Below are 114773 nucleotides of genomic sequence, written 5' to 3' on the forward strand. Positions count from 1 at the left end.
GGTCACCGCAGCACGCTGCGGCTCCCTCCTCCGCCTTGCGAGACACCACCTGACCGATCCTCGCCACGGCAAGATCCGCAGGACAGGGCCTAGGCCCGCCCTCGGCGACCGGCTGACGCCGGCCGAGTGGTTCCGACGGCATCCAGGTCCCCGCGATCTTCCGCAACGGCGCCCAGCCGGCCGATGACCCCGGCGCGGCCGTTCGACGCCGACCGGATGCCTACCTGCGGGCACCGGCGCGAACTCGTGCCTCCTCGGTGTCCATGATCGAGAGAAGCCGGGTGAGCCCGTCGTCGATCTGGTCCAGCGGGATGGCACCGTAGCCGATGACCAGGCCCGGGCGGGTCGGGCGTACCGCGAAGTCGGACAGGGGCATCAGGCCGATCCCGGCGTCGCGGGCGCGGCGGGCGATGCCGTGGTGGTGGGTTGGCAGGAAGCCGCTGGTGTGCAGCCCGGCGGCGGAGGTCACCAGGTCGAGCGGACCGGCCAGGCGCTGGACGACACGCCGATGACGGGCCTCGTACTCGGTTCGCATCCTGCGGACGTGCCGGGCCAGCAGTCCCTCGTCGATGAAGCCGGCCAGTGCCGCCTGGCCGGGGAGCGAGGTGTGCCAGTCGGTGACGTACTTGGCCGCGCTGAGGGCCGGCAGCAGCGCGGGCGGCGCGACGAGGAAGCCGAGCCGCAGCGTCGGCAGCATGACCTTGGAGAACGAGCCGACGTAGAGCACCCGGCCGGACCTGTCCAGATTCTGCAGCGGCTCGATGGGCCGCCCGCCGTACTTGAACTCGCTGTCGTAGTCGTCCTCGATCACGGCGGCCCCGCGCTCCTCGGCCCAGGCGAGCAGCGCCATCCGGCGAGCCAGCGACATCGGCATACCCAACGGGAACTGGTGGGAGGGCGTGACGTAGACCGCGCGGGCGTCGGCGGGCAGCGCGTCCACCACCAGGCCCTCGCCATCGACGGGGACCGGCGTGACCCGCAGGCCCATCGACTCGAACAGCCGCCTCGGCGGCGGGTAGCCGGGATCCTCGACAACCACCCGGTCACCGGGTTCGAGCAGCACCCGGCCGATCAGGTCGAGCGCCTGCTGCGCGCCCGAGGTGACGACGATGGCGCCGGGATCGGCGAGCACGGCGCGGGAGACGCCCACGTGCCTGGCGATGGCCGCGCGCAGCCCGGCGTGGCCGAGCGGGTCGCCGTACATGCCACTGCCCACGGCCGAGCTCCGCAGCTCCCGGGAGACCAGCCGGCGCCACGCCTCGTAGGGGAACATCCGAACGTCGGGCAGGCCGGGCCGGAAGTCGTAGCGGGGCCGCCAATCCAGGCCGCGCGGCGTGGAGATCCCCTGCCAGACGGCGCGCGGCCGAAGCCGGCCGTGGCCCATCCGGGGACTCAGAGGCGGCAGGGCGTCGGCGCGGACGAAAGTGCCGGCGCCGATCCGGCCTTCGACGAAGCCCTCGGCGGCCAACCGGTCGTAGGCGGCGCTCACGGTGTTCCGCGAGACCACGAGCTCCCGGGCCAGTTCGCGGGTGGCGGGCAACGGCTCACCGTGCCGTAGCCGCCCGTCGAGCACGGCGGTGCGGATCTGCTGGTAGATCTGACCGGCCAGGTCGGTGCGCCCTTCCAAGCTCACGTGCACGAGGGCAAGTCTAGAGTGGCCCAATCAGTTTGGCCATTTTTGGCACTGAGGTAGGGCCGCTCCCGCTCCTAGGGTGAGCCGCATGGACATTCTCGAACTCGACCGGCGGGCGAGCGACGCGTTGGGGAAGGTCGTCGCCGCTGTCACTCCCGAGGATCTCAGGCGGCCCACACCGTGCGCCGACTGGACCCTGCACGGGCTGATCCGCCACCAGGTCTGCGAAAATCTCGGCTTCGCCGCCGCCGCGAGCGGCACTCCCCCCGACCGTTCGGTGTGGGACAGCGGCGTGCTCGGTGCGGATCCCCACGAGGATTTCCAGCGGTCCGTCGACCTGGTGACAGAGGCGTTCGCCGCTGAGGGCATGCTCGAACGGCAGGTGGAGGTGCGCGAGTTCGGTGTCTTCTCCGGCGCGTTCGCCGTCTCCATGCACTTCATCGATGGCGTCGTGCACGGCTGGGACGCGGCCCGCGCTCTCGGCCGGCCCGGCGACCTGGACCCGGATCTGGCGGAGGCCGCGCTGGAGATGGTGCTCCGAATGCCGCTGAGCCGTGGACCGGGGCAGGCGTTCGGCCACCTGGTCGAGGTCCCTGACAGCGCATCGGTCTATCAGCGGCTGGCCGCCCACCTTGGACGTGACCCGCAGTGGACCCCGTGACGAGCTTCGTCGCGCTCGGCGACAGTTTCACCGAAGGGGTCGGCGACCCGCTTCCCGACGGCACGTTCCGCGGATGGGCGGATCTCGTGGCAGCGGATCTCAGCTCGCCGGGTTTCGGCTACGCGAACCTGGCCGTTCGGGGGCGCAGGTTCGACGATGTCGCCGCAGAGCAGGTAGAGGCGGCGGTCGCGATGAGCCCATCGCTCATCAGCGTCGCCGCGGGCGGCAACGACGCGCTGCGGCGCGGCTTCGACGCGGCCGCGATGCACGACCGTTTCGACCGGGTGGTCGGCCGGCTGCGCGCGTCGGGCGCGGACGTGGTGCTCTTCCGGTTTCCCGACATGAGCGTGCGACTCCCGCTGCCCCGGGTGCTGCGGCCCCGCATCATCGCGATGAACGACCTGGTCACGGAGGTGGCCGAGCGGAGCGGGACCTACCTGGTCGACCTGTTCGGCGACCGGGCGTTCGACGGTCACGAGCTGTGGAGCGAGGATCGCCTGCACCTCAACCCGCTGGGCCACCGCCGGGTCGCCGACCATGTCCTGGCCACGCTCGGCCGCGCCGCCGCCCCTCCCCCTGCCGACCTGCCCCGGAGCGGAACGGCGTTGCTCGCCGATCTCCGCTGGGCGGCGACACACCTCACCCCCTGGCTGCGCCGCCGCCTGACGGGCCGCTCCTCAGGCGACGGGATCCTTCCCAAACGCCCCGTCCTGACGGGCGGATTCGAACACGTGCGGGATCGTGCCGGTGAGTAGGGCGACCTTGTAACCGGTCTGGGGCCGGCGGACCCCAGCGGGCCTCGGCCCGGCCGGCCGCCTCGGCGAAGGGCTCCCCGGCGAGCAGGACGGTCTCGACCTCTGGCCATCGGGTTCACGCAGGCATCGCGGGCGCGGCCTGGGCCCGCGATGGGCCGTAGCCGTCCGCGCCGGCCTGCTCGGTGGAAGCGGCCGGCGCCGCGGTGGCGAACCTCACGAAACCGGTCGTTCACGAGAGTTGTGGATTGCCGGCAGAGCGTTCGCCGGGCTTGTCGTCCGTGTCGCCTCCCATCGGGAGAGTCTGGACGGGAAGGGGGCACGGGCGTTTGATGGACGTGGCCGTGTCTGCTCCGTGCAATGCGCCGGCGATGCTCCCGTCGGCGGAGCATGGCCCTCAGACCACATCGCAGTCGTCGCCGACCTGGCATCGGACACCCTTGATGTTGAACCGCCCGGCTCGAAGCCGGCCAGATCTACACCGAAGGCGTCACCCGCCACCGCCGCACCGAAGGGCAGGACCACCTCATGGCGGCCCGAGACCATGAACTTCTGCAAGCTGCCAAACACATCGCCGCCGCGCTGGGCTTTGCCCCCGACGAGGTCATGCGGCACGTCGTGGAACTGGGCCGCGGCGACCGCGCCGACTGGTCCAGCAGCGAACTCCTGCTGCTCGCTCTCGCTCGGCTGACGACCGAGCGGCCGACCTCTCCTGGAGCGGCCGGGCGCGCTGAGACGATCGAGAACGTCGAGGCACCAAGCCTCGGCGTCATTCCGAGCAGGTCCGTCTCGACCGAGGAGGGAAAAATCAAGAACTCGACAAGGCGCCGCGCAGCCGAGTCGTCGAGCACGGTATGAACGCGGACGGCATGTGGCCGGTCACGGCGGCGATCCCCGGCGCCCGGGCCGCCCGCTGATCACTTCGGAACCACTCGGCTAGGAGTCGTTCCTCGGCTGCTGCTTGAGGGAGCCCGCCAGAGCGGACAGCTCGTCCCAGGGGGCGGTGCCGGTGACGACGATCGTGACGTCGGGCAGGAACCGTACGAGGGAGCGCTGGTTCTTGTCCTCGCGGACCCGCTGCTCCCAGGTCACGCCGTCGATCTGGACGGTCCCGGTGACCGTGGAGGTGTTGGAGAACCTGTTGGCGAACTCGGCCGCGGGCTTCTCGTCGCTCTGGGCGAGCATCGCGTGGAAGCGCTTGGCGGTGGCGAAGCCGAGCTTCCAGGTGGTGGCGCCGTTCTCCCGGGTGCTCCGGGAGCTGTTCGGGACCCATCCGGCGGCGACGGGCTCGGGGGCCCACATCTGGAAGGGCGCCGTACGGCGCAGGTCGGCCAGCGCGATCGAGTAGTCGACCCTGGGGATGTGCTCGGTCCTGCTCTGCGGTGTGACCAGCAGGAACAGACCGACGGCGGCCAGGCAGACCGCCATCGCGACCACATAGCCGTAGAAGCCCTGAGTGAACCTTCGCACGACTGTCGACACTATCTGTTCAGGGCGGTGGTCCGCCCTCAGGGGCGGCGGATCTGGGCGATGATGGCCAGCACGTCCTCGACGAGCGCCCGTGAGGCGTCCTCGTCGTCGGACAGGGCGACCTCGGAGACCGCGGCGGCGAGCGCCCCGGTGAGGACCACGACCAGCGCTCCCTCGTCCCCCTCGAACAGGGCGGCGTTGCGCTTGGCCCACTGCCGGAGCCGGTCGCGCACGATGACCTCGAACCCCGGCGGCCCGTCACCACGCAGGAACAGCGCGGAGATCTCCCGCTCGGCCAGGCAACCCTCCAGGTAGGCGCGGGCCCCGGCGATGAACAGCCGCATCGGATCGCTCTCGCCCGCCGCCCTGGCCGCACCGACCGCCTGCTTGGTCCGCTGGGTCTGCCGGGCCTGGAACTCGTCGAAGAGCGTGAGGTAGAGGTCGGCTTTGCCGGAAAAATGATGGTAAAGACTTCCGACACTCGCTCCCGCGCGGGCGACCACGTCGGTGACCCCGGCCTCGGCGAATCCGCTTGTGACGAAAATCTCCCGGGCGGCGGACAGCAACGCGGCGCGCGTGGCGGCACCCCGCTCGGAGGTCCGCGCGCCCACGCCTCTCACCAGCCGCTCTGCGTCGCTGCTCATGGTGGGCACATTATCCTCCGCCGACCGGTCAGAGGGGCGCCAACTACGATCGTTGCATTAACCACGAGAGGGGTTTCCCACCATGCCCGATCAGATGTCCGATCAGACGTCCGTTCCTGCCGCCCTCGCCACGGGCGAGCACGCCCCTGATCGCAACCTCGCCCTGGAGTTGGTCCGGGTCACGGAGGCGGCCGCGATGGCCGCGGCCCGCTGGGTCGGGCGGGGTGACAAGAACGGCGCCGACGGCGCCGCGGTGAACGCGATGCGCCAGTTGATCAACACGGTGTCGATGCGCGGCGTGGTGGTGATCGGCGAGGGTGAGAAGGACAACGCGCCGATGCTCTACAACGGCGAGCAGGTGGGTGACGGCAGCGGCGCGGCGTGCGACGTGGCCGTCGACCCGATCGACGGCACCCGGCTCACCGCGCTCGGCATGCCCAACGGGATCTCGGTGATCGCGGTCAGCGAGCGCGGCTCGATGTACGACCCGTCCGCCGTCTTCTACATGGACAAGCTGGTCACCGGTCCCGAGGCCGCCTCGTCCGTGGACATCAACGCGCCGGTGGCCGACAACATCGCCGCGGTGGCCCGCGCCAAGGGCGGCGAGCCCTCGGACGTGACCGTGGTCATCCTCGACCGGCCCCGCCACGAAAAGATCATCCGGGAGATCCGGGAGACCGGCGCCCGGATCAGGCTCATCACCGACGGCGACGTGGCCGGCGCGATCATGGCGGCCCGGGTGGGCACCGGTGTCGACCTGATGCTCGGCATCGGCGGCACACCGGAGGGCATCATCGCCGCGTGCGCGCTCAAGTGCCTGGGCGGCGTCATCCAGGGCAGGCTCTGGCCGCAGGACGACGCCGAGCGCCGCCGGGCGCTGGACGCGGGCCTCGACCTCGACGCCACGCTGAGCACCGACGACCTGGTCAGGTCCGACGACGTGTTCTTCGCGGCCACCGGGATCACCGACGGCGAGCTGATGCAGGGCGTCCGCTACCGCGCGGGGCGGGCCATCACCAACTCCCTGGTCATGCGCGGCCGTTCCGGGACGATCCGGAAGATCGAGAGCGAGCACCAGCTCTGGAAGCTGCGGGCGTACAGCGCGATCAACTTCGACAGCGCCAGCTGAGGACCGGCACTGGAACCGGTGTCGTCCGGCATCCCGGAACGGCATCGGAACCGGAGCCGGAGGTGACCTCAGCGGCGGAACCAGGGTCGGCGAGGACGTTTAGGGGACTTGGCCACGATGTTCCCGAGCGTGACGACGCCGGTGATCTCGATGACCGGGCCGTCGGGCGCGCCCGGGGGGACCTGGTTCTTCTTGCCCCCCATGAAGGACGAGGCGGGCATCTCGATCCGCACGCCCTCGGGGACGATCAGGGTGAGGGTGCCGCCCATCACGGTGACCTGCAGGGTCACCCGGCTGGACTGGAGCAGCGCCTCGCACAGGTCGAGCTTGACGTTGGCGCAGATCGCGGTGGCGGAGAAGTGGGTCGGCACGACCCAGCGGCCCGAACGCTCCTCGGAGCCGAAGAACGCCGTCACCGGACGGACGTCGGTGCGGAGCGGCTGCGCCTCGGGCGGCAGCAGGTCCGTGGTGAGCGCGGAGAGCTCTCCCAGGGTGCGGGCGCGGTAGACCGCCTCGGCGCGCTCCTCGTACTCGTCCTGGTTCAGGCGCCCGTCGGCGAGCGCGTCGCCCAGCACGGCGGCCACCCTCTCGCGGTCGGCGTCCCCCGCCCGCAGGTCGGCGGGACCGGGCTCACGGTCGTGACGGCGGTTGGCGGGCGGCCTGGAACTTTCCACCCCCCGACACTAACCCCCGAGGAGCCGCCCGGAGCGAGACCGAGCGCCCCCCGGCGATCGGGCCGGTTCACCTCGCCACCATGACCCGGCCCGTGGATCAGGACAGGACCGCGCACATGACGTTCAGCTGAACGTTGACGGGAAAATCGTTGGGGTTGGTGCCCCGGTAGAGCCAGGTGTCAAGCTCATCGCCGGAGGAATCGATCGGTCCCCAGTGGCCCACTTCCATCTGGTCAACGAGCCACCAGTGGTCGGCACGCCCATAGGAGTAGCTCGCGTTGACGGGCAGTTTGCCCTTCGGGCAGGTGACACTGACCGCTCTCTGCGAGTGGGCGGGGAACACGACTGTATTCTTGATGTTCTCCCTACCGGAGAAGCCCGCCTCACCCTTCGGGCCGACCGGACCCGCCTCACCCTTAGGCCCGACCGGACCCGTCTGGTTCCAGGAGATCTTCCGCTCACTGTCCAGGCACTCGCGGGGCGCCGCCGTACCGGTGGGCAGGGGGGCAACCATGGCCTGGTCAGGAGAGCCGGTCGGAGAGGAGCCCGCCGGAATTCGCAGCGTCCCGTTCGCGCTCACACACGCCGTGATCGTCTCGCTGTCGGCCACCGCTCCCGCGACCGCGATCCCCGACCCTCCGACGACCATTCCCAGCAGTGCGCCGATGACCAGTGATCTCTTGTTGCCGTTCATCTTGCCCCTTCCCCGTGATGTGGCGTTCACCACCGGACGAGACACTCGCAGACGGCACTAGTGATCAGCTTGGAAGCAACTTGTGTACGACTTGATCTGGCGGCGGCCACCTACGGACCGGGCGTGGAGGTCAACGGCGAGGATGCCCGGAAACTCGACCACGATACCGCCCGGCGCGACAAACCCGCCTCTGCGACCCCGATCTGCCCTGACCTGCCGAGTAGCGCCAACCTCGGCGACCTGAAGGTCGTGGACGCCCATGGCCGCCATGCCATTGACCGCCGGGGGTGGCGCACTTAGCCTGACGGGAACTTGAACCCCCCTCATGTTCTCTGGAGGCCGTCGTGCCCCTCCCGCGTGACAGACAGGCGCGCGTGGCTACCTGGGCGGCGTTCTTCGTCCAAGGTCTCTGCTTCGCCACCCTGCTCACCCATGTGATCGACCTCCAGCACAAGTTCGGACTCAGCGACGGCGACCTCACCCTGGTCCTGCTGCTCGTGCCGGTGATCGCCGGTGCCGGCAGCGCGATCGCGGGCCCACTGGCGAGCCGGTACGGCAGTGCCCCGATCCTGCGCGTCTCCCAGGTCGCCGTCTGCGTCATCGTGGCGCTGTCCGGCTGGAACGGGCAGCTCGCCGGGCTGTACGCGCTCAGCGCCGCGTTCGGCCTGTTCGTCGGCGCGGTGGACGCGGCGATGAACATGCAGGCGGTCGCGGTGGAGCGCCGGTACGGCATGAGCGTGCTGACCGGCTTCCACGCCGTGTGGAGTGTCGGCTCGATGCTGGGCGCCGGATTCAACTCCGCCTTCAGCGCGCTCGGCGTCGAGCTGGGCTGGTCCTTCTCCGTCCCGGTGCTGATCGGCGCGGTGATCTCCGTGGTCATGCTCCCCCGCCTCTACGGGCGGGACGCCGAAAAGGCCGGTGAGCAGGCCGCGCAGGTGGCGGCCAGGGTGCCGTGGCGGCCGATCATCCCGCTCTGCCTGGCGATGGCGTTCCTGTACGTCGGTGACGCGGCGGTCTCCAACTACGGCACGATCTACATGGAGAAGGCGCTGGCGGCGAGCGGCTGGCTGGTTCCGTTCGCCTACCTCGTCTACCAGGCGACCATGCTCCTGGCGCGGGTCCCCGGTGACCTCGCGGTACGCAGGTACGGACCCGCGCCGGTCGTCCGCGCGGGCGCGGTGATCGCGGCCGTGGGCACGCTGGGCGTCGTCGTCGCACCCGGCGTCGTGGTGGCCGTCGTGTCGTTCGGCCTGATCGGCATCGGCCTGTCCGTCATCGCCCCGCAGTCGTTCTCGGCCGCCGGGCGCCTCGGCGCCGGGGCGGAGACCGCGATCGCGCGGGTCAACATGTTCAACTACGTCGGCTTCCTGGTCGGCGCCGCCGTGGTCGGCACCCTCAACGACGAGGTGAACGTCCGCGTGGCGTTCGTACCCGCCGTGGTCCTGGTGGCCCTGATCGTGTTCCTAGCCAGGGGTTTCCAGCCGGAACCGGAGCTCGCCGCGCGCCCCTAGGGCACTGGCGAGGGCGCGGACCGCCTGGTCCGCGCGGTGTCCGGGCAGGCGGGCGAAGCCCATCAACAGCGCGGGCGGCCCGGGGGCGTACCGCATCGGCCCCACCGGCTCGACCGCCAGCCCGCACTCCTCGGCCCCGTCCACCACCGATGCCTCGTCCCAGCCGTACGGCAGCTCGGCGAGCAGGTTGAGCCCGGCGGAGACGCCTCGCACGGTGATCTCGGGAAGGTGCTCGCCGAGGGCCAGCACCAGGGCGTCGCGGCGGGCGCGGTACTGCCGGCGCATCCTCCTCAGGTGCCGGTCGTAGTCGCCGGTGGCCACGAAGTCGGCCAGGACGTACTGCTCCAGGACGGGCGACCCCATGTCCAGCTCACCACGGGCCAGCCGCAGCGACTCGGCGATCCGGGGCGGAGCGACCGCCCAGCCCAGGCGGAGCCCGGGGGCCAGCGACTTGCTGACGCTCCCGACCAGGACCACCCGGTCGGCGGCCAGCCCCTGCAGGCAGCCCACCGGGTCGCGGTCGAAGCGGAACTCCGCGTCGTAGTCGTCCTCCAGGATCATCGCGCCGGTCGCGACGGCCCACTCGATCAGCTCGGCGCGGCGGCGGGGCGAGAGCACGACCCCCGTCGGGTACTGGTGCGCGGGAGTGAGCAGCACCGCCCGCGCCCCGGTCTCGGCCAGTGCCCCGACATCGATGCCCTCGTCGTCCACGGGGACGGCGACCAGTTCGGCTCCCGCCGCGCGGAGCAGCGGGAGCTGGCGCACCCCGGCCGGATCCTCGACCGCCAGCAGGATCCGGCCCGGGGAGGGCACCGGGTGCTCGACCCGCTGGACGAACCAGTCGAGGTCGTACCGCGCCCGGACCCGGGGAAGCCTCCCCGCGAGCGCCTGGACCGTGAGGCTCAGCCCCTGAGCCACCCCACCCATGATCACCAGGTTGTCCGGGACCACATCGGCCGCCCGGACCCTCCCGAGGTAGGCGGCCAGTTCCTCGCGGAGCGCGGGGACACCGCCGGGGTCGCCGTAGTCCAGGGCCTCGACGGGCAGCGTGGCGAGCGTACGCCTCATCGAGGCCAGCCACCGCTCCCTGGGGAACGCCCCCAGGTCGGGCGCGGTGGAGCGGCGCCCGTGATACGGCTCGCGGCCCTCCGCAGGGCTCGTCGGCCCGGGATCGGCGGGCGAGGGCGCGCTGTCCGGCGGCTGGGAAAGGCCACCGGGAAGACCACCGGGAAGGGCCGCTGGGCGGCCGGCGGCCGGGGCCACCGTGGTGCCCACCCCGGTCCTGGAGATCAGGAAGCCCTCGGCGACGAGTTGCTCGTACGCCTCGACCACCACCCCCCGGGAGAGCCCGAGGTCCCTGGCCAGCTCACGGCTGGCGGGCAGCCGGACCCCGGCCGCCAGGCGTCCACGCCGCACCGCCTCGCGGAGCTCGCGGGCGATCTGGGCGGCGACGCCGCCCGCCGCACGGTCGACGACGAGATGCAGATCGGCCAATTGGTCCTCTGTTTCGATGCTTCATTGGACCCGACAGGGGAGCCATTGACTTCCTAGCATTCCGCACATGAACGTGGATGTCAGCACCGCCTCCCGGCCGGAGTTACGCGGCCTGAGCGAGGCCGCGGGAGCGATGTTCCTGGTGGGAACCCTGGCGGGGGTCTCCGGGGTGATCGGGGACTATCCGGTCTACGGCGGCCAGGCCATGCGCTACCTGCTGGCGGCCGCGATCCTTCTCGCGGTCACCCGGATGGCGGGGCTGCGGTTCGTGCGGCTCACACCTCGTGAGACGGCACTGCTGGCGGCACTCTCCCTGACAGGGCTGGTGATCTTCAATGTGTGCGTGATCGAGGCCACCCGGCACGGCGGCCCGGCCCTGGTCGGCACCGTCCTCGGCACCGTGCCGCTGGCACTGGCCCTGCTCGGCGGGCGCCCCTCACCCCGGCTCCTGCTGGCGGCGGCGGTCGTCGTCACCGGAGCGACGGTGGCCACCGGGCTGGGCAGCGGTGACCTGGCCGGACTGCTCTGGTCACTGGGCGCGCTGGGCTGCGAGATCTGCTTCTCCATGCTGGCCATCCCGCTGCTGCCGAAGCTGGGCGCCGTGCGCGTCTCGGCCTATTCGGCGGCGCTGGCCGTGCCGCTGCTGGTCATCGCGGGCCTGCTCGCGGACGGCACCGCGGTGATCCGGGTGCCGACCGCACCCGAGATCGCGGGCCTCGGCTACCAGTCGCTGATCGTGACCGCCGTGGCGTTCTTCCTCTGGTACGACGCCCTGCCCCGGCTCGGCCCGGGGACCGCGGGGCTGTTCGCCGGGCTGATCCCGGTCGGCGCCATCGTCACCGGCGCGATCCTCGGCCTCGGTACTCCCTCGGTGCCCGACCTGCTCGGCGCGACGCTCGTGGTCACCGGCATCGTCATCGGCCTCAGAGCCGGTGCACCCGCTGCCGGGGCAGGTTCACCGCCTGCGAGGACGCGTCGTCCTGCGGGGGCAGGCTGACCCGTTCGGTGAGCTTGTCGGCCCGTTGCAGGGGCACCGCCCCCTGGTGCGGGGGCAGGATCGCCTGTCCGGACTCGGCGCTGATCCGCTGCCTGGGCACGGTCCGCTGAGAGTCCGGCCAGCTCACCGGCCACTGGGGAGTCCGCCCGTTGCCCTCCTTGATGCTCGTCAGCGTGATGGCTATCAGCGATATGGCGAGACCGGCCACCACGAAGACGGCCACGAGGATCAGCAGGATGATGTCACCGGTCATGATGGTGTTTCCGATGTTCATGATGCCTCCCAACCTCCACCGGACGCTCGGCCCGGCCCCTTTCCAGCTTCTCTCGTTTCTTCGGACATATGTGGACAAAAGACGCATATGCCATTAATGCTTGTCCCAAATTTGTAGTTTTCATACGGTCTGTCCCCTGGCGCTCGGATGGAGAAGGGGAGAGTCGCCTCCCACCCGACCGCGAAGGTCGGGCACGATCGCGAGGGCCGTACCCTCTAGGAAAACGGCGCCCGCACGGAGGACCTACGACGATGCCCGAGTTCGACTACACCGACCTGCTTCCCATGGGACCGGACGAGACGGAGTACCGCCTGATCACCACCGAGGGGGTGCGGGTCGTCGAGGCCGCGGGGCGCAGGTTCCTGGAGGTCGAGCCCGAGGCACTGCGACTGCTCACCGAGACCGCCGTCCACGACATCTCCCACTATCTGCGGTCGTCCCACCTGGCCCAGCTCCGCAAGATCATCGAGGACCCCGAGTCGAGCGGGAACGACCGCTTCGTCGCCCTCGACCTGCTGAAGAACGCCTCGATCTCGGCGGGCGGCGTGCTTCCGATGTGCCAGGACACCGGCACCGCGATCGTGATGGGCAAGCGCGGCCGCCACGTGCTCACCGACGGCGCCGACGCCGAGCACATCTCCCGCGGCGTCTACGACGCCTACACCCGGCTGAACCTGCGCTACTCCCAGATGGCCCCCATCACCATGTGGGAGGAGAAGAACACCGGCTCCAACCTCCCCGCGCAGATCGAGCTCTACGCCGAGGACCCGCTCGGCCACCCCGACGAGTACAAGCTGCTGTTCATGGCCAAGGGCGGCGGCAGCGCCAACAAGTCGTTCCTGTACCAGGAGACGAAGGCCGTGCTCAACGAGAAGCGGATGCTCCAGTTCCTGGAGGAGAAGATCCGCTCCCTCGGCACCGCCGCCTGCCCGCCGTACCACCTGGCGATCGTCGTCGGCGGCACGTCCGCCGAGTTCGCCCTGAAGACCGCCAAGTACGCCAGCGCCCGCTACCTGGACTCCATCCCCACCGAAGGCTCCCCCGCAGGTCACGGCTTCCGGGACACCGACCTGGAGGCCAAGGTCTTCGAGCTCACCCAGAAGCTCGGCATCGGCGCGCAGTTCGGCGGCAAGTACTTCTGCCACGACGTCCGCGTCATCCGCCTCCCCCGGCACGGCGCCTCCTGCCCCGTCGCCATCGCGGTCTCCTGCAGCGCCGACCGCCAGGCCCTGGCGAAGATCACCCCCGAGGGGGTCTTCCTGGAGCGGCTGGAGACCGACCCGGCCAGGTTCCTGCCCGAGACCACGGACGAGCATCTGTCGGACGACGTGGTGAAGATCGACCTCAACCGCCCGATGCAGGAGATCCTCGCCGAGCTGACCAGGTACCCGGTCAAGACCCGTCTGTCGCTGACCGGACCGCTCGTGGTGGCCCGCGACATCGCGCACGCCAAGATCGGCGAGCTCCTGGACGCGGGCGGCGAGATGCCGCAGTACCTCAAGGACCACGCGGTCTACTACGCCGGCCCCGCCAAGACCCCCGAGGGCTACGCCTCCGGCTCCTTCGGCCCGACCACCGCGGGCCGGATGGACTCCTACGTCGAACGCTTCCAGGCCGCCGGCGGCTCCAAGATCATGCTTGCCAAGGGCAACCGCTCCAAGCAGGTCACCGACGCCTGCAAAACCCACGGCGGCTTCTACCTCGGCTCCATCGGCGGCCCCGCCGCCCGCCTCGCCCAGGACTGCATCAAGAAGGTGGAGGTCCTGGAATATCCCGAGCTGGGCATGGAGGCCGTCTGGAAGATCGAGGTCGAGGACTTCCCCGCCTTCATCGTGGTCGACGACAAGGGCGAGGACTTCTTCACGGACACGACCGGACCCGTCCTGAGCATCGGCCGTCGCTGACCGCCCCCGGCCTTCCTCGGACCCCGTCGTACCGGCGCCCGAGGTCGACGAACTCGACCTCGGACGCCCATCGACGGCCTTCGATGCCGGAAATATGGTTATTACCTGCAGTATCGCTACATACGTCCCGATTACCGGGAGAAGTTGTGGCCCCTTGGGAATTTGCCAGATATCACGCAGCGTTTCTCAACAGTTACGAGCGCGAAAATCTGACCGAAGTTGGCAAGAAGATTCGGCCCGGTCTCTACTGGTCTCATTACGCAAATCGGTAAGCTGCACCACATGCGTGCGCCGCCCGGATACCTTCTTGCAGCGCGCTACCGGCTGTCAGAGCCGGTTGGGCGCGGTGGCATGGGCACTGTCTGGCGCGCACATGACGAGTTGCTCAACCGCGAGGTGGCCGTCAAGGAGGTCCGCCTCCCCCTGATCCTCGACGAGGATCTCCGCGCCGAGCTGTGCGCCAGGACCGAACGTGAGGGACGGGCGACCGCGATGGTCGCCCACCCCTCGGTCATCACGGTCTTCGACGTCGTCACCGAGGACGAGCGCCCCTGGATCGTGATGGAGTTGCTCCGCGCCAGATCGCTGGAGCAGCTCCTGCAGGACCACGGCCCGCTGCCGCCACGCCAGGTGGCGGAGATCGGCCGCCAGGTCCTGGGGGCGCTGCGCGCCGTGCACGCCAAGGGGATCCTCCACCGCGACGTGAAGCCCAGCAACGTCCTGGTGACCGACGACCGGGCGGTGCTCACCGACTTCGGCCTGGCCGCGCTGGAAGGCGACGTGTCGATCACCCAGGCGGGCATCGTGCTGGGCTCGGCCGGATACATCGCCCCCGAGCGCGTGCTGGGCGCCAAGGCCAGCCCGTCCGGCGACCTGTGGTCACTCGGCGCGACCCTCTACACCGCCGTCGAGGGCCGCGGCCTGCACGGCCGCCGTACGGCCGCGGCCGCGCTCGCCGCGCTGACCAGTGGCGAGCCGATCCCCATGGAGCGGGCAGGCCCGCTGACGCCGGTGCTGCGGGGCCTCCTCACGATCGACCCGAACTCCCGGCTCGACACCGGACGGGCCTCGCTGATGCTCGCCCGGGTGGCGGCCGGCGGGCTGGTCGAGGATTCCTTCACCATGCCTCCGGCCCGGCCCGACGTCAGACCCGCACGGCCCGATGTCCGGCCCGACGTCAGGCCCGCCAGGCGCCCCGACGGCAGGCCGCCCGTGGGCGGGTCCGGCGGGACCCCGATTCCGCCGTTCAGCCGTCGCTCCCAGCACCGCGGGCTGCACCGGTTCGGCTCGGTGCCGACGCCGACGTCGGCGCCGCGCCCCTCGTCCCCCATGTCGGCCCCGCCGCCGTCCGGACCGCCGTCCGGACCGATGTCGGCACCGGTGCCCCAGCCTCGCGCGCACCGGCGCCCCGGCGAGGGCGTGCACAGAAAACCGGCGGAGGTTTCGCCAAGCTATCGCCCATTTGTCCGTTTTATGACACCCCTTATAAGGTTGATGCTCCCGCGTCTTCTCTGGCCGAGGGAACTCCGTAAGCGCGGGTAAAGCGCTTCTCAAGGTGGAATGGCTATCTTCTTCTCATGCCGGAACAGCAGATGCGCGTGCTCGCGGACCGTTACGAGCTGATCGCGCCGCTCGGCCGGGGCACGATGGGCACAGTGTGGAAAGCCCATGACCGTTCCCTCGGCCGTGAAGTCGCGATCAAGGAGATCCGTCAGGAGCCCGGCCTCAGCGAGGCGCAACGCACCGAACTTCGGGAACGGATGATCCGCGAGGGTCGCACGGCCGCCCGCATCAGTCATCCCTCGGTGGCCACGGTCCACGACGCCATCGTCGAGGACGGCAGCCCCTGGATCATCATGGAACTCGTGCAGGCACGCTCCCTGGAGCAGGTGATCGAGGAGGAGGGGCCACTCCCGCCCCGCCTGGTCGCCGAGATCGGGGCCGACCTGCTGGGGGCGCTCCGCGCGGCCCACGCCCAGGGAGTGCTGCACCGCGACGTCAAGCCCGGCAACGTGCTGATCACCGAGAACGGCCGGGTGGTTCTCACCGACTTCGGCATCGCCAAGGCCGAGGGCGACACGAGCCTCACCAAGACCGGCATGGTGATCGGCTCTCCCGGATACACCGCGCCCGAGCGGGCCCGCGGCGAGCACAACGGACCCGAGTCGGACCTGTGGTCCCTCGGCGCCACGCTGTACTTCGCGGTCGAGGGCCGCCCGGCCTACGAGCGGGCCTCGGTGGCGGAGACCCTGGCCGCGCTGATGAGCGAGCAGGTCGACCCGCCGACCCAGGCGGGGCCACTGCGCCCGGTGCTCGAACAGCTGCTGGAGAAGGACCACACGGCGCGGCTGACGGCCGCTCAGGCGGGCGCGATGCTCCGGGCCGTGGCGGACACCCCCTCGCACCTCGCGGACTCCATCCCCGCCGCTCCCGCCCCCGCACCGCCCCCTCCCGCCTCGGAGACACCCGTCGCACCGGACGCGGAGGAGGACGACACCGACGGCTTCGACGCCGACCGCACCATGGTGGTCATCCGCCCCAAGGGCGGCCTGCGCATCCCCGGCGGAACGGCGCCCGTCGCGGTACCTCCCGCCTCCCCTCCTCCCGCCGCGGCCCCCGGCCGCACGACGGCCTCGCCCTACCCGGACAGCCCGCCCCTCGCGGAGCCGGGCGGGCCGGTCCCGGGACGACAGGGCCCTCCCGGTCTCGGGACTCCGGTCGCCCGGGGACCCGCGACCGCCGGTCGCGGCCCGGGCGCCTTCGGGCGGCAGGAGAACGAGCACGGATTCCCCGACAGCGGAAAGCCTGACCTCTCCGCCACCCCGCCGCACGGCTTCCCCGCGATCGATCCGGAGTTCGGGGCACCCGTCGCCGGACGCCCGGAAGCTCCCGCCGCCCCGCCGCACGGCCCGCTCCCCGGCGACCGGCCCGCCGGCCCGGGAGCCCCGGTGTCCTCGCAGCCCTGGCGCCCGCCGGGGCCCGAGTCCTCCGACGGCGTCTTCGGCCGCTCTCCCGGCCTGGGCACCGACCTGTTCGCGATCGCGGGTCAGAACGGCCGGCACGCCCCCGGCGCCCCCGGTGCCCCCGGGGAGCGGCAGGCCCCCTCGAAAAAGCCCCCGATCGGCATCCTCGTCCTCATGGGCGTGGCCGCGATCGCACTGGTAGTGATCATGATCCTGGTGGTGGCCGCCTTCTCCTGAGGACTCCCCCGGTAAGGACCCGCACCCGCCGGTTTGATTCCCTCCCTGGGACGCAGACTGGACGTATGAGCGAGTATCGGATCGAGCATGACTCGATGGGCGAGGTGCGGGTGCCTGCGGGCGCGAAGTGGCGGGCGCAGACCCAGCGGGCGGTGGAGAACTTCCCCGTCTCCGGGCGCGGGCTGGAGGTTCCGCACATCTCCGCACTCGGCCTGATCAAGGCCCTCTCCGCCGAGGTCAACGCCGAACTGGGGGTGCTCGACAAGGAGATGGCGCAGGCGATCGCCGAGGCCGCCACCGACGTCGCGGAGAACGAGTGGGACGGCGAGTTCCCCGTCGACGTCTTCCAGACCGGCTCCGGCACCTCCTCCAACATGAACGCCAACGAGGTGATCGCCACCCTCGCCGAGGAGCGGCTGGGCCGCCCCGTCCACCCCAACGACCACGTGAACGCCTCACAGTCGTCCAACGACGTGTTCCCCACCTCCATCCACGTCGCCGCCATGACCGAGGTGTCGTACCACCTGCTCCCCTCCCTACGGCACCTGGCCACCGCGCTGCGGGACAAGTCACTGGAGTTCGACGGCGTGGTGAAGGCGGGGCGCACGCACCTGATGGACGCCACCCCGGTCACGCTGGGCCAGGAGTTCGGCGGGTACGCCACGCAGATCGACAACGCCATCGGGCGGGTGCGCGGCGCGCTCCCGCACCTCGCCCAGCTGCCCCTGGGCGGTACCGCGGTCGGCACCGGCGTCAACACCCCTCCCGGCTTCGCGGTCAAGGTCATCGAGAAGCTGCGCGAGGCCACCGGGCTGCCGTTCTCCGAGGCTCCCGACCACTTCGAGGCCCAGGGGGCCCGGGACGCCATCGTGGAGCTCTCCGGCCAGCTCCGTACGGTCGCGGTCTCGCTCAACAAGATCGCCAACGATCTCCGCTGGATGGGTTCCGGCCCCCGGGCAGGGCTGGGCGAGATCAACCTGCCCGACCTCCAGCCCGGCTCGTCGATCATGCCGGGCAAGGTCAACCCGGTCGTCCCCGAGGCGGTGACCATGGTCGTCGCCCAGGTCATCGGGAACGACGCGGCCATCGCCTTCTCCGGCGCCTCGGGCACGTTCGAGCTCAACGTGATGCTTCCGGTCATCGCGCGCAACATCCTGGAGTCCATCCGGCTGATCGCCAACGCCTCCCGGCTACTGGCCGACCGGTGCGTGCACGGCATAACCGCCAACACCGACCGCCTGCGCGAGTACGCGGAGTCCTCGCCGTCGATCGTCACCCCGCTCAACCCCTACGTCGGGTACGAGGAGGCCGCCAAGATAGCGAAGCAGGCCCTGGCCGAGCGCAAGACCATCCGCGAGGTCGTCATCGAGCGCGGCCACGTCGCCAACGGCACCCTCACCGAGGAACGGCTCGACGACCTGCTCGACGTGCTGTCCATGACCCGGCCTCCGTCCTAGGCCCTGTCCTGCGGACCTTTTGCCTACTGCGGTCGGTCAGGCGGCGCCTCGCCGCGTTGTCGTCGGTCACCGCAGCACGCTGCGGCTCCCTCCTCCGCCTTGCGAGACACCACCTGACCGATCCTCGCCACGGCAAGATCCACAGGACAGGGCCTAGCTCCCGCCTACCGCGCCTCCGCTCACCACGGTCGCCCGGACGCGCCCCGCCGCGTCGTGCCGCGGCTCCCTTCGCCGCCTCGCGAGGCACCGCCTGACCGGCCCACGCCACGGCGAGACCCGCAGGGCGGTGCCCGGAGCCGCGACCCGACCCGCGCCGTGCACCGGTCACCTGCGAGACTTCGAGACATGACCCAGATCAAGTTCTACGGCCGCCGGGACGTGTGGTCCGGCCGGCGTCAGGAGATCTCCGACACCGTCCACGGCTGCCTGGTGGACGTCTGGCAGCTCCCCGAGGAGAAGCGGTTCCACCGGTTCCTGCTGCTGGACGCCGAGGACCTGGTCTGCCCGCAGCGGAGCGAGCGGTACCTCATCGTGGAGATCGTCTGTTTCGGCGGCCGGTCGGACGAGGCCAAGCGCGCGCTGATCCGCGCCCTGTTCACCAGGACCGGGGAGGCACTCGATCTCCCCGCCGAGGACCTGGAGATCGTGATCCTGGAGTCGCCCAAGGTCAACTGGGGCATCCGCGGCCTCCCCGGCGACGAGCTGACGCTCATGTATCCGGTCACCATCTGAGACACCGCCTTCCCCCCGGCGGTGGCCGGCCCGGAGGCTCGTACTCCGGCACGCATCGACATCTCCCCGAACCGGGCGGGAGGCGGAGTCAGGCCACATATATCGGCAATGGAGTGTGGGGGTGGGCGACATGGGCTGGGATTCAGGTCATTGCCTAGATTCGGCAGCATGATGGACCTAGCGGGTCGGCGCGCCGTGGTGACCGGGGCGGGCAGCGGAATCGGGCGCGCCTGCGCGCACCGGCTGGCCGCGGCCGGAGCACACGTGCTGGTGGTCGACATCGACGCCGAGGCTGCGGCCAAGGTCGCCGCGGAGATCTCGGGGACACCCGTCGTCGCGGACCTGTCGGCACCGGACTTCACCCGGGCGATCCCGCCCGGCACGGACATCCTGGTGAACAACGCGGGATTCCAGCACGTCGCCCCGATCGAGAAGTTTCCCCCCGAGGTGTTCTCCAAAATACTCAAAGTGATGGTGGAGGCGCCCTTCCTGCTGGTCAGGGAGACGCTGCCGGGAATGTACGAGCGCGGCTGGGGCCGGATCGTCAACATCTCCTCGGTCCACGGGCTCCGCGCCTCGCCCTACAAGTCCGCGTACGTCACCGCCAAGCACGCCCTCGAAGGGCTGTCCAAGGTGATCGCCCTGGAGGGCGCCCCGCACGGCGTCACCTCCAACTGCGTCAGCCCCGCCTACGTCCGCACCCCCCTGGTGGAGAACCAGATCGGCGCCCAGGCCGGGACCCACGGCATCGGCAGGGACGAGGTGGTCGAGCAGATCATGCTCGCCCCCGCCGCCATCAAACGGCTCATCGAACCTGCGGAGGTCGCCGAACTCGTCGCCTACCTCTGCGGCCCGCACGCCTCCTCCATAACCGGCACCTCCCTCCCCCTCGACGGCGGCTGGACCGCCCGCTGACCCCCATGAGACCGTGCCGGGGACCGGACCGAGCAGTGAAGGAGCCGGCTAAGAGCGGCCGACTGCTCGTAAGGACGCGACATAAGGGACGGGCCAAACGCCCCATCCCAAGGGACTACCCATGAGGCCGCGCCGGCGACTGGACTGAGGAGCGCCGTGAGGCCGCGCCGGCGACCGGACTGAGGAGTGAAGGAGCCGGGTAAGAGCGGCCTCACCGCGACGCGCCAGCGTCGCCGACAACACGCAAGGACACAACATAGGGACGGGCCAAACGCCCCATCTCAAGGGACTACCCGTGAGGACGCGCCGGCGACTGGACTGAGGAGCGCCGTGAGGCCGCGCCGGGGACTGGACTGAGGAGTGAAGGAGCGAAGCGGATGAACGACGAGGGAAGGAGCCGGGTAAGAGCGACCTCACCGCGACGCGCAGCGTCGCCAACAACACGCGTCGCAATTAATACTGTCTTTCTTGAGCTGCTGGCCAGGGAGGCGTCGGCGGTCGAGTTCGAGGGCCCCGTTCTCGCGGCGAGGAGCGCCGGGATCGGCGCGGAGGCGCTGGCCGAGCTGGAAGAGGCCAAGCTCACCGCGTTGAAGGTACGGGCGTTGCTGCGGCGCAGGGCGAAGCGCGAGGCGGAGCTGTCCGCGCTGTTCGACACGGCCGGCGACCTCGCGGGACTGCGGGATCTGGACGCCGTCCTGGAGGCCATCGTGCACCGGGCCAGACAGTTGCTCGGCACCGATGCCGCCTACATGACACTGCACGACCCCGAGCGGGGCGACACCTGGATGCGGGTGACCGACGGCTCGGTCTCGGCGAAGTTCCGGGCGCTACGGCTGCCCATGGGCGCGGGTCTCGGCGGGCTGGTGGCCCAGACCGCCACCCCGTACTCGACCGCCGACTACTTCGCCGACGCGCGCTTCCGGCACAAGACCGACATCGACGACGCGGTGCTGGAGGAGGGGCTGGTCGCCATCCTCGGCGTGCCGCTCAAACTGGGCACTCGGGTGATCGGGGTGCTGTTCGCGGCCAATCGGAGCGTACGGCCCTTCACCCAGGACGAGGTCGTGCTGCTCGGCTCGCTGGCCGCGCACGCGGCGGTGGCGATCGACAACGCCCGGCTGCTGCAGGAGACCAGGAACGCGCTGGAGGAGCTCAGCGAGGCCAGCCGGCAGGTGAACGCGCACAGCCAGGCGGTGGAACGCGCGGCTCTCGCACACGACCGGATGACCGGTCTGGTGCTGCGCGGCGGCGGGGTCGAAGACGTGGCGGCGGTGGTGACGGAGGTGCTCGGCGGCTCGCTGACGGTGCTCGACGACGCCGGACGCCCGATCGCCGGGGACGCGAGCGTGCTGGAGGGCACGCTGGACGAGGAGACGCCCGACCGGGCGGAATCCGAGCAGAGATCGGCGCCGAGATCCACCCAGAGGTCGGCCCGGAAGCCGGCCCGGAGGTCCGGTGCCGGGCGGAAGGAGGGCTCCGGGCAGCCGCCGCGGAAGGCGGCGGACGTGATCGCGGACGCCGCACGGTCGTCGAGGGCGCTCGGGCGCACCGTGTGGCGGGGGAACCTGCTGGTCGCCTCGGTGGACGTGGGAGCGGAACCGCTGTGCACGCTGGTGTTGCGCAACGGCGGCCAGATGTCGGACGCCGATCATCGCATCCTGGAGCGGGCCGCGCTGGTCACCGCGTTGCTGCTGCTGTTCCGGCGCACGGTGGCCGAGGCGGAGGGCCGGGTCAGGGGCGAGCTGCTCGACGACCTGATCTCACGACCCGAACTCGACGGCCTGGCCGATCGCGCCCGGCGGGTGGGCGTGAACCTGGACGCCGACCACGTGGTGGTCGTGGTCCGCCACGGCGGCGGGCGGGAGCGGGCCGCCTTCTGGGCGTCCTCTCAGGCGGCCCTGCACCACGGCCTGGCCGCCCAGCGCGGTGACGAGGTGGTCCTGCTACTGCCGGGGGACCGGCCCGGCCCGCTGGCGAAGCGGGTGGCGACCGAACTGAGCGCCTCGCTGGGCCACCCGGCCACGGCGGGCGCCGGAGGACCCGTACGCGGCGCCGCGGAGGTGGCCGCGGGGCACCGGGAGGCCCAGCGCTGCGCCGACGCCCTGGTGGCCCTGGGGCGGGCCGGAGACGGTGCCGACGCCAGAGAGCTCGGCTTCGTCGGACTGCTGGTCGGCGAGGGACGCGACATCGGGGCGTTCCTCACCTCGACGCTCGGCCCGGTGATCGACTACGACGCCCGCAAGGGCACCGCGCTGGTGCGGACGCTCACCGCGTACTTCGGCGTGGGCGGCTCGCTGTCGCGTACGAGCGAGACCCTGCACATCCATGTCAACACGGTCACCCAGCGCCTGGATCGGATCGGCCAGCTTCTCGGCGACGACTGGCAGGCGCCCGACCGGGCCCTGGAGATCCAGCTCGCCCTCCGCCTGCACCGCCTCAGCGGCTGACTCGGCGGCCCACGCGGTCCTCCGCTCCGATCCCCCGGCGGCGCCGAGCCCCTGCCGCCGAGCCCGGCCGCCGCGGGCGTATCGCACGGCCCCGAACACCCACATAGGACGCTTGTCGGCTATGGCTGTCATCCCCATAGGAGTGACGCCGGTCACTACGTACGGTAGCCGAAATCCCCCCAACAGCGACTCCCCCTGGTGAGTGAGATGGCAGAGAAAACCCGAACCCCCATCGGAAAGATCGTCGGCGCCAGCCTCATCGGCACCACGATCGAGTGGTATGACTTCTTCCTTTACGGTTCCGCCGCCGCCCTGGTCTTCCCGAAGCTCTTCTTCCCCGAGTCGGAGCCGCTGACCGGCACCCTGCTGGCGTTCCTGACCTACGCGGTGGGCTTCGTGGCCCGCCCGCTGGGCGCACTGGTCTTCGGGCACTACGGCGACCGGGTCGGCCGCAAGAAGCTGCTGGTGCTCAGCCTGCTGCTGATGGGCGGGGCGACCTTCCTGATCGGCTGCCTGCCGACCCACGCCGCGATCGGCATGGTGGCACCGCTGCTGCTGACCCTGCTCCGGCTCGTCCAGGGCTTCGCCCTCGGCGGCGAGTGGGGAGGCGCGGTGCTCATCGTCTCCGAGCACGGCGACGCGGAGCGCCGCGGCTTCTGGGCCTCCTGGCCGCAGGCGGGCGCCCCCGGCGGCAACCTGCTGGCCACCGCCGTGCTGGCGGCGCTGGCCGCGATCCAGACGGAGGAGGCCTTCCTGAGCTGGGGATGGCGGGTGCCCTTCCTGCTCTCCGGCGTGCTGGTACTGGTCGGCATGTGGATCCGGCTGTCCATCAGCGAGTCGCCGGTCTTCCAGCAGGCCGTCGCCAACGCCGAGCCCGCCCCGTCCATGCCGATCATCGAGGTGTTCAGGCACCACTGGCGGGACGTGATCACCGCGATCGGCGCCCGCTTCGCGGAGAACGTCTCCTACTACATCCTCACCGCGTTCGTGCTGGTCTACGCGACGACGTCGGCGGGGCTGACAAAGCCCGTCGTGCTCAACGCGGTGCTGATCGGGTCGGCCGTCCACTTCGTCTCGATCCCGCTGTGGGGGGCGCTCTCCGACCGGCTCGGCCGCCGCCCCGTCTACCTGCTCGGCGCCGCCGGGGTGGGCCTGTGGGCCTTCGCCTTCTTCCCGCTGATCGACACGAAGAACTTCGCCGCGGTGACCCTGGCGGTGACCGTCGGGCTGATCCTGCACGGTGCGATGTACGGTCCGCAGGCGGCGTTCTTCTCCGAGTTGTTCGCCACCAGGATGCGCTACTCGGGCGTGTCGATCGGCTCGCAGCTCGCCTCGATCATCGCGGGCGGCCTGGCCCCGCTGATCGCGGTGGCCCTGCTGAGCGCCTACGAGTCGTCGCTGCCGGTCATGCTGTACGTGGTCGGAGCCGCCGTGCTCACCCTGATCACCGTGTACGTCTCACGTGAGACCCGGGGACGTGACCTCGTCACCCTCGGTACCCGCGACGAGGCCCCGACCACCCGCTGAGCATATGGAGAGACATCTGATGCGCATCGAGAACCGGCGGGTACCCACCGCCCGCATCACCCAGAACGTGCTGTCCGTCGCCGATGAGGCGACAGGTGGCGAGCCGGTTGGCGAGCCGGTGCTGTTCGTGCACGGGAACGTGTCGAGCTCCGCCTTCTGGCGGGACACGTTGCTCGCCCTGGCGGAGGCGGGTCACCGGCCGCTCGCCGTCGACCTGCGGGGCTTCGGCGACACCGAGCCGGCCCCGGTCGACGCCACCCGCGGCCTGCGGGACTACTCCGACGACGTGCTCGCCCTCATCGACGCCCTCGGGCTGGACGGCGTGCACCTGGTCGGCTGGAGCATGGGCGGCGGGGTGGTGCTGCAGGCGCTGCGGGACCGGCCGGCCGTCGTGCGGAGCGTGACGCTGGTCAATCCGGTCTCCCCGTACGGCTTCGGCGGCACACACGGCCCCGACGGGGCGCTGAACCACCCCGACGGCACGGGCGCCGGCGGCGGGTCGGCGAACCCGGACTTCGTGAAGCTGCTCGCGGCGGGGGACGCCTCCGACGACTCCCCGACGTCACCGAGGAACGTGATGCGGACCACGTACGTGAAGCCCGGCACAGTGATCAAGGACGAGGACGCCCTGGTCGCGTCGATGCTCTCCACGAGGGTCGGCGATGACCACTACCCGGGCGACGTGGTGGCCTCGGAGGAGTGGCCGGGGGTGCGTCCCGGCACGCGGGGCGTGCTCAACTCCTTCTCACCGACGCACTTCCGGATCGACGACCTGCACACGATCGACCCGAAGCCGCCGATCCTGTGGGTCAGGGGCGAGGCCGACGTGATCGTCTCCGACACCTCGCTGTTCGATCTGGCCCACCTGGGCGCCCTGGGCGTCGTCCCCGGCTCCCCCGGCACCCCGGCGCAGCCGATGATCGCCCAGACCCGCGCCGTCCTGGAACGGTACGGCCCGTACACCGAGGTAGTCCTGGACAGCGGTCACAGCCCGCACATCGAGCGCCCGGAGGAGTTCCGCACCGCCCTCACCCGCCATTTGCGACGCTAGCGCGTCGCGGTTCGGCCGCTCTTGCCCGGCTCCTTCCCTCGTCGAGGGAGGTCGCTCGTTCCTCGCAACCTCCCTCTCCTCAGTCCAGTCCCCGGCGCGGCCTCACGGGAGTCCCCCATGACAGATCGCTTGACTCATCCCCTACGACACCTATCGAAATGGGTTACACGGTCCTTTCCTCGCGGTGCTTCTCAATCCAGTCGTCGTCGTAGTCCGGTCATGGCCGGAGGGCTCGCCGCCGTCGTCTTCACCGCCCTCCTGGCGGCCGGTCCCGCGGCGAGCGCGGGGACCTCTCCCGCGCACTGCGCCCGGCTGGACCGGGTGGTGGTGCCGGGGGCCGAGCACCAGGTGAAGGCGTGCCTGGACGACCTCACGACGGCCGGCACGATCGTCTCCGGGCACACCGACCCGGCCGACTGGGCGGGCCTGCACCCGGCGGGGGCGGTCAACCCCACGGGCGTGCCCGGCATCCAGGTCGACGGCTACTTCCCCGACACCTCGACCTCCAACACGACGCACGGCTGGAACCACGACTCGCAGTTCGTGCTCCGGCTGCCCGACGACTGGAACGGCGGGCTGGTGGTCGCGGGCACCCCCGGCAACAGGGAGCAGTACGCGAACGACTTCACCATCTCCGACTGGGCGCTGGCCAGGGGCTACGCCTACGCCGTGACGGACAAGGGCAACGTCGGCGTCACCTTCTACCAGGACGGCCGCAGGCCCGGCGACGCGGTCGCGGAGTGGAACGACCGGGTCACGCAGGTCGCGGTCGCGGCCAAGGCCGTCGTCGCGCAGCGCTACGGCAGGCTCCCGAAGCGGACCTACGCGGCGGGCATCTCCAACGGCGGATACCTGGTCCGCTGGCAGTTGGAGAACCGGGCCTGGCTCTATGACGGCGGGATCGACTGGGAGGGCACGCTCTGGCGGGTCAAGGGCGACAACCTGCTCAACTACCTGCCCCCGGCGCTGCGGGCCTACCCGGCGGGCGACACCCAGGCGATGTACGACGCCGGGTTCGCACGCGGGTCGGAGTTCCTGTGGCCCTTCCACTACCAGTACTACTGGGACCTGACCCAGCGCGTCTACCGCGAGGAGCTCGACCCCACCTTCGACGGCGACACCGAGGCGGGCACCCCGTTCTGCGCCTCGGGCACCCCCGCCTGCGACGCCGACTACGACTACGACGCGCGCAAGCCGTACGCGGCGGTGCGGAAGATCGGGCTCACCGGCCGGATCGGCAAGCCGCTGATCACGATCCACGGCACGCTGGACACGCTGCTGCCGATCTCCCGCTCCGGTGACGTCTACGCGGAGATGGTCGGCGGGCACCGGCCGTTCCGGTACTACCGGGTCACCGACGGAACCCATGTGGACAGCCTCTACGCCGCCTACCCCGACAGGCTTCGCCCGCTGCTGCCGTGCTTCCGCAGCGCGTTCGAGGCCATGGAGGGCTGGGTGGAGCGCGGGCAGAACCCGCCGCCGAGCGCGACCCTGCCGAGGCCCTCCGGCGGTGACCTGCCCAACGAGTGCCGGCTGGGCGCCTGATGCGGCCGGCGGTACGGGTGACCGGTCTCCGCCCGGCGAATGTCAGCTGAGCATGTAGCGGCGCTGCATGGTCTTGGTGACCCGGACCGCGTTCCTGACCCCCGGTATCCGCAGCGCGAGGCGTTTCAGCAGCGGGTACCAGGGCTCGGGAGGCCGGGCCGCGGCGGACTTGAGGATCTCCACTCGCCCGCCGCGGTTCATCTCCATCTTGAAGCGGAGCCCGGTCTCCTTACCGTCCACCCGTAGGAAGGGCGCCCAGACGCCCGGCGCGAGGAACCCCTCCCGGTACGCCAGCCGGGTCGGGATCTTGGCGATCAGCCGCCCGGCGAGCTGCCCGGGGACGCCCGGCTCGACCAGGGCGGGCGCGGCGACCTCGCGTTCCCTGCCGGTGGTCTGGCGGAGCACCAGCTCCACGGGCGGCCCCCCGCTCGGCGGCACGTACGGCACGGGCACGACCACGAAGACGTGCTTGCGCTGCCTGATCACCGTCGTACCCGGCGAGACCAGGACGATCGACTCGGAGAACGAGCGGGGCTCCACGCAGATCCCCAGCTCCCCCCGGTCCGACCACCAGGGGACGACCAGCCGCTTGGAGTAGTCGGCGACCACCCCGGTGCAGTTCAGCGGGGATCCGGTCACCCGGGTACGGGCCTGCTGAGCCCCCCCGTACATGCGCACGTGGATCTCCCAGAGCCCCGGCGGCAGCGGGCCGTCCACGGCCGCCGAGTCGACGTCCAGCCGTGCCGTGCCGGTGACCTGGAGCCTGACCCCGTTACGGTGACGGCAGCGGATCATCGAGCACTCCACCGGCAGGAGGTAGACGACCCCGGTCTCCTCGTGCCTGATGTAGACCTCGAACCGCGCCCTGGCGGCGGCCTGGCTGACGTCGGCCATCTCGGGTGGGAGGCGGAGCCCGTCCAGAGGCACCGGAGGCTCCCAGAGCAGGCCGTCCTGCCCGTAGGGGATGAAGCGCATCGGGGTGCCGTCGGACTGCATGATCTCCACGGTCAGCCCCATGGTGAGCACGCCGTCGTCCCAGACGACGTCCGTCAGGTCGGCCTGGAGGTGGGTGCCCTGGGTGGCTCCGGCCAGCATGACGAGCTGGTCGAGCCTGCCCGCCCGCAGCAGCGCGGCGCGGGCCCGCAACTGCACCGGCAGCAGCAGGTCGAGGCGCGGGGGGAAACGCTGGACCACCAGCTCGCGCAGGGTCGTGAAGGTGGCCGCCCGACCCAGGGAGGAGGTGGCGAACGCACCTCCGCCGAGCCGTCGCAGCACCGCGGTGCGAAACCACTGGGCGTACATCCGATCGCGCCTGCGGCCCTCGGGGACCTCGTCGTCGATGATGTCGAGCAGCTCGCGCAACTCGGCGGCCCAGACGTACGGGTCCTCCTGCGGCTCGGGCCGCTCGGCGACGTGACAGCAGACCTGGTCGGCCATGACCACGATGATCTTGGCCCGCAGGTAGGCGCGGACGACGAAGGCCTGCTCGGCCAGGCGCCCGCCGGGGTCGGAGAAGTTCAGCGCCTCGTCGTCGAGAAAGGCCCTGCGGAAGAGCTTGTGCGGGGTGAGCAGCGTGAGCAGCCGGTCCTTGACCACGTCGGCACGCTCACGGTTGACGTCGAAGACCGGGGAGGGCGGCTTCTGGTCGTCGACCAGCCGCCCGATGAGGATGTCGGCCTCGGTCTCCACGGCACGCCGGTACATCAGCTCCAGAGCCATCCGTTCCAGACGGTCGGTCTGGCCGAGCATGTAGACGTACTCGCCTCTGGCCACCATGAGTGCGACGTTGCGGCCGCGCATCGGCGAACCGGTCCGCTCCAGGTGGAGCACCTTGACGTTCGACCGCACCGCGGCCACCGCGTCGAGGCGCTGCTGGATCCCGTCGTCGGAGCCGTCGTCGGCGAAGATCACCTCGTAGTCCTCGGAGGCCATCGACTGTTCCAGCACCGACCGGATACAGGCGTCGGCGCCATCACCGGGGTTGTGCACCGGCACTACCACGCTGACCTTCACATCCATGCGGCCAAGGGTGCGATGCCCGGGGCCGGGAGACGGTCAGACTTGCCGAGTCCTGGTCTCTCAGTACCAGCCTTTGGCCTGGGAATGGGCCCAGGCCCCACAGGGCGTGCCGTAGCGGCCCTTGATGTAGGTGAGCCCCCACTCGATCTGGGTGGCCGGGTTGGTCTGCCAGTCGCTTCCCGAGCTGGCCATCTTGTGGCCGGGGAGGGACTGGGGGATGCCGTAGGCGCCACTGGAGGTGTTCATGGCGCGCTCGTTCCAGCCGCTCTCCTTCATCCAGAGCTTCTCCAGGCAGCCCCACTGGTCGGCCCAGCCCCTGGACTCCAGCATCTGCTTGCCCAGCGCCCTGTTGCCGGTCGGGTTGGCGGTGCCCGGGGGGAGCCGCTGCGGATTGAACCCGCCACCGCCCGGCGCCTCGTCAACGATCTTGACCGGGTTGAGCACCTTGCGGTTCTCCCGCTCGGCGGCGATCTTGTCGGCCTTGAGCGCCTGGGCCGCCTGGGCCTTCAGCATGTCGGACTCCAGGTCGGAGCCGAACGGGTCGGAGCCGAGCACCTGCGCCATCTCTTCCAGGGTGAGCGGCTGCGTGGGCGCCGAGGCGTTCTGGACCGCGGTGTAGGCGGTGAAGGCTCCGCCACCCACCACGACCACGATCGCGGTACCCAGGATCAGGACGCGTTTGGGGGTCAGACGGCCTGGTGTCTTCGTCCTGGCCGTTCTGCGGTTCGCACGGCGGGCACGGGGCGCCGCCGAGCGGTCCTTCAGTTGCTGTGATCCTGGACTCACGACCTATGAGCTTGCCGTGCGGAGGGGGGTGGTCCGCAACCGGATCGGAAGACTTGGTCGGCGCCATACGAGATCCACCGGGCTTCTCCTAAGCTAATCACCAGGCCACGGGCGCTTTCCCGACAAGGAAAAGATGGAAGTGATTTTGCTCACATTTTACCCTACGGCGCCGCTTCGCCTCTCTATGTGATCACGGGAGCGCCCGAATCATGGTTTGACTACCTTATTCAGGTACTGTTTGCCTTATGTCAGGGTTCGTGACCTGGCAGATCCATCCAAGCCTTGGGAGAATGATTACCCGGTGGCAGGCATCCTCCTCGTCGAAGACGACCCCTCGGTCAGGACCGGGCTTGAGCTGGCGCTCACCCGGCAGGGCCACTCCGTCACCGCATACGCCAGCGGTGAGGAGGCGCTTGAGCACATCAGGTCCCGCCGCCCCGAGATCGCCATCCTGGACGTCATGCTGCCCGGCATCGACGGCGTCGAGGTGTGCCGCCGCATCCGCAGGCTGGACCAGCTTCCGGTGATCCTGCTCACCGCCAGGGGCGACGACCTCGACGTGGTCGTGGGGCTGGAGGCCGGGGCCGACGACTACGTGGTCAAGCCGGTCGAGCCGCGAGTGCTGGACGCCCGCATCCGCGCCGTCCTGCGCCGGATGGAGTCGGTCGCCTCCGACCGCATCACCTTCGGCGACCTGGTCATCGACAGGGGCGCGCTGAAGGTGTCGCTGAGCGGCCGCGAGGTCCACCTCACCCCCACCGAACTGCGCCTCCTGCTCGAACTCGTCCGCCATCCCGGCCAGGTGCTCAACCGCAGATACCTGCTGCGGGCCGTCTGGGACCACACGCACGTCGCGGACTCCCGGCTGGTCGACGCCTGTGTCCAGCGGGTCCGCGCCAAGATAGAGGCGGTTCCCGCCGAGCCCGAGTTCATCCACACGGTACGGGGATTCGGCTACCGGTTCAGCCCACCGTGAAACGGACCCACACCGGCCTGCGCGGCCGTCTGGTGATCACCTTCACCCTGATCGCCGTCACCGCCTCCTCGCTGGTCGCCGGGATCGGCTACGAGTTCGTCAAGAGCCGCATGATCGGACGTGCCGAGCAGGTGGCCGTGAGCGACGTGCGCGACATCCTGGAGGGCATCAGGGTGCCCATCGGCGCGCTCTGGCCCGGAGACAGCCCGCCGACCGACGACGAGATCAGCGCGCTGCAGAAGAGCCTGCGCCCGCAGGGCGGCAGGGTGGTGGTCCGCTACGAGGACTTCCTCTACCCCGACGGCGAATTCGGCATCAAGAACGTCCCCGGCGACCTCGCCGCCAGGGCCACCCAGCGGATGGTCGCCAAGCGGCAGACCATCAACGGCGGCATGTGGCTGCTCATCGGCACCCCGGTCTGGCGGATCGAGCCCATTCACACCGCCCAGCCCACCGGGATGACCGTCTTCGTGTTCGCCCCCCTCATCGAGGAGGAGCGCCTTCTCAGCGGCCTGCGGCAGCCACTGGCCGTCGCCAGCGTCGCCATGCTGATCATCGCACTGGCCATGGGACTGCTGTCGGCCCGGCAGCTCCTGCTGCCGGTCAGGCGGCTCGGCTCCGCGGCCCGCGCGCTCGGCGCCGGCCACCTGGACACCCGCCTGCCCGTGCACGGCCAGGACGAGCTCGCCGAACTCACCGCCACGTTCAACGACACCGCCGCCGCCCTGGAGCGGAGCGTCTCCGAGCTCCGCTCGCTGGAGGCGATGTCCCGCCGCTTCGTCGCCGACGTCTCCCACGAGCTCAGGACCCCGCTGACCGCGATGACCGCGGTCACCGACATGCTCTCCGAGGAGGCCGAGCGGCTGCCACCCGAGCCCGCGGCCGCCGTGCAGCTGGTGTTGCGGGAGATCGCGCGGCTGCGGACCCTGGTGGAGCAGCTCATCGAGGCGAGCCGGTTCGACTCGGGTACCGCGACGCTGAACGTGGACACCGTGAACATCATCGACGTGATCTGGGACTGCCTGGAGATGCGCGGCTGGTCGGACCAGGTACGGGTGAACGTGCCCCAGGGACTGGTCTTCTCCGTCGATCCCCGGAGATTCGACGTCATCGTGGCCAACCTGGTGGGCAACGCCCTACGCCACGGGGAGCCTCCCGTGATGGTGACCGCCCGCAGTACTCCGAACGGCCTGGAGGTGAAGGTGCGCGACCACGGCAAGGGCATCCCCGCCAAGGATCTGCCGTTTGTGTTCAACCGCTTCTACAAGGCGGGCGCCCGGGGCGACGGCAGCGGGCTCGGCCTGTCCATCGCGCGGGCCAACGCCCAGTTGCACGGCGGCACGATCTCGGTCCGCGCGCAGCGGCCGGGAACCCTCTTCACGGTCTGGCTGCCCCCGGCATGAGACGCCTCACCTGCCTGCTCGCCGCCCTCGCGGTCCTGTGCGGATGCGGCATCTCTCCCACCGAGGTCCAGGACTACGGCCGCCCGCCGGTGATCAGCTACAGCCCGACCTGGGTGACCGTCTATCTGCTCCGTGACGGACGGCTGGAACCGGCCAGGATCCCGGTGGTCTCCGACTCGGCCAAGAACATCATCGACACCCTCTTCCGGGCGGGCAAGCAGCCGCCGAAACGGGGGCTGACCAGCGCGCTCAACAACTTCAGCCACTACGACACCAAAACCACCCGGTACTCCGACAACACCGACCAGCGCAACGATCCGGACGACAGCCTGGGCTACCGGCTGAATGTGATCATCACGGGCGAGGGCAGGATCTCCAAGGAGGGCCTCGCCCAGATCACCTGCACCATCCGGCAGAACAAGCAGGAGAGCATCTGGAGCGTCGAGATCACCCGGCTCTTCCCCGGAGTCCCGGAGTCGATGGGCGAGCACACCTGCTTCGAGTTCCGTAAGCTCGCGGCCCCCGGCGTGCGGCTGCCGCCGTGAGCGCTCCTTGACGCCCGGTGTCGGGGGCCACGGCCGGCGCCCGCTGACCCGCGAATGACACGCGAAGCGCGGTCGCGGGTGCCTCACGACACCCGCGACCGCGCTTCGCGCGATCATGCCTGGAGGTCCAGGACACCCGTCACATCGTGATGTCCTCCAGCATCTCGGTGACCAGCGCCGCGATCGGCGAGCGCTCCGAGCGGGTCAGCGTGACGTGCGCGAACAGCGGGTGCCCCTTGAGCTTCTCCACCACCGCCACGACGCCGTCGTGCCGGCCCACCCGCAGGTTGTCGCGCTGGGCGATGTCATGGGTGAGGACGACCCGGGAGTTGGCGCCGATCCGGCTCAGCACGGTGAGCAGCACCCCGCGCTCCAGCGACTGCGCCTCGTCCACGATGACGAAGGCGTCGTGCAGGGAACGGCCGCGGATGTGGGTGAGCGGAAGCACCTCCAGCATGCCCCGGTCCATCACCTCCTCGATCACCTCGGGTGTGGTGACCGCGCCCAGGGTGTCGTAGACGGCCTGGGCCCACGGGCTCATCTTCTCGTTCTCGGAACCCGGCAGGTAGCCCAACTCCTGGCCGCCCACGGCGTACAGCGGGCGGAAGACGATGACCTTGCGGTGCTGGCGGCGCTCCAGCACCGCCTCCAGGCCCGCGCAGAGGGCGAGCGCGGACTTTCCGGTGCCCGCCCGGCCGCCCATCGAGACGATGCCGACCTCGGGGTCCATCAGCAGGTCGAGCGCGATCCGCTGCTCGGCGGAGCGGCCGTGCAGGCCGAACACCTCGCGGTCGCCGCGCACCAGCCGCACCGACTTGTCGGGCAGCACCCTGCCCAGCGCCGACCCCCTGCTCGACAGCAGCCGCAGGCCGGTGTGGGTGGGCAGGTCGCGAGCCTCCTCCAGGTCGGCGGTGCCGTGCTCGAAGAGCACCTCGACGTCCTCGGAGGTCACCTGGAGCTCCGCCATGCCTGTCCAGCCGGACTCGACCACGAGTTCGGCCCGGTACTCGTCCGCGGCGAGACCGATGGAGGCGGCCTTCACCCGCATCGGCAGGTCCTTGGAGACCAGCACCACATCGTGTCCCTCGGCGGCGAGGGTACGGGCCACGGTCAGGATGCGGGTGTCGTTGTCGCCGAGCCGGAACCCGACGGGCAGGATGGACGGGTCACTGTGGTTGAGCTCGACCCGGATGGTGCCCTCGCCGATCGGCATGGGCTCGTCCAGCCGTCCGTGCGTCACCCTCAGGTCGTCGAGGTACCTCAGCGCCTTGCGCGCGAAGTATCCGAGCTCTGGATGATGGCGTTTGCCCTCCAACTCGGTGATGACGACGATCGGGATGACCACCTCATGCTCGGCGAAACGGCTCATCGCCGTTGGATCCGCCAGGAGCACCGAGGTGTCCAGGACGTACGTGCGCCGCTTGACTGCCGGCGACGTGGGTGAGGACGAAGGGTTTGCCACGCGTTCTCCCCCGGGCGCCAAGGACGGCGCCCTGCCATGAGCTGGGATGCGGACCGGCCTCGGACCCGCTCACGAGAACGCCGAGCAGGGACCGGGAACCGGCCCTCCTCAGCGAATCGTGACGCAAAGGCGGGCCCTCTCCGGCGTAGGTGAGTCGTGCTCTCCTACTTCTTACGGTACGTCCTGAATGCCCTACTTCCAACTGCTTAAGACTGACCGAAAGGGGTCGTTCATGTGGTGTTTCAGGAACCGTACCTACGGTGCCGCGCGGCGTACGAGCGGAGGGCCCGCAAGAAGTCGACCCTGCGGAAGTCAGGCCAGTAGGCCTCGCAGAAGTAGAACTCGGAGTGGGCGCTCTGCCAGAGCAGGAAGCCGGAGAGCCGCTGCTCTCCCGAAGTGCGGATGACCAGATCCGGGTCGGGCTGGCCGCGCGTGTAGAGATGCTTCGCGATGTGCTCCACATCGAGGACCTCGACAAGGTCCTCGATGCTCGCGCCCTTGCTCGCGTGCTCCTGGAGAAGGGAGCGCACCGCATCAGCGATCTCACGCCTTCCTCCATACCCAACGGCAACGTTCACAATCAACCCGGGACGATGTGATGTCGCTTCTTTTGCATCTTTAAGCACACGAGCCGTGTGATCCGGCAAAAGATCTAGCGCACCCATGGGCTTGATGTGCCAGCCGTCGGCCACGAGTTCCTGGACCACGTCCTCGATGATCTTCATCAGGGGGTCCAGCTCGTCCTTGGAACGGTTGATGTTCTCGCTGGAGAGCAGCCACACGGTGACGACCTCGACACCGGCCTCGCGGCACCAGCCGAGCAGCTCCGAGATCTTGTCCGCGCCCTTGCGATGCCCGCGGCTCACGTCGTCGATGCCCATCGAGCGCGCCCAGCGGCGGTTACCGTCAACGATCACGCCGACGTGCCGGGGAAACATCTCCCGCTGACGGGAAAGCTTCGCTTCGAGCCGGCGCTCGTAGAGTCGATAGACGAGATCGCGCACGCCCATTGGAGCCCCTCCCTCAGCACCCGCCATGAATGGGCGCTGACAGGCAATTATCGCCGTCCCGCGGACCCCTCCGCCCCCTCTACAGGGATCTGGCCGACTTGCCCGGCTTGTATGGTCCTAGGCATTCTTCGGCCTCTGCGAGGATTTCTTCCACGAAAACCCCCAGCTCAGCCGAGGTGAGCACGGCGCGCATACCCACTCCGCCGCCGCCCCACGCCTCCAGGAACGCTCTCCTGGTGAGCCGCCACGCCCCGGCCGGTCCTCGCCGTCCGGGAACCCAGATCGGAATGGTGCGCAGTTGGCAGCGGAGTTCGCCCCCGCCGACGACACCGTTCCTGGCCCGGTAACGAAAGGCGAACAGTTCCGCGTCGCCGGGGAAGCGGTCGTCGGGATCGGGCCACCGCGCCTCGTGGCCGGCGCGGGCCTCGGCTACCCCGCGCGCCAGGCGGGTGAGAATCCAGCCGCAGCGCTCGCCCACCGTCCCGTACAGCGCGCCGTCGCGATGGAGTTCGAGCGTTATCTCGTACGGCATACCGACACTGTCCCGGCACGCCACCGGCGTAACGGTCAGATAAGAACCATCAAGACAACGCACTCCCCCCACCTCAGAGAGGGTATCCCCGGCTCAGACCATCAAAACGTGATCAACGCCATCCATGTCCCCGCCAGCCGGGTGGCTGGTGCCATTCGGTCCATCCGTACCCCAGGCGCCCGTCGGAGGCCTCGAACCGGCACAGGGCACGCGGGAAGCGGGCGATCTCCCCGTCCGGCGACGTCATGGCGACCGGGGCGAAGGCGAGCGGGACGACGGTCATCGGCATCCCCGGCACCTCCAGCCGCGCCCCGGACGGGAATCCGTCCTCCCCGAACTCGCTCGCCGCGGTGAAGCCCTCACGGTGCTCCAGCGCCCCGCCCGGCGGAGCCGTGAAGCAGGGCCAGGGCATCTCGAAACCCACGTTCGCCCGCATGCCGTGGAAGAACGTGCCGTCGTCGAGCCGGCCCGAGCTCCACAGCCACGACAGCTGCCACCAGTCACGCTCTCCCCAGCTGTGATCGCGCTCACCATGGCCGGAGAAGGCGATCTCCTCGTCACCGACCCGGATGGTCCCCGCGACCTCGCAGGGGACCTCGTAGCGCGGGACGAAGCTGTAGGGGTAGGCCTCACCGGCGCTCCGCCACTCCAGGTCGAACGCCAGCGGGGTCGTGGCGGCGCCGTCCAGGTCCCGGTACGCCAGGGCGGGGTCGGAAAGGACGGCGGCCGCCCCGGCCTCGAGGCTCACCCGCAGGGACCGCATGGGGAGCGTCACGTCGTGGGTAGCCTGGAAGCCCTCGCCCCGCACCGCGAGGTCGGGACCGGGGAGCGGGACATGGTGATCGACCAGCAGCACCGTGGGCCGGCCGGCGCCGACCAGGCACGCCCAGTACCAGGCGCGGTTCCAGTTGGGATACAGGCCCAGCCGGACGTAACCGGCGAGCGAGCCGTCCTCGGCCGTGAAGTCGAGGTAGACCGACTCGCTCCACAGCGGCTCGGCACCGGCCGGATGCGTCCCCTCGTCCTCGGGGCGCAGCGGCCAGGTCGCGTGATCGGCGAAATCCCCCACGGTCACTCCCGGCACAGGCACTCGATCAGGTACCGACTCAACCTAACCGACGGCGCCTCCGCCGCACAGAGCCCTCGGTGCTCTCGGCGCCCTTGGCAGCCGCCGTTCCGGCCTTCCGGCCCCTGGCGCCGGCTGAACGGCGCGCGCGCGAGGAGTGCACGGCCAGGCGTAGCGCGACCAGCCCGGCGACCAGAAGGAGCACGACGAGCACGGTGATAATGATCTTGGTGATGTGCATGCCGACCTCCGGGATGACGTCCCTTCCCGAGGTCCACTACCCAGGGGACGAACATGGACGAACAAGGAAGGCCACGAGTTTCTAACGGCGCCTGGCGAAGGGTGACCATCGGCGGGGCCCGGGGGCCGGCTCGACGGCGACGGGCTCCTCCGGCAGCCGCCCCGCCGCGCGCAGCCGGTCGGCGAAGTCGCGGGCGTCGGCGTGCGAGCCGCCCGGCGGCCTGGGGCGGCCTCGCGCGTACGCGTCGAACTCCGCGGCGAAGCCGTCGCCGAGCAGCGCGGCCAGGTCGGGCCGGAGACGGGCCACCGTTCTGCGCCGCTTGGAGATCAGACTCGACGCCTGGATCAGCAGTCGCTCCCTGTCGAACCCCGGCGGCGCCTCCTTCCCCGCCACCAGGGCGGCCATCAGCGCCGCCTGTGCCCCGGCCAGTGCCTCCCTGGCCGCGTCCTCAGACACCGGACATCGCGCCGCGGATCCGGCCCAGCTCCCGCTCCAGCGCACCGTCGCTGGGGTAGTCGTCGTCCCATTCGAGCAGCACCCCCGGCGGATCGACCCTGGCGCACAGCTCCGAGAGGATGTCCAGCACCTCCTCGGGGACGTGGGCGGTGTGGGTGTCGTGCCACAGCCCCCCGCGGGAGTGGCCCCCGGCGACATGGACGTAGGCGAGTTCGGACAGCGGCAGGCCGTCCAGCGCGGCGGTGGCCGACAGACCCAGGTTGACCTGGTTCGTATAGAGGTTCGCCACGTCGACCAGGAGCCCGACGCCAGTCATCTCCACCAGCTCTCCGAGGAAGGCGGCCTCGGTCATCTCGTCCTCCGGCCAGCCGAACAGGGCCGCGACGTTCTCCAGGGCCAGCGGGACGGGAAGCGCCTCCTGCGCCCGCCGCACGTTCTCCGCGACAACGGCCAGCGCGGCCCTGGTACGCGGCACCGGCAGTAGGTGGCCGGCCTCCATGCCGCCCGCCCTGACGAAGGCCAGGTGCTCGCTGACCAGCGGCGCCTCCAGGGCGCGCGCGCAGTCCGCCAGCCGCGCCAGCCGCCGGGGGTCGGGATGCTCGGCACCGCCGATGCCCAGCCCGACACCGTGCGGGATCACCGGCACTCCCCGGGCGCGGAGCACCCGCAGCGACTCGGGGAGCCGGGCCGGGTCGATGTTCTCGGCGACGACCTCGACGAAGTCGACCCCGGGCAGCCGTTCCACGGTCAGGTCGATCTCCGGCCGCCAGCCGATGCCCACACCCGGCTCGACCACCGCCGGGAGCGCCCCGTCGGCGACCGTCCTCATCGCGGCCCTCATCGCGGCGACCGGGGGACGCTCACCCACCGCAACCGCCCCCGCCACACCCACCACCGCAACCGGACCCACCACCACAACCGCCACCGTCACTCGACCCGCCACCGGAGTCGCCCCAGCTCCCGGATCCGAAGTCACCGCCGCCACCGCCACCGCAGGCGCCGACCGCGCAGCCGCTCCCGGAACCACTCACGCTCTGGCGCTGGAGCTCCTCCACAAGGCCCGGCTCGTCGAGCTCCCCCAGCCCGTACAGGGCGACGGGGATGCCGACGGCGAAGGCCAGGCCGGGCGTGACGGGGCGGGCGCCCCGGACGTAGACCCTGCGGGCGGAGACGAGCACGTCGTGGCCCGCGCGGCTCAGGACGTCGCGCAGTAACCGCTTGTGCCGCGCGTAGACGGAGAACCCGAAGAGCGCCGCGATCAGTCCCACCAGCAGCGCCGCGGTGCCGAGTCTCCCCCTGGCGCCCGTGACCAGGATGCCCACCGTGAGGACCAGCGCGACGATCGAGGTGACCAGGAGCCGGTTCAGCAGTCCCCGCGCATGGTCGAGCGCGTTCTCGGGCACCAGCAGGCCCAGCCCCAGCAGCCGGTAGTGCAGGCCGTCGACGGCCTGTCCACCGGCCACCGCGTGGCGGAGCTCGCCCACCGGGGCGACGCCTCCGCGCTGGGCGAGCGCCGCCGTGACGGCGTGCTCGATCGGGTCGGAGGAGGGCAGGGCCCCGGCGACCAGGCTGACCTGACCGCCCCGCGAGACCCGGATCACCCCGGCTTTGGCCAGCATGCCGAGCGCGGTGTTGACCACTCGGCGCGGGCCTCCGGAGAGGTAGGCGAGCTCATAGGGGGTCGGTGGCCCGCCGTGGTGGCGGGTCACCGCCGAGCGGACCCGGCGGTGCTCACGGCCAAGCGTGAAGGCCGTGGAGACGATGGCCAGGGCCGCGGCGAAGGCGATGACGAACAGCGGGAACCCCATGTCCGCCTCCTCAGGGGAAAGGGATCGCAGGCGTGACGTCCCGTGTATCCGGTTGGACGCGCAAAGCCTGTCAGAAGTTTCCCCCGTCTTCGACCCCTTTGCCGGTGTCAGCCCAGGCGGGCGACGAGTGCCTCGTACTCTTCCCAGAGCTCACGGGGCAGGTGGTCGCCGAAGGTCTGGAAGAAGGCGGGCATGAGCGCCGCCTCCTGCCGCCAGATCTCCTCGTCGACGCTGAGCAGCGTCCGCATGTCCTCCGCGGAGACCGCGAGGCCGTCGGTGTCGAGCCCGGCGGGGAGCAGGCCGATGGGGGTGCGCACCGCCTCCGCCCGGCCGTTGAGGCGGTCGACGATCCACTTGAGCACGCGGGAGTTCTCTCCGAAACCGGGCCAGATGAACTTGCCCTCGTCGTTCTTGCGGAACCAGTTCACGTAGTAGACGCGCGGCAGCTCGGCGTTCTCACGCTGGCCGATCTTGAGCCAGTGGGCGAAGTAGTCGCCCATGTTGTAGCCGCAGAAGGGCAGCATCGCGAACGGGTCGCGGCGCAGCTCGCCGACCTTGCCCTCGGCGGCGGCGGTCTTCTCCGAGGCGATGTTGGCCCCGATGAAGACACCGTGCTGCCAGCTCAGCGCCTCCGTCACCAGCGGGACCGCGCTGGCACGGCGCCCGCCGAACAGGATCGCCGAGATCGGCACGCCCGCGGGATCCTGCCACTCACGGGCGATCGTCGGGCACTGCGCGGCCGGGACCGTGAAGCGGGCGTTGGGGTGCGCGGCCGGCTCGCCGGACTCCGGCGTCCAGTCGCGGCCCTTCCAGTCGGTCAGGTGCGCCGGGGGCTGGTCGGTGAGGCCCTCCCACCACACGTCGCCGTCGTCGGTGAGGGCGACGTTCGTGAAGATGCTGTTGCCCCAGAGCGTCTCGATCGCGTTGGCGTTGGTGGACTCGCCGGTGCCGGGAGCGACGCCGAAGAAGCCCGCCTCGGGGTTGATGGCCCGCAGCTTTCCGTCGTCACCGAAGCGCATCCAGGCGATGTCGTCGCCGATCGTCTCGACCTTCCAGCCCGGGATGGTCGGCTGGAGCATGGCGAGGTTCGTCTTGCCGCACGCGCTCGGGAAGGCCGCCGCGACGTAGCGCGTCTCCCCCGAAGGCGGGGTGAGCTTGAGGATGAGCATGTGCTCGGCCAGCCAGCCCTCGTCCCGGGCCATCGTGCTGGCGATCCGCAGTGCGTAGCACTTCTTGCCGAGCAGGGCGTTGCCGCCGTACCCCGAGCCGTAGGACCAGATCTCGCGGGTCTCGGGGAAGTGACTGATGTACTTGGAGGCGTTGCACGGCCACGGCACGTCGTCCTGACCGGGTTCGAGCGGGGCGCCGACCGAGTGGACCGCCTTGACGTAGCCGCCGCGCTCCTCGATGAGGCGCAGCGCGTCCTCGCCCATCCGGGTCATGACGCGCATCGACACGACCACGTACGGCGAGTCGGTGATCTCCACACCGAGCTGGGAGATCTCACCACCCAGCGGCCCCATGCAGAACGGCACGACGTACATCGTCCGGCCGCGCATGCTGCCCTTGAAGATCTCGCCGAAGGTACGGCGCATCTCGGCGGGGGCGATCCAGTTGTTGGTCGGCCCGGCATCCTCCTCGCGCTCGGAGCAGATGTAGGTCCGGTCCTCGACCCGGGCGACGTCGCTGGGGTCGGAGGCGGCGTGGAAGCTGTTCTGCCGCTTGGCCAGGCGTGTGAAGGTCCCTCGCTCGACCAGCAGGTTCGTCAGGCGCGTCCATTCGGCCTCGGAGCCGTCGCACCATTCGATCCGGTCCGGCTGTGTCAGCTCGGCGATCTCCCTGACCCATTCGGCCAGTTCCGCATGACTGGTCGGGCTGGTGGTGTTCACGTCTACGGTAAGGGACACTGCTCGGGCTCCTTTACGCTTCACGGGGCCAAAACATCATTGACGACGAAACCACACTTAATCCAATTGGCGTAGACCAGTGAATTCGCGCGATCAGATGTCAAGGCGCTTCCGGCCCGGCGCCCCCGGAGGCGTATGGCCTGGCAGGAGCCACAGGGCTCTGAAACCCCTACCCAGAAAAAACGGCCCTAAAAAAGCCTTTCCCGCAGTGGTATAGGCCAATGAGAAAGGTCTAAACCAATCAGCGGACAGGTTCAGACCAATTTATCGGCCGTTCCCGCTGCCCAGCCTCAGGAATTCACGTCGGGCCCGGCGGCCCGGACACGGTCGACGTGCCGTAGCGCGTCCCTCAGATCCGCCAGCCAGGTGTCGGTGTGGTCGCCCACCAGACGTACGCACCAGGCGAGCGCGTCACTGCGGCTACGGGCCACCCCCGCGGCCACCAGGGTGTCGAGCACCCGGCGCTCCGACTGCCTGAGCCTGGTCATGACGGGCACCGACAGTGTGGTGAACATCACCGTCTCGCCGCCGACCGCGACCCCCCAGGAGACCTTCCTGCGGAATCGCTGCTCGGCCTCCAGCGCGATCTCCACGCGCCGCTCCCTGGTCTCCTCGCGGAAGCGCAGGATGCCGCCCTCCAGCGCGGCGGAACGCTCCACCTCCGAGACGTCGTCGCCGAGCACGGGAGCCTGGAGCCTGCCGACCACCGCGATCTCCTCGCGGTCCAGCACGATCTCAGGCTCGCCTTCGAACCATTCCCGGGGCAGCCTTCCCGAGAACCAGCCGCGCAGCTTCTCCATTGTTTTATCTTTTTCCATGTAATTTAGATTACAACGTTCACGGCCGCTGTCCATGGCGGCCCGCGCAGACGCGAGAATCGGCGAATGAGATCACCCCAACGCGCCGGAGGGCTGCGCGAGCGCAAGAAGGCGAAGACCCGCCGTGCGATTCAGGAGCACGCGCTGCGTCTGTTCGCCGAGCGGGGATACGAGGCCACGACCGTCGAGCAGATCGCCGAGGCGGCGGAGGTGTCGCCGAGCACCTTCTTCCGCTACTTCCCCACCAAGGAGGACGTGGTCGTCCAGGACGGGTACGACTCGCTGATCGTCTCCGCGCTCCGCGAGAGCAGCCCGGGGGCGACACCCGTCGACGCGTTCCGGCAGGCCGTACGGACCGTGTTCGAGGGCTTCCGCGCCGAGGACTTCTCGCGGGCCGCCGCCATGACCCGGCTCATCCTCTCCGTGCCCGCGCTGCGGGCCAGGCGGCTCCAGTCCGCCGCCGGCACGCACGCGGCGATGTGTACGGAGATCGCCTCCCGTACCGGCCGCGATCCCCACGACCTCGCCGTCGAGACCTTCGCCGCCGCGGTGATCGGAGCCATGCTCCCCTCCATCGCCCGCTGGGCCGCGAACCCCTCGGAGAACCTGCCCGACCTCCTCGACACCGCCCTCGTCCGGCTCGCCGCCGGCCTCCCGCTCACCGGCACGCGGTAGCCGAAAGATCCAAGGGACGGGGCCCAGGCCCTGTCCTGCGGATCTTTTGCCTACCGCGGTCGGTCAGGCGGCGCCTCGCCGCGTTGTCGTCGGTCACCGCAGCACGCTGCGGCTCCCTCCTCCGCCTTGCGAGACACCACCTGACCGATCCTCGCCACGGCAAGATCCACAGGACAGGACCTAGCGGACGCGGGCGGCGACCGCCGGGCTGACCCGCACGGCCCCGGCGAAGTTGCGGGTGGTGACGGGGACGAGCTTGACCACGTCGCCGGTCCTGGGAGCATGCAGCATCTTGCCGTCCCCCCAGTAGATCGCCACGTGCGAGACGTAGCCGGGGTTGGTGGGGTCGTGCCGCCAGAACAGCAGGTCCCCCGGCTGGGCCTGGGCGAGCGGGATCTGCGGGCCCGAGACGAACTGCTGGTGCGTCACCCGGGGCACCGTGATCCCCGCCTGGCCGTACGCCCACTGGACCAGGCCCGAGCAGTCGAAGCTGTCCGGACCTTCCGCGCCCCACACGTACGGGCGGCCGAGCTTGCTGATCGCGGCGGCGAGCGCGGTCCTGACCTGGGGAGTGGTCATGAAGGAACCGGCCGGCCAGTTCGTGCTCCGGGGGACCGTCAGCACCGGGTTGATCACGGCGACCTGCCCTCCCTTGGGCAGTACGCGCAGGAGCGCGCGGCGCAGCTTCGCGGAGTCGGCCTTCGGGGCGCTCACCACGAGCGCGTTGTTCTCCGGGATGCCCAGTGCGCGGGCGGTCGGCCGGGAGACCACCGCGTCGATGGCGCCCATGCCCATCGTGGCGTAGGCGCCGACCCGCAGGTTCTGCCCGGCGGTGGTGAACGTCTTGCCCAGCGGCATGCCCCCGTCGTTGCCCAGGACGAAGGAGACGGCGACCTCCCCCGCCGAGACGTTCCGCCAGAGCCTGTCGGAGCGCGCCGTCGGCTTGGGGGTGTAGGCGCGGAACGTCGAGGGGTTCACCCCGAGCGTCTGAACCCGCTTGCCGTCCAGGATCACCTCCGCGGCGTCGGCGCGCTCCACCGCCCGCACCCCGGAGAGCTGGGCGACCTTGGCCACCACCGCCGAACTGAGCGGCCTGGGCGCCACGACGAAAAGATGCGGTTTCCGCATCGAGGTCAGCGGCGCCACCGGAGCGGGCGCCTGCGCGGGCTGGACGGGCTTCGCCACCTGGGTCGGCACGGTGGCGACGGACCTGCGCATGGTGACCGTCTCCGGATCGGCCTCCGGCATCTGCGTGTAGATCATCAGACCGATGGACAGCACGCCGACGAGCAGAACGGCGAGGATCGGGACCGCCTGCCTCATCAGACGGGCGGTGCGGCGGCTGTAGCGGAGACGGGGGCGGTAGGCGAGGTCCTGGCGGGCCTGGAAGATCAGGTCGGAGACACGTGGCCGCCGATCGAACACGACATATCCCCTTCTCCCACCGGGCCGGCTCTATGAGGGTGCCGTACACCGCCCGGCGATGCACACAAACCCACCAAAAAGCGTCTTATCTGCAATACGGCCGCAAGACTACAAACCCTCCGCCAAATCCTCCAAGACATGGCAATCCGCCGGGACATCCGTCCCGGCGGATCATCGGAGTATGGGGAGGTCAGTTGCCGACGTACGGCACGGCCTCAAGGATCTCGACGGTGTTGGAACGGCCGTTCGGCATGGTGTAGGTCGCCTTCTCACCGATCTTCTTGCCGTTGATCGCCGAGCCGAGAGGCGACTTGGGCGAGTAGACGTCGATCGGGGCACCGCTCTCCTCGCGGGAGGCCAGCAGGAAGGCGACCTCCTCGTCGTCGCCCTCGAAGCGGACGGTGACGGTCATTCCCGGGCCGACCACGCCTTCGGTGCGGGGTGCCTCACCGACCTTGGCGCTGTCCAGGATCTGACGGAGATGGAAGATGCGGGCCTCCATCTTGCCCTGCTCGTCCTTGGCGGCGTGGTAGCCGCCGTTCTCCTTCAGGTCGCCCTCTTCGCGGGCCGCCTCGATCTTCTTGGCGATGTCGACGCGCCCGGGCCCCGAGAGATGCTCGAACTCAGCCTTCAGGCGGTCGTACGCCTCCTGAGTGAGCCAGGTGACGCTCTCGTTGTGGGAGTCGGCCACGGGTTCTCCTTGCTTCCTCTAGGGGGCTTCGTGCTTGGGGGTTGCGGACGGTCGAATCTCGACAGGCTAACAAGTTAGGCCTTCGTCCGCCTCCTCAAATGTCTCACTATACGAGATAGCAGTACTGGACATGAACGGAAGTGGCCTGAGCACTGGTCTCTAGCCGTTCGGTAAGCCGAACATACCCCTCACCAGCCGGGATATTGACCTCCTTGCTGCCGACCTCGACGTGGCTGACGTCGGTGGCCCGCAGGCGGCAGAGCGCCGCACGCTCGGTTGGTTTGAAGACCTCGAACATGATCTGCGCAGAATCGCCGCGGTCGGCATCGAACGCGATGAGCTGGTCGATGACTTCCGTGTTGCCCTTGGACGCCCACATCACGTAGCCCCAGCCCCCCGCGCACACGGCGCAGAGGATCGCGATCACGACGTGCACGACGAAGCGTCCCCTGCGCTCCGGACGGTCGGGAAAATCGTCCGGGGTGCCGAGGATCGGGCCGTTCTGACGGCCCTTCTCGGCTTCGCTGGTGGCCATGACGGAATCTCCCTGCACTACCTCGGTGTTATCCGAGACAATTGTCCCCTGCGGGGGCCTCGCCCTCGCGACCGCCCAAGAGAAACTAACCTCTTTACAGAGTGACGTAAGCCGAGGGCGCGCGGGGCACCGCGTCGAGCGGAGCGGGGGATACGGCCAGGTTAGGCCGTCCGCGAGGCGACCGACGACGATCCGAAGCGCGACCGACACAGAGGAGACACCGAGCCCGTGAGTGCACCACTCAGGCTGATGGCCGTCCACGCGCATCCCGACGACGAGTCGAGCAAAGGCGCCGCCACCATGGCGCGCTACGTGGCCGAGGGCGTGGACGTGCTGGTCTGTACGCTCACCGGGGGTGAACGCGGGTCGATCCTGAACCCCAAGATGGAGCGCCCGGAGATCCTGGAGAACATCGGCGAGGTGCGGCGCCTGGAGATGGAGCGCGCCCGCGAGATCCTCGGCGTGCGGCAGCGCTTCATGGGGTTCGTCGACTCCGGCCTGCCCGAGGACGAGAGCGAACCACTACCCGAGGGCTGCTTCGCCCTGCAGCCCCTCCAGGTCGCCTCGGCCTCGCTGGTGGCGGCCGTCCGCGAGTTCAGGCCGCACGTCATCCTCACCTACGACGACGACGGCGGCTATCCGCACCCCGACCACATCATGACCAACCGGGTCTCGGTGGAGGCGTTCGAGGCGGCGGGCGACCCCGACCGTTACCCGGGCACCGGTGAGCCCTGGCAGCCCCTGAAGCTCTACTACCACATGGGTTTCACCAAGGACCGGTTCGAGGCGCTGCACGAGGCGATGAACTCCCGCGGCATGGGCTCCCCCTACGCCGACTGGATCTCCCGCTGGGAGGACCGCCCGCAGAAGTGGCCGGTGACCACCCGGGTCCCCTGCGGCGACTACTTCGAGATCCGCGACGAGGCGCTGCTCGCGCACGCCACCCAGGTCGATCCGGACGGCTTCTGGTTCGTCTGCCCGCGCGACCTGCAGCGTGAGATCTGGCCGACCGAGGACTACCACCTGGCCCGCGCGCTCGTGGACGTCGAGCTTCCCGAGGACGACCTGTTCACCGGAATCCACGCGGACACGGTCTCGCACGCCTGCCACTGACACGACCGGGAGGCGGCGGTGGCAGACTTGACGTGTGATTACACCTAACGTCCTCGATGAGTCCGTCGTCAATCCTGGCCTCGTGGGCTTCCTCGTCGTGGCGGCGATGGGGGTCGCCCTCTACCTGCTCGTCAAGTCGATGAGGAGGCAGATCTCCAGGATCGAGGTCCCCTCCGAGGCCGAGCTGAGGAAGCAGCAGAGCACCGCCGGCAGCACGACACCGACCGCCCCCTAGCCCGTTCCGCGTACGTCCCCGGCCTGCCGGAGGCGATCGAGGGGCGACCGGGGGCGATCATCCACATCGCCTGATCCCGGCCGGTGACGGCCTGACACGCGCGAAAAACCCGCCCGGCAGGGCCGACACCCCGAGGACGAGCATGGCCGACGACATCAAGGTCTCCGACAACCACGAGGCCGCCCGCTTCGAGATCCTGCTGGACGGCGGGGTCGCCGGGTTCGCCGCGTACCGGCTCCGGTCCGGGAAGATCATTTTCACGCACACCGAGATCCTCCCCGAGTTCGAGGGCAGGGGCCTGGGCGGGCGGCTGGCCGCCGCGGCTCTCGACGCGAGCCGCGCCTCCGACCGGATGGTCGTGCCGCTCTGCCCGTTCATCGCCGGCTACATCCGGCGCCACCCCGAATACCGGGATCTGGTGCCGGAGAGCTACCTCGACCTCCTGGACGAGGACGCCTGACCCCGGCGGCCGTACGGCAGGCACCCGGCTCTCCGGGCCCGGCCGACCGACCGCCCCGCGCGTCCCGGCCGTCGCTCCGTCGAGGACCGGCCCTCGCCCTCAGTCCCCGAGGGCGTCCGTCGAGGACCAGGCTCGCTCCAGCGCCCTGGGCAGGCCCCAGCGGCCCAGTGGGGTGAGCACCTCGGTCCTGTCGACGATCCCGAGACACGCCCAGAGCGGGGTGACCGAGCTGAAGAGCGTCTCGGCCGCCTCCAGGTCCTCCGGCTCGTCCATGTCGACGTCGATGTCCTCCGACTCGGCGATGAGCCGGGCGATCCGCTCGGGCGAGGCCAGCACCCCGGGACCGCGCCTGGCCAGGGCCGCGACCACGGCCAGCCAGTCGGCGTGGTGGATCGCGCACAGGGCGGCCAGCACCGAGTCCTCGTGGCTGAGCTCCCCGTCCAGGTCGGTGAAGACCTCCAGCCGGTCCTCCTCCTCCGGCAGGTCGGAGATCGGCCCCGCGATACCCGCCGTGACGGTCAGCCAGAGCTCCTCGTCGTCGGCCGGCAGCGGCTCCCCCTCGTACCCGGCGCAGGCCCGCAGCACGTTTCCCGGATAGCCGGGGCCGGCCAGCACCTCGCGCAACCGGGTGGCCGCGGCCCGCAGCTCCCTGACCGGCCGCTCGGGCTCGGGCAGCTCGGCCAGGATGCGCCGCAGCTCGCCCAGGGCGAACGCCTCCTCCTCGTCCCAGGCGGCGAACAGCTCCTCGTCCTGCTCGTCGGAGACCGCGGTTCCCGGGACTCGCCCGTCGGGCAGCGGGCCGGTGAGCCAGCGCTCCTGGAAGTCCGCGTAGACCTCCCTGGCCTGCTCGTCACCCCGCGCGAGCGCGTCCGGGTCGATCTCCCCCGCGGCGACCCGCTCCTCCAGGTAGGCGACCAGCCGGTTGAACATCTCCTCGCCGACCGGTCCCCGCTCGTCCTCCTCGGGCCAGACGAAGAAGCTGCGGGTGAGCAGGAGCGGCTCGGTGCCCGTGGACTCCATCCAGCGCTGTACGTCCCCCACGGTCGCGCCACCGGACTCGATCGCGCTGAGGGTCGCCTTCGCGGAGTCCCAGAACGGCACCGACAGCGGGTTGCCCGCCGCCAGCAGCGCCCGCCTCAGATCGGGCAGCGCCACCAGCGCCACTCCGGACGGCACGGCGAGCAGCGCGCGGGCAACATCACGCCGGGTCAGCTCGGAAGCCGCCCTTCCGGCGTGCACACAGACGAAGTCGAGATCCACGCCCAGTGAGCCTACGCCCGAAGCGCGATGAACACACCTTCCCCCGGCCTGCGGCTCGCGAGCCCCGTCGCGGGAGGCGTCCGGGAAGACGACCGCCCACCCCGCCGGAAGGGGCCGACCCGGGTCCCTGACACACGCAAGCCTGCCGGACCACCGGAGCGATCGGCGCGTGGGCAGGGCGTTCGCGGCCGTCCTCGAGAGCACCGCCCCGGAACCCCGGGGCGGCGCTCTCATGGCGGAACCTGCCGGCGCCGGGGACGGGCGCCCTGCCCGTGGCCGTCAACCGGGGTCCGGCCAAGTGTCGGTTTCCCTCTCTCGGTCTAGGGTGAGAAGAACCGTGACGCGCGATCTCCGCGCACCTCGCGAGGAGAAGTACGCACCGCGTACACCGGAAGGGTCTTCATGAACCGCTTGAAGGACGCGACGAGCCCCTACCTGCTGCAGCACGCGGACAATCCCGTCGACTGGTTCGCCTGGGGGGACGAGGCCTTCGCGGAGGCACGGCGACGGAACGTACCCCTGCTGATCAGCGTCGGTTACTCGGCGTGTCACTGGTGTCACGTAATGGCTCACGAGTCGTTCGAGGACCCCGGCACGGCCGCGCTGATGAACGAGCACTTCGTCAACGTGAAGGTCGATCGCGAGGAGCGTCCGGACGTCGACGCGGTCTACATGACGGCCACCCAGGCCATGACCGGCCAGGGCGGGTGGCCGATGACCGTCTTCGCCACCCCGGAGGGTCACCCCTTCTACACCGGCACCTACTTTCCCAGGCAGCAGTTCCAGCGGCTGCTGGCCGGGGTGTCGAACGCCTGGAACGGCGACCGGGAGGCGGTGCTCGAACAGAGCTCGAAGATCGTGGAGGCGCTGAACGAGCAGTCGGCGATGCCGTCGGGGCCGCTGCCCACGCCGAGCACGCTCACCCGGGCCGTGCAGAGCCTGGCCGAGTCCTTCGACTCGGCCCGTGGCGGCTTCGGCGGAGCGCCCAAGTTCCCGCCGTCGATGGCCCTGGAGTTCCTGCTGCGCTACGGCGCGACCCCTGCCGGCGAGGACACGCGGGCGACCGCGAACGCGGCGACGTCCATGGCCGACCGGACGCTGGAGGCCATGGCCAGGGGTGGCATCTACGACCAGCTCGGCGGCGGGTTCGCCCGATACAGCGTGGACGCGGACTGGGTGGTGCCGCACTTCGAGAAGATGCTCTACGACAACGCCCTGCTCCTGCGGGTCTACACGCACTGGTGGCGCTCAGGCGGCTCCGCCCTGGGCAGGCGGGTGGCGCTGGAGACCGCCGACTGGCTGCTGGCCGAGATGCGCACCCCCGAGGGGGGCTTCGCCTCCGCCCTGGACGCCGACAGCGAGGGCGTGGAGGGCAAGTTCTACGCCTGGACCCCCCGGGAGCTCCGCGAGGTCCTCGGCGAGGAGGACGGCGCCTGGGCGATCGACCTGTTCGAGGTGACGGGGACGTTCGAGCACGGCACCTCGGTGCTCCAGCTCCCCTACGACCCCAGCGATCCCGAGCGGTTCGCCCGGGTACGCTCCGCGCTGCTGGCCGCGCGGGCCCGCCGGGTGCGGCCCGGGCGCGACGACAAGGTGGTGGCCGCCTGGAACGGCCTGGCCATCGCCGCCCTCGCCGAGACCGGCGCCCTGTTCGACCGGCCGGACCTCGTCGAGGCGGCGCGCGAGGCGGCCACCCTGATCGACCGCCTCCACCTGGACGGCGACCGGCTGCTGCGCACGTCCCGCGACGGCCGCGCCGGCACCAACGCGGGGGTCCTGGAAGACTACGCCGACCTCGCTGAGGGCCTGCTGACCCTTTCCGGGGTGACCGGGGAGGTCCGCTGGTTCCGGCGGGCCGAGTCGCTGCTGGAGACCGTTCTGGAGCGGTTCTCCGATGGCTCCGGCGGGTTCTACGACACCGCCGACGACGCCGAGCGGCTCTTCCAGCGCCCGCAGGACCCGACGGACAACGCCACCCCCTCCGGCCAGTTCGCCGCCGCGGGGGCGCTGCTGTCGTACGCGGCGCTGACCGGCTCGTCCCGGCACAGGGCGGCGGCCGAGGCGGCCCTGGGCACGGTCACCGTCCTGGCCGACAGGCACGCCCGGTTCGCCGGGTGGGGCCTGGCGGTGGCACAGGCGGCGGTGGCCGGCCCGATCGAGGTCGCGGTCGTGGGGCCGGCCGACGATCCGGCGACGGCGGCCCTGCACCGGGCCGCTCTGATGTCACCCCTGCCCGGCCTGGTCCTGGCACTCGGGGAGCCCGATTCCGGCGAGATCCCGCTCCTGGCCGGCCGGGGCCTGGTGGGAGGCGCGCCCGCGGCCTACGTATGCCGTGGCTTCACCTGCCGGATGCCCGTCATCACCCCCACGGCCCTGCGAGCCGAACTGGCGGGCGGGGGGTAGGGTCACTCGCCCCCCGCGGGGGCGACGACACGGCGGCCCAGGCCGTCGAGACCGGGCCCGTCGCCGCCTCCGTCCGGGCCCTCCGGGCCGTTACCGGAGGGGCCGCCCTGCCTCTCGTCGCCCGGAGCCGAGGTCTGGCCGGGGCCGGGGGTCTCCGGTCCGGGACTCGTGCTCTGGCTGGGGCCGAAAGTGCCGGGCTCGTCGGGGTTGGGGGTGACAATGCCCTGGTCACCGCCCTGGTCGTCGTACCGGCCGCCGGAGCCGTAGTCGTCGTACGGGTTGGCGTAGCCGTAGCTGGACGGCTCCTGGAACTCCTTGACCGGCTTGCCGTCCATCGCCTCGGTCATGAAGGCGCGCCAGATCTGGGCGGGATAGGATCCGCCGTACTGGGCGCTGCCGTTCACGGTCACCGGCTTGTTGTCGTCGCGGAACATGTTGACCGCCGTCGCCAGCTGCGGGGTGAACCCGGCGAACCACACGGCCGCCGACTCGTCCGTGGTGCCGGTCTTGCCCGCCACGGGGCGGTCGTACAGGCGGGCGCCCGAGCCGGTGCCCGCCTCGACGACCTGGGTCAGCGCGTAGGTGGCGTCGATGGCGGCCTGCTCGCTGAAGGCGCGCCTCCCCTTGGTGGAGCTCTTCACCACCTTTCCGTCGGCGTCGGTGACCGAACGGATCACATGGGCCTCGCGGTGGACGCCCTCCGCGGCGAAGGTGGCGAAGCCCGAGGCGTTCTGCACCGCGCTCACCGAGGCCACGCCGAGCGGGAGGGTGGCCGCGGCCCGATGCGGGTCGAGCTGTTTGCCGGGGATTCCGGCGGCCTCGGCGACCTTGACCACCTTGTTCAGGCCGACCTTCTGGGCGAGGTCGACGAAGGCGGTGTTCACCGAGCTCTGGGTCGCCTTGACGAGGTTGACCTGGCCGTAGGAGTAGCCGCCCGAGTTGGGGATGTCGGCGGAGGCGATCCGCAGCGGCGAGTTGCCGTCGACCCTGGTGTCCAGGCCGAAGCCGTTGTCCAGGGCAGCGGCCAGCGTGTACGCCTTGAAGGTCGATCCGGCCTGCACCTTGGCCGAGAACGAGTTGTCGAACTTGTTGGCGGCGTAGTCGCGGCCGCCGTAGAAGGCGAGGACCTCACCGGTCGCGGGATCGACGGCGGCCAGCCCGGTGCGGACCTTCTTGGGGGTGTTCTCCGGCAGGACCGAGGTGACGGCGCGCTCGGCGGCGGCCATCAGGTTCTTGTCGAAGGTCGATACGATCTTCAGCCCGCCCTGGTTGATGACCTCGTCGGTGTAGCCCCTGCTTTTGAGCTCGGCCGCCACCTGGTCGAGCATGTAGCCCTCCTGCCCCTTGGGCGCGAAGATCGCCTTGGGCTTTTTGAGGGTGGGGAAGGTCACCTCGGCGGCCTCGGTGGAGGTGATGGCCCCGATGGCCACCATCCCGTCGATCACCGACCTCCAGCGGTCCCTGGCCGCGTAGAGGTCCGCGCCCTGCGGGTCGGCGAACCTGGAGGGCTGCTGGATCACCGCGGCGAGATAGGCGCCCTCGGCGAGGGTCAGCTTGCCCACGTCCTTGCGGAAGTAGGCGTCGGCCGCCGCCTGGACCCCGTCGGCGCCCCGGCCGAAGTAGATCGTGTTGAGGTACTGCTCCAGCACCCAGTCCTTCGACTTCGACTGGTCCACCTTCAGGGAGATCATGATCTCCTTGAGCTTGCGGATTATGGAACGTTCCTGACTGAGACCGCTGTAGTAGTTGCGGACCATCTGCTGGGTGATCGTGGAGCCGCCCTGAAGCTGCTGCCCGGTGACCGTGGACCACATGGCCCGGAAGGTGCCCTTGAGGGAGATGCCCTGGTCGTTGTAGAACGAGCGGTTCTCCGCGGCGATGACCGCGTTCCGCAGGCTCTGCGGAACCTTGTCCAGGGTCACGCTCTTGCGGTTGACACCCTGCCTGGCCAGCACGGTCTTGCCGTCGCGGTAGAGGATCACCGAGCCCTGCGCGGTGGCTCTGGGCTGCGTGCTGTCCGGGATGGGGGTCATCGCCCACACCACCCCGAGCAGGCCGATCACCGAGATGACACCGACGCCGAAGACGATGAGTGTGATCCGCAGGAGCTTCCTCCTGGGACTGCCCGTCCCGCCCTTTAGCACGCGTGACCCCCCGATCGGATCCGCCGCAGACCCCCGACGGTTGCGCGGACCGTTAAGGGTAAACGATGGATAACGGTGTCTGGCCCCTGCTTGGCATGGTACGGCTAGCTCCTCCCCTTGCGTGGGACATCGGCCACCAAAGGCAGAACACGGTATGGCACAGGGGTGTCCAAGGCGATCACCGAAGAGGTCCTGACCACGCCCCGGACGTCAACGATCAGGTCAATTACCCGCTGCAGATCGGCATTGCTGCGCGCCACCACGCGGCAGTGCATGTCGTCACCACCGGTGATCGTGTGCACCTCCAGCACCTCGGGGATGGCCGCGAGTTGCACGGCGACCGGGTCGTGCCCGCTGACCTGGCGGATCTGCAGGGTCACGAACGCGGTCACGTCGTAGCCGAGCGCCGCGGGGGCGATGTCCGGGCCGAACCCGGTGACCACCCCCCGGGCGACCAGCCGGTCGAGGCGTGCCTGCACGGTCCCCCTGGCCACTCCGAGCCGCCGCGAGCACTCCAGCACCCCGAGTCTGGGCTCCACCGCGAGCAGGGCGATGAGGCGGGCGTCGAGCTGATCGATCGTCATGATGTACAGGCGCTCCGCGATGATCGGCAACTGATTGTGCATATTGTGCACTGTTTCAAGTGAGTGTTGCACAAACAGACCAGCAAATCAGAAAGTACTCGCATGAGCGATATCTTTCCGGTGAACGGTATGGACTCCGTGGTTTTCGCGGTGGGCAACGCCAAGCAGGCCGCCCACTACTACTCCAGCGCGTTCGGCATGCGGCTCGTGGCCTATCGGGGCCCGGAGAACGGCAGCCGCGACGAGGTGGCGTACGTCCTCACCTCGGGCGCCGCCAGGTTCGAGTTCCGCGGGGCGGTGCGTCCCGGCACCGAGGTCGCCCGCCATGTGGCCGAGCACGGTGACGGCGTGATCGACCTCGCCATCGAGGTCCCCGACGTGGACACGGCCTACGCCCACGCGCTCGCCCGGGGCGCACGGGGGCTGTCGGAGCCGCGGGTGCTGGAGGACGAGCACGGCAAGGTGGTGGTCGCGGCGATCGCCACCTACGGCGAGACCCGGCACACCTTTGTCGACAGGTCCAACTACAGCGGTGTCTACCTGCCCGGCTACCTCCCGGCGGAGCCCCTGGTCGCGGCCCCCGACGTGAAGAACGGCCGCCTGTTCCAGGCCGTCGACCACTGCGTCGGCAACGTGGAACTCGGCAAGATGGACGAGTGGGTGGAGTTCTACAAGCGGGTCATGGGCTTCACCAACATGGCGGAGTTCGTCGGCGACGACATCGCCACCGAATACTCGGCGTTGATGTCCAAGGTGGTCGCGGACGGCACCCGCAAGGTGAAGTTCCCGCTCAACGAGCCGGCGATCTCCAGGAAGAAGTCGCAGATCGACGAGTACCTGGACTTCTACGGCGGCCCCGGCGTGCAGCACATCGCGCTGGCCACCAACGACATCCTCGGCACCGTCGACCGCATGCGCGAGGCCGGGGTCGCCTTCCTGGACACTCCCGCCTCCTACTACGACGACCCGGAACTGCGCGCCCGCATCGGTGAGGTCCGCGCGCCGATCGAGGAGCTGAAGAAGCGCGGGATCCTGGTCGACCGGGACGAGGACGGCTACCTGCTGCAGATCTTCACCAAGCCGGTGCAGGACCGTCCGACCGTGTTCTTCGAGCTGATCGAGCGGCACGGCTCGCTCGGCTTCGGCAAGGGCAACTTCAAGGCGCTCTTCGAGGCGATCGAGCGTGAGCAGGACCTCAGGGGAAACCTGTGACCGCGGCTCAGAGGTAACCCACAACCGCCTTTGGCTTTGTGATGGCGCTCTTCCGGCAATCACCCATGAATGGGATCAATACCGCCACCACCGGATGACCAGGGATCGGACCCGTGGTCCGATCCCGCTCCGCCGGGGCCGGGCCACCCAGGCCCCGGCCCCGGTCCTCACCACGGCCCCGGTCCTCACCCCGGCCCCGGCCCGGAACCCGGCCCCGGCTACCCCCCCGGCCCCGGCTACGGTCCCGGTCCCGGTTACGGCGGGGGACCCTCCGGCGGGTCCCCCCAGGCCGGGGACATGCGGCTGGGCGGACGATGGCGCCGCCTGTTCGCGGGCATCCTCGACCTCGTCATCATCAGCCTCATCTCCTCGCCGTTCAGCTACCGGACCGTCAGCACCGTCACGGGCTCCGAGGGCTTCGTCACGATAACGCCCCGCGCGGAGACCCTCCTGGTGGCGGTGATCGGATTTCTGTACTACTGGCTGCTGACCGCCTTCTGGAACGGGCAGACGCTCGGCAAGCGCCTCTTCCACCTGCGCGTGACCGACCTCGGCGGGCGGAGGACCGACGTCGGGCAGACCGCGATTCGCGAGCTGGTCCGGTGGGTGATGTACATCACCTGCTGCCTGGGGTGGATAGACCTGGCTTTCATCCTTTTTCAGTCACGCAAGCAGGCCGTGCACGACATCGCAGCCAGAACGCTTGTCATAGACGCCTGATCGACGCAGGTCAGTCGCGTAGTGTGCCATGCACGAGCTCGGCTCAGCGGGCCGGGGAAGGGGTGTTACGGGTATGGCGTCCAAACGGCTGGCCACCACGGCGACCGCCGCTCTGCTCAGCACGCTCGGGACCATCGGCACGGTCGCCTGTGCCGCGTCGAGCGGGGAGAGCGTCCCTGCGGGAAGCCCTGCGGTGAACTCGACGGCGAACTCGACGCTGTCGGGCCCCTCCGCCTCCCCCCTGTCCAGCTCCGCCGCCGACAACAGGGCCAGGCCCGGCGCCCCCGGGATCGGCGACCCCGACTTCCCCACCGACGGCAACGGCGGCTACGACGTCGACCACTACCTGCTCAAGCTGGGCTACACCCCGTCCTCCAAGCACCTGGCCGGGACGGCCAGGATCGAGGCCCGGGCCACCCAGCACCTGGCGAGCTTCAACCTCGACCTCTCGGGCTTCACGGTCAGCCGGGTCACCGTGGACGGCAGGCCCGCGAGATTCGACCGGGCCGGAAGCGAGCTCACCGTCACCCCCGCCGAGTCCATCCCGGACGACGCGACGTTCGCCGTCGAGGTCGCGTACGCCGGAGAGCCCAAACCTGTCCGGAACTCCTCCAATCTGGGCACGTACGGCTTCATTCCGACCCGGGACGGCGCGTTCGTCACGGGTCAGCCCAACGGGGCCAAGACCTGGTTCCCCAGCAACGACCACCCCGCCGACAAGGCACGCTACGACTTCGAGCTCACCGTGCCCGCGGGACTGACGGCACTGGCCAACGGCGAGCTCGTCGGCGAGCCGAGGACCGTCGGGGGCAGGACGACCTTCCGGTGGCGGGAGAGCCACCCGATGGCCAGCTACCTGGCCACCATGACGCTGGGCAGGTTCGAGGTGCTTCAGGGCAAGACCCCCGGAGGCCTGAAGAATCTGGCGGCCGTCGACCCGATCTTCCATGGCTCGCTGCGGAGGTTGTACGACGTGTCGGGCAAGGTCACCGACTACTGGAGCACGCTCTTCGGCCCCTACCCCTTCTCCTCGACCGGGGGCGTGGTCGACGACTTCCCCGCGGGCTACGCGCTGGAGAACCAGACCAAGCCCATGTACGGCGGGTTCGCCCCCGACGACGACATCATCGCCCACGAGCTGGCCCACCAGTGGTTCGGCGACAGCCTCAGCATCAAGCGGTGGAAGGACCTGTGGCTCAACGAGGGCTTCGCGACCTACGCCGAGTGGCTCTGGTCGGAGCACGAGGGCCGGTCCACCACCGAACAGCTCTTCCGCAGGAACTACGCCGCCGCCGCCGACGCCCCCATCTGGAGCTACGCCCCCGGCCGGGCCAGGCCGGAGGACCTGTTCAACAACTCCGTCTACACCCGGGGCGGTATGACGCTGCACGCGCTCAGGCAGCGGATCGGCGATCCGGCGTTCTTCAGGCTCCTGAAGCAGTGGGTCGCCACGCACAAGTACGGGAGCGTCACGACCCCGGAATTCATCGCGATGGCCGAGAAGATCTCCGGCAAGAATCTCGAAGCCCTCTTCGACGCCTGGTTGTTCACCGCGGAGAAGCCGTCCACCTGGTGACGCGGCGGCGGACCTCGCGGGTCGGGTCCGGCCCACCGTCGGCCTCCCCCGAGAAGCCGGACGAGACGTCCCCGCGCCCGCCCTGACCCGGCTGCGAACCTCGCGGGCCGGGTCCCGGTGACTCAGGTAAAACTGATCTTGTATCCGTCCGTCCGCAGGGAGCCCAGCACCTCCTCGGAGTGCACCGGCCCCCTGGTCTCCAGCTGGAGCTGCACCTCGACCTCGCCGGGGTGCATGCCCAGCCGCTCGTGCACGACGTCGAGCACGTTGGCGCCGAGTTCCGCCAGCCTGACCAGCAGCGTCGCCAGCGCCCCCGGCCGGTCGGAGAGCGGCACCCGCACGGTGAGATAGCGCCCCGCCGCGGCCAGGCCGTGCCGGAGCACCTTGGCCAGCAGCAGCGGGTCGATGTTGCCCCCGGAGAGCACCGCCACCACGGGCGGCTCGAAGACCCGCGGGTGGGCCAGGATCGCGGCCACCCCGGCCACCCCCGCCGGCTCGACGACCTGCTTGGCCCGTTCGAGACAGAGCACCAGCGCCTGGGAGATCTGACTCTCGGTGACGGTGACGACGTTGTCGACCAGATAGTGGATCAGCTCGAAGGGCAGCTCACCCGGGCGGCCCACGGCGATGCCGTCGGCCATCGTCGAGGCGGGCCGGACCTCGACCGGATGCCCGGCGGCCAGCGACGCCGGGTAGGCGGCGGCCCGCTCGGCCTGGACCCCGACGATCCGCACGCCCGGCCTCAGCGACTTGACCGCCAGCGCGACCCCGGCGGCCAGCCCGCCGCCGCCCAGCGACATCACGATCGTGCCGACCTCGGGGAGCTGCTCCACGATCTCCAGCCCGATCGTGCCCTGCCCGGCGATGACGGCGGGGTGGTCGAAGGGATGGATGAACACCGCTCCGGTCCGCTCGGCATGCTCCCTCGCCCGTTCCAGCGCGACGTCCACGGTGTCTCCCGCGAAGATCACCTCGGCGCCGTACGAGCGGGTGGCGGCCACCTTGGGCAGTGGCGCTCCCTGCGGCATGTAGACCGTCGAGGAGGTCCCGACCAGTCCGGAGGCGAGCGCCACGCCCTGCGCGTGGTTGCCCGCACTGGCCGCGACCACCCCTCGCCGCCGCTCGCTCTCGGTCAGCCCGGCGATCCTGACGTACGCCCCCCGGATCTTGAAGGAACCCGAGCGCTGCAGGTGCTCGCACTTGAGGTGGACGGGCCCGCCGGCGATGCCCGACAGCACGTGTGAGTGGAGCAGCGGGGTGCGCAGGGCGACGTCGGCCAGCGACTCGCGCGCGGCGACCACATCCTCGTAGGTCACCTGGGACTCCGACATGCGGGCCATCGTACGGCGCGCGCTCGCGCTTTCGCACCGGACCGGGCGGGAACGCGCGCCGGACGGGACTCCGGCCACCACTTGCGATCGCCCCAGTCGCTTACAAGAACTTCACAAGACGGTGCGGGCAGACTCACGGAGACGGGATCGGAATCGGTTCCTGGACAACACGGAGCGCAAGATGTACGCGGTGGCTCACACCGGGGGGGCAGGGTGTCCTGAGATGACGGACGGGCGGTTCACGAAGGAGGAGTACGTCGAATGGGCGCGGCGGTGGCTCGGCGACCGCCCGATCCCCGGCGAGCTGCTGCGGATGGTCGCCATCCAGGCCGACCGGCCCCTCGACGCGGGCCGGGAGGCCGACCCGCTGTGCGAGATGGAGATCACCGTGCTGGGACCGGGGAGCACCCACCCGGTGTTCGACGACGACGTCAACCGGGATATCGGCGGGTCCTGGTCGGAGGTGCTGAGCCACCTGTTCCCCGTCGTGGAGACGGTCAACTCGCCCTCGTACGGCGATGGCGTGTACGGATACTGGCTGCACCCGGATGAGCGGGCGGAGCGACCGCCGATCGTCGCGATCGACAGCGAGGGCACCTTCTTCGTGCCGAGGGGCAGCACCCTCCTTGAGGCGCTGATCAACGATTCCGGCGTCGACGGTGCGGCGTTCGAGCGCCTGGCGGACCGGTTCGCCGCCGTCGGCCTGCCGATCTCCCCGCGCAGCCGTGCCGAGATCCCCTCGTCCGCCATCGTCATGGACCCCGAGATACTGGAGAAGATCGTGGACGCCGAACACCGAGCGGCCCACACCGCGAGCAGAGCCCTCGCCTCGCGATGACCGTCCGGTCCGAATGGCGGGATCGATCGTTTCTCGGTCCACCCGGCTTCGGCGACGAGCGGCTCAAGATCTGCTGGTCTTAGGGGTGGCCGGCGGATGGGCGGGCGGAGAAGACCAGGACCGAGGCGGTGAAGCCGTGGACGTGGTTGTGGCCGCCCACCGGGCCCACCTCTCCCGCGGCGAAGAACCCGGCCACCCCGATGGGGCCCAGGGTGTCGCGGACGGCGACGGCGTCGTGGTCGGCGCTGCCGAACATGGCCGAGCCCCGGCCGTTGCAGGAGAACAGCAGGGCACCGTCCACCCGGCCGAACTCCTCTCGGTGGGCGTCAAGCAGCTCGTACAGGTCCTCGTCGGCGGTGGCGGCGTCGCGGACCTGGAACCGGACGGTACGCCCGATCTCGACGACGTCGCCGATGGCCACCGCCTCACGTTCGGGGTCGATGCCGAGCACACCCCTGATCAGGAAGTCGCCGCGCTCGTGCCGCTCCGCGTACTCGTCCATGGCGATGCCGATCTGCAGCCCCGAGGCGACCAGGTCGCGGTCGTCCTCGTCCAGGGCGCTGACGATCTCCTCCAGCCGCGCCAGGGCGGGCTGCCCCGCGAGTTCGAGCAGCAGGTTGTCCTCGACGGAGGTGACGGCCATCGTCGGGCCGATCGGGCGGCAGCCCTGGCTGACCACGGTGCTGACGTTGAGGTCACCGCTGAGCAGCACCCCGACGGCCCCCTCCGTGTAGATCCTCCCGTCGGCGAACAGCCGCACCGCGCCGCGGCCCTGGATCGCGTTGGCCAGGCCGCCGATCAGCGGAAGATCTCCCATGACCTCCTCTGAGCGCTCGACGAAACCGTCGGCGGGGAAGGTGTAGGGGTCGGCGAGCAGGATGGCGGCATGATCGTCGGGGCCGCGGTCGGGCAGGCCGACCACGACGAAGCGATCGTCGGTCCGCAGCGTGTCGAGCGCGAAGGTCGTCAGCCTGGCCCCGCCGAGGGTGGCGGCCCAGGCGCTGACCGCCGGGGTGACCTCCACCCCCTGCCCGTCACCGATGACCCCGGTGGCGCTGCAGCCAAGGACGGCGGCGCCCGGTGCCATGCTCATCGCACGCAGTCCGGCGCGGGAGACGTCGTCGGGATCGTCCCCGCAGATGAAAAAGCAGAGCAGGTCAGCGGGTCCGGACAGACCGGACAGAGCTTGGCGCACCGCGGTCTCGGCTGCGGCGACCAGATCGGACCCCACCGCGAGGCCATCGGCGAAACGGCTCGTCATCAGCGCCACTCGTCTCGCCTCTCCCTCTTGTCTGACGGCTCGCCCGGGAGTGACCGTGGTCTCGCCCGAAGCTCGCCGTGAAGTTCGTGAATGCCGGAACCCTCTGACGTCCCCCTCCGAGGCCGTCCTGAGGCTTGATCCTGAAGTCATCCGGTGTCTTGTCTTGGAGCGATTCTCCCCACTGCCGACACAAGCACTCGTGTCAAGCCCCACACAATAGTCAAGATCCGAAAGAGGGATGAGCGTGCCGGATCGGGTCTTGTGGACGTAGGCTCGATCCCGTGCCTCAAATCCCAGAGCCACGTACTCTGCGCGAGCTGCGCACGAGCGGCCATATTCACCGTACGGTAAAGGCCGAGATCCGTGAGAACCTCCTGGCCCGCCTGCGGGCAGGAGAGTCGCGGTTCCCCGGCATCGTGGGCTTCGACGACACCGTCCTGCCATACCTGGAGCGGGCGCTGCTCGCCGGGCATGATCTGGTCCTGCTCGGTGAGCGTGGCCAGGGCAAGACCCGGTTGATCCGCACCGTGACCGGGCTCCTCGACGAGTGGACCCCCGTCGTCGAGGGCTGCGAGATCAACGACCATCCCTACCAGCCCTCGTGCGTCCGCTGCCGCCGCCTGGCCGACGAGGCGGGTGAGGAACTGCCGATCTCCTGGAAACACCGGGACGAGCGGTACGGCGAGAAACTCGCCACCCCGGACACCTCCGTCGGCGACCTGATCGGCGACATCGATCCGATCAAGATCGCTGAGGGGCGCACGCTCGGCGACCCGGAGACCGTCCACTACGGCCTGGTCCCCAGGAGCAACCGGGGCGTGTTCTCCGTCAACGAGCTGCCCGACCTGGCCGAGCGCATCCAGGTCTCGCTGCTCAACGTGCTGGAGGAGCGCGACATCCAGGTCAGGGGCTACAACCTGCGCCTGCCCCTGGACATCCTGCTGATCGCCAGCGCCAACCCCGAGGACTACACCAATCGCGGCCGGATCATCACCCCGCTGAAGGACCGTTTCGGCGCCGAGATCCGCACCCACTACCCGCTCTCGATCGAGACCGAGCTGGTGCTGATCCGTCAGGAGGCCGCTCTCGACCAGGTGGGCGCCGACCTGCCCGACCACCTGATCGAGGTGATCGCCCGCTTCACCCGGCTGGTCCGCGAGTCCACCGCCGTGGACGCGCGCTCGGGCGTCTCGGCACGCTTCTCCATCGCCGCGGCCGAGACCGCGGCCGCCTCAGCCATCCGGCGTGCGGCGCTGACCGGCGAGGACCACGCGGTGGCCAGGGTCGCCGACCTGCCGGGGATCGTGCACACGCTCCGCGGCAAGGTGGAGTTCGAGGTCAGCGAGGAGGGCCGGGAGACCGAGGTGCTCTCGCACCTGCTCCGCAGGGCGGTGGCCGAGACGTTCCGCGGCACGCTCGGCGGCATGGACCTGGCCCCGCTGCTGGACAGGTTCGCGGAGGGCGTCCAGGTCGAGTCGGGGGTGACGGTCCCGGCGGCCGAGCTGCTGCGCAGGATCGGCCCGGTGCAGGGCCTGGCGAAGATCATGTCCCAGCTCGGCATCGGCGACGAGTCGCCCGGCCACGCCGCCGCCGCGCTGGAGTTCGCCCTGGAGGGCCTGTACCTCCTGCGCCGGCTCTCCAAGGACGAGGTGGACGGCACGACGACCTACCGCACCTGAGGTGTCTGGCATGAGCTATCGCTATGGCGAATACCGGGACGGGCCCGACCCGCTCGCCCCTCCGTACGACGTCCGTTCGGCGCTGGACCGGATGGGCGACGCGATCCTGTCCGGTTCCAACCCCGCCCACGCCCTGCGGGACCTGCTCAAGGAGGGCCTGCCGGGCGCGCAGAATCGGCGCGGGCTTGACGATCTGCTCCGCGAGGTGCGGCGGCGGCGCCGGGAGCTGCGCGAGCGCGGGCGCCTGGACGGCACGCTGGAGCGGGCCAGGGCACTGCTGGACAAGGCGATCGGCCAGGAGCGGGCCGAGCTGTTCCCCGACCCCTCGGACGAGGCCAGGCTGCGTGAGGCGGAGCTGGCCGCTCTCCCCGACGACACGGCGAGCGCCATCCGGGAACTGGGGGACTACCAGTGGCGCTCGGCCGCCGCCAGGCAGACCTTCGAGGAACTGCGCGACCTGCTGCGCGGGGAGGTGCTCGACAGCCAGTTCCGCGGCATGCGGCAGGCCCTGGCCAATCCCGACCCCGCCGCCATGGAGCGGGTCAGGGAGATGATGTCCGACCTGAACGACATGCTCGACCGGGATGCCCGCGGCGAGCACACTCAGGCTGATTTCGAGCAGTTCATGTCGAAATATGGGGACATGTTTCCGGAGTCGCCGCGGAACCTGGAGGAGCTGGTCGACACCCTCGCCCGGCGGGCCGCGGCCACCCAGCGCCTGCTGGCCTCCCTGACCCCGGCCCAGCGCGAGGAATTGGGCCGGCTGATCGAGCAGACGCTCGCCCAGGCCGGGCTGGACGAGCAGATGCGTCGCCTGGGCGAGTCCCTGTACGCCCGCCGCCCCGACCTCGCCTGGAACACCCCGGAGCGGCTGAGCGGCGACGAGCCGATGGGGATGTCCGACGCGGTGAGCGCGCTGGACGAGCTCGCCGACCTGACCCAGCTGGAGGCCGCGCTCCGCCAGGACTACCCCGGCGCCCGGATGGACGACATCGACGAGGCCGCGATCCGGCGTGCCCTCGGCCGGGCGGCCGTCGACGACCTGCAGGCGCTCAGGCAGGTCGAGCGCGAGCTGGAGCAGCAGGGCTACCTGCTGCGCCGGCGCGGCAAGCTGGAGCTCACCCCGAAGGCCGTCAGGCGCCTGGGGGAGACCGCGCTGCGCCGCGTCTTCGCCTCCCTGGAGAGCGGACGCCGCGGCGATCACGACCAGGTGGACGCCGGCTCGGCCGGTGAGCTCACCGGCTCCTCACGGCCCTGGCGGTTCGGCGACGAGCAGCCGATCGACGTGGTCCGCACGGTGATCAACGGCGTCCGGCGCGGAGGGAGCACCGGCGCGGTGACCCTGTCCGTCGACGACTTCGAGGTGGCCGAGACCGAGCGGCGTACGGCGGCGGCGGTCTGCCTGCTGGTCGACCTGTCCTATTCGATGGCGCTCCGCGGCACCTGGGCAGCCGCCAAGCAGACGGCGATGGCGCTGCAGGCGCTGGTGGCCTCGAAATTCCCGCAGGACTCGGTGCAGATCATCGGCTTCTCCAACTACGCCCGTGTGCTGCAGCCCGACGAACTGGCGGGCCTGGAGTGGGACATGGTCCAGGGGACGAACCTGCACCACGCCCTGCTGATCGCCGGGCGCCACCTGGACCGCCACCCCGACTTCGAGCCGGTCGTGCTCGTGGTCACCGATGGTGAGCCCACCGCCCACCTGCGGCGCAACGGCTCGGCGGCCTTCGAGTGGCCGCCCACCCAGGAGACGCTGGAGCTGACGCTCGCCGAGGTCGACAAGATGACCCGGCGCAGGGCGACGCTCAACGTCTTCATGCTCGCCGATGACGAGCGTCTGAAGGATTTCGTCAACGAGGTCGGGCGACGCAACGGCGGCCGGGTCTTCTCTCCCGGCGCCGACCGCCTGGGAGAGTACGTCGTCAGCGACTTCCTGCGGGCCCGCCGCACGCGCTGACGGGTCCCCGGCCTACTTGAGGGCCCAGAAGTCGGCGTAGCCGTCGAGCGCCAGGTCGAAGCCGTCGTGGTAGTGGCGGTAGGAGCGGTAGCAGGGACGCCACGCCGTGCTGTTGCCGACACCCGCGCGGGCGTCGGCGATCGCGGAGGGGATCCGCCGGGGAGAGAGCAGGAGGCCGCCGCCGAGATAGCGATCGTCGGCGAGGACCGTGGGGGTGCCCGGGTCACCGCTCGCGTAGCGGCCACGGCGCCAGCCGCTCTCCTCGTCCCAGACCAGCGCGTCGCCTCCGGTCAGGCGGACGGTGACGGTGCGCGGGTCACAGGGCCCCTGCCACCAGCTCTCGACCTGGTCACCCAGGGCTTCGACGACGAGACCGGCATAGTGGGCCGGCTGCTCCCGCCACTCCTCGGTGTACGGCTCAACGTGTTTGACAGCCACGGCTGGCACTCCTTCGTGCCGTCTTATCTCTGTTCGGCGGAAGGCCCGCCCGGCACGACCACGACTTCGCCGCCGGTCTCATCACACGGGAACGGACTCATTCGATCCTACTCATCCCCGGGTGTGCTCAGAGCAGGATTCGAAGATCGACCACCCCGCAAACCGTGACCCTTCCGTAACAACGTCTTCGGGACTGCCGCCGTCTACCCAGTAAAGAAAGTTCACCAACTCAAGGGGGAGGAATGAGTCCGATGCTCGCGGGAATTCTCGTGGCACTGATGCTCATTGGCTGCGTCTGCTTCGAGTTGTGCATGGTCCCGCACGGCCGGGACAGGCACGACACCATCGACGGCGAGTGACATCCCCCCGGATGTCCGGCCGACCCGGTCTTCACGGCACCCGCGGAACGACCAAGGGGCCGGGACCCGCCCGCCCGCCGCACCGGAACCTCCTTCAAAAGATCACTGCAGGTCGGTGACGGCCAAGCGAGCCGTACCCAGAAGAGATCGACGAAGACTAATGTCTGGCGCATGACAGACCTGCTGCTCTGGCTGCACATCGGCTTTTCGATCTTCGCCCTGGGCCCGGTGACCGCCGCCATGATGTCCACTCCCAGATTCATCCGTGCCAAGAACGTCGACGTCCTGCGCTACCTGCACAAGACCACCCGTATCTACGGCTTCGCCTCCCTGGGGATCTTCCTGTTCGGCCTGCTGCTGGGCCGCGAGTTCCTCGGCAGGCCGTACCTGTCGGTCTCCATGACGCTCTTCATCGTCACCTTGGGACTGCTGTTCATGGTGGCCCGCGACCAGGGCGCCGCCATCCGGGTCCTCTCCAGCGAGAGCCCGGAGGACGACGCCAAGGTTCAGGTCGGCCGGATCGCCGCGCTCTCCGGCGTGATCGTGCTGATCTGGATCGTCATCCTGGCGCTGATGGTCTGGTTCAACCCAGCCTGAGCACGCCCGCGCTCCTACCCCAGTGCCTGGGTGAGGTCGGCGAGGAGATCGTCGATCGACTCGATGCCGACCGACAGGCGGACCAGGTCACCGGGGACCTCCAGCGGCGAACCCGCCACGGAGGCGTGGGTCATCCGGCCGGGGTGCTCGATCAGCGACTCCACACCGCCGAGCGACTCGCCCAGGGTGAACAGCCTGGTCCGGTCGCACACCTCGACCGCCTCGGCCTCCCCTCCGGCCATCCGGAAGGAGACCATGCCGCCGAAGCGCCTCATCTGCTTGGCCGCCACCTCGTGACCGGGGTGATCGGCCAGGCCCGGATAGAGCACCGAGGTGACCCGCGGATGGGCGAGTAGCAGATCCACCACCCGCTCGGCGTTCTCGCAGTGGCGGTCCATCCGCACCCCGAGCGTCTTGAGACCGCGCAGCGTCAGCCAGGCGTCGAACGGCCCGGCCACCGCGCCCATCGCGTTCTGGTGGTACGCGAGCTCCTCGCCCAGCCCGGCGTCGCCTGCGACGAGCGCGCCGCCGACCACGTCGGAGTGGCCGCCCACGTACTTGGTGGTGGAGTGCACGACGACGTCCGCGCCCAGCGCCAGCGGCTGCTGCAGGTACGGGGAGGCGAAGGTGTTGTCCACCACCAGCAACGCGCCGCAGTCGCGCGCGAGCTGGGCCAGGGCCGCGATGTCCGCGATGCCGAGCAGCGGGTTGGTGGGCGTCTCCACCCAGATGATCCTGGTCTTCTGGGTCACCGCGGCCGCCACCGCCGCCAGGTCGCCCAGCGGCACCGGGTCGTAGTGCAGCCCCCAACGCTCGTGCACCTTGGCGAACAGACGGTAGGTGCCCCCGTAGGCGTCGTTCGGGATGATGACATGGTCGCCCGGCTTGCAGATCGTGCGGAGCACCGTGTCCTCGGCCGCCAGGCCCGAGGCGAAGGCCAGACCGCGGCTGCCGCCCTCGACCGCGGCCATGGCCTCTTCCAGCGCCGTCCTGGTCGGGTTGGCCGACCGGCTGTACTCATATCCGGCGCGCAGACCGCCCACGCCGTCCTGCTTGTAGGTGGACACCGCGTAGATCGGCGGAACCACCGCCCCGGTGTAGGGGTCGGGTTCCTGACCTGCGTGGATGGCCAGCGTCTCGAATCCTTGGTTCATGGGGTCAACGCTACTCGCAACATTGGCGCCCACAGAGCACGGACAACCACACCACACCGCCCTCCAGGCACTCCCTCGGCACCGCCCTCCAGGCACTCCCTCGGCGCACTCCCCCACTGAGGAGCACGAACAACCACACCACACCACCCTCCACGCACTCCCCCACTGAGGAGCACGGACAACCGCACCGCCTCCACTGAGGAGCACGGACAACCGTTACACACCGCCCTTCGTTACTCCCTCGGCGCGCTCCCCGGTGATCCGCGAGAGCAGGACCGGGTCGGCGAGCGTCAGGGCGACGCCGACCAGCAGGCCGGCGACCGGCAGCAGAATTCCAACGACAGTCATTTCTCTCTCCCCCTTCGACGTCTCAAGCATCGGTGCGACCGCCCCGGTACCGCCTCCGCTGAAGGGCCGGTTCGAACCGGGACGGCTCAGCCGAACGGCCGATACCTCACCTCCCCCTTCAGGTTTAGGCTCTGGGACCGTGGGGGAAACGAACCGGCTCGTCTACTGGGTCAAAAGGCTCAGCGAGATCGCGTTGATCGGCTGGCTCCTCCTGCTCCTGTTGCTCGACGTTCTGATCATGACGAGCGCGAGCGGGGAGGCGATGTGGCCGGTTCTGGTGTGCGGTGTGCTGGGCGTCGCGGCGGTGCTGTGGCGCCGCCGCCTGCGGGTCGGCGGGTTCGTCGCCCTGCTGACGGTGTCGTTCCTGTGCAGCCTGGCCGTCGGCATCGCCGGGGGTAACGGCGGACCCGGCCTGGCCGAGATCGGAACGCTGCTGGTCCTCACCGTCGGCGGACTGCGCGCGATCGAGCCGGTGCGGCGGGCCGCGCTGTTCTCGCTGGCGGCGATGGTCGTGCTGGAGGCCTCCTGCGTACGCCTGAACGAGACGACCGCCAGTGTGGTCACCGGCTTCCTGCTCTTCGTGAGCTGGTCGTTCGCCGCCGGTATCGGCGCCTACCTCCGCTTCCAGCAGGAGCGCCGCAGGGAGGCCGTGGAATCGGTACGGCGGGCCGAGCGCCTGGAGCTGGCCAGGGAGCTGCACGACCTGGTCGCCCACCACATCACCGGGATCGTGGTGCAGGCGCAGGCCGCCAAGGTCGTCGCCGAGCGGAAGCCGGAGGCCGTGATCCCCTCTCTGGAGGCGATCGCCGGCGCCGGGGCCGACGCGCTGACCTCGATGCGCCGCCTGGTCAGCGTGCTCCGCGCGCAGGACGAGGCCACCCGCTCACCGGGCAGCACGCTCATGGACATGCGCACGATGGTCGAGCGTTTCTCCGCTACCGGCCCCCAGGTCGCCTTCGACATCGGTCAGGGCATCACCGACGGCAGCATGGCCCCGGAGGTGATGACCACCCTCCACCGGGTCCTCCAGGAGTCGCTGACCAACGTCCGCCGGCATGCTCCCGGCACCGGCTGGGTCGAGGCGGACCTGAGGCTGACCGACGGCTCCGACCTGCGCGCCTGGGCCGAGAGCAGGCGCACGGGGAACGGCTGGGAGCCGGGGAACCGGGAGAACACGGCCGGGGACGCCGTGCGGCTGCGGGTGCGCAACTACGGCTCGGCGTCCGATGTCAGGATCTCCCACCTCGGCGGCGGCTTCGGCCTGGTGGGCATGGCCGAGCGCGTCGAGGCGCTCGGCGGCAGGCTCATGGCCGGGCCCACCCATTCCGGTGCCTGGGAGGTGACGGCCGAGTTCCCCCTCTGACCCGCAGAGACGCTCCGAACCCCGACCGGGGTCTCCCGGCCGGCGTTCGGGTGGTCTCAGTGGTCGGCGGGCTCAGTGGTTGGCGAGGAAGGCCAGCAGGTCCTGGCGGGTGAGCAGCCCGACGGGCTTGCCGTTGTCGAGGACGACCGCGGCGTCGGCCTTCTCCAGCGCCTCGACGGCGATGGAGATCGGCTCCCCCGCGCCGAGCGTCGGCAGCGGCTGCGACATGTGCGCCGCCAGCGGGTCGGTCGGCCGCACCCGGCCGCGGTACAGGGCGTCCAGCAGGTCTCGCTCCAGGATCGAGCCGACCACCTCGGCGGCCATGACCGGCGGCTCCTCCTTCATCACCGGAAGCTGCGACACGCCGTACTCGCGCATGATCGAGATGGCCGTGTCGACCGACTCGTACGGGTGGGTGTGCACGAACTCCGGCATACCGGAGTTCTTGCGGGTCAGCACGTCCTTGACCAGGCCCTCGTCGCTGTAGGTGGTCAGGAAGCCGTAGTCGGCCATCCACTCGTCGTTGAAGATCTTCGAAAGGTAGCCGCGGCCACCGTCGGGCAGCAGCACCACGACCACGTCGTCAGGGCCGGCCTGCGAGGCCACCCGCAGCGCCGCCACCGTCGCCATGCCGCAGGAGCCGCCCACCAGCAGCGCCTCCTCGCGGGCCAGGCGGCGGGTCATGCCGAAGGAGTCCTTGTCGGAGACCGCGATGATCTCGTCGCAGATCGTGGTGTCGTAGGTGGCCGGCCAGATGTCCTCGCCGACGCCCTCCACCAGGTACGGCCGCCCGGTGCCGCCGGAGTAGACCGAGCCCTCCGGGTCGGCGCCGATGATCTTAACCCGGCCGCCGGAGACCTCCTTGAGATAGCGGCCGGTACCGCTGATCGTGCCACCGGTGCCGACGCCCGCCACGAAGTGGGTGATCCGGCCCTCGGTCTGCTCCCAGATCTCCGGGCCCGTGGAGTGGTAGTGGCTCTCCGGGTTGTTCGGGTTGGAGTACTGGTCCGGCTTCCAGGCGTTCGGCGTCTCCTTGGCCAGCCGGTCGGAGACGGAGTAGTAGGAGTCGGGGTGATCGGGAGAGACCGCCGTCGGGCAGACCACGACCTCGGCACCGTAGGCGCGCAGCACCGCGATCTTGTCCTGGGCCACCTTGTCCGGCACCACGAACAGGCACTTGTACCCCCGCTGCTGCGCCACGATGGCCAGGCCGATTCCGGTGTTGCCCGAGGTGGGCTCCACGATCGTGCCCCCCGGCCGCAACTCGCCCGACTTCTCGGCGGCGTCGATCATCCGCACCGCGATGCGGTCCTTCACCGAACCGCCTGGGTTGAAATACTCCACCTTCGCCAGCACCTGGGCGGAAATACCCTCCGTCACCTTCTGCAGCCGGACGAGAGGGGTGTTGCCCATCAGTTCGACGAGCGAATCATGTACGCGCACCGGGATATCACCTCGAAATACCAAAGCTCTGTCAGCTTGTTGTGTTGATCGCCGTGGTCCCATGGGGGTGGCGGGACCTCGACCATGTTCCAAGGCAACGCTACCGCCCCGTACGGAGGGAGCAACGTCACGTGATCTGGACACCCGGGACGGCGCGAGCCGCCCGTCGCATCGCCGCGGCGGCCGCACTGGGAGGGGGAGGCGTCACCCTGCTCGGCGCGGCGACCTACGGGCTGCTGCTGGCCGAGGCGATGGTGGCCCGCCGCGCGGTCGGCCGCCCGCACGGCATGGACGGACCGCCTTCTGACGGCGTGTACGGGGCCTTCGGCGGCGAGCCGATCCGGATGGCCATGCTCGGTGACTCCACCTCCGTCGGCCTGGGCACCACGGACCCCGCGGAGACACCCGCCGTGCTGATCGCCAACGGGCTGGCCGTGATCGCCGAGCGGCCGGTGCGGCTGACCGTGGCGGGCAGGTCGGGGGCGACCTCCGCGGAGCTGGGCGACCAGGTCGACGAGGCGCTCAAGGCCCGGCCCGAGATCGCGGTCATTTTCATCGGCGCCAACGACGTCACCTCGCAGACCATACCGGCCCAGGCCGTACGACACCTGCAGAAAGCGGTCCGGCGGCTGCGGGAGGCGGGGGCGGAGGTGGTCGTGGGCACCTGTCCCGACCTCGGCACGGTCAGGCCGATCGCGCAGCCGCTGCGCTGGGTGACCAGGCGATGGAGCCGCCAGCTGGCCGCCGCGCAGACCGTCGCCGTGGTCGAGGCGGGCGGGCGGACCGTGGCCTTCGCGGACCTGCTGGGGCCGGAGTTCGACATGAACCCGTCGGAGATGTTCGGCCTTGATCGTTATCACCCATCTAGCCAAGGCTATCTCCAGATAGCTTACGCAGTGCTACCTTCCGTATGCAGTGCGTTGGAGCTTTGGCCCGAACCTCGCGTCCAGCGCGCTGAGTCGATCTACCTCGCGGCGGCCAAGGCCGCGGAGGAGCCCGGCGCCGAGGTCTCCGCGACCCGTGTCGCCGGTCGGGCGACCGGACCCCAGGGACGATGGGTGACCTTGCTCGGCCGGAGGCCAGGAAAGCGGCCCGACAGCGCCTGAACACGGTCACCCTCCGCCGCGAAGCCGTAACGCCTCGCCCGCATTGGAGTGGAATACCCGTGATCCGGCCCCTCGCGAAACCGGCCCTGGTGCTCGCCGGAGCTCTGACCCTGGGCGGCTGCTCCGGCAGTGAAGCGGCCACCCCTGACCATCCCACCTGGCACAACACCGAGGTGAACGTGGTCAGCCGCACCACCGTCGCCGATGGCGTCGCCATGGCGACCTCCATGAAGCCGGATGGCACGCTGGAGGCGGTGGCCGTCGACCTCGCCACCGGCAGGAAGCTGTGGTCTCACCCCTCGACCATGGCGGGCCGCCTGCCGGGGATGGGGGTGCCCGCTCCCGCGATCGTCGAGACCGCCACCGGGCAGACCGTCGCGGTGACGGTCGACCCCGCCAGGCGGGGGCGCTGGAAGGCCACGCTCGTCGGCCTCGACGCCAGAACCGGGGCACGCAGATGGAGCCGCCCGGTGCACTCCACCTTCGGCCCCCAGCGGTGCGGAGCCTTCGTGTGCGTGTCCGAGCACACCGCGCTCGCGAGCGCCCGCGTCGTCGTGCTCGATCCGGTCACCGGCAGGATCGCGTGGAAGCTCCCCGGCATCGCCGAGGTCGAGTGGTCCGACACCTCCCGCGTGGTCTTCCTCCGCCTCGCCCGCCATCCCGTCCTGGAGTCGCACGACCTGAAGACCGGCAAGGTCATCTGGCGGGTCCCCGTCGAGCAGGCCCTCGGCTCCGGGGTCGACCTGTCGGGCGGCTGGTCCTTCGGCGCGACGACGGGAAACCTCGTCGGGTACGTCGCCCCCTACACCAACCCGAAGACGAGCAAGGTCTCGGCCTTCGGCCTGTTCTCCGTCAAGCTCGCCGACGGCACCGTCAACTGGATGCGCCCGTCGGTGGTCCGCGTCTATCCCAGCGGCAGCCCCGGCTTCGCACCGGTGGTCCGCCCGGTCGACCAGCAGGGCCAGTACGGCGGGTTCGCCCGGCTGGAGGCCGACAGCGGCCGGGTGCTCGGCCAGATCTCCGCCGAGCAGGTTCCCGAGTCCGGCTGGTGGCTGGCCTTCCCACCCCGGATGGAGAAGGTCGGTTTCCTGCGACACGACAAGCCGGGCAACACGTTCGACCTTTCCACCGGCCGCAACGCCGATGTCAAGGACGAGCACGGCTGGTCCTTCTGCGCGACCGATCCCAAACCGCTCGCGCTCAAGGGCCAGAACTCCGGGTTCTACTCGGTGGCCTCGCTGTGCGAGTTCAGGCTGGCCGACGGCAAGCGGGTGTCCGGCCCGGGCGTCCCGCCCGCCTGGTTCACCGGCAGCCAGAACGGCTGGCGGATGTGGCGCGACGAGAAGGGCGGCCTCCACGGGATCAAGGACGGCGACGGCACCTCGCCCGGCATGTACGGCTGACATCCGCGGCCGATGTGTGAGACCGGCACCGGGCACATCCGCGGCCCGTGAGGGCGATCGACTCGCGACAGTGCCCCGTCCCCGGACGGGGCACTGTGCACCTAGTACAAAGTTCTGTTTCAATGCCGCCCTGGGCGTGGCTTCGGGCATACCGCACGGTACGCTCCGCTGGAGGAGCAGATACGAACCCAGGAGAGCCACATGCCCGAGGCAGTCATCGTCGCGACCGCGCGCTCGCCCATCGGACGCGCCTTCAAGGGGTCCCTCAAGGAGATCCGCCCCGATGACCTGACAGCACAGATCATCCAGGCCGCGCTCGCCAAGGTCCCCCAACTCGACCCGACCACGATCGACGACCTCATGCTGGGCTGCGGCCTGCCGGGCGGCGAGCAGGGCTTCAACATCGGCCGCGTGGTCGCCACCCTGCTCGGCCTGGACGGCGTGCCCGGCACCACCGTGACCCGCTACTGCTCGTCCTCCCTGCAGACCACCCGGATGGCGCTGCACGCGATCAAGGCGGGCGAGGGCGACGTGTTCGTCTCGGCGGGCGTGGAGTGCGTCTCCCGCTTCGCCAAGGGCAACTCGGACTCGCTGCCCGACACGCAGAACGCGCTGTTCGACGACGCCCGCGCCCGTTCGGTCATGGCCGCCGAGGGCGGCGGCGAGGTCTGGCACGACCCGCGCGAGGACGGCCTGCTGCCCGACATCTACGTGGCGATGGGCCAGACCGCGGAGAACCTGGCCGGGCTGAAGGGCGTCTCCCGGCAGGAGCAGGACGAGTTCGGCGTCCGGTCCCAGAACCTGGCGGAGAAGGCCATCGCCAACGGCTTCTGGGCGAAGGACATCACCCCGGTGACCCTGCCCGACGGAACCGTGGTGAGCAAGGACGACGGCCCCCGCGCCGGCACCACCTACGAGGCCGTCTCGACCCTCAAACCGGTCTTCCGGCCCGACGGCACGGTCACCGCGGGCAACTGCTGCGCGCTGAACGACGGCGCCGCCGCGGTGATCGTGATGAGCGACACCAGGGCGGCCGAGCTCGGCATCACCCCGCTCGCCCGGATCGTCTCCACCGGCGTGACCGGCCTGTCCCCCGAGATCATGGGCCTGGGCCCTGTCGAGGCCTCGAAGCAGGCCCTGGCCAGGGCGGGCATGTCCATCGGCGACGTGGACCTCGTCGAGATCAACGAGGCGTTCGCCGCCCAGGTCATCCCGTCCTACCAGGATCTCGGCATCGACATCGACAGGCTCAACGTCAACGGCGGCGCCATCGCGGTGGGCCATCCCTTCGGGATGACCGGGGCCCGCATCACCTCCACCCTGATCAACAGCCTCGCCTTCCATGACAGGTCGATCGGGCTGGAGACCATGTGCGTCGGCGGCGGTCAGGGCATGGCCATGGTCCTGGAACGCCTCAGCTGAGGCCGGGGCCGGGACTGATCCCCGAGGCCCCGGTCAGCCGTGGACGTCGGGGCCGGCACGGGTGATCGTGATCTTCACGATCACCCGCCGGTCCCGCTCCATGGCGGCCCGGTAGTCGTCCCAGTCGGGGTGCTCACCGGAGATGTCGCGGTAGTAGGAGACCAGGGTCTCCATCGCCTCGGGCAGCGAGATGATCTCCGCGGTGCCGTCGATCTGGATCCATTCGCCGAAGAAGGCGTCGGTGGTCACGCAGAGCGAGAGTCGCGGGTCCCTACGCAGGTTGCGGACCTTGGCCGCGGTCTCCCTGGTGCTGACGATCGGGTTCCCCTCCGCGTCGAGCCCCACGGTGACCGGGGAGAGCTGCGGGCGTCCGTCCGCGTGCGAGGTCAGCATGACCGCGCGATGGTTGGCGCGGATGAATCCGCGCGCCTTTTCATGATCCATGAGCTCATCATGGCGCACATGACAGAGCCCGCACCACCAAGGTGGCGCGGGCTTGGCGAAGATAGTCGACTTACAGGTGGCGGGTACGGCGGTGCCGCTCGTGCTCGTGCACTATGGCGGCGGCATAGCCGTGGGACAGCCCGTGCTCGTCCGCGAGCCAGGTGGCGCGCTCATCACAGCGAAGGAACGACGGACCGTTGTCGATTGCTCGGAACCACTCGGGGAGTGCACGTCCCGTGATATCCGGGACCCTTGCGATCAGCTTGCTCTGCGTCTCCATTGAGTGGTTCAACGACATGGGCACCTCCACGGATAGGCTCCTTTGCTCGACAGTGCATCACGAAAGCGCAGATGGCAAGCCCCGAGATGCTCTCTCTCGTCGCGGTTCGTCTATCCCCCGTTGCCTTCCGTTCACTCACACATCCGCTCAGAAAAAAAGAAGACCCCGCCGGATCGAATCCGGCGGGGCCTCCTGGCGTCACAGTCAGTCGCTACTCGAGAAGTAGCTCAGCAGGCGCAGGATCTCCAGGTAGATCCAGACCAGGGTGACGGTCAGGCCGAAGGCCATCAGCCACGAGTACTTCTCCGGGGCACCGGCCCGCACCCCGCGCTCGACCTCGTCGAAGTCCAGCAGCAGGAAGAAGCAGCCGATGAGGATCGCGGCGATGCTGAACACGTAGGCCAGCGGACCACCGGAGCGGATGCCGATGCCGTCCTCGATGAAGAAGCCGGCGAGCAGGTTGACGAGCATGAGACCCATCAGGCCCAGACCCGCGGCCACCACGAACTTGGTGAACTTCGGCGTCACCCGGATGATGCGCAACGCGTAGACCGTCAGCATGGCACCGAACGCCAGGGCCGTGCCGAGCACCGCCTGGAAGACGATGCCGCTGTACAGGTTGTTGTAAACGTGGCTGATCACGCCGATGGCGACGCCGTACGCCACCGAGTACCCGAGGATCAGCGCGGGGTTGGTGCTCTGCTTGAACGAGATGACCAGGGCCAGCACCAGGCCGACGATGACGCCGACGATCGCCGCGACCATACCGAGGTTGAGCGCCCAGGCGACCGCCGCCGAGACAACGAGCGTGCCGAGCGTGATGAAGCCACGCACGACCACGTCGTCGATCGTCATCGTCCGCTGTGCGGGCGGCGCGTACGACGGCGTGTTGTACATTCCCTGAAGCTGGTCAGGGGTGGGGGTCGGCATGCCCCATCCCTGCTGATTCCCCTTGGCCTGCCGACTGAATACGGGGTTCTTGCTCTCCATCGCTGCCTCCACGCTGCGACCTACGCGATCAGCGTATTAGATCGGTTGTCACACGGCCGTATCGTGCTGATATCCATGTTGTTCAAGTGACCGTACGGCTACCGCCGATGTTGCCAACGAACGGTCGGCGCGTCTGGTTCCCGGACCTCACATCTCCTTCGCCGATCTCTCGTCGAAAAGGCGCTGCGACGCCTCGACCTCGTCGAGGTTGCGGCGCGCCCACTCGCAGAGACCGGTCACGGTGACCGAGAGATCGCGGCCGATCCGGGTGAGCACGTATTCCACCTTGGGCGGCGAGGTCGGATAGACGTTGCGCTCGACGATGCCGTCGCGCTCCAGCGCCCGCAACGTCCGGGTCAGCATGCGCTGGTTGATCCCCTCGATCCGCGCCTTGAGCCGGGAGAACCGCTGGGCCTCGTGCCCCAGGGCCGCGATCACCAGCAGGGACCACTTGTCCCCGATGTGATCGATCACTTGCCGGGCGATCCCATTGGCCCGAAGCATCGGCTCCAGGTTCGCCTCGTTTCCCATGGTTACTATTTTATACCAGGGTCCCACCGAATCCCAAGCAGTAAGAAAAATCGGCCCGTGACCACATTTGCACTGGTCACGGACCGATTGTCGAATGGGCAATGCGGTACCCCCGGAGGGACTCGAACCCTCACTCGAACCCTTTTAAGGGGTTTGCCTCTGCCATTGGGCTACGGGGGCGCCTAATCATACGTAACGGACCACTCATGCGTAACTGCTCAAGCCAACCGTCGCATGACTCACTGCTCCAAATCTACGGACCCGCCCTGGATTCGGGAACCCGGTCAAGGAATAGCACACCGTCGGCAACGACGAATCCGGGGGTGGACGCGAGTGTCCACCCCCGGAGAGGCTCAGGTCGTCGCCGCGGCGCGGAACTCCGTACGTGGCTCCTCGATCTCTCCGAGAGAGACGGTCTCGCGCTTGAAGAAGAGCGCCAGGGTCCAGTCGGCCGTCACCCGGACCTTGCGGTTGATCGTGGGCACCCGCGACAGATGGTAGGTGCGGTGCATGAACCACGCGGCAAGCCCGCGGAGCTTGATCCCGTAGACGTTGGCGACCCCCTTGTGCAGGCCCAGCCCCGCGACGGAGCCGACATACCGGTGCCGGTAGTCGATCTGCTCCTTCCCGTGGAGCCTGCGGGTGATGTTGTCGGCGAGGACCTTGGCCTGCCGTACGGCGTGCTGGGCGTTGGGCGCGCAGTACTGGCCCGGGTTGGTCACGTCGGGTACGCCCGCCACGTCTCCGGCCGCGTAGGCGTCCTCGACGCCGACCACGGTCAGCCGGGTGCTCGTCTTGATCCGGCCACGCTCGTCGAGGGGCAGGTCTCCGGCGTTGACGACCGGGCTGGGCTTCACCCCGGCGGTCCACACGATGGTGGCGGACTCGAACTCGTCGCCGTCGGAGAGCTTGACCAGGCCGCCCTCGCAGGAGTCGAGGCGGGTGTTCATCTTGACCTCGATACCGCGCTCGCGCAGCTGCTCGGCGGTCCACTTGCCCATCTCGGGACCGACCTCGGGCAGGATGCGGTCGGTGGCCTCCACGAGGACCCAGCGCATGTCCTCGCGGGAGATGTTGCGGTAGTAGCGGGTGGCGTCGACCGCCATGTCCTCCAGCTCCGCGAGCGCCTCGACACCCGCGAAGCCGCCACCGACCACGACGAACGTCAGCGCCCGCTTGCGCAGGGCCTCGTCGCCGTCGCTCTCGGCCCGGTCGAGGAGCTCGAGCACCCGGTTGCGCAGCGCGATCGCCTCTCCGACGGTCTTGAAACCGATCGCGGCGTCGGCCAGGCCCGGAATGGGGAGCGTACGGGAGATCGAGCCCGCGGCCATGACCACGATGTCGTAGTCGATCTCGTGCGCCGTGCCGACGTTGGGCGCGAAGGTGAGGCTCTTGGCGGCGTGGTTGACCTTGGTCACCTTGCCGTTGAGGATCGTCGCCTTCGAGAGCACGCGCCTGAGCGGGACGACCACGTGCCGGGGCGAGAGGTTTCCGGCGGCCGCCTCGGGCAGGAAGGGCTGGTAGGTCATGTGGGACTCGGGGGTGAGGACAGTGATTCGCACGCTTCCTTCGCGCAGTTCCTTGCGGAGCGTGTGCTGCAGGCGCAGCACGGTGTAAAGGCCGACATAGCCTCCACCGACCACCACGATGTGCTTGGAGTTGCGGTCCACTTCGACGCCTTCCTTAAGTCTCGAGGCTTGTGAAACCTTTCACAAGGATACGTGCGTGACCCCGGTCGCGCCAGCCGCAAGCCCGGCAACTTATCCGAAATTTCCGCCGAGGGTTAGAAACATCCTCTCTTCTTGCGAAAATTCCTGTTGATCTTCTGATTGTGATTGAGTTCACAAGCTGCGGAGCGCGTTCGCCCTGGTGAAGAGCTCGTCGAGCATCGGCGCGGTCACCCGGCCGGTGAAGGTGTTCTGCTGGCTGGGGTGATAGCAGCCGAGAAGGTACGCGGGACCTCCCCCGGGGGAGGTGATCTCCACTTCGGCGCCGTGCCCGAAGGGCGGCCTCGGCCGGGGCAGGGCGTATCCGGCGTCCTTCAGCGCGGGCCAGATCGCCTGCCAGGCGAAGCCTCCCAGCGCGACGACCACCCGTACGTCCGCCGAGACCAGGGCGACCTCACGGGCCAGCCAGGGGAAGCAGGTGGCCCGCTCGGCCGGCTCGGGCCTGTTCGCGGGCGGAGCACACCGAACCGCCGCCACCATCCGCGCGCCGACGAGCCGCTGCCCGTCGCCCGCGTGCAGGCTGGTCTCCTGTACGGCCAGCCCCGTCCGGTACAGCGAGGCGAACAGCCAGTCACCACTGCGGTCGCCGGTGAAGATCCTCCCGGTCCTGTTGCCGCCGTGCGCCGCCGGAGCCAGTCCGACGATCAGGATCTCGGGCCGCTCCGCGCCCCATCCGGCGATGGGCCGGCCCCAGTAGGTCTCCTCGGCGAACGCCCGCCTCTTGACCGTCGCCACCTCCTCGCGCCACTCCACCAGGCGCGGACAGGCCCTGCAGACCGACTGCGCGGCCGTGAGCTCAGCGAGGCTGCCACTCTTCTCCGCGAGCTCGCGCACCTCGGCGGGGTCGTGGGCGACGGGGGTGTCGGGCTGGGCGGGATCGCCGGGCCAGCCGGATCCGGGAGGAACACAGGTCATGAATCCGATGGTGCCCGATGCGGGAGACCGCGGAGCCCACCGGGCCCCTCGCCTCCCGCAGGCCCGCCGGGGAGGCGAGGGGATCGGAGTGGAAAGGCGACAGGCGGCGCCCGCTGGGTGCGGACGCCGCCTGTTTCACTCCGGACACGTCCCGGCGTCAGCCGCCGGGCGCGCTGTCGCGACTGTCAGGCCATCAGGCGGGAAGAGTCGCGTCGGGGGCGGGAGTCTGGGGGGCGGGAGTCTGGGGGGCAGACTCGCAGGTGACCTTACCCACCACGGTGCCGCTGGTCGGGCCGCCGTAGATCTCGATCGCACGCTTGGCCTCGCCGGACGCCGAGGCGGTCCAGGTGTCGGACACGATCTGGCGCTGCGAGCCGTGACCGCTGAAGTAGGCGTTCTGCCAGTCGCCCGCGACACCGTCGCGGATCCAGCGGTACTTCACGGTGCCGCCGTGCGAGACGCTGACCGCGCCGGTGAACGTACGGCTCACCGGGCAGGTGCCCTTGTAGTCCGACAGGCTGTCGACGGACGCCTCGGCCCTCGGCGACGTGTCCTTGCACCAGATCTTGAAGTAGGCGCGGTTGGACGAGGTCTCGACCGGGTCGATGATCTCCAGCGCGGCCCAGCCCCTGAAGTTGTCATGGGGCTTGATCACGTGGAAGACCTTGCGCGAGCCGTTGACGCGCACGGCGTCACGGTCGACGACGCGGCCGTTGACGACCCACTGGTAACGCACCCAGCGGGAGTCGGAGGTGTTGATGCGACCGATCAGGGTAGCCTCGCAGTTACCCTCGTCGACCCACACCTGCGCACCGACACCGGGCCTGACGACCTCGTGGTCGTCCTCACCGGCGCCACAGGAGACCGAGAAGTAGCCCTTCGCGGAGGTGGCGGCACGCGGAGCCAGGAGCTGGATGGCCTGCCAGCCCTTGACGTCGCCCTTGAAGGTCGACTTCTCCTTGACGGTGAAGCTCTTGACGCCCTTGCCGCGGAAGGTGAAGGTCTGGACCTTGCCCTTGGATCCGTCTCCGCGCAACCACCGGTAGGCGACGGTGGTCTTGGCCTTGACGGCCTTCACCTTGATCTTCGAGGAGAAGGTCACCTTGACCGGGCACTCACCCTCGTACTTCGAGGGAGACGCCTTGGGAGTGCCCGCCCACACGGCGGGCTTCGGCTTCGGCTTGGCGACGGCCGCGACCGTCTGACCCGATCCACTGGCCGCCGCTGCGGGCGTGGCCAGCATGCCTACTGCCATGGTTGCCAGCATGGCCGCGCTGGCTCCTGCTGCGGCTAGCTTTCGTGCTAGTCCGGACTTCATGAGGGGATGCTCCGTTCGTTGGGAAGCAAGATTCGCCCTGGAGACGGTTGCCGCCCCGACAACAAGCTGTGCCGGGCCCACGGCAAAGTCCCACTAAAGCTTCTTTACCTAACCATAAACGGGAAGCCTTCCTCAATACTCCCTAAACGGGTGAATTGTCTAGGTCTTGTTATGAGGTGGCTACGGACCACGCGATGCCGTCGAGGATGTCGCGCTCGCTGGCGACCACATCGCCGAAACCGTAACGGGTCACTATCCGGTCGAGGATGAGCGCGCCCGCCCCGATCACGTCGACCCTGCCGGGGTGCATGACGGGAATCGTCGCCCGCTGCGCAACGGTCATTCCAAGCAATCTGCCCGCGATGTCATGCACCTGACCTGCGGTAATTCGCGAATGGTGAATTTTCTGCGAATCATATTCAGACAGCCCGAGCGCTATTCCGGCGACCGTGGTGACGGAACCGGCAAGCCCGACCAGCGTCAACGCCCGCTCCACCGGCACCTCGGCCGCGACCCGGTCGAGCGCCTCGTCGATGTCGGCGGTCACCGCCTCGACCGCCTTCGCCGACGGCGGGTCACCCGCGCCGCGCAGGTGGCGCTCGGTCAGCCGGACACACCCGATGTCGACGGAGAACGCGGCCTCCACATGCGTCGAGCCGAGCACGAACTCGGTCGAGCCGCCGCCGATGTCGACCACGAGGTACGGGGGGCGGGTGCCTTCGGGTGCGGGCAGTCCCGTCTCGGGCGAGAACCGCACCAGCTCGCGGGTGGCCCCGACGAACGACAGCTCCGCCTCCTCGACGCCCGTGATCACCTCGGGCTCGACGCCGAAGATCTCGCGTACGCCGTCCACGAAGTCCTGCCGGTTTGCGGCGTCCCTCGTCGCGCTGGTGGCGACCACGCGGACCGAGGTGGCCGCGTGCCGGTCGATGAGCTCGGCATAGCCGCGCATGGCGGTGAACGTACGCTCCAGGGCGTCCGTCGCCAGCCTGCCGGTCTCGTCGACCCCTTGCCCCAGCCGGACGATCTCCATTCGGCGCTCGACGTCGATCAGCCTGTCCCTGCCGACCTCGGCGATGAGCAGGCGGACGGAGTTGGTACCGCAGTCGATCGCGGCGACGCGGATCACTTGCTCTCCTCTGCGTCTTCGACGTCCACACACGGCCCGGCGGCCCACCACTCGCCGAGCGCGTCAAGGGCCTCACGGCCGAAGGGGTTGCTCCCCGGCACCGCGAGCTCGTGCCCGACCAGGGCGTGCAGGCATTTGACCCGGGTGGGCATGCCCCCGGTGCTCTGCATGTCGCGGGGCAGCGGCTCCAGGCCGTCCGCGGCGGCCGCCTTGTCACGGCGCGCCACGTAGTCCTCGTGGGCGGCCCGGTACGCCTCGGCCAGCTCCGCGTCGTCGGCGAGCCTGGCCTGCATCTCCCGCATCATCCCCGAGGTCTCCAGCGTGCCGATGGCCGAGGCGGCCCTGGGGCACGTGAGGTAGAACAGGGTCGGGAAGGGCGATCCGTCGGGCAGTCTCGGTGCGGTCTCGACGACGTCGGGCAGCCCGCACGGGCAGCGGTGCGCCACCCCTCGCAGTCCTCGTGGCGCCCGGCCGAGCTGTCGCTCCACCGCCGCCACGTCGCGGTCATCAACCATTCGTGACACCCCCAAGAAGATGACAACCAGGGTATCGGCGTCACCCGGCGGCCCTGGCCGCCTTCTGCCCGGTGCCACTGTCGGCGGCCTTGACCGAGTCCCACAGCGTCTCGTACCACGGTGGCTTGGCGACCGCCCTCCGCTCACCGGCCGTGTTCCTGCCCGGCGCGGGCGACTCGCCCATGACGACGTAGCACTTCTGCCCGGGGTCGCAGTAGAAGAGCCGCTCCCTGCCCTGCCGCTTGATGAAACCGGGGTCCAGGAGCTGCTTGTGGCGGTCGTCCAGGGCTTTGATCGCGGCGATCTCCCTGGCCTTCTCCTGCTCCAGCTGGGCGATCTGGCGGCGCTGGGCGACGTACTCCCTGATGGGGTAGGCGAGGCTCATGGCGATCGCGCACACCACGATCGCGAGGACCGCGGCCCGCCCCGTCAACTGCGGCCGTGTCGCCATGCGCCCTCCTCGTCCCCACGTTCTCGCGGCCTCGTCCACCGTTCCCCGCCCGCCGTGCCCCGCACAGCGGCTCCGACACCGGCGGTCGCCGATCTCCGCACCTGGGGAACGCCGGACCGCGACCGGCGTTCCCGAGGTGCGGCCCGTGCTCGGAACGAGTGCGAGCCGCCAGAAGAAACTACCGCCGGAAACGCGGGAAGGCCGCCCGACCCGCGTAACGGGCCGCGTCGTCCAGAAGCTCCTCGATGCGGAGCAACTGGTTGTACTTGGCCACCCGGTCGGAGCGGGCCGGGGCACCGGTCTTGATCTGGCCGCAGTTGGTGGCCACGGCGAGATCGGCGATCGTGGTGTCCTCGGTCTCGCCGGAGCGGTGGCTCATCATGCAGCGGTAACCGCTGCGGTGGGCCAGGTCCACCGCGTCGAGGGTCTCGGTCAGGGTGCCGATCTGGTTGACCTTGACCAGCAGCGCGTTGGCGGTGCCCTCGGCGATGCCGCGGGCCAGGCGCTCGGGGTTGGTCACGAACAGGTCGTCGCCGACCAGCTGGACCTTGTCGCCGAGGGCGCGGGTGATGGCGTTCCAGCCCTCCCAGTCGCTCTCGTCCAGCGGGTCCTCGATGGAGACCAGCGGGTAGTTCGCGACCAGGTCCTCGTAGAAGGCGATCAGCTCGGTGGCGGACAGGCCCTTGCCGTCGATGGTGTAGACGCCGCCCGAGTGGAACTCGGAGGCGGCCACGTCGAGGGCCAGCGCGACGTCCTCGCCGGGCACGTACCCGGCCTTCTCGATGGCGACCAGGATCAGGTCGAGCGCGTCACGGTTGGAGGGCAGGTTCGGAGCGAAACCACCCTCGTCGCCGAGGCCGGTGGCGTAGCCCTTCTCCTTCAGCACCGCCTTGAGGGCGTGGTAGACCTCGGTGCCCATCCGCACGGCCTCACGGAACGTCTCCGCCCCGATCGGAGCGATCATGAATTCCTGGATGTCGACGTTGGTGTCGGCGTGCGCGCCGCCGTTCAGGATGTTCATCATCGGCACGGGCAGCAGGTGCGCGTTCGGCCCGCCCAGGTAGCGGAAGAGCGGCAGCTCGGCGCTGTCCGCGGCGGCCTTGGCCACGGCGAGCGAGACGCCCAGGATCGCGTTGGCGCCCAGACGCGCCTTGTTGGGCGTGGCGTCCAGGTCGATCATGATCTGGTCGACGCTGCGCTGCTCGGTGGCGTCGAACCCGATGATCTCGTCGGCGATCTCGTCGGTCACGCCGAGAACCGCCTTCTCCACGCCCTTGCCGCCGTAGCGCTCGTCGCCGTCACGGAGCTCGACGGCCTCGAACTGGCCGGTGGACGCGCCGCTGGGAACCGCGGCACGCCCCTGGCTGCCGTCGTCCAGGAGGATGTCGACCTCGACCGTCGGGTTACCCCGGGAGTCAAGGATCTCTCGGGCGGTAACGCCCTCGATGGAAGCCACGAAGCGCTCCTAAAGTCGCAGGACAGTTTGCCTCAGAAGCGTACCGAGATCTACTTGCCGACACGGCGACCGGGACGCCTCCGAACAATGTTCGCGCAATTTCCGTACGAGGACCCGAAGGCGCCCCACCGCCAACGCCTCAGATCCCGCCGGTAACTGGACCGAGGAGACCACCCCAAGGAGCCCCTGAGGACGTACCCCATGCCCTTCCTTGGGGGACTTCCCGTGAGGCCGCGCCGGCGACTGGACTGAGGAGAGGGAGGTCGCGAGGAACGAGCGGCCTCCCTCGACGAGGGAAGGAGCCGGATCCCAGCGGCCGAACCGCGACGCGCCAGCGTCGCCAACAACCCGTGAGGCCGCGCCGGCGACTGGACTGAGGAGAGGGAGGTCGTGAGGAACGAGCGGCCTCCCTCGACGAGGGAAGGAGCCGGATCCCAGCGGCCGAACCGCGACGCGTTAGCGTCGCCGTCAACACAGCCTCACCGCGACGCGTTAGCGTCGCCATTAGCCCGCCGCACCTGGTCGCGGTAGGCGCGGGCGACGGCGCGCAACTCGGCCTCGGGGTCGAGACCGGCCGCGTGCCCCTGCCGTACCAGCTCGAAGAGTTTCGCTCCCAGGCCGTCGGCGGGCACCCCCTCGGGGAGGTCCGCCGGGGCTCCGGCGCGCTCGGCGCGGCGCAGGAGCTGCGCGGCGAGGGAGAGCGCGGGCTGGCCCATCGGGACGCCGTCGACCACCGAGCCCGGATCGCCGCCGCTCTTGGCCGCGCGCTCGGCCGCCTTGATGGTCTCCCAGTTGGCACTGACCTCGCCCGCGCCCTCCACCCGGGTGTCGGCGAAGACGTGCGGGTGGCGGCGGACGAGCTTGGCGACGATCCCGTCGGCCACGTCGTCGACGTCGAACCCGTCCGGCCGCTCGCGGGCGACCCGCGCGTGGAAGGCCACCTGGAGGAGCAGGTCGCCCAACTCCTCGCGCAGTGCCGCGTGGTCGCCCTCCTCGATGGTCTCCAGCACCTCGTAGGCCTCCTCGATGAGGTACGGGGCCAGGGACTCGTGGGTCTGCCGGGCGTCCCACGGGCATTCGACCCGCAGCCGGTCCATCACCGAGACCAGGTCGAGCAGCCGCGCGCCCGGCAGGTCGTACGAGCCGGGGACGACCTCGATCACCGGCGGTTCCTCAAGCGCCACGGCGGCGTGGCCGATGGAGCGCATCAGCGCCTCGTCGGCCTCCAGCCACACGACCGTCGCCGCCACCGCCTCGCGGACCAGCGCGGCGGGGTCGCAGGCGACCACCTCGACGTCGACCCCGGCCTCCGCCAGGTAGGGCAGGTGCGGATGGTCCGCGGCCCCGGTGCGGACCGGGCCCTGTCCGAGAACCTGCCAGGCGCGATGGCTGAGCAGCCCCGGGGCGACCCGGGGCGAGGTGGTGACGATGATCAGCGACATGCCCGGAGGCTACTGCTGCGGGGTCTCGGGCTGCTCGGCGGCAGGGGCGGCGGGGCCCCCGGCGGCACCGAACCGGCCGGCGTCGACGAAGACACTCGGCTGCTCCTGGCTCCGCTGCCGGTTGAGCTGGCCGTAGCGCGGGTTCCAGGTGATCGGCATGGCCTGCAGGTCCTTGATCGCCTGCTGCTGGCCGCGCTGGATGGCCGCCTCGTCGGTGCCGCCGCCGTACTTGGCGACGAGCTTGCTGATCAGCACCTGCGACCTCATGAACTCGCGTGCGTGCGAGGGGGCCACCGCCTGCTGGAGCATCTGCTGCTCGAACTTCTCCTGGCCGCCCTGGCCCGCGATCACCTGGTCGATCTCGCCGTCGGTGACCGTGATGCCCTTGCTCTCCGCGACCTTCGTGTACTGCTTGGCATTGGCCAGCTGGAAGAGCACGAGCTGCGGGACGCTGTCCTGGAACTGCAGTTGCGAGGCGGAGACGCCCGCCTTGGACAGCGCCTCCTCGTACTCGCGGACGTTCTTGCTCAGCTCGCTGGAGCTGATGCGCTCTCCACCCACGACGGCGGCGGCGCCGATCTGGTTCGGAGAGCAGGCGGTCAGCGCGACACCGGCGGCGGCGACCGCCAGGATGACGCGCACTCGGGTCGACTTCACATGCGTTCCCTTCACGACAAACGTGCTTACTCTACCCGCGCGGTTTCGAGGAACATCGCCTCGACGAGATCCCCGCACCACTTGAGCAGGTCCAGATCGCGCAGCGGCTGGCCCCCGAGGGGCCTGGTCTTGGGTACGGGCACCAGCAACGTACCGGCCGCCTGCTTCAGCAGTGCCTTCGGGTACAGCCTCTGGAGCCTGACCTGCTGGGAGTCCTTCAGCTCCACCGGCGCGAACTTGATGTTCTGGCCCTGCAGGGTGACATCGGTGAGCCCGGCACGGCGGGCGCGAATCCGGAAGCGGGCGACCTCGAGCAGGTTCTCCACCTGCTGGGGCGGCCGTCCGTACCGGTCGACGAGTTCGTCGCGCACCGCGCCGATGTCGGAGTCGGAACCGATCGCGGCGATCCGCTTGTACGCCTCCAGCCGCAGTCGCTCGGAGGTGACGTAGTCGTGCGGGATGTGGGCGTTGATCGGCAACTCGACCTTGACGTCGGGCCGCTCGTCCTCCTGGTAGGTGCCGGCCAGCTTGGCCTTCTGCTCCTGCACCGCCTCGGCCATCATCCGCACGTACAGGTCGAAGCCGACGCCCGCGATGAAACCCGACTGCTCGGCGCCCAGGATGTTGCCCGCGCCGCGGATCTCCAGGTCCTTCATCGCCACGTACATGCCCGCGCCCATCTCGGTGTGCTGGGAGATGGTGGCCAGGCGCTCGTGGGCGGTCTCGGTGAGCGGCTTCTCCGGCGGGTACAGGAAGTAGGCGTAGCCGCGCTCGCGGCCCCGGCCGACCCGGCCGCGCAGCTGGTGGAGCTGGGAGAGACCGTAGTTGTCGGCCCGGTCGACGATCAGGGTGTTGGCGTTGGGCACGTCCAGGCCCGACTCGACGATCGTGGTGCAGACGAGCACGTCGAAGTCGCGCTCCCAGAAGCCCACCATGATCTTTTCCAGCTGGTGCTCCTGCATCTGGCCGTGCGCGACGGCGATCCTGGCCTCGGGCACGAGCTCGCGCAGCATGGCCGCGACCTTGTTGATGCTGGCCACCCGGTTGTGCACGAAGAAGACCTGGCCGTCGCGCATCAGCTCGCGCCGGACCGCGGCACCGATCTGCTTCTCGTCGTACGGGCCGACGAAGGTGAGGATCGGGTGCCGCTCCTCGGGCGGGGTGAGGATCGTGGACATCTCCCTGATGCCGGTGAGCCCCATCTCCAGCGTGCGGGGGATCGGGGTCGCGGACATGGCCAGCACGTCGACCTGGGTGCGCATGTGCTTCATGGCCTCCTTGTGCTCGACGCCGAACCGCTGCTCCTCGTCGATGATGATCAGGCCGAGCTGCTTGAACCTGACCTCGGACGAGAACAGCCGGTGCGTGCCGATCACCACGTCGACCGAGCCCTCGCGCAGACCCTCCAGGGTCGCGGAGACCTCACCGTCGCTCTGGAACCGCGACATCGGCCTGACGTTGAGCGGGAATCCGGAGAACCGCTCGGCGAAGGTCGACATGTGCTGCTGCACCAGCAGCGTGGTCGGCACCAGGACCGCCACCTGCTTGCCGTCCTGCACCGCCTTGAACGCCGCCCGCACCGCGATCTCGGTCTTGCCGTAGCCCACGTCGCCGCAGATCAGCCGGTCCATCGGGATCGGGCGCTCCATGTCACGCTTGACCTCGTCGATGGCCTCAAGCTGGTCACCGGTCTCGGCGTAGGGGAAGGCGTCCTCCATCTCGCGCTGCCACGGGCTGTCGGGCGCGAAGGCGTGTCCCGGCGAGGCCATCCGGGCGGAGTACAGGCGGATCAGCTCTCCGGCGATCTCCTTGACCGCCTTCTTGGCCTTGGTCTTGGCCTTGGCCCAGTCGGCGCCGCCCATCCGGTTGAGCGTGGGCGACTCGCCGCCGACGTAGCGGGTGACCTCGTCGAGCTGGTCGGTCGGCACGTAGAGCCGGTCGCCCTTGGCGTACTCGATCACCAGGTACTCACGGGTGGCGCCCTGTACGGTGCGCTGCACCATCTCGACGTAGCGGCCCACGCCGTGCTGCTCGTGCACGACGTTGTCGCCGACCTTGAGCTGGAGCGGATCGACCATGTTGCGGCGCCGGGACGGCAACCGCCGCATGTCCTTGGTCGACGCCTTCTGGCCGACCAGGTCGAGGTGGGTCAGCACGGCCAGTGACGGGGTGACGAACCCGTGCTCGATCAGGCCGGTGGTGACGTGGACGACCTTGGAGCCGGGGATCCGCTCAAGGCCCGGCTCCAGGCGCGCGGGCAGGTCGACGCCCTTGAGCAGCTCGACCATGCGCTCGGCGGGGCCGTGGCCCTCGCTCAGCAGGACGACCACCCGCTCGGAGTCGAGCCAGCCCTTGATGTCCGACAGCGCCCGCTGGGTGTCGCCCCGGTAGGCCTCCGCCTCGCGCGCCCGCAGCACCAGCCCGCCGTCCGGCCCACCGCCCCGAGCACCGTCACTCTCGCCTTCGACACCGAACGGCGCGAGCGACCACCAGGGCTGGCCGAGCTGCCGCGCGTGGTCGCGGATCTCCTCCAGGGTGCGGAACGCCGCCCCGCCCAGGTCGATCGGCGCCTCGCCGCCGGACGCCGCGTTGATCCAGGACGCCTCCAGGAACTCCTGACTGGTCCGCACCAGCTCGTCCGCACGCCCGCGAATGCGCTCCGGGTCGCACACGAAGATCGCCGCTCGTTCCCCCAGGTGGTCGACGAGCAGGTCCATCTCCCCGGCGAGCACCGGCGCGAACGCCTCCATGCCCTCCATCGGCACGCCCTCGGCCAGCTGCTCCAGGATCTCGGCCAGCGAGGGGTGCGTCTCGGCGAGTTCCCTCGCCCTCTCCCTGACCTCGGCGGTCAGCAGCAACTCCCGGCAGGGGGCGGCGAACAGCCCGTCCTCGGCCACCTCCAGCGAGCGCTGGTCGGCGACCTTGAACCAGCGGATCTCCTCGACGGTGTCGCCCCAGAACTCCAGTCGGAGCGGGTGCTCCTGGGTCGGCGGGAAGACGTCGAGCAGCCCGCCCCTGACGGCGACCTCCCCGCGCTTCTCCACCATGTCGACCCGGTGATAGCCGTTCTCCACCAGGCTGTGGACGACGCTGTCGAGGTCGGCGTCGTCCCCGGCGCGCAATCGCACCGGTCGCAGGTCGCCCAGGCCGCGCACGATCGGCTGGAGCAGCGCCCTGATCGGCGCGACCACCACGTGCAGCGGGCCGGCCGAGAGGTCGCCCTCGACCGGGTGGGCCAGCCTGCGCAGCACCGCCAGGCGCTGGCCCACGGTGTCGCTGCGCGGCGACAGGCGCTCGTGCGGGAGCGTCTCCCAGGCGGGGAAGACCGCGACGGTGTTCTCGTCCAGGAGGCTGGTGAGGGCCGAGGCGAGATCCTCGGCCTCGCGGCCGGTCGCGGTCACCGCGAGGACGGTCCTGGCCGCCTTCTCCGCGCCCTCCCTGGCCAGCGCGGCCACCGCGAAGGGACGGAGCGCAGGCGGCGCGACCAGCGACACGTCGGACGAGTCGCCCCCGCGCACATCCCGAAGAAGGGAAGCCAGCTCAGGCTCCCCGGCGACAAGGTCCAGAAGTCCGGAAAGACTCATCAGATTCGCCCACAGCCCCACGACGGCAACACGACAGCCCCGAGCCGTACGGACACGGGGGGTACCTGGTCAAGGCTACCGAATCGCCGACCGATGCTCCGGCCTTCGGGCGCACAGTACCGCCCGCAGCCGTGAGGCCGCGCCGGGGACTGGACTGAGGAGAGCGGGGTCGCGAGGAACGAGCGACCCCGCTCGACGAGGGAAGGAGCCGGACAAGAGCGGCCTCACCGCGACGTGCAGCGTCGCTGGCAACTCGCGAGGAACGAGCGACCTCCCTCGACGGGGGAAGGAGCCGGATCCCAGCGGCCGAACCGCGACGCGCCAGCGTCGCCAACAACCCGCGAGGCCGCGCCGGCGACTGGACTAGGAGAAGGGACGCGCCGTTCTCCCACCTCAAGAATCACCCCGGGGACGTGCCCCATGCCTTCCCTTGGGGGACTACCCGTGAGGCCGCGCCGGCGACTGGACTGAGGAGAGGAAGGTCGCGAGGAACGAGCGACCTTCCTCGACGAGGGAAGGAGCCGGACAAGAGCGGCCTCACCGCGACGCGTTAGCGTCGCCATGCAACAGCGGTAAATGCGCGATGAATCGTGCTGAGTTGACTACTCTCGGTTACATGTCAGAGGTGAGGTCGGTCGTCGATAGAGACGACCTGTTGAATCAGCGGGTCAGGGAGCAGTGGACCAGCCAGCTCGGTCGGCGGCTCGATGTCCTGATCGCCGGGTGCGGATGGCCGGAACCGCTCGATCTGGGGCAGGCGGAGGCCAGGGTCATCGGGATCGACGAGGACCTGCCCGCGTTGCGTAAGAGCACGTCCGCCCGCAAGGACCTGGACTCGTGGGCGCTGGGCGACCTGCGCTCCGTGCCGGTGCCGCCGCGGGCGTTCGACGTCGTCTACGTGCCGTTCCTGCTTGAGCGGATCGAACACGCCGAGCTGGTGCTCGACCGGTTGCTCACCGGTCTGCGCCCCGGCGGGCTGCTGCTGGTCAGAATGCGCGACCGGGCCTCGGCGTACGGGGCCTGCGACCGGCTGACGCCGTCGAGACTGCGGCGGATGCTGTGGCGCAGGTTCGTCCCCGCGGGAACGGTGGGCCCGCTGCCCGCCGTCTACGAGCAGATCGCCTCGCGCGAGGGGATGCACTCCTTCTGCCTGGTGCGCGGGCTGATGGTGACCGAGGACATCTCCGCCGGCAGCGGGCCCGCGCTCAACGGACCTCTCGGTAAGCTTGCCCGCGCCGCCTGCTCGGTGGTGGAGGTCCTCTCCAGGGGACGCCGGCCCGCGTCTCACGACGAGATAACCATGGTGATCCGCAAGCCCCAGAGCCATTTCGCCCGGCTGATCTGAGATCCGCCGGAGCGGTGGAGCCGGGGTCGCCGGACGGGGCGCCCATCCTGAGCAGGCGGGACCGGAAAGTCCGACGATCGGGATTGTGGAGCGGGAGCAGATGACGGCGCCTTTCGAGTGGACCCCCGACGCCCGCGAGCTGGCCGACCTCGAACTGCTGCTCTCCGGCGCCCTCAGCCCGCTGACGGGCTTTCTGAGCTCGGCCGACGCGCACTCCGTGGACGAGCACGGCACGCTCACCGACGGCACCCCGTGGCCCGCGCCGGTCACCCTCACGCTGCCCGACGACCACCCCGCCGCCCCCGGCGACCGGATCACCCTGCGCGACCCCGAGGGCGCGGCACTGGCCGTGCTGACCGTCACCGGGCGCGAGGACGGCTTCGTCGCCGGCCCCGTGGCTGCCCTGGACGCCCCCGAGCACGGGCCGTTCGCCCGGCTCCGCCACACCCCGGCGCGGGTCCGCGAGGAGGTGGGCGAGCAGGAGGCGGTCCTGGCCGTCACCATGCGCGGGCCGCTGGGCGACCTCGACGAGATCGTGGCGACCGCGCAGGAGCTGAAGGCGTCGATCCTGCTTCTCCCGCTGGCGTACGGCGAGGGTGGGCCCGCGGTGGTCCGTGCCGCGCTCAAGGCCCGCGACAGGCTGCCGGAGGGCACGCTCGTGGCGGTGGTGCCTCTGGCGCCCAGGGAGCCCGCCATCGATCTGGAGCTGCGCGAGCGCGTGGCCGAGGCCTACGGCGCGACCGAGCACCTGGCGGGTCCGGACCCCGTGACGATTCCCGGGCCCCCGCACCGGCGGGGGCTGGTGATCTTCTTCACCGGCCTGTCCGGCTCCGGCAAGTCGACCGTCGCCCGGGGACTGCGCGACGCGCTGCTCGAGCGTGGCAGCCGCACGGTGACCTACCTCGACGGCGACGTGGTGCGCCACCTGCTGTCGGCGGGGCTGACCTTCTCCAAAGAGGACCGCGACCTCAACATCCGCCGCATCGGCTTCGTCGCCGCCGAGGTCGCCAGGCACGGCGGCCTGGCGATCTGCGCGCCCATAGCACCCTACGCCGCCACCCGCGAGGAGGTTCGCGCGATGGTCGAGGCCGTCGGCGCCGACTTCCTGCTGGTCCACGTCTCCACCCCGCTGGCGGAGTGTGAGCGCCGCGACCGCAAGGGGCTCTACGCCAAGGCCCGCGCGGGGCTCATTCCCGAGTTCACCGGCATCTCCGATCCGTACGAGGAGCCGGACGACGCCGATCTGGAGATCGACACCACAGGCATCAGCGTGGACCGGGCCGTGCACCAGGTGCTCGACCCGCTGATCCAGGGCGGCTGGATCCGCTGACGGATCCCGGCCCCGTGGCCCGCGCCGACGTCGGGATCAGTCCGCGGGGACGGTGGCGTCGAGGTGCGGGTCGCGGGCGAGTTCGGCGAAGCTCCGCCGGCCGCCGGGGGTGGTGTCGAAGCGGGTGTCGCCCCGGGGGGCGCGTGGCGAGTCGAAGTAGACCAGGGCTTTGATCCGCGGGTAGTCGCGGATCTCCTCGCGTACCGAGGCGAAGAACCACTCCTTGAACCCGGGCCGGTCGTGGCGCTCGAAGACGCCCCACTCGGCGAGCATGACGGGCTTTCCCGGGAAGCGCTCACTCATCCAGCGGTAGAACCCCGGCCACCGGGGGAAGTCGGGCCGGGTCTTGTTGACCAGCCCGTCGAAGCTGTGGACCCGGTGGTCGACGTAGGGGTCCATCCCCACCCAGTCGACCACGTCGTCACCGGGGTAGAGCCTCTCGAACCAGGGCTTCGACGCCCAGTTGGGCGCCCCCATGTAGGTCATCACGGTGACGGCGTTGGTCACGCCCCCGTGTCGCAGGCGCCGCACCACGTGCCGGAACATCGCCGCGTAGTCGGCCGCGGACATTCCCGCGCCGTGGGCCTCCCGGACGTCGTTCTCCGGCTCGTGGTGGACCGTGAGGAAGAACTTCTCCGGGAAGGTCCTCACGATGTGGGCGGCCAGCCGGTCGATCCGCTCGTCCAGCGCCCCGTGCGCGATCTGCTCCCAGGTGTGGTCCAGGGAGGGCTTCCAGTTGATCAGCAGGAGCCTGCGGCCGTCGGGATCGCGGGCGATGGCGCGCTCCGCAGGGGTCGGGAAGAGCTCGTCCCCCCGGTGGTAGACGTGCATGATGTCGGCCGGGCGACCCATCCGCCGCTCGGCTCCGGCCAGCGCCCGCTCGGGACGCCTCCCGGTGAAGATCTCCGGCGCGACGCCCCACCAGGCGCCGCAGGAGGGGACGAGCCTTCCGCTGACCTCGCAGGCGGCCCGTGGACGCTCGCCCGTCGGGCCCGGCACCCGCGCGGGCGTCCGAGGCTCCCGGGACGCACCGGGACTCTCCGCTCCCGGCGAGGTGCCCGGCGTGCCCGGCATGTCCGGCGTCTGCCGGGCACCGGCGGCATCGGAGGTCTTCGAGGCGCTGGAGGTCTGGCCGCGCCCGCTCAGCCCCGCAATGCCCAGTCCGAGAGTGCCCAGTCCCAGCGCCAGGACGACAGCCGAACCGGCAATTTTTACCATACGCGGAATTATGTCCATAGTGGCATTTGTCCGATGCACCGGTTCCTCACAGCCGTCGCGCGCACGCATTCTTCGACCATCACCGGGAAACACCTTCCCATCGCCTGGACGTGCCTCGTCCCCGACTTTACCGGTCCATGCCGGAGCCTCGGAGCGACCGGCAGGAAATATCGGATAAATAACCGTTATCTCACCGTGATTAGCAGGATCGACGCGAAGAAAATCTTGTGTATTGGTTCGTGAGAATGGGCGGCCGACCTATAGTTCCTAAGGTTCCCAGCGTCTGTTCGCCGGAGAGGCACCCGCGAAACATGAGCCCGTCACCGGACGCCCCCGGCCGCCGCGCAGGCGGAGACCTGGCGGACTACGCGTCGCTCCTCCGCCGCCGATGGCTGATCATCTGTTCCCTGCTCCTCACCGGAGCCGGTGGCGGCGCCGCCCTGCTACGGCTCACCCCGCCCTCCTACACCGCCTCCGCTCAGGTCCTGGTGACCGCCACCGGTTCGCCGGAACAGACCAACCAGGTCACCAACCGCCAGCGCGAACCGCTCAACCTCGACACCGAGGCCCAGGTCGCCCGGTCCGCGGTGGTCGCGGCGAAGGCCCGCGAGCTGTCCGGCGCTCCCGGCTGTCCCGCCGTGGTCTCCGTACCGCCCAACACCTCGGTCCTGGAGATCTCCTGCACCGCCGCCGACCCGAAGGCGGCCGCCTCGGGCGCGAGCGCCTACGCCCTCGCCTACCTGGCCCAGCGCCGGGAGTCGTCCACCCAGATGCTCACGGCCCAGCTCAAGGCCGTGCTGGTCAAGCTGAGGCAGGTCAACGCGGGCCTCGCCAAGGTCGCCACCACGCTTCCCCTGCTGAGCAGGGGCACCACGGAGCGAGCCCTCGCCCTCCGGCGGCAGGACATCCTCGGCCGCCAGGCCCAAACCCTCACCGCCAGGTACGACGCCCTCAAGACCATCGCCGTCACTCCCGGATCGGTGATCAGCAAGGCGGTGGCACCCACCGCCCCCAGCGCTCCCCGCCCGCCCCTCTACCTGGGCAGCGGCCTCATGGCGGGACTGCTCTGCGGGGTCGGGGTCGCCTGGCTCCGTGACCGCCTCGACACCGCCCTGCGGACCACCGCCGACGTCAGGCGTCTGACCGGTCTGGACGCCCTCGGCGGCGAGGAGATCCGCGGCCTGGCGGGCGCGGTGCTCGTGGTCGCCGTGCCGGGCACCTCCTCACGCGAGGTGAGGGACGCGGTACGGACCCTGAACGACCGCGGAGTCCGTGTGATCGGCGCCTTCGTCGGCGGCGGTGACGCCGCCCCACCCGATCTCCCGCCCGGCCCCGCGCGGACCCCGCACATCTCGTCCGCGGCACAGCCCGGCGCGGCGCGCCCCAGGAGAACCGAACGGCCCCTCGCGGGCCTGGCGGGCGGTGACCGGGCCGCACCGGACTCCCCGGACACCGGGGCCGCGCCCGGGACGTACGGGAACGTTCCATCCGGACGGCAGGCCACAGCCGGGCGGAGGGGACATCGGCTGTGAGGAGGCTGCGTCCGGCCGCCTGGCCGATCGCCGCGCTCCTGGTGGGATATCCACTCTGGTGGGCGCTCGGTTTCGGCGGCCTGTCGGTGGTCGTGGTGGCCCCGGCGATGGCCCTGATCCTGCTGCGGAGGCGGCCGATCAGGGCGCCGCGCGGGTTCGGGCTCTGGCTGCTGCTCCTGGCGGGCTACCTGATCAGCGCGCTGATGCTCGGCGAGATGCCGCCGGGCACCTACGGCGAGTTCGGCGCCGGGCGGCTCGTCGGCTACCTGATGCGTCTCTGCCTCTACCTGTCGCTGACGATCATGGTGCTCTACCTCGGCAACCTGACGGAGGAGGAGCTGCCCCAGCTCACCCTGGTGCGCATGCTCGGCGCGCTGTTCGTCACGACCGTGGCGGGCGGCCTGCTGGGCGTGTTCGCCCCGCGCGCCGAGTTCACCTCACCGGTCGAGCTGATCCTCCCCGGCTGGATCAGCGGCAATCCCTTCGTCCACAACCTGATCCATCCCACCGCCGCCCAGGTGCAGAAGGTCCTCGGCCACGCCTCCCCCCGCCCGGAGGCGCCTTTCGAGTGGGCCAACGCCTGGGGCGGCAACATCTCGGTGCTGCTCGTCTGGTTCGTGATCGGCTGGTGGGTGTACGGCGGCCCGCGCAGGCGCCTGGCCATGATCCCGCTGACCGCGCTGGCCGCGATCCCCGTCGTCTACTCGCTCAACCGCGGCCTGTGGATCGGGCTCGGCGTCGCCGCCGCGTACGTCCTGGTGCGCCTGGGCACGCGGGCCCGCATCGCGGCCTGCTCGGCTCTGGCCGCGGGGGCGCTGGTGTTCGCCCTCAGCCCGCTACAGGCGATGGTGGCCCAGCGGCTGGACAGCCCGCACAGCAACGACATCCGCGCCTTCACCGTGTCGGCGACCGTCGCCGCCGCGGGCACCTCACCGTTCATCGGCTACGGCAACACCAGAAACGCCATGGGCAACCACCGGACGATCACCACCGGCAGGAGCGGCTGGTGTCCCACCTGCGGCCACCCGCCGCTGGGGAGCGACGGCCAGCTCTGGTACCTGATGATCACGCAGGGATTCACCGGGGCCGTGCTCTACGTGGCGTTCTTCGCCGGGGCCGTCCGCCGCCACTGGCGCGACCGGAGCCCGATCGGCATGGCGGGGGTTCTCGTGATGATCCTCACCCTGCTCTACATGTTCGTCTACGACGGGCTGTTCACACCGCTCAGCCTGTATCTGATCTCCTTCGCGCTGCTCTGGAGGAACTCGATGGAGAGCACCGCCGCATGAACGACGCGCGCGCCCGTCTGCGCTACCTCGACGAGACCATCGACCTGCTGTTCCCCGGTCCCGGCGCCCCGAGACCCTACACCCTGCTCCCCCACCGGCTGCTCCCCCGCAGGCTGGTCCCCCGCGCCTGGTGGCACCCCGGCGGGAGGCTCATCGTGCCGTCTGGGCAGGACGGCATCGAGAACCACCTGAGCGAGGTGTTCGACACCCCCGTCCGCGTCACGCTGCGCGTGCGCCCCGCCCTGCGCGCCAACCGCAAGCCGATCCTGGAGGCACGCGGCCCCGACGGGCCGATCGCCTTCGTGAAGGTCGGCGACACCGACCTGACCAGGGAGCTTGTCGCACACGAGGCGCGGACGCTCGACCTGCTGGCCGGCGTGCCGCTGAAGACGGTCGTCCCGCCCGCCGTGCTGCACCACGGATCCTGGCGCGGCCTGTCCGTGCTGGCGCTGACCCCGCTCCCGATACGGCGGGGACGGATCCCCCGTGGTGTCCTCACCGACGCGATCGCCGAGATCGCCCGCATCCCCGCGGAGCCGGTCCCGGACCGCGCGCCCCCCGGAAACCTCCCGGACCCGGCATATCGTGCCTTCGGAGGCTCCACTCAGGCTGCCGGGCAGGGGTTCGCCTGGCACGGTGACCTGACGCCCTGGAACATCTCGCGGGGCCCCGACGGGCGGCTGCTGGTCTGGGACTGGGAGCGGTTCGGCACCGGAGTACCGCTCGGCTTCGACGCCGTCCACCACTTCTTCCAGCGGGCCCTGCGCCGCGACGGTCCGGCCACCGCCGCCAGAGCCTGTGTGGCGCGGGCCCTGCGGGTCCTGGCCCCGTTCGGGCTGTCGGCCTCCGAATCCCGGCTGACCGCCATCCGCTACCTGATCGCGCTCGCCGACCGGCACACGGCCGACGGCCACGCGCCCCTCGGACCACCGGAACTCTGGCTCAACCCCGTCGTCGACTCCCAGGAGACCCTGCTTTGAAACCCGCGCTGAAGCGCTCGCTCCACGCGGCCACGTGGGGCATGGGACGCCTCACCTCGGGGAGCCGGGTGCTGCCCTCCTTCCTCATCGTCGGGGCGCAGCGCTGCGGTACCACCTCCCTGTACCGCGCCCTGTCCCAGCACCCGCTCGTCCTCAAACCGGTGCTGCGCAAGGGCGTGCACTACTTCGACATGGCGTACGACCGGGGCCTGTCCTGGTACCGGGCGCACTTTCCACTGCGGATGTCGGCCTCCGTGCCGGCACGCAGGTACGGTTGCCGGCCTCAGGCCTTCGAGTCGTCGCCCTACTACCTGTTCCACCCCCTGGCCGGCCCCCGTATCGCCCGCGACCTGCCGGGTACCAGGCTGATCGTGCTGGTCCGCGACCCCGTCGAGCGGGCCTTCTCCGCGCACGCCCACGAACTGGCCAGGGGGTTCGAGACGGAGCCGTCCTTCGCCAGGGCCGTGGAGCTGGAGGAGGACCGGCTGGCCGGAGCGGCGCAGGCCCTGCGCGACTCGCCGCACTCGACGAACCTGGCCCACCGCCACCAGGCCTACCTGGCCAGGGGCCGCTACGCCGAGCAGCTCGCCCGGCTGGAGCCGCTGGTCGGCAGGGATCGCCTGCTCGTCATCGACAGCGGCCGACTCTTCGCCGAACCGGAGCTCGTCTACGACCGCGTGCTGGCCTTCCTCGGGCTGCCGCACCTCGGCGATCCGGTGTTCGAACGGCACAACGCCCGGACCAGACCCGCTCCGATGCCCCGCAGGCTCCGCCGCGAGCTGGCCGGCCGCTTCGAGGAGCAGGACACCCTGCTGACCTCGTGGCTGGGCGGGGAGCCGTCGTGGCGCCGCTGAGTCCCACCCGTCTGGCGGGTCTGACCGGGGCCGCGCGGAGCGGGGTGGCGGGGCTGCTGGGCGCGGGCGCCGGGGCCGTCGCCCAGTTCCTGACCGTCGTACTGGTCACCAGGGGGGTGGGCCAGGAGACGGCGGGTGCCTTCTTCTCGGCGACCGCCCTGTGCCTGGCGGTCGCCACGGTCCTGCGGCTGGACGCGGGGAACGGGCTCGTCTACTTCATCGCCAGGTCCCGTCCTTTCGGCTACCGCTGCACCTCCGGCTATGTCCGCGCGGCGCTCGTCCCGGTCGCGTCACTCTCGCTGGCGGCCGCCTGTGCGGTCATCCTCAGCACCTCCGACCCCGCGCTGCGGGTGCTGGCGATGGCCCTGCCCGCGGTGACGTGCTCGGGCGTCATGGTGAGCGCGACCCGGGGGTTCGGCTCGATGCGGCCGACCGTGCTGCTGGACGGCGTGCTCCAGCCGCTGGCCCAGCTCGCCCTGGTCGGGGCCGTGGTGCTCGCGGGCCGTGATTCGGTGCCGCTGCTCGCCGCGGCCTGGGCACTGCCGTACCTGCCGGTACTGCTGCTGGCCTCGGCCTGGTTGCACCGGCGGCTGCCTCGGACGCCCTACCTGCCGGGCACTGCGCACGATCTGTGGCGCCACACCTGGCCCCGATCGCTGGCGGCCGGGATCCAGGCGGTGTTCCAGCGGCTGGACATCGTGATCGTGGCGCTGCTGGCCGGGCCGGCCGAGGCCGCCGTCTACACCGCCGCCACCCGTTTCAAGATCGTGGGGCAGCTGGCCGGCCAGGGCCTGGCGCAGGCCACCCAACCGAGGCTGGTACGGGCCCTGGCCGAAGGCGACCTGCCACGTGCCCGGGAGCTGTACCAGTCGGCCACCGTCTGGCTGGCCCTGCTGACCTGGCCGGTCTGGCTCGGGTACGCGGCGCTCGCTCCGTGGCTGCTCGGAGCCGTCTTCGGGGACGGCTACGCCTCCGGTGCACCGGTGGCGATCGTGCTGGCCGCGACGATGACGCTCGCCACCGCGTGCGGGATGGCCGACGTGGTGCTGACCGCCGCCGGGCACACCGGCGCCAGCCTGGCCAACCTGGCCGCCGCCGTCGCCACGACCGTGCTGCTTGACCTGCTGCTGATCCCCTCCCTGGGCTCGCTCGGCGCCGCCCTCGGCTGGGCGGGGGGCACGGTGGTCAAGAACCTGCTGCCGCTCTGGCACATCCACCGCCGGTACGGCCTGCGGCCCTTCGGCGCGCACAGCCTGGCCGCCCTGAGCCCGTGGCGGGCATCCTGATGGGCGCCGCGCCCCCCGTACTGGTCACCGGGTTGCCCAGGACCGGGACGAGCTGGACGGGCAGGATGCTCGCGGCGAGCAGGGAACTGGTCTACGTCAACGAACCGCTCAACCCCGAGCACCCGCCTGGCGGCTCCCCTGGCGTTCTCGACTCCGTGGTCGGCCACCGCTTCCAGTACATCTGCACCGGCAACGAGCGGCTCTGGCTGCCCGCCTTCACCCGCACCGTCGCGCTGCGCTACGGGTTCCGGGCCGAACTGCGCCGCAACCGCTCACCGTACGACCTGGCGCGGATGGTCCGGTACGGCACCGCGTTCACGCTGGGGCGGCTGGGCGGCCGCCGGGCGCTGCTTGACGACCCGTTCGCGCTGTTCTCCGCCGGATGGTTCGCCGACCGGCTCGGGTGCCGGGTGGTCATCCTGCTCCGTGACCCGGTGGCTTTCGTCGGTAGCTGGCAGCGGCTCGGCTGGACCGTCTACTTCCACGAGCTACTCGAACAGCCGCTGCTGATGCGCGACCAGCCCCACCTGGAGGCGCTGCGCCCGCTGGTCGGCTCCCAGGACCGCATCGCCAAGGCAGTGGCCCTGTGGCGGGCGGCCGGGATCACCGCCGCCGACCTGGCCGAGCGGCATCCTCAGATAACCCTGGCCCGCTACGAGGACCTGGCCCGCGACCCGCTGACGGAGTTTCGCCGCCTGTACGGGTGGGCGGGCCTGACGTGGTCGGCCCGCGCCGAGGAGCGCGTCCGCCGCGCGTGCACCGCCGCGTCCGGCGCGAGCAGCGGCGGCTTCGCCTGGAGCGGCCTGTCCCGCACGGCCTACCGGCCGATGGACTCGCGCCGCGCCCTCGCCGAGGCCGACGCCAGGCTGAGCCCGCAGGAGGCCCTCCGGGTCAGGGAACTGGCCTCCTGACGGACGACGGCCTCTCAGGAGAAGAGCCCGCGCAGCAGGGAGACCACGAGAAGCCTGAGGGCGTACGGCAGATCGTCGACCAGGTAGCGGCGGGCCAGCCTGCCGGGCTCCCGGGTCAGCCGGAAGAGCCACTCCAGGCCACCTCTGCGCATCCACGCCGGAGCCCGCCGGACGGTGCCCGCGGCGAAGGCGATCGCCGAGCCACAGCCGACGAACCAGGTGCCCGGCAGGTCCCGGCGGAGCGAGGCGATGAGCCGTTCCTGCTTGGGGAAGCCGAGCCCGACGAAGACCAGCCGGGGTGCCGCGGCGATCACGGCGTCGCGTACCCGGGCATAGCTCTCCGGATCGTCCTCGAACCCGTACGGCGGGGCGTCGACTCCGGCGATCACCAGTTTCGGGTGACGGCCCACCAGCTCGCAGGCCGCCTGCACGGCCGCGCCCGCGGGGCCGCCCAGCAGGTACACGGGATGACGGTAGAAGGCAGCGGCCTCCGACAGGGACCAGATCAGATCGGCACCGGCGACCCGGCCGGGCAGGGGGGTGCCGAGCAGTCTCGCCGCCCACACCAACGGCATGCCGTCCGCCACCGCGAGGTCGGCGCCTTCGACGAACCCGCGGGCCCGCTCGTCGCGGGCGACGATCCGGCTGATGTCGATGTTCGGGGTGACGAGGTGGCCGCCCTCACCGCGTTTCAGCGCGGCGACCACGTGGTCGACCACCTCGCCCTCGGTCATCGGGTCGATCGCGACGCCCGCCACCCGCACGCGCCTGCGCAGGCGTCTGCGGGTGGCCTTGTCCGGCCGGGGCCGCCGGCGGGGGGCGACCTGCGCCGCCCCCCGCCTGGCGGCCGGCGTCCCGGCCCGCCCGGCGACGGCGGGCAGGCCGGGCACCGGACCGTACCCGGTGGTCGCGGACCGGTGGTCGGTGACGGGCGGGATCGACATCACGGCGTGAACGGCCTTGCCCGTCACGGACGGGGCGATCTGCGGGTCGTAGCGAGACGGCGCCGAAGGATGCCCGATGACCTGCCCCATCACGGTTGGAACCACCGGCAGGTCGTAGCGGGCGGTCGCGCGCGGACGATCGGCGGCCCGCCCCACCTCCGACGGAGCGACGAGCAGATCGTGGCGAGCGATCATTGACGGGCGTTCGACGCCCCGCCCCGGCAGGGGCGGGGCGACCTGCGAGCCGTGGCGCGCGAGCACCGGCAGGCGTTCGACGGCCTGACCGGCCGAGGGCGGGGCGACCTGCGGGCCGTAGCGGACCGTCACGCGCGGACGCTCGGTGATGGGCGCCATCAGATGCCGTGCCCTCGGTGGTGCAGGACACTGAGCAGGGTCCGCGCGGGGACCAGGCCGGCCGCCACCGCGAGCGCGATGGGTGCCCGGGGCTCGCCGTGGCGGGCGGTGAACGCCCGCCAGGCCCAGCGGCCCGCCTCCCGCCGCTGGCCGAGGGCCGCGTGGTGGAAGGCGAGCTGACCGTAGACCCGCGCCGCGCCGCGCGGATCCACGGCCAGATCAGGGTGCCGGGCGAGCATCCACTGCAGCCCGGCGATCCGGTCGGCCCAGCGGGCCACGTACGAGGAGCCCCCCCAGCGCACCCGGACCAGAGGCCGGTCGACGTGCACGATGGGGTGCTGGGCGGCGGCGCGCAGCGCCAGGTCCCAGTCCTCGTTCTGGCCCTTGGGGGCGCTCTCGTCCACCCAGAGCCCGCCGCGCCGGAACACGAACGTCGAGGAGTGCACCATCACCATGCGCGAGCGCACCAGGTGGCGGTAGGTGACGCGGCTGGTCCCCGCCAGGCGGGGAATGCGGCGCGAGCCGTACTCGACCTCGATGGCGCAACTGGAGAAGCGGGCGTCCGGCTCCGCCTCCAGCGCGGCGACCTGGGCGGCGACCTTGCCGGGCAGCCACTGGTCGTCGTCGTCGCAGAAGGCGACAAGATCGGTGCCGAGGGCCGCGATGCCGGTGTTGCGGGCGCCGGGCAGGCCCGGGGTGAGCCGGTTGGCCATCACCCGCACCCCGCGCGAGGGTGCCCCACGCCGGCCGGGTGCCAGTGCCCTGCTAGCCAGGAGGTCTGCCACCTGGTCGGCGACCCAGGCCGGATCTCCGCCGTCCACGACCACCACCACCTCGACGGGACCGGAGTGGTCCTGGCCGAGCACCGCGAGGATGGCCGCGCGCAGCTGGTCGGGCCGGTGTCCCCGGGTGGGGATGACGACACCCACCGATGTGTTCACACGATTCTCCCGTGATAGCCGTACTTGATCATGAGCGGCCAGGTCAGCGCGGTGACCAGGCGCAGCTGCCGGGACCCCGCGGCGGCACGCCAGCTGTCGTCCCTGGTCAGCTCGGTGCGGCCGACCGTGAAGCGGATGGGGTTGCCCGAGGCGGTGTGCGCCGTCGAGAGCTCCGCCCAGCCGCCCGAGAGGAAGTCGAGGCGGCAGGAGAGGCCGATCCTGGCGACCAGGCGCCTGAGCGTGTCGGCGGGGGCGGCGAGCAGGTCCTCATAGCGGACCCGGGTGACCGGGACGCCCCTGCGGGCGAGGAGTCCGAGGCTGAGGTTCTCACTCAGCCAGTGCAGCGAGGTGCGGGAGGGTGACCAGTGGGTCATCGGACGCCCGTCCTCTGGACGCTCGACCCGCCTGCGCCAGGAGTGCGCGACCGCGCGGGGGTCGCGGACCACGTGAACGACGTGGACGTCGACCCCGGCCGCCGCCAGGCAGAAGGCCAGCGAGGCGTGCTTGCTTGAGTCGATCACGACCGGGCAGTCGGCGACCTCCCCCGCCGCGTCGTACAGATCGCGGTGGACGGCGACATACTCGTCCAGCTCGGTGGTGCCGGGCGTCGGCCACCTGCCGTTGCCCGCCCGCTCCTCGGCCAGCAGCCTGGCCAGGGTCGGGATGCGCCGGGTACGGTCGACGCGGCCCCTGAGCGCGATCATCCGGTGGGCCAGGTCCGCGGACCAGCCTCCGAACGCGCGCATCCCGACCTTGTCCCAGAAGGGACACACCCCGAAGGGCTCGCCGCATCCGCAGGCCTCGTCCGCGAGCACGCTCCTGGCCCAGAGGTGGACGACCTCGCCGAGCGGCACGATGCCGGGGACCTCCCCGAGCAGGCGCTCCAGCAGCGTGGTCCCGCTGCGGCCGAGGCCACCCAGGAAAACCACCCGAGCAGGTGACGGACTATCAGACACAGGCACGAATCCTTACCCGACGGATACGGAACGTGCCGAGGCTAGCGCGGAGCGTAACGGAGAGGTCAGAGAACGGACAAAGGATCTACCCAGCGGGTTCGGCGGCGCCCGTCTCCTGAACGGAGCGTCCCCGAAGCCTCGGCGCCGTGGACGGCCCGGGAACGGCGAACCGCCCGCGGCCCGTGCCCGGCCCTCCCCGTTGTGCCGAGGGGAGAGGCTTGGGCTGCGGGCGCGGGCGGCGGGGTGGGACTACTTGGCGTCGACGATCATTCCGGCGCCGACCGTGTTGTTGGTGGCCTCGTCCACGAGGATGAAGCCGCCGGTGAGCCGGTTGCGGGCGTAGTCGTCCACGAACAGGGGCTGGGTGACGCGGAGCGAGACACGTCCGATCTCGTTGAGGCCGAGCGAGGAGGCGGCCTCGTCCCGGTGCAGGGTGTTGACGTCCAGCCGGTAGTGCAGGTCCTTGACCAGGGCACGGGCCGTACGGGTGGTGTGCTTGATGGTCAGCTTGGCGCGCGGGGCCAGCTTGCTGGAATCCGCCATCCAGCAGATCATCGCCTCCAGTTCCTGGGAGACGTGCGGCTGGTTGTTCGGGCGGCAGATCATGTCGCCGCGCGAGATGTCGATGTCGTCCTCCAGCCGGAGGGTCACCGACATCGGCGCGAACGCCTCGTCGACCGGCCCGTCGAAGGTGTCGATCGACGAGATGCGCGTGGCCAGGCCCGAGGGCAGGTGCATGACCTCGTCCCCCGGCTTCAGCACGCCTCCGGCGATCTGGCCGGCGTAGCCCCGGTAGTCGTGGAAGGCCGGGTCGGTGGCCCGCTGCGGGCGGATGACGTACTGCACGGGGAAGCGCACGTCGACCAGGTTGCGGTCGGAGGCGATGTGCACGTGCTCCAGGTGGTGCAGGAGCGAGGACCCGTTGTACCAGGGGGTGTTCTCCGAGCGTGACACCACATTGTCACCGTGCAGCGCGGAGATCGGGATGAACGTCAGGTCCGGCGCGTTCAGCTTGGAGGCGAAGGCGGTGAACTCCTCGCGGATCTCCTCGAACCGCTCCTGCGAGTAGTCGACCAGGTCCATCTTGTTGACGGCCAGGACCAGATGCGGCACCCGCAGCAGCGTGGTGAGGAAGGCGTGCCGCCGCGACTGCTCCAGCACGCCCTTGCGCGCGTCGATCAGGACGATCGCCAGGTCGGCGGTGGAGGCACCGGTGACCATGTTGCGGGTGTACTGGATGTGCCCGGGGGTGTCGGCGATGATGAACTTGCGCTTGGGAGTGGCGAAGTAGCGGTAGGCCACGTCGATGGTGATGCCCTGCTCCCGCTCGGCCCGCAGGCCGTCGGTGAGGAGCGACAGGTCGGTGTACTCGGTGCCGCGGTCCCTGGAGGTGCGCTCGACGGCCTCCAGCTGGTCCTCGAAGATCGCCTTGGAGTCGAAGAGCAGCCGCCCGATGAGCGTCGACTTTCCGTCGTCGACGCTTCCCGCCGTGGCAAAGCGAAGGATGTCCATCAGAGGTGCTCTCCAGAGGTCGTACGGCGTGCGGCGCGGGACCGCGCGGGAAGAAGGGAGACGGGAGGGTGGGGGAGCACTAGAAGTAGCCCTCCCGCTTGCGATCCTCCATGGACGCCTCGGAGGCGCGGTCGTCGGCGCGGGTGGCGCCGCGCTCGGTGATCCGGCTCACCGCGATCTCCTCGATGATCGCCTCGACCGTCGCGGCACCCGACTGGACCGCGCCGGTGCAGGTCACGTCGCCGACCGTGCGGTAGCGGACCGTCATCTCCTGGAGCGGCTCGTCCTCGTCGCGGGTGATGAACTCGCTGTCGGCCAGCAGCATGCCGTCGCGCTCGAACACCTTGCGGGTGTGCGCGTAGTAGATCGAGGGAATCTCGATGCCCTCGCGCCGGATGTAGTCCCAGATGTCGAGCTCGGTCCAGTTGGACAGCGGGAACACCCGAATGTGCTCGCCCTTGCGGATCCTGGCGTTGTAGAGGTTCCACAGCTCGGGACGCTGGTTCTTGGGGTCCCACTGGCCGAAGTCGTCGCGGAAGGAGAACACCCGCTCCTTGGCGCGGGCCTTCTCCTCGTCACGGCGGGCGCCGCCGAACACGGCGTCGTACTCGTTCTCCTCGATCGCGTCCAGCAGCGTCGTGGTCTGCAGCCGGTTGCGCGAGGCCCTGCGGCCGGTCTCCTCGACGACGCGCCCGGTGTCGATGGAGTCCTGGACGCTGGCGACGACCAGGCGCGCGCCCAGCTGCGCGGCGCGGCGGTCACGGAACTCGATGACCTCCGTGAAGTTGTGGCCGGTGTCGACGTGCATCAGTGGGAAGGGAATCGGCGCGGGCCAGAACGCCTTCTCCGCGATGCGGAGCATGACGATGGAGTCCTTACCACCGGAGAAGAGCAGACAGGGACGCTCGAACTCGGCCGCGACCTCACGCATGATGTGGATGGCCTCTGCCTCGAGGACGTCGAGCTGCGACGTGGTGTAGTCGCGCTGAAGCATCAAACTCTCCTAGCGGGGATTAGCGGTGCAGATCCCGGATTCCAGCGAGCAACGTCGGCGCCAGTCCCGGTAGGGATACAAGGATATCCGGCAATGAGGGGTCGGGCTGGTTGTAGGCCAGCCGCGAGCCGTCGATGCGGCTGGCGTGGGCCCCCGCGGCGAGGGCCACCGCGACGGGCGCGGCGGAGTCCCACTCGTACTGGCCCCCGGCGTGCACGTAGGCCTCGACCGCTCCGGTGAGCACCGCGGAGATCTTGGCGCCCGCCGACCCGATCGGTACCAGGTCCGCGCCGACGAGAGCGGCCAGTTTCTGGACGAACTCCGGCGGGCGGGTCCTGCTGACCGCGATCCGCGGCCTGGCGTCCGCCTCGGGGGCGGGCCGCACCGGAGGTTCGACGGTGGAGAGCGTACGGCCCTGGGCCGGTAGCGCGACGGCTCCGGCCGTCAGCGTGCCACGCTCCCAGAGCGCCACGTGGACCGCCCAGTCCTCGCGGCCCTCCTCGGCGAACTCTCGGGTGCCGTCCAGCGGGTCGACGATCCAGACCCGCTCGGCACGGAGCCTGCGCGGGTCGAGGCGCTCCTCGCTGGTCGCCTCCTCAGACAGCACGCTGTCGTCCGGGCACAGCCGTGCCAGGGCCTCCATCAGGAACAGGTGAGAGGCGATGTCACCCTCCTTGCGCAGCTCGGAGGGGTTGTCGAAACCCCGCTCCGCGCGCAGGGCCGCCAGCTTCTCGCCGGCCGTCGTCGCCAACTCCGCGGCGAGTGTGTGATCGTCGCGAACGGTCATCAGTATGCTCCAGCTCCTCGCGCGACAGCCGACCAGGTCTTCCACAGGATCTGCAGGTCCAACATGAGGGACCAGCTCTCCACGTAACGCAGGTCCAACCGTACCGATTCCTCCCAGGACAGGTCAGAGCGACCGCTCACCTGCCACAGACCGGTCATGCCCGGCTTGACCAGCAACCGGCGGCGGACATCGTCACCGTACCCGGCCACCTCCTCCGGTAGTGGCGGCCGGGGGCCCACCAGGGACATGTGTCCCAACAGCACGTTGATCAGCTGGGGCAGCTCGTCCAGCGAATGGCGGCGCAGCCAGGCGCCCAGCGGGGTCACTCTAGGATCGTTCTTGATCTTGAAGAGCGGACCCTGTCCGTCACTGGACAGGGTGATCTTCCGGCGCTCGGCGTCGGCGCGCATCGTCCGGAACTTGTAGATCGTGAACTCGGCGCCGTCGCGGCCCACCCTCGTCTGCCGGAAGAACGCCGGCCCGGGCCCGGAGGCCCGCACGGCCGCCGCCATTCCCACCAGCAGCGGGAGCAGCACCGCCAGCAGCACCCCGGCGCCGATGCGGTCGAACAGGTTCTTGACCACCTGGCGCAGGCCGGAGATCTCGGGGTGATCCACGTGCAGCAGCGGCAGCCCCGCCGCCGGACGGATGGTGATCCGCGGCCCGGCCACCTCCATCAGCGCGGGGGCCACGACCAGGTCCGTGTCGGTCTTCTCCAGCCGCCAGGCCAGTCGCCGCAACGCCACCCCGTCCATCTCCGGACAGGCGAGCACGGCCACGGTGTCGGCGTGGACCTGCCCGACCGCGAGCGCGACGTCGGAGAAGTCGCCGAGAAGCGGCACGCCCTCCACGTCGCCCATCCCGTCGCGGGGGGCGCAGGCCCCGACGACCTCCATGCCGTGGTAGCGCTCCCGGCGGAACCTGCGGACCAACTCGGTGATCGCCACCCGGTGACCCACCGCCACCACCCGCCGCATGCACCTGCCCCGGGCCCGCCTGCGGTGCAGGGAGCGGCGCAGCCCGTACCGCGCCAGAAGGGTGAGCAGCGTCGTCAGCGGGAGCGCCAGCACCACGTAGCCGCGGGCCACATCGGTCTTGGTGAGGTAGGCACCGATGGCGAGGGCGGCGGTGAGCATGAAGCCGCACTGGAGGATCCGCTGGAACTCCTCCGAGCCCAGGCCGATGAGCCGAGGCTCGTAGGCGCGGTTCAGCGCGATCACGCAGACCCAGACGGCGGGCAGCGCGGCGCTCAGCATGACGTACGGGAAAACGTAGGCGGTAACCTCGCCGAATCGAACGAGCAGCGCGAGGGCTCCGGCCAGGGCGGCGCAGATGGTGTCGGCGGCGAGGGCCATCGCGCGGTGCCCCCGCACCCAGTCCGGCATGTGACGGCGCGAGGCCGGCACGACTCCGGCTCCGGACCCGGCTCCGGATACGGCCTGGACTGCGGCCACGTCGCGCACGCGCTCCCCCTGCGTAACCGTTCACGGACAGACAGTTACGTAATGGTAGCGGCGACAAGAGAGGCCCGAAGGTTGAAGACCGAAACGTACATATCTGTGGATGTCGAGGCCGATGGCCCCATTCCGGGACCGTATTCGATGGTCAGCCTTGGTATGGCGGTGGCCGGGCGGATGACCGGAAAGGTCTTCGAACCGGTCGATCCGCAGACCCGTACGTTCTACGCGGAGCTGCGGCCGATCAGCGACGACCATGTGCCCGAGGCGCTCGCCGTAAGCGGGCTTGACCGGGAGACGCTGATCCGCGAGGGCCGCGACCCGGCCGAGGCGATGCGGGAGGCCACCGCGTGGATCCGCGACGCGTGCGGGAACAGCGCACCGGTGCTGGCGGCCTACCCACTCTCCTACGACTGGATGTGGATTTATTGGTACTTCATGCGATTCGCCGGTGCCTCACCGTTCGGGCACTCGCGCTGCATCGACATGAAGACGCTGTACGCGGCCAAGGCGGGAGTGCCGATCGGCTGGGCGACCAAGCGGCAGATGCCCAGGCACCTGCTCTCCCAGCGACCGCACACGCACAACGCCCTGGACGACGCCATCGAGCAGGCCGAACTCCTCCAGAACCTGATGGCCCTGACCCCACACCCACACCCACCGCTGGACCGAGAAGCCCCGTGAAGCCGCGGCCACGCCCCGAAGACGCCTCCAAGAAGCCTTCCCTGAGGGACTCCCCGCGAGAACGCACCTGTGAGGACGCGCCCGTGCCCTATCCCTGAGGGACTCCCCGTGAGGCCGCGCCGGCCAGTCGCCCCAGGAAGCATCATGAGGACGAGCCCGTGCTCCGTCCCCGAGGGACTACCCGTGAGGCCGCGCCGGCGACTGGACTGAGGAGAGAGGGGTCGCGAGGAACGAGCGACCCCTCTCGACGAGGGAAGGAGCCGGACAAGAGCGGCCTCACCGCGACGCGTTAGCGTCGCAATCAACGGGGAGGTCCTGAGATGTTCAGGTCGCCGGCGTGGAAGGCGTTCTGGGTCGGCTCCAGGCCGACCCTGATCAGCGACTCCACCACGTCGGCCGCACGGTCGACCAGGAACCCGAGATCCTTGCGCTCGGCGGTGGCGAAGTCACGCAGGACATAGCTCGCGGCGTCCATCCGGCCCGGCGGGCGGCCGATGCCGAACCGCACCCGCAGGTAGTCCTTGGTCGCCAGCGACTTGGTGATCGACTTCAGCCCGTTGTGACCGTTGTCGCCGCCGCCCAGCTTGGCCCTCAGCGCGCCGTACGGGATGTCCAGCTCGTCGTGGACCACGATCACCCGGGCCGGATCGACCTTGTAGAAGTCGGCCAGGGCCTTGACCGGTCCGCCGGACAGGTTCATGAAGGACAGCGGCTTGGCCAGCACCGCGGGGACACCCGCCAGGCGGCCCTCCAGCACCTCCGAGCGCGACCTGTGCGCCTTGAACCGCCCACCGGCGCGCGCGGCCAACTCGTCCAGGACCATGAACCCCGCGTTGTGCCGGTTTCCTACGTACTCCGGCCCGGGGTTTCCCAGGCCCACGACCAACCAGCGGTCCACGATCGGCATCCCCTTCATACGCGCGTCAGGGCGGCCCGGGACCGGGCCGCCCTGACAGATCTAGCAGAGAAAACTACTCGGCGCTCTCGGCACCCTCGGCGGCCTCGCCCCCGGCCGGAGCGGCCTCGGCGGCCTCGCCCTCGGCCGCCGGCTCGGCGGTCGGGGCCGCGGAGATGATCAGGACCAGCGCCTCGGGGTCGGCGGCGAGGGTCGTGCCCTTGGGCAGCTTCAGGTCGGCGGTGGTGATCTGGGTGCCGACCTCCAGGCCCTCGACGTCGACCTCGACGCCCTCGGGAATGTGGGTGGCCTCGGTCTCGACCGAGACGGAGACGAGCTGCTGGTCGAGGATGCCGTCGGCGACCTCACCGGTCACGATGACGGGAATGTCGACGGTGACCTTCTCGCCGCGCCTGACGAGCAGGAGGTCGACGTGCTCAAGGAAGCCCTTGATCGGGTCGCGCTGGACGCCCTTGGGCAGCGCGAGCTCGTCGACCGCACCCTCAAGGCGGATCAGCACGTTCGGCGTACGCAGGGCGAGCAGCAGCTCGTGACCCGGCAGGGACAGGTGCCTCGGCTCGGAGCCGTGTCCGTAGAGGACGACGGGCACCTTGTCCTCGCGACGGATCTTGCGGGCGGCGCCCTTGCCGAACTTGTCGCGGAGCTCGGTGGTGATTACCACTTCGGACATGACTGATCTCCTAGGGATCTCGAGAATCGGAAGATGCGTTCCCCCTCACCCGCCCTAGCGGAAGGCGTTACGAACGCAACCTGACAAGCCTACCGTGCTTATTGCTGTGTTGATTGCGACGCTGGGCCGACCACGCCCCCGGAGTGACTGCACAGTTCCGTGTCGAACCCCCTCGCCGCCCCCTCACCGGGACGGCCTGTGAGGCCGCGCCGGGGACTGGACTGAGGAGAGGGAGGTCGCAAGGAACGAGCGACCTCCCTCGACGAGGGAAGGAGCCGGACAAGAGCGGCCTCACCGCGACGCGCCAGCGTCGCCAACAACCCGTAAGGCCGCGCCGACGACTGGACTGAGGAGAGCAGGGCCGCGAGGCCGCTCACCTACGGGCCTCGTGAGGTCGTTTACCTACGGGCTCCCGTGAGGCCGCGCCGGCGACTGGACTGAGGAGAGCGGGGTCGCGAGGAACGAGCGACCCCGCTCGACGAGGGAAGGAGCCGGATAAGAGCGGCCTCACCGCGACGCGTTAGCGTCGCAAATAACACAGTTAGCTGTCGCCTTCGAAGAGGCTGGTCACTGAGCCGTCGCTGAAGACCTCGGTGATGGCCCGGGCGATCAGCGGGGCGATCGACAGGACCGTGAGCTTGTCGAACCTCTTGTCCTCGGGGAGCGGCAACGTGTTGGTGACGATGACCTCGGAGACCCTGGAGTTCTTCAGCCGGTCGACCGCGGGGTCGGAGAAGACCGCGTGGGTGGCCGCCACGACCACGTTGGTGGCGCCCTGCTCGTAGAGGGCGTCGGCCGCCTTGCAGATCGTGCCCGCGGTGTCGATCATGTCGTCGATCAGCACACAGGTCCGGCCCTTCACCCGGCCGACGACCTCGCTCACCTTCACCTGGTTGGCCACGTCGAGGTCGCGGCGCTTGTGGATGAAGGCCAGCGGGGTGCCCAGCGTGTCGGCCCAGCGCTCCGAGAGCCGCACCCGCCCGGTGTCGGGTGAGACGATCGTGGTCGTGTCCAGGTCGAGCTTGTCCTTGAGGTAGTTGACCAGGACGGGCATGGCGAACAGGTGGTCCACCGGGCCGTCGAAGAAGCCCTGGATCTGGGAGGTGTGCAAGTCGATCGACATCAGCCGGTCGGCGCCGGCCGTCTTGAACATGTCGGCCATCAGGCGGGCGGTGATGGGCTCGCGGCCCCGGCCCTTCTTGTCCTGGCGGGCGTAGCCGTAGAACGGCATGATCACGGTGATCCGCTTGGCGGAGGCGCGCTTGAGCGCGTCCACCATGATCAACTGCTCCATGATCCACTGGTTGATCGGCCCGGTGTGGCTCTGCATGACGAACGCGTCACAGCCACGGACCGACTCCTGGTAGCGGGCGTAGATCTCCCCGTTGGCGAAGTCGCGCAGCGTGGTCGGTGCCGCGTCGACTCCGAGGTGACTCGCCACCTCGTCCGCCAACTCCGGATGCGCCCGCCCGGAGAAGAACATCAGGTTCTTCTCGCCGGTCTGCTTGATGCCGCTCATTCCGTCCCCCTCGCCGGAGAGCACATCGATGTCCGCGCGACGCCGCGCCCACCGGGCCGCTCGCTCCGCTCACTCACGTCTGGCTCCCCTGCTGTTTCTCCGGCTCGGCGGCCTTCAGCGCCGCCTGAGCCGATCTGGTGCCCGCGCGCCTGCGCACGACCCACCCTTCGATATTGCGTTGCCGTCCGCGGGCCACCCCGATGCTCCCTGCCGGGACATCTCCGTCGATGACCGAACCCGCGGCCGTATATGCGCCGTCGCCGATGTTGACCGGCGCGACGAGCATGGTGTCGCATCCGACGAAGGCGTGCTCGCCCACCGTCGTGTGATGCTTGTTGACCCCGTCATAGTTGACGAAGATCGCCGAGGCGCCGATGTTGGCGCCGGCGCCGATCGTCGCGTCACCCACATAGCTCAGGTGCGGAACCTTCGCACCCTCTCCGACCTGGGCGTTCTTCATCTCGACGTACGTTCCGGCCTTGGCCTTGCGCGCCAGCACGGTGCCCGGGCGCAAATAGGCGTACGGCCCGACCAGGGCCTCGGGGCCGATCACGGCCTCGGTGCAGACGGCGTTGCGCACCAGCGCCCCCTCGCCGACGACGGTGTCGGTCAGCGTGCTGGCGGGACCGACCTCGGCGCCCTCGGCGACCGCCGTACGGCCGTGCAGCTGGGTACCGGGGTGGATCACCACGTCCTGTTCGAGGGTGACGTCCACATCGATCCAGGTGCTGGCCGGGTCGACCACGGTCACCCCGGCCCGCATGTGCGTCTCCAGCAGGCGCGCGTTGAGAACCTGGCGGGCGAAGGCGAGCTGTACGCGGTCGTTGACGCCCTCCACCTCCACGTAGTCGGCCGCGATGTGGGCGCCGACCCGGTGGCCGTCCTGGCGCAGGATCGCGAGGACGTCCGTGAGGTACTCCTCGCCCTGGGCGTTGGAGGTGGACACTCGCTTGACCGCGTCGGCCAGCAGGGACCCGTCGAAGGCGTAGACGCCGGAGTTCATCTCTTTGATCGCCCGCTGCGCGGGGTCGGCGTCCTTCTCCTCGACGATCTCCAGGACCGCCCCCGAGGCGTCGCGGATGATCCGGCCGTAGCCGTACGGGTCGGGAACCTCGGCCGTCAGCACGGTGACGGCGTTGCCGTCCTCGCCGTGCCGTTCGAGCAGGGCCGCGAGGGTCTCGGAGCGCAGCAGCGGCGTGTCGCCATAGGTCACCAGGACGGTGCCGCCGATGGTGCCCACCGTCTCCAGGACGGTACGGACGGCGTGACCGGTGCCCTTCTGCTCGGTCTGGACGACGACCTGCGCGTCGGGGCCGGTGTCGGCCAGATGCGCCTGGACCCGCTCCCGTTCGTGGCCGATGACAACGATGAGCCGCTCGGGTTCGAGCCCTCTTGCGGCGGCGAGCATATGGTCGACCAGGGTACGGCCGCACAGTTCATGAAGGATCTTTGGTGTTCTCGACTTCATCCGGGTGCCCTCGCCTGCGGCAAGGACAATCACGGCGGCCGGGCGCGGCACACTCACGGACGAGGCTCCCTCGGCGTCGCGGCTGAGACATGACGGAGCACGATGACGGACATCCACCCCCAGGGCATGGCACCGTCACCTGCTCGACAACGTGAGGATACCTTCCCGTTCGGGAACCCACCCAGCCGACTAGCCGAGCCAATAAAGCAGACATAAGAGACGGCTCCGGCACCAGGACTCGAACCTGGACAACAAGGACCAAAACCTTGCGGGCTGCCAATTACCCAATGCCGGATCGGCCAGACAGCAGGGGCGTCCCCCGCACGCCTGGCACCCCTACGATACAGAGCCCGCGGCGCCGAACGCGCGCCGTTTGAAAGCCGTCGTGCTCACGAAGTCGAGCGGCCCCGGCAACGAGCCTGGAGAACCCGTCGTTTGGCAGGTCAGACGCGGGTAGAACAGATTACAAAGCCGCTACGGCGCCAGCCCCAGAGGGTCAGCTTCCACACACTTGGTGCTTAGGGATTCCTAACTTACGATGGCGTAGGTTACGGTGGCGTAGCCGCACGTGAATCCTTGCCTTTTTCCGAGCCACCGCGAGGTAGCGCATGACCGTCATCGAAGAACGCCCTGCTCCGGGCCCCAAACCCGACGTAGACCCAGAGCCGAAAACACTGCCCGAGATCATCACCTTCGGGGTGGTCGTCGGTGCCCCGCTGATCGCCCTGGCCGCGGCCATCCCGTTCGCCTGGGGCTGGGGACTCGGCTGGTCCGACATCGTGATCGCGGCGGTCTTCTACGTGGTCACCGGGCTTGGTGTCACCGTCGGCCTGCACCGCCACTTCACGCACGGCTCGTTCAAGGCCAAGCGCCCGCTGAAGATCGCGCTGGGCATCGCGGGCAGCCTCTCGATGGAGATGTCGGTGCTCGACTGGGTGGCCACCCATCGCAAGCACCACAAGTTCTCCGACAAGGAGGGCGACCCGCACTCACCGTGGCGCTTCGGCACCGGCTTCGTGGCCGTGTCCAAGGGCCTGCTCTGGGCGCACATGGGCTGGCTGTTCGAGGCCGATCGGGCCAACCGCGAGAAGTACGCCCCCGACCTGGTCAAGGACCCGGACATCATCAAGCTGCACAAGTTCTTCCCGGTCCTGGCGATCACCACGATAGTCATGCCCGCCCTGCTGGGCGGCCTGCTGACCTGGTCGTGGTGGGGCATGGCCACCGGTTTCTTCTGGGGCACCCTGGTCAGGGTCGGCCTGCTGCACCATGTGACCTGGTCGATCAACTCCATCTGCCACGTCTTCGGCGAGGAGGTCTTCGAATCACGCGACAAGTCCCGCAACGTGTGGTGGCTGGCCATCCCCTCCTTCGGCGAGTCCTGGCACAACCTGCACCACTCCGACCCCACCTGCGCCCGGCACGGCGTGCTGAAGGGGCAGATCGACCTCAGCGCCGGCGTCATCCGCTGGTTCGAGAAGGCCGGTTGGGCCTACGACGTCCGCTGGCCCACCCCCGAACGCCTGGCCGCCAAACGCATCGCCGCCTGACACCCCTACCTCTCCTGCTACGGGGAGATGTTCTCTCCCCCGGGGACACTCCCCATGAGGCCGCGCCCGGCCACAGCCCGAGGGACTCCTCTGAGGACGTGCCTGAGACGTCTTCCTTGAAGGACTACCCGTGAGGCCGCGCCGGCGACTGGACTGAGGAGAGGGAGGTCGCGAGGTACGAGCGGCCTCCCTCGACGAGGGAAGGAGTCGGATAAGAGCGGCCGAGCCGCGACGCGTTAGCGTCGCCAATAGCACGCGTCGCCCATTGACTCGCGTCGCATTCGACACCCCGGAGCAGCATTATTAGAACCGTGAGCGAACCCCGACGGCGGATGTCAGGTAAGGAACGCCGGGAACAGCTGATC

General features: G+C 70.1%; 103 protein-coding genes and 2 tRNA genes (1 of these 105 running past the window's edge). 46 read left to right on the top strand and 59 right to left on the bottom strand.

Annotated elements, in window-relative coordinates; translation table 11 throughout:
• Positions 1 to 220: 220 nt before the first annotated feature.
• Entirely contained in the window at positions 221 to 1639 is a 1419-nt protein-coding gene (gene pdxR, locus ABT061_RS36305; protein ID WP_350926642.1) for a MocR-like pyridoxine biosynthesis transcription factor PdxR, read from the bottom strand.
• An 82-nt stretch (positions 1640 to 1721) separates the two neighbouring features.
• Here pdxR (ABT061_RS36305) and ABT061_RS36310 point away from each other — a divergent pair, with 82 nt between their 5' ends.
• The 3 genes from ABT061_RS36310 to ABT061_RS36320 all read left to right on the top strand — a co-directional run bounded on the left by ABT061_RS36310 (position 1722) and on the right by ABT061_RS36320 (position 3904).
• Positions 1722 to 2294: a TIGR03086 family metal-binding protein gene (locus tag ABT061_RS36310; protein WP_350926644.1), complete on the top strand. Its 573-nt coding sequence runs from the start codon at positions 1722 to 1724 to the stop codon at positions 2292 to 2294.
• A complete protein-coding gene (locus tag ABT061_RS36315) occupies positions 2291 to 3049 on the top strand; it encodes an SGNH/GDSL hydrolase family protein (protein ID WP_350926646.1) in 759 nt (252 codons plus the stop codon). The genes ABT061_RS36310 and ABT061_RS36315 overlap by 4 nt, the downstream gene beginning before the upstream one ends.
• 525 nt (positions 3050 to 3574) lie before the next feature.
• Positions 3575 to 3904, top strand: coding sequence for a hypothetical protein (locus ABT061_RS36320; protein ID WP_350926648.1), 330 nt, complete (start codon positions 3575 to 3577; stop codon positions 3902 to 3904).
• Between the two features lie 78 nt (positions 3905 to 3982).
• Here ABT061_RS36320 and ABT061_RS36325 read toward each other — a convergent pair whose 3' ends face one another.
• Both ABT061_RS36325 and ABT061_RS36330 read right to left on the bottom strand, forming a co-directional pair.
• Entirely contained in the window at positions 3983 to 4516 is a 534-nt protein-coding gene (locus ABT061_RS36325; protein ID WP_350926650.1) for a DUF4245 domain-containing protein, read from the bottom strand.
• 38 nt (positions 4517 to 4554) lie between these two features.
• Positions 4555 to 5160, bottom strand: a complete 606-nt coding sequence (locus ABT061_RS36330; RefSeq protein ID WP_350926652.1) for a TetR/AcrR family transcriptional regulator — start codon at positions 5158 to 5160, stop codon at positions 4555 to 4557.
• Positions 5161 to 5254: 94 nt separating this feature from the next.
• Here ABT061_RS36330 and glpX point away from each other — a divergent pair, with 94 nt between their 5' ends.
• Positions 5255 to 6289: a class II fructose-bisphosphatase gene (gene glpX, locus ABT061_RS36335; protein WP_343977640.1), complete on the top strand. Its 1035-nt coding sequence runs from the start codon at positions 5255 to 5257 to the stop codon at positions 6287 to 6289.
• A 68-nt stretch (positions 6290 to 6357) separates the two neighbouring features.
• On the opposite strand, the gene ABT061_RS36340 is transcribed toward glpX, so the two are convergent.
• Both ABT061_RS36340 and ABT061_RS36345 read right to left on the bottom strand, forming a co-directional pair.
• Complete coding sequence (locus ABT061_RS36340) at positions 6358 to 6963, bottom strand: DUF1707 SHOCT-like domain-containing protein (RefSeq protein ID WP_350926654.1); 606 nt, start codon at positions 6961 to 6963, stop codon at positions 6358 to 6360.
• Between the two features lie 97 nt (positions 6964 to 7060).
• Positions 7061 to 7657, bottom strand: a complete 597-nt coding sequence (locus ABT061_RS36345) for a hypothetical protein (RefSeq protein WP_350926656.1) — start codon at positions 7655 to 7657, stop codon at positions 7061 to 7063.
• Between the two features lie 374 nt (positions 7658 to 8031).
• Between ABT061_RS36345 and ABT061_RS36350 the strand changes: the two genes are divergently transcribed.
• Positions 8032 to 9168 carry an MFS transporter gene (locus ABT061_RS36350; RefSeq protein ID WP_350926659.1) on the top strand — a complete coding sequence of 379 codons (1137 nt, stop codon included), beginning with the start codon at positions 8032 to 8034 and terminating at the stop codon, positions 9166 to 9168.
• Here ABT061_RS36350 and pdxR (ABT061_RS36355) read toward each other — a convergent pair.
• A complete protein-coding gene (gene pdxR / locus ABT061_RS36355; protein ID WP_350926661.1) occupies positions 9121 to 10662 on the bottom strand; it encodes a MocR-like pyridoxine biosynthesis transcription factor PdxR in 1542 nt (513 codons plus the stop codon). The genes ABT061_RS36350 and pdxR (ABT061_RS36355) overlap by 48 nt on opposite strands.
• 67 nt (positions 10663 to 10729) lie before the next feature.
• On the opposite strand from pdxR (ABT061_RS36355), the gene ABT061_RS36360 reads away from it, so the two are divergent.
• Positions 10730 to 11659, top strand: coding sequence for a DMT family transporter (locus ABT061_RS36360; protein WP_350926663.1), 930 nt, complete (start codon positions 10730 to 10732; stop codon positions 11657 to 11659).
• On the opposite strand, the gene ABT061_RS36365 is transcribed toward ABT061_RS36360, so the two are convergent.
• Complete coding sequence (locus tag ABT061_RS36365; protein ID WP_350926665.1) at positions 11586 to 11933, bottom strand: hypothetical protein; 348 nt, start codon at positions 11931 to 11933, stop codon at positions 11586 to 11588. The genes ABT061_RS36360 and ABT061_RS36365 overlap by 74 nt on opposite strands.
• Positions 11934 to 12184: 251 nt before the next feature.
• Between ABT061_RS36365 and ABT061_RS36370 the strand changes: the two genes are divergently transcribed.
• The 10 genes from ABT061_RS36370 (at position 12185) to ABT061_RS36415 (ending at position 26711) form a co-directional block, all read left to right on the top strand.
• Positions 12185 to 13837, top strand: coding sequence for a fumarate hydratase (locus ABT061_RS36370; protein WP_350926667.1), 1653 nt, complete (start codon positions 12185 to 12187; stop codon positions 13835 to 13837).
• A gap of 282 nt (positions 13838 to 14119) precedes the next feature.
• Positions 14120 to 15379 carry a serine/threonine-protein kinase gene (locus ABT061_RS36375; protein ID WP_350926669.1) on the top strand — a complete coding sequence of 420 codons (1260 nt, stop codon included), beginning with the start codon at positions 14120 to 14122 and terminating at the stop codon, positions 15377 to 15379.
• Between the two features lie 35 nt (positions 15380 to 15414).
• Positions 15415 to 17037: a serine/threonine-protein kinase gene (locus ABT061_RS36380; protein ID WP_350926671.1), complete on the top strand. Its 1623-nt coding sequence runs from the start codon at positions 15415 to 15417 to the stop codon at positions 17035 to 17037.
• Positions 17038 to 17102: 65 nt separating this feature from the next.
• Positions 17103 to 18494: a class II fumarate hydratase gene (locus tag ABT061_RS36385; protein WP_350926673.1), complete on the top strand. Its 1392-nt coding sequence runs from the start codon at positions 17103 to 17105 to the stop codon at positions 18492 to 18494.
• A gap of 345 nt (positions 18495 to 18839) precedes the next feature.
• Positions 18840 to 19226, top strand: coding sequence for a tautomerase family protein (locus tag ABT061_RS36390; RefSeq protein WP_350926675.1), 387 nt, complete (start codon positions 18840 to 18842; stop codon positions 19224 to 19226).
• 171 nt (positions 19227 to 19397) lie between these two features.
• Complete coding sequence (locus tag ABT061_RS36395; RefSeq protein ID WP_350926864.1) at positions 19398 to 20141, top strand: 3-hydroxybutyrate dehydrogenase; 744 nt, start codon at positions 19398 to 19400, stop codon at positions 20139 to 20141.
• A gap of 377 nt (positions 20142 to 20518) precedes the next feature.
• Positions 20519 to 22588 (top strand): helix-turn-helix domain-containing protein, encoded by a 2070-nt coding sequence (locus ABT061_RS36400; protein WP_350926677.1) that lies wholly within the window; start codon positions 20519 to 20521, stop codon positions 22586 to 22588.
• Between the two features lie 207 nt (positions 22589 to 22795).
• Positions 22796 to 24115 carry an MFS transporter gene (locus ABT061_RS36405; RefSeq protein ID WP_350926679.1) on the top strand — a complete coding sequence of 440 codons (1320 nt, stop codon included), beginning with the start codon at positions 22796 to 22798 and terminating at the stop codon, positions 24113 to 24115.
• 19 nt (positions 24116 to 24134) lie between these two features.
• A complete protein-coding gene (locus tag ABT061_RS36410) occupies positions 24135 to 25166 on the top strand; it encodes an alpha/beta hydrolase (RefSeq protein WP_350926681.1) in 1032 nt (343 codons plus the stop codon).
• 219 nt (positions 25167 to 25385) lie between these two features.
• Positions 25386 to 26711 carry a tannase/feruloyl esterase family alpha/beta hydrolase gene (locus ABT061_RS36415; protein WP_350926683.1) on the top strand — a complete coding sequence of 442 codons (1326 nt, stop codon included), beginning with the start codon at positions 25386 to 25388 and terminating at the stop codon, positions 26709 to 26711.
• Between the two features lie 42 nt (positions 26712 to 26753).
• Here the strand turns inward: ABT061_RS36415 and ABT061_RS36420 are convergent, their stop codons facing one another.
• Positions 26754 to 28730 carry a glycosyltransferase family 2 protein gene (locus ABT061_RS36420; protein ID WP_350926685.1) on the bottom strand — a complete coding sequence of 659 codons (1977 nt, stop codon included), beginning with the start codon at positions 28728 to 28730 and terminating at the stop codon, positions 26754 to 26756.
• A gap of 60 nt (positions 28731 to 28790) precedes the next feature.
• Positions 28791 to 29516 (bottom strand): aggregation-promoting factor C-terminal-like domain-containing protein, encoded by a 726-nt coding sequence (locus ABT061_RS36425; protein WP_350926687.1) that lies wholly within the window; start codon positions 29514 to 29516, stop codon positions 28791 to 28793.
• A 301-nt stretch (positions 29517 to 29817) separates the two neighbouring features.
• On the opposite strand from ABT061_RS36425, the gene ABT061_RS36430 reads away from it, so the two are divergent.
• Genes ABT061_RS36430 through ABT061_RS36440 form a run of 3 tightly spaced genes read left to right on the top strand, consistent with a single transcriptional unit; the run spans position 29818 to position 32440 of the window.
• Positions 29818 to 30492: a response regulator gene (locus ABT061_RS36430; RefSeq protein ID WP_030910870.1), complete on the top strand. Its 675-nt coding sequence runs from the start codon at positions 29818 to 29820 to the stop codon at positions 30490 to 30492.
• Complete coding sequence (locus tag ABT061_RS36435; protein ID WP_350926690.1) at positions 30489 to 31895, top strand: ATP-binding protein; 1407 nt, start codon at positions 30489 to 30491, stop codon at positions 31893 to 31895. The genes ABT061_RS36430 and ABT061_RS36435 overlap by 4 nt, the downstream gene beginning before the upstream one ends.
• Positions 31892 to 32440, top strand: coding sequence for a hypothetical protein (locus ABT061_RS36440; RefSeq protein ID WP_350926692.1), 549 nt, complete (start codon positions 31892 to 31894; stop codon positions 32438 to 32440). Before ABT061_RS36435 ends, ABT061_RS36440 begins: the two co-directional genes overlap by 4 nt.
• Before the next feature lie 139 nt (positions 32441 to 32579).
• Here the strand turns inward: ABT061_RS36440 and phoH2 are convergent, their stop codons facing one another.
• The 10 genes from phoH2 to abmR all read right to left on the bottom strand — a co-directional run bounded on the left by phoH2 (position 32580) and on the right by abmR (position 41722).
• The gene (gene phoH2, locus ABT061_RS36445) at positions 32580 to 33902 is read right to left on the bottom strand and encodes an RNA 5'-3' helicase PhoH2 (RefSeq protein ID WP_343977703.1); all 1323 of its coding nucleotides are present in this window, start codon (positions 33900 to 33902) and stop codon (positions 32580 to 32582) included.
• Positions 33903 to 34144: 242 nt separating this feature from the next.
• The gene (locus ABT061_RS36450) at positions 34145 to 34912 is read right to left on the bottom strand and encodes an isoprenyl transferase (RefSeq protein ID WP_343977706.1); all 768 of its coding nucleotides are present in this window, start codon (positions 34910 to 34912) and stop codon (positions 34145 to 34147) included.
• Between the two features lie 79 nt (positions 34913 to 34991).
• On the bottom strand, positions 34992 to 35444 hold the full coding sequence (locus ABT061_RS36455; RefSeq protein WP_350926695.1) for a hypothetical protein: 453 nt from the start codon (positions 35442 to 35444) through the stop codon (positions 34992 to 34994).
• Positions 35445 to 35556: 112 nt separating this feature from the next.
• Positions 35557 to 36513 (bottom strand): DUF7064 domain-containing protein, encoded by a 957-nt coding sequence (locus ABT061_RS36460; RefSeq protein ID WP_350926697.1) that lies wholly within the window; start codon positions 36511 to 36513, stop codon positions 35557 to 35559.
• A 37-nt stretch (positions 36514 to 36550) separates the two neighbouring features.
• The gene (locus ABT061_RS36465) at positions 36551 to 36751 is read right to left on the bottom strand and encodes a hypothetical protein (protein ID WP_350926699.1); all 201 of its coding nucleotides are present in this window, start codon (positions 36749 to 36751) and stop codon (positions 36551 to 36553) included.
• An 81-nt stretch (positions 36752 to 36832) separates the two neighbouring features.
• Positions 36833 to 37207 (bottom strand): SCO6045 C-terminal-like domain-containing protein, encoded by a 375-nt coding sequence (locus ABT061_RS36470; RefSeq protein ID WP_350926701.1) that lies wholly within the window; start codon positions 37205 to 37207, stop codon positions 36833 to 36835.
• The gene (locus ABT061_RS36475) at positions 37200 to 38036 is read right to left on the bottom strand and encodes an MbnB/TglH/ChrH family RiPP precursor modification enzyme (RefSeq protein ID WP_350926703.1); all 837 of its coding nucleotides are present in this window, start codon (positions 38034 to 38036) and stop codon (positions 37200 to 37202) included. The genes ABT061_RS36470 and ABT061_RS36475 overlap by 8 nt, the downstream gene beginning before the upstream one ends.
• Positions 38037 to 38067: 31 nt before the next feature.
• Entirely contained in the window at positions 38068 to 39015 is a 948-nt protein-coding gene (locus ABT061_RS36480; RefSeq protein WP_350926705.1) for a TIGR04222 domain-containing membrane protein, read from the bottom strand.
• Between the two features lie 107 nt (positions 39016 to 39122).
• On the bottom strand, positions 39123 to 40922 hold the full coding sequence (locus ABT061_RS36485; RefSeq protein WP_350926707.1) for a phosphoenolpyruvate carboxykinase (GTP): 1800 nt from the start codon (positions 40920 to 40922) through the stop codon (positions 39123 to 39125).
• Positions 40923 to 41212: 290 nt separating this feature from the next.
• Entirely contained in the window at positions 41213 to 41722 is a 510-nt protein-coding gene (abmR, locus tag ABT061_RS36490) for an ATP-binding transcription factor AbmR (protein ID WP_350926709.1), read from the bottom strand.
• A gap of 84 nt (positions 41723 to 41806) precedes the next feature.
• On the opposite strand from abmR, the gene ABT061_RS36495 reads away from it, so the two are divergent.
• Positions 41807 to 42415, top strand: coding sequence for an acyl-CoA-like ligand-binding transcription factor (locus ABT061_RS36495; protein ID WP_350926711.1), 609 nt, complete (start codon positions 41807 to 41809; stop codon positions 42413 to 42415).
• Between the two features lie 180 nt (positions 42416 to 42595).
• Here the strand turns inward: ABT061_RS36495 and ABT061_RS36500 are convergent, their stop codons facing one another.
• The 3 genes from ABT061_RS36500 to ABT061_RS36510 form a co-directional block, all read right to left on the bottom strand.
• Positions 42596 to 43840 carry a C40 family peptidase gene (locus ABT061_RS36500; RefSeq protein ID WP_350926713.1) on the bottom strand — a complete coding sequence of 415 codons (1245 nt, stop codon included), beginning with the start codon at positions 43838 to 43840 and terminating at the stop codon, positions 42596 to 42598.
• A 190-nt stretch (positions 43841 to 44030) separates the two neighbouring features.
• Positions 44031 to 44531: a transcription elongation factor GreA gene (gene greA / locus ABT061_RS36505; RefSeq protein ID WP_343977738.1), complete on the bottom strand. Its 501-nt coding sequence runs from the start codon at positions 44529 to 44531 to the stop codon at positions 44031 to 44033.
• Between the two features lie 106 nt (positions 44532 to 44637).
• Complete coding sequence (locus ABT061_RS36510) at positions 44638 to 45066, bottom strand: DUF4307 domain-containing protein (RefSeq protein WP_350926716.1); 429 nt, start codon at positions 45064 to 45066, stop codon at positions 44638 to 44640.
• 228 nt (positions 45067 to 45294) lie between these two features.
• On the opposite strand from ABT061_RS36510, the gene mca reads away from it, so the two are divergent.
• The 3 genes from mca to ABT061_RS36525 all read left to right on the top strand — a co-directional run bounded on the left by mca (position 45295) and on the right by ABT061_RS36525 (position 46874).
• The gene (gene mca / locus ABT061_RS36515; protein WP_350926718.1) at positions 45295 to 46179 is read left to right on the top strand and encodes a mycothiol conjugate amidase Mca; all 885 of its coding nucleotides are present in this window, start codon (positions 45295 to 45297) and stop codon (positions 46177 to 46179) included.
• A 34-nt stretch (positions 46180 to 46213) separates the two neighbouring features.
• Positions 46214 to 46414 (top strand): hypothetical protein, encoded by a 201-nt coding sequence (locus ABT061_RS36520; protein ID WP_350926720.1) that lies wholly within the window; start codon positions 46214 to 46216, stop codon positions 46412 to 46414.
• Positions 46415 to 46556: 142 nt separating this feature from the next.
• Positions 46557 to 46874, top strand: coding sequence for a GNAT family N-acetyltransferase (locus ABT061_RS36525; RefSeq protein WP_350926722.1), 318 nt, complete (start codon positions 46557 to 46559; stop codon positions 46872 to 46874).
• Positions 46875 to 46973: 99 nt separating this feature from the next.
• Here the strand turns inward: ABT061_RS36525 and ABT061_RS36530 are convergent, their stop codons facing one another.
• On the bottom strand, positions 46974 to 48134 hold the full coding sequence (locus ABT061_RS36530; protein WP_350926724.1) for a hypothetical protein: 1161 nt from the start codon (positions 48132 to 48134) through the stop codon (positions 46974 to 46976).
• 402 nt (positions 48135 to 48536) lie between these two features.
• Here ABT061_RS36530 and ABT061_RS36535 point away from each other — a divergent pair, with 402 nt between their 5' ends.
• The gene (locus ABT061_RS36535; protein ID WP_350926726.1) at positions 48537 to 50537 is read left to right on the top strand and encodes a thioredoxin domain-containing protein; all 2001 of its coding nucleotides are present in this window, start codon (positions 48537 to 48539) and stop codon (positions 50535 to 50537) included.
• 2 nt (positions 50538 to 50539) lie between these two features.
• On the opposite strand, the gene ABT061_RS36540 is transcribed toward ABT061_RS36535, so the two are convergent.
• Together ABT061_RS36540 and ABT061_RS36545 are read right to left on the bottom strand one after the other, a co-directional pair.
• The gene (locus ABT061_RS36540; RefSeq protein ID WP_350926728.1) at positions 50540 to 52681 is read right to left on the bottom strand and encodes a transglycosylase domain-containing protein; all 2142 of its coding nucleotides are present in this window, start codon (positions 52679 to 52681) and stop codon (positions 50540 to 50542) included.
• Positions 52682 to 52785: 104 nt separating this feature from the next.
• Positions 52786 to 53265, bottom strand: coding sequence for an Lrp/AsnC family transcriptional regulator (locus ABT061_RS36545; protein WP_350926866.1), 480 nt, complete (start codon positions 53263 to 53265; stop codon positions 52786 to 52788).
• Positions 53266 to 53367: 102 nt separating this feature from the next.
• Here ABT061_RS36545 and hppD point away from each other — a divergent pair, with 102 nt between their 5' ends.
• The 3 genes from hppD (at position 53368) to ABT061_RS36560 (ending at position 56773) form a co-directional block, all read left to right on the top strand.
• Entirely contained in the window at positions 53368 to 54477 is a 1110-nt protein-coding gene (gene hppD / locus ABT061_RS36550; RefSeq protein ID WP_350926730.1) for a 4-hydroxyphenylpyruvate dioxygenase, read from the top strand.
• 297 nt (positions 54478 to 54774) lie between these two features.
• Positions 54775 to 55197: an RDD family protein gene (locus ABT061_RS36555; protein WP_350926732.1), complete on the top strand. Its 423-nt coding sequence runs from the start codon at positions 54775 to 54777 to the stop codon at positions 55195 to 55197.
• Between the two features lie 73 nt (positions 55198 to 55270).
• Positions 55271 to 56773, top strand: coding sequence for a M1 family metallopeptidase (locus ABT061_RS36560; protein WP_350926734.1), 1503 nt, complete (start codon positions 55271 to 55273; stop codon positions 56771 to 56773).
• Positions 56774 to 56895: 122 nt separating this feature from the next.
• Here the strand turns inward: ABT061_RS36560 and ilvA are convergent, their stop codons facing one another.
• A complete protein-coding gene (ilvA, locus tag ABT061_RS36565) occupies positions 56896 to 58104 on the bottom strand; it encodes a threonine ammonia-lyase (RefSeq protein WP_350926736.1) in 1209 nt (402 codons plus the stop codon).
• Between the two features lie 223 nt (positions 58105 to 58327).
• Between ilvA and ABT061_RS36570 the strand changes: the two genes are divergently transcribed.
• A complete protein-coding gene (locus ABT061_RS36570; protein ID WP_350926738.1) occupies positions 58328 to 58942 on the top strand; it encodes a hypothetical protein in 615 nt (204 codons plus the stop codon).
• A 79-nt stretch (positions 58943 to 59021) separates the two neighbouring features.
• Here the strand turns inward: ABT061_RS36570 and ABT061_RS36575 are convergent, their stop codons facing one another.
• Positions 59022 to 60203 (bottom strand): FIST signal transduction protein, encoded by a 1182-nt coding sequence (locus tag ABT061_RS36575; RefSeq protein WP_350926740.1) that lies wholly within the window; start codon positions 60201 to 60203, stop codon positions 59022 to 59024.
• 281 nt (positions 60204 to 60484) lie between these two features.
• Between ABT061_RS36575 and ABT061_RS36580 the strand changes: the two genes are divergently transcribed.
• Both ABT061_RS36580 and ABT061_RS36585 read left to right on the top strand, forming a co-directional pair.
• Positions 60485 to 61882 carry a sigma 54-interacting transcriptional regulator gene (locus ABT061_RS36580; protein ID WP_350926742.1) on the top strand — a complete coding sequence of 466 codons (1398 nt, stop codon included), beginning with the start codon at positions 60485 to 60487 and terminating at the stop codon, positions 61880 to 61882.
• 10 nt (positions 61883 to 61892) lie between these two features.
• Positions 61893 to 63839, top strand: a complete 1947-nt coding sequence (locus ABT061_RS36585) for a vWA domain-containing protein (RefSeq protein ID WP_350926744.1) — start codon at positions 61893 to 61895, stop codon at positions 63837 to 63839.
• Positions 63840 to 63851: 12 nt separating this feature from the next.
• Here the strand turns inward: ABT061_RS36585 and ABT061_RS36590 are convergent, their stop codons facing one another.
• A complete protein-coding gene (locus ABT061_RS36590) occupies positions 63852 to 64277 on the bottom strand; it encodes a DUF6292 family protein (protein ID WP_350926746.1) in 426 nt (141 codons plus the stop codon).
• A 530-nt stretch (positions 64278 to 64807) separates the two neighbouring features.
• On the opposite strand from ABT061_RS36590, the gene ABT061_RS36595 reads away from it, so the two are divergent.
• Complete coding sequence (locus tag ABT061_RS36595; protein WP_350926748.1) at positions 64808 to 65233, top strand: hypothetical protein; 426 nt, start codon at positions 64808 to 64810, stop codon at positions 65231 to 65233.
• A gap of 14 nt (positions 65234 to 65247) precedes the next feature.
• Here ABT061_RS36595 and ABT061_RS36600 read toward each other — a convergent pair whose 3' ends face one another.
• On the bottom strand, positions 65248 to 66387 hold the full coding sequence (locus tag ABT061_RS36600) for a cystathionine gamma-synthase (protein ID WP_350926750.1): 1140 nt from the start codon (positions 66385 to 66387) through the stop codon (positions 65248 to 65250).
• Between the two features lie 216 nt (positions 66388 to 66603).
• Positions 66604 to 66735 (bottom strand): hypothetical protein, encoded by a 132-nt coding sequence (locus ABT061_RS36605; protein ID WP_350926752.1) that lies wholly within the window; start codon positions 66733 to 66735, stop codon positions 66604 to 66606.
• A 139-nt stretch (positions 66736 to 66874) separates the two neighbouring features.
• On the opposite strand from ABT061_RS36605, the gene ABT061_RS36610 reads away from it, so the two are divergent.
• Positions 66875 to 68098: a sensor histidine kinase gene (locus ABT061_RS36610; RefSeq protein ID WP_350926754.1), complete on the top strand. Its 1224-nt coding sequence runs from the start codon at positions 66875 to 66877 to the stop codon at positions 68096 to 68098.
• Positions 68099 to 68170: 72 nt separating this feature from the next.
• Here the strand turns inward: ABT061_RS36610 and ABT061_RS36615 are convergent, their stop codons facing one another.
• The gene (locus ABT061_RS36615; RefSeq protein ID WP_350926756.1) at positions 68171 to 69541 is read right to left on the bottom strand and encodes a cystathionine beta-synthase; all 1371 of its coding nucleotides are present in this window, start codon (positions 69539 to 69541) and stop codon (positions 68171 to 68173) included.
• 131 nt (positions 69542 to 69672) lie between these two features.
• On the opposite strand from ABT061_RS36615, the gene ABT061_RS36620 reads away from it, so the two are divergent.
• The 3 genes from ABT061_RS36620 (at position 69673) to ABT061_RS36630 (ending at position 73472) form a co-directional block, all read left to right on the top strand.
• Complete coding sequence (locus ABT061_RS36620) at positions 69673 to 70647, top strand: SGNH/GDSL hydrolase family protein (RefSeq protein ID WP_350926758.1); 975 nt, start codon at positions 69673 to 69675, stop codon at positions 70645 to 70647.
• Positions 70648 to 70706: 59 nt separating this feature from the next.
• The gene (locus ABT061_RS36625) at positions 70707 to 72050 is read left to right on the top strand and encodes an outer membrane protein assembly factor BamB family protein (RefSeq protein WP_350926760.1); all 1344 of its coding nucleotides are present in this window, start codon (positions 70707 to 70709) and stop codon (positions 72048 to 72050) included.
• Positions 72051 to 72251: 201 nt separating this feature from the next.
• The gene (locus ABT061_RS36630) at positions 72252 to 73472 is read left to right on the top strand and encodes an acetyl-CoA C-acetyltransferase (protein ID WP_350926762.1); all 1221 of its coding nucleotides are present in this window, start codon (positions 72252 to 72254) and stop codon (positions 73470 to 73472) included.
• Positions 73473 to 73505: 33 nt separating this feature from the next.
• Here the strand turns inward: ABT061_RS36630 and ABT061_RS36635 are convergent, their stop codons facing one another.
• The 15 genes from ABT061_RS36635 to mfd all read right to left on the bottom strand — a co-directional run bounded on the left by ABT061_RS36635 (position 73506) and on the right by mfd (position 88911).
• Positions 73506 to 73916 (bottom strand): PPOX class F420-dependent oxidoreductase, encoded by a 411-nt coding sequence (locus ABT061_RS36635; RefSeq protein WP_350926764.1) that lies wholly within the window; start codon positions 73914 to 73916, stop codon positions 73506 to 73508.
• Positions 73917 to 73986: 70 nt separating this feature from the next.
• The gene (locus ABT061_RS36640) at positions 73987 to 74214 is read right to left on the bottom strand and encodes a DUF4287 domain-containing protein (protein WP_350926868.1); all 228 of its coding nucleotides are present in this window, start codon (positions 74212 to 74214) and stop codon (positions 73987 to 73989) included.
• Between the two features lie 186 nt (positions 74215 to 74400).
• Positions 74401 to 75186 (bottom strand): Bax inhibitor-1/YccA family protein, encoded by a 786-nt coding sequence (locus ABT061_RS36645; protein WP_350926766.1) that lies wholly within the window; start codon positions 75184 to 75186, stop codon positions 74401 to 74403.
• 147 nt (positions 75187 to 75333) lie between these two features.
• Positions 75334 to 75717: a winged helix-turn-helix transcriptional regulator gene (locus tag ABT061_RS36650; protein ID WP_350926768.1), complete on the bottom strand. Its 384-nt coding sequence runs from the start codon at positions 75715 to 75717 to the stop codon at positions 75334 to 75336.
• Between the two features lie 107 nt (positions 75718 to 75824).
• Positions 75825 to 75897: transfer RNA gene (locus ABT061_RS36655), tRNA-Leu, on the bottom strand.
• Between the two features lie 173 nt (positions 75898 to 76070).
• The gene (locus ABT061_RS36660) at positions 76071 to 77387 is read right to left on the bottom strand and encodes an NAD(P)/FAD-dependent oxidoreductase (RefSeq protein WP_350926770.1); all 1317 of its coding nucleotides are present in this window, start codon (positions 77385 to 77387) and stop codon (positions 76071 to 76073) included.
• 171 nt (positions 77388 to 77558) lie between these two features.
• Positions 77559 to 78359, bottom strand: coding sequence for a uracil-DNA glycosylase (locus ABT061_RS36665; protein ID WP_350926772.1), 801 nt, complete (start codon positions 78357 to 78359; stop codon positions 77559 to 77561).
• Between the two features lie 193 nt (positions 78360 to 78552).
• On the bottom strand, positions 78553 to 79614 hold the full coding sequence (locus ABT061_RS36670; RefSeq protein ID WP_350926774.1) for a hypothetical protein: 1062 nt from the start codon (positions 79612 to 79614) through the stop codon (positions 78553 to 78555).
• Positions 79615 to 79846: 232 nt separating this feature from the next.
• Positions 79847 to 80806, bottom strand: coding sequence for a Ppx/GppA phosphatase family protein (locus ABT061_RS36675; RefSeq protein ID WP_350926776.1), 960 nt, complete (start codon positions 80804 to 80806; stop codon positions 79847 to 79849).
• On the bottom strand, positions 80803 to 81321 hold the full coding sequence (locus ABT061_RS36680; RefSeq protein WP_350926778.1) for a DUF501 domain-containing protein: 519 nt from the start codon (positions 81319 to 81321) through the stop codon (positions 80803 to 80805). The genes ABT061_RS36675 and ABT061_RS36680 overlap by 4 nt, the downstream gene beginning before the upstream one ends.
• Positions 81322 to 81361: 40 nt before the next feature.
• The gene (locus tag ABT061_RS36685) at positions 81362 to 81772 is read right to left on the bottom strand and encodes an FtsB family cell division protein (protein WP_350926780.1); all 411 of its coding nucleotides are present in this window, start codon (positions 81770 to 81772) and stop codon (positions 81362 to 81364) included.
• Positions 81773 to 81950: 178 nt separating this feature from the next.
• Positions 81951 to 83228, bottom strand: coding sequence for a phosphopyruvate hydratase (gene eno, locus ABT061_RS36690; protein ID WP_350926782.1), 1278 nt, complete (start codon positions 83226 to 83228; stop codon positions 81951 to 81953).
• A 479-nt stretch (positions 83229 to 83707) separates the two neighbouring features.
• Positions 83708 to 84670 (bottom strand): nucleoside triphosphate pyrophosphohydrolase, encoded by a 963-nt coding sequence (locus ABT061_RS36695; protein WP_350926784.1) that lies wholly within the window; start codon positions 84668 to 84670, stop codon positions 83708 to 83710.
• A gap of 9 nt (positions 84671 to 84679) precedes the next feature.
• A complete protein-coding gene (locus ABT061_RS36700) occupies positions 84680 to 85327 on the bottom strand; it encodes a SurA N-terminal domain-containing protein (protein ID WP_350926789.1) in 648 nt (215 codons plus the stop codon).
• A gap of 26 nt (positions 85328 to 85353) precedes the next feature.
• Positions 85354 to 88911, bottom strand: a complete 3558-nt coding sequence (gene mfd, locus ABT061_RS36705; RefSeq protein ID WP_350926791.1) for a transcription-repair coupling factor — start codon at positions 88909 to 88911, stop codon at positions 85354 to 85356.
• 616 nt (positions 88912 to 89527) lie between these two features.
• Here mfd and ABT061_RS36710 point away from each other — a divergent pair.
• A complete protein-coding gene (locus tag ABT061_RS36710; RefSeq protein WP_350926793.1) occupies positions 89528 to 90256 on the top strand; it encodes a class I SAM-dependent methyltransferase in 729 nt (242 codons plus the stop codon).
• A 100-nt stretch (positions 90257 to 90356) separates the two neighbouring features.
• On the top strand, positions 90357 to 91586 hold the full coding sequence (gene cysC / locus ABT061_RS36715; RefSeq protein WP_350926795.1) for an adenylyl-sulfate kinase: 1230 nt from the start codon (positions 90357 to 90359) through the stop codon (positions 91584 to 91586).
• 36 nt (positions 91587 to 91622) lie between these two features.
• On the opposite strand, the gene ABT061_RS36720 is transcribed toward cysC, so the two are convergent.
• Positions 91623 to 92804: a glycoside hydrolase family 26 protein gene (locus ABT061_RS36720; protein ID WP_350926797.1), complete on the bottom strand. Its 1182-nt coding sequence runs from the start codon at positions 92802 to 92804 to the stop codon at positions 91623 to 91625.
• Positions 92805 to 93115: 311 nt separating this feature from the next.
• Here ABT061_RS36720 and ABT061_RS36725 point away from each other — a divergent pair, with 311 nt between their 5' ends.
• Genes ABT061_RS36725 through ABT061_RS36750 form a run of 6 tightly spaced genes read left to right on the top strand, consistent with a single transcriptional unit; the run spans position 93116 to position 99656 of the window.
• Positions 93116 to 94336, top strand: coding sequence for a YveK family protein (locus ABT061_RS36725; RefSeq protein WP_350926799.1), 1221 nt, complete (start codon positions 93116 to 93118; stop codon positions 94334 to 94336).
• Entirely contained in the window at positions 94333 to 95625 is a 1293-nt protein-coding gene (locus tag ABT061_RS36730; protein WP_350926801.1) for a hypothetical protein, read from the top strand. The genes ABT061_RS36725 and ABT061_RS36730 overlap by 4 nt, the downstream gene beginning before the upstream one ends.
• Positions 95622 to 96605, top strand: coding sequence for a hypothetical protein (locus ABT061_RS36735; protein ID WP_350926803.1), 984 nt, complete (start codon positions 95622 to 95624; stop codon positions 96603 to 96605). The genes ABT061_RS36730 and ABT061_RS36735 overlap by 4 nt, the downstream gene beginning before the upstream one ends.
• A complete protein-coding gene (locus tag ABT061_RS36740) occupies positions 96602 to 97459 on the top strand; it encodes a sulfotransferase family protein (protein WP_350926805.1) in 858 nt (285 codons plus the stop codon). Before ABT061_RS36735 ends, ABT061_RS36740 begins: the two co-directional genes overlap by 4 nt.
• A complete protein-coding gene (locus ABT061_RS36745; RefSeq protein ID WP_350926807.1) occupies positions 97447 to 98745 on the top strand; it encodes a lipopolysaccharide biosynthesis protein in 1299 nt (432 codons plus the stop codon). Before ABT061_RS36740 ends, ABT061_RS36745 begins: the two co-directional genes overlap by 13 nt.
• On the top strand, positions 98730 to 99656 hold the full coding sequence (locus ABT061_RS36750; protein WP_350926809.1) for a sulfotransferase: 927 nt from the start codon (positions 98730 to 98732) through the stop codon (positions 99654 to 99656). The genes ABT061_RS36745 and ABT061_RS36750 overlap by 16 nt, the downstream gene beginning before the upstream one ends.
• A 14-nt stretch (positions 99657 to 99670) precedes the next feature.
• Here ABT061_RS36750 and ABT061_RS36755 read toward each other — a convergent pair whose 3' ends face one another.
• The 7 genes from ABT061_RS36755 to ABT061_RS36785 form a co-directional block, all read right to left on the bottom strand.
• Positions 99671 to 100927: a WecB/TagA/CpsF family glycosyltransferase gene (locus tag ABT061_RS36755; RefSeq protein WP_350926811.1), complete on the bottom strand. Its 1257-nt coding sequence runs from the start codon at positions 100925 to 100927 to the stop codon at positions 99671 to 99673.
• Positions 100928 to 100953: 26 nt separating this feature from the next.
• Entirely contained in the window at positions 100954 to 101895 is a 942-nt protein-coding gene (locus tag ABT061_RS36760) for a glycosyltransferase family 2 protein (RefSeq protein WP_350926813.1), read from the bottom strand.
• Positions 101892 to 102824, bottom strand: a complete 933-nt coding sequence (locus ABT061_RS36765) for a sulfotransferase (protein ID WP_350926815.1) — start codon at positions 102822 to 102824, stop codon at positions 101892 to 101894. The genes ABT061_RS36760 and ABT061_RS36765 overlap by 4 nt, the downstream gene beginning before the upstream one ends.
• Positions 102825 to 103100: 276 nt before the next feature.
• Positions 103101 to 104363, bottom strand: a complete 1263-nt coding sequence (gene cysN / locus ABT061_RS36770) for a sulfate adenylyltransferase subunit CysN (protein ID WP_350926817.1) — start codon at positions 104361 to 104363, stop codon at positions 103101 to 103103.
• A 79-nt stretch (positions 104364 to 104442) separates the two neighbouring features.
• Positions 104443 to 105357 (bottom strand): sulfate adenylyltransferase subunit CysD, encoded by a 915-nt coding sequence (gene cysD, locus ABT061_RS36775; protein ID WP_350926819.1) that lies wholly within the window; start codon positions 105355 to 105357, stop codon positions 104443 to 104445.
• A 19-nt stretch (positions 105358 to 105376) separates the two neighbouring features.
• A complete protein-coding gene (locus ABT061_RS36780; protein ID WP_350926821.1) occupies positions 105377 to 106144 on the bottom strand; it encodes a 3'(2'),5'-bisphosphate nucleotidase CysQ in 768 nt (255 codons plus the stop codon).
• Complete coding sequence (locus tag ABT061_RS36785) at positions 106144 to 107529, bottom strand: sugar transferase (RefSeq protein ID WP_502991562.1); 1386 nt, start codon at positions 107527 to 107529, stop codon at positions 106144 to 106146. The genes ABT061_RS36780 and ABT061_RS36785 overlap by 1 nt, the downstream gene beginning before the upstream one ends.
• Before the next feature lie 216 nt (positions 107530 to 107745).
• On the opposite strand from ABT061_RS36785, the gene ABT061_RS36790 reads away from it, so the two are divergent.
• Positions 107746 to 108285: a 3'-5' exoribonuclease domain-containing protein gene (locus ABT061_RS36790; RefSeq protein ID WP_350926823.1), complete on the top strand. Its 540-nt coding sequence runs from the start codon at positions 107746 to 107748 to the stop codon at positions 108283 to 108285.
• Positions 108286 to 108586: 301 nt separating this feature from the next.
• Here the strand turns inward: ABT061_RS36790 and pth are convergent, their stop codons facing one another.
• The 5 genes from pth to ABT061_RS36815 all read right to left on the bottom strand — a co-directional run bounded on the left by pth (position 108587) and on the right by ABT061_RS36815 (position 113153).
• On the bottom strand, positions 108587 to 109192 hold the full coding sequence (pth, locus tag ABT061_RS36795; RefSeq protein WP_350926825.1) for an aminoacyl-tRNA hydrolase: 606 nt from the start codon (positions 109190 to 109192) through the stop codon (positions 108587 to 108589).
• 64 nt (positions 109193 to 109256) lie between these two features.
• Entirely contained in the window at positions 109257 to 109871 is a 615-nt protein-coding gene (locus ABT061_RS36800; protein ID WP_350926827.1) for a 50S ribosomal protein L25/general stress protein Ctc, read from the bottom strand.
• Between the two features lie 541 nt (positions 109872 to 110412).
• Positions 110413 to 111390 (bottom strand): ribose-phosphate diphosphokinase, encoded by a 978-nt coding sequence (locus tag ABT061_RS36805; protein WP_350926829.1) that lies wholly within the window; start codon positions 111388 to 111390, stop codon positions 110413 to 110415.
• Positions 111391 to 111463: 73 nt separating this feature from the next.
• On the bottom strand, positions 111464 to 112915 hold the full coding sequence (gene glmU, locus ABT061_RS36810; RefSeq protein ID WP_350926830.1) for a bifunctional UDP-N-acetylglucosamine diphosphorylase/glucosamine-1-phosphate N-acetyltransferase GlmU: 1452 nt from the start codon (positions 112913 to 112915) through the stop codon (positions 111464 to 111466).
• Positions 112916 to 113081: 166 nt separating this feature from the next.
• A tRNA-Gln gene (locus ABT061_RS36815) sits at positions 113082 to 113153 on the bottom strand.
• Between the two features lie 313 nt (positions 113154 to 113466).
• On the opposite strand from ABT061_RS36815, the gene ABT061_RS36820 reads away from it, so the two are divergent.
• Both ABT061_RS36820 and ABT061_RS36825 read left to right on the top strand, forming a co-directional pair.
• Positions 113467 to 114408, top strand: a complete 942-nt coding sequence (locus tag ABT061_RS36820) for an acyl-CoA desaturase (RefSeq protein ID WP_350926832.1) — start codon at positions 113467 to 113469, stop codon at positions 114406 to 114408.
• Between the two features lie 311 nt (positions 114409 to 114719).
• On the top strand, positions 114720 to 114773 hold the 5' end (the start) of the coding sequence (locus ABT061_RS36825; RefSeq protein WP_350926834.1) for a TetR family transcriptional regulator. It continues 1014 nt past the right edge of the window; 54 of the gene's 1068 nt are visible here — the first part of the coding sequence; the start codon lies at positions 114720 to 114722; its stop codon lies off the right edge, out of view.

The organism is Streptosporangium sp. NPDC002544 (assembly GCF_040295965.1).
Lineage (GTDB): Bacteria > Actinomycetota > Actinomycetes > Streptosporangiales > Streptosporangiaceae > Streptosporangium.

What these genes read in the sequence shown, in the direction of transcription:
- ABT061_RS36370 (WP_350926667.1), top strand. Translation starts at nt 12,185, where the DNA reads ATGCCCGAGTTCGACTACACCGACCTGCTTCCCATGGGACCGGACGAG.
- ABT061_RS36630 (WP_350926762.1), top strand. Translation starts at nt 72,252, where the DNA reads ATGCCCGAGGCAGTCATCGTCGCGACCGCGCGCTCGCCCATCGGACGC.
- ABT061_RS36360 (WP_350926663.1), top strand. Translation starts at nt 10,730, where the DNA reads ATGAACGTGGATGTCAGCACCGCCTCCCGGCCGGAGTTACGCGGCCTG.
- ABT061_RS36560 (WP_350926734.1), top strand. Translation starts at nt 55,271, where the DNA reads ATGGCGTCCAAACGGCTGGCCACCACGGCGACCGCCGCTCTGCTCAGC.
- ABT061_RS36330 (WP_350926652.1), bottom strand. Translation starts at nt 5,160, where the DNA reads ATGAGCAGCGACGCAGAGCGGCTGGTGAGAGGCGTGGGCGCGCGGACC.
- mfd (WP_350926791.1), bottom strand. Translation starts at nt 88,911, where the DNA reads ATGAGTCTTTCCGGACTTCTGGACCTTGTCGCCGGGGAGCCTGAGCTG.
- ABT061_RS36800 (WP_350926827.1), bottom strand. Translation starts at nt 109,871, where the DNA reads ATGTCCGAAGTGGTAATCACCACCGAGCTCCGCGACAAGTTCGGCAAG.
- ABT061_RS36725 (WP_350926799.1), top strand. Translation starts at nt 93,116, where the DNA reads ATGAGCCCGTCACCGGACGCCCCCGGCCGCCGCGCAGGCGGAGACCTG.
- ABT061_RS36480 (WP_350926705.1), bottom strand. Translation starts at nt 39,015, where the DNA reads ATGGGGTTCCCGCTGTTCGTCATCGCCTTCGCCGCGGCCCTGGCCATC.
- ABT061_RS36415 (WP_350926683.1), top strand. Translation starts at nt 25,386, where the DNA reads ATGGCCGGAGGGCTCGCCGCCGTCGTCTTCACCGCCCTCCTGGCGGCC.
- ilvA (WP_350926736.1), bottom strand. Translation starts at nt 58,104, where the DNA reads ATGTCGGAGTCCCAGGTGACCTACGAGGATGTGGTCGCCGCGCGCGAG.
- ABT061_RS36570 (WP_350926738.1), top strand. Translation starts at nt 58,328, where the DNA reads ATGACGGACGGGCGGTTCACGAAGGAGGAGTACGTCGAATGGGCGCGG.
- ABT061_RS36595 (WP_350926748.1), top strand. Translation starts at nt 64,808, where the DNA reads ATGACAGACCTGCTGCTCTGGCTGCACATCGGCTTTTCGATCTTCGCC.
- ABT061_RS36805 (WP_350926829.1), bottom strand. Translation starts at nt 111,390, where the DNA reads ATGAGCGGCATCAAGCAGACCGGCGAGAAGAACCTGATGTTCTTCTCC.
- ABT061_RS36645 (WP_350926766.1), bottom strand. Translation starts at nt 75,186, where the DNA reads ATGGAGAGCAAGAACCCCGTATTCAGTCGGCAGGCCAAGGGGAATCAG.
- ABT061_RS36450 (WP_343977706.1), bottom strand. Translation starts at nt 34,912, where the DNA reads ATGGGCGTGCGCGATCTCGTCTATCGACTCTACGAGCGCCGGCTCGAA.
- ABT061_RS36495 (WP_350926711.1), top strand. Translation starts at nt 41,807, where the DNA reads ATGAGATCACCCCAACGCGCCGGAGGGCTGCGCGAGCGCAAGAAGGCG.
- ABT061_RS36670 (WP_350926774.1), bottom strand. Translation starts at nt 79,614, where the DNA reads ATGGCAGTAGGCATGCTGGCCACGCCCGCAGCGGCGGCCAGTGGATCG.
- abmR (WP_350926709.1), bottom strand. Translation starts at nt 41,722, where the DNA reads ATGGAGAAGCTGCGCGGCTGGTTCTCGGGAAGGCTGCCCCGGGAATGG.
- cysC (WP_350926795.1), top strand. Translation starts at nt 90,357, where the DNA reads ATGACGGCGCCTTTCGAGTGGACCCCCGACGCCCGCGAGCTGGCCGAC.
- ABT061_RS36465 (WP_350926699.1), bottom strand. Translation starts at nt 36,751, where the DNA reads ATGCACATCACCAAGATCATTATCACCGTGCTCGTCGTGCTCCTTCTG.
- ABT061_RS36695 (WP_350926784.1), bottom strand. Translation starts at nt 84,670, where the DNA reads ATGTCGCTGATCATCGTCACCACCTCGCCCCGGGTCGCCCCGGGGCTG.
- ABT061_RS36440 (WP_350926692.1), top strand. Translation starts at nt 31,892, where the DNA reads ATGAGACGCCTCACCTGCCTGCTCGCCGCCCTCGCGGTCCTGTGCGGA.
- ABT061_RS36310 (WP_350926644.1), top strand. Translation starts at nt 1,722, where the DNA reads ATGGACATTCTCGAACTCGACCGGCGGGCGAGCGACGCGTTGGGGAAG.
- ABT061_RS36785 (WP_502991562.1), bottom strand. Translation starts at nt 107,529, where the DNA reads ATGCCGGACTGGGTGCGGGGGCACCGCGCGATGGCCCTCGCCGCCGAC.
- ABT061_RS36710 (WP_350926793.1), top strand. Translation starts at nt 89,528, where the DNA reads ATGTCAGAGGTGAGGTCGGTCGTCGATAGAGACGACCTGTTGAATCAG.
- ABT061_RS36410 (WP_350926681.1), top strand. Translation starts at nt 24,135, where the DNA reads ATGCGCATCGAGAACCGGCGGGTACCCACCGCCCGCATCACCCAGAAC.
- ABT061_RS36600 (WP_350926750.1), bottom strand. Translation starts at nt 66,387, where the DNA reads ATGAACCAAGGATTCGAGACGCTGGCCATCCACGCAGGTCAGGAACCC.
- glpX (WP_343977640.1), top strand. Translation starts at nt 5,255, where the DNA reads ATGTCCGATCAGACGTCCGTTCCTGCCGCCCTCGCCACGGGCGAGCAC.
- ABT061_RS36585 (WP_350926744.1), top strand. Translation starts at nt 61,893, where the DNA reads ATGAGCTATCGCTATGGCGAATACCGGGACGGGCCCGACCCGCTCGCC.
- ABT061_RS36320 (WP_350926648.1), top strand. Translation starts at nt 3,575, where the DNA reads ATGGCGGCCCGAGACCATGAACTTCTGCAAGCTGCCAAACACATCGCC.
- ABT061_RS36640 (WP_350926868.1), bottom strand. Translation starts at nt 74,214, where the DNA reads ATGTCGTTGAACCACTCAATGGAGACGCAGAGCAAGCTGATCGCAAGG.
- ABT061_RS36380 (WP_350926671.1), top strand. Translation starts at nt 15,415, where the DNA reads ATGCCGGAACAGCAGATGCGCGTGCTCGCGGACCGTTACGAGCTGATC.
- ABT061_RS36475 (WP_350926703.1), bottom strand. Translation starts at nt 38,036, where the DNA reads ATGAGGACGGTCGCCGACGGGGCGCTCCCGGCGGTGGTCGAGCCGGGT.
- cysN (WP_350926817.1), bottom strand. Translation starts at nt 104,363, where the DNA reads ATGGACATCCTTCGCTTTGCCACGGCGGGAAGCGTCGACGACGGAAAG.
- ABT061_RS36685 (WP_350926780.1), bottom strand. Translation starts at nt 81,772, where the DNA reads ATGGCGACACGGCCGCAGTTGACGGGGCGGGCCGCGGTCCTCGCGATC.
- ABT061_RS36735 (WP_350926803.1), top strand. Translation starts at nt 95,622, where the DNA reads ATGAACGACGCGCGCGCCCGTCTGCGCTACCTCGACGAGACCATCGAC.
- ABT061_RS36390 (WP_350926675.1), top strand. Translation starts at nt 18,840, where the DNA reads ATGACCCAGATCAAGTTCTACGGCCGCCGGGACGTGTGGTCCGGCCGG.
- ABT061_RS36400 (WP_350926677.1), top strand. Translation starts at nt 20,519, where the DNA reads ATGAACGACGAGGGAAGGAGCCGGGTAAGAGCGACCTCACCGCGACGC.
- ABT061_RS36635 (WP_350926764.1), bottom strand. Translation starts at nt 73,916, where the DNA reads ATGGATCATGAAAAGGCGCGCGGATTCATCCGCGCCAACCATCGCGCG.
- pth (WP_350926825.1), bottom strand. Translation starts at nt 109,192, where the DNA reads ATGCCGATCGTGGACCGCTGGTTGGTCGTGGGCCTGGGAAACCCCGGG.
- ABT061_RS36365 (WP_350926665.1), bottom strand. Translation starts at nt 11,933, where the DNA reads ATGAACATCGGAAACACCATCATGACCGGTGACATCATCCTGCTGATC.
- hppD (WP_350926730.1), top strand. Translation starts at nt 53,368, where the DNA reads ATGAGCGATATCTTTCCGGTGAACGGTATGGACTCCGTGGTTTTCGCG.
- ABT061_RS36535 (WP_350926726.1), top strand. Translation starts at nt 48,537, where the DNA reads ATGAACCGCTTGAAGGACGCGACGAGCCCCTACCTGCTGCAGCACGCG.
- ABT061_RS36525 (WP_350926722.1), top strand. Translation starts at nt 46,557, where the DNA reads ATGGCCGACGACATCAAGGTCTCCGACAACCACGAGGCCGCCCGCTTC.
- ABT061_RS36790 (WP_350926823.1), top strand. Translation starts at nt 107,746, where the DNA reads ATGGTCAGCCTTGGTATGGCGGTGGCCGGGCGGATGACCGGAAAGGTC.
- ABT061_RS36510 (WP_350926716.1), bottom strand. Translation starts at nt 45,066, where the DNA reads ATGGCCACCAGCGAAGCCGAGAAGGGCCGTCAGAACGGCCCGATCCTC.
- ABT061_RS36555 (WP_350926732.1), top strand. Translation starts at nt 54,775, where the DNA reads ATGCGGCTGGGCGGACGATGGCGCCGCCTGTTCGCGGGCATCCTCGAC.
- ABT061_RS36780 (WP_350926821.1), bottom strand. Translation starts at nt 106,144, where the DNA reads ATGACCGTTCGCGACGATCACACACTCGCCGCGGAGTTGGCGACGACG.
- ABT061_RS36665 (WP_350926772.1), bottom strand. Translation starts at nt 78,359, where the DNA reads ATGACCTGTGTTCCTCCCGGATCCGGCTGGCCCGGCGATCCCGCCCAG.
- ABT061_RS36680 (WP_350926778.1), bottom strand. Translation starts at nt 81,321, where the DNA reads ATGGTTGATGACCGCGACGTGGCGGCGGTGGAGCGACAGCTCGGCCGG.
- ABT061_RS36345 (WP_350926656.1), bottom strand. Translation starts at nt 7,657, where the DNA reads ATGAACGGCAACAAGAGATCACTGGTCATCGGCGCACTGCTGGGAATG.
- ABT061_RS36575 (WP_350926740.1), bottom strand. Translation starts at nt 60,203, where the DNA reads ATGACGAGCCGTTTCGCCGATGGCCTCGCGGTGGGGTCCGATCTGGTC.
- ABT061_RS36545 (WP_350926866.1), bottom strand. Translation starts at nt 53,265, where the DNA reads ATGACGATCGATCAGCTCGACGCCCGCCTCATCGCCCTGCTCGCGGTG.
- ABT061_RS36820 (WP_350926832.1), top strand. Translation starts at nt 113,467, where the DNA reads ATGACCGTCATCGAAGAACGCCCTGCTCCGGGCCCCAAACCCGACGTA.
- ABT061_RS36375 (WP_350926669.1), top strand. Translation starts at nt 14,120, where the DNA reads ATGCGTGCGCCGCCCGGATACCTTCTTGCAGCGCGCTACCGGCTGTCA.
- ABT061_RS36420 (WP_350926685.1), bottom strand. Translation starts at nt 28,730, where the DNA reads ATGGATGTGAAGGTCAGCGTGGTAGTGCCGGTGCACAACCCCGGTGAT.
- ABT061_RS36455 (WP_350926695.1), bottom strand. Translation starts at nt 35,444, where the DNA reads ATGCCGTACGAGATAACGCTCGAACTCCATCGCGACGGCGCGCTGTAC.
- ABT061_RS36720 (WP_350926797.1), bottom strand. Translation starts at nt 92,804, where the DNA reads ATGGTAAAAATTGCCGGTTCGGCTGTCGTCCTGGCGCTGGGACTGGGC.
- ABT061_RS36405 (WP_350926679.1), top strand. Translation starts at nt 22,796, where the DNA reads ATGGCAGAGAAAACCCGAACCCCCATCGGAAAGATCGTCGGCGCCAGC.
- ABT061_RS36605 (WP_350926752.1), bottom strand. Translation starts at nt 66,735, where the DNA reads ATGACTGTCGTTGGAATTCTGCTGCCGGTCGCCGGCCTGCTGGTCGGC.
- ABT061_RS36650 (WP_350926768.1), bottom strand. Translation starts at nt 75,717, where the DNA reads ATGGGAAACGAGGCGAACCTGGAGCCGATGCTTCGGGCCAATGGGATC.
- cysD (WP_350926819.1), bottom strand. Translation starts at nt 105,357, where the DNA reads ATGCTTCAGCGCGACTACACCACGTCGCAGCTCGACGTCCTCGAGGCA.
- ABT061_RS36385 (WP_350926673.1), top strand. Translation starts at nt 17,103, where the DNA reads ATGAGCGAGTATCGGATCGAGCATGACTCGATGGGCGAGGTGCGGGTG.
- ABT061_RS36395 (WP_350926864.1), top strand. Translation starts at nt 19,398, where the DNA reads ATGGACCTAGCGGGTCGGCGCGCCGTGGTGACCGGGGCGGGCAGCGGA.